Source organism: Aeribacillus sp. FSL K6-2848, assembly GCF_038004325.1.
In the GTDB taxonomy this organism is placed as follows: Bacteria; Bacillota; Bacilli; order Bacillales; family Aeribacillaceae; genus Aeribacillus; species Aeribacillus composti.
On the sequence record NZ_JBBOQQ010000001.1, the window covers coordinates 3,638,014 to 3,753,356 of the forward strand.

Below are 115,343 nucleotides of genomic sequence, written 5' to 3' on the forward strand. Positions count from 1 at the left end.
GGGGAATGAAGATAATTGCTAGTAATAGTCATATCCATTTTCTCCTTTATTTTAATTACTAACTCAACTTTCGCAGATAGAAATTGGCAAATAAGCCTTGATATAACTAGGAAGGCCTGCAATCCATTGCTGTAGTTGACTTTCAATGATTTTTTTGTCATTTTATTTATCTTTTTTAGGGTATCTTGAAGAAGCTCGATCAACTGCTGTAAAGCTACAGCCCAATCCAGTTCATTGATTTCATCGCATAGTTCATAAAAGAGACCGCCAATGGTCCGATCATCCGTGTTACATTGATTTTGCCACGAGAGAACGATGTAACGAGTAAACACAATGTTGGTATGGCTGATAAGCAAGTCGAAAGAACGGCCTTGGAATTCTTCCTGAAGGCGCAACAGTGACTTAGTCGTCTTGAAAAATACTTCGATGTCCCAGCGTATTCCATAGATGCGCACGATTTCTTGTTCTGTCAGGGTACAATCGGTGCTAAGAATGGCCACCCATTCGTTTTTCTTGTTTCGGTTTTGAATGAAGACCACTTTAACTGGTATTCAATTTGCCATCACCGTGTGAATGGAACGAAGGATTCCTTTCTTTCCTTGAACCGGATTAGACAATCGATAGAGTTCTTTTAAAGAGACGGCTCTGCCCCCTACGAGATAGCGTTGATTGGTCGCTTTCACCATGCCGATCACATCAAGTCCCTGTTCCACGATTGCTTGAATGAGAGGTTGTTGAGTAAACCATGTATCCATCAAGACGTAACGGGCTCCAACCCTGCGGTCAAGGCACGCTCAAGCATAGCAGGGATTTGTTCTGGTGCTGTCTGTAATGCCTCAACACAGCATTTATCCCCTGATGTACGCTTATCTATTTTTTCTGAAATCCCATTGATTTGAGCCTTTTTGGAGCTCAATAAAGAAAAGTCAATCGGCATAACGGAGTAGCCGTCAGACCAGCCTAAAGTAAGCATACGAAAGCCTTTATAGAATCGCTTCCGGAGCGACGAGTGATCCATACAACGTGCAAGCAGTTCCACTTTCTTACTGCGATTCCGTTCAAACATCGAATCATCAATAATGAATACTTTTACCCGGTATTTATCTGTTAGGCTACTAACCTTGGCAATGACCGAGGAACTAAAGGAAAGTAGAACGGCGCCATGGTTGAGGAAACGGTAGACCGCATCCTTGACTGGCAGCTGATCCGCTTTTTTAGAGTCCAAAAGCCGGAACCAGTTCTTCTGTTGGAAAATGAGGCAAAACACCAGTTGAAACAAATAAGAACAGGTGAATCAGAGATTTTTTTGGATGGTTTGCCTTTCGAAGATGTTTCAAGATTTCCAATTCGTTGAAAACGGATTTTAGTTTATTTGGTAATTGATTATTTTGTTCCTTCTGCTCTATCATATAGAGGACACAATGTGCAAAATACTCAAATCTAAAAAATACAACAACAAGAAAAAAATGATGTCTGAAGCAGAAGCCTTTTGCCGATTACAGCTTCGGATGATTGACGGTATACTATAATGTGGTGGTTTTTGCAAACATTTCACAACGTTATCGTGCTTGGACCTTCTTCCCTTTTTAAAAATGAGGACAGCCGCATGTGTAAAGCCTGTCGATCATTTTGTAAAAAAACCCCTTTATTTTAATCAGGAAATATAGTATGATAATTTTAACGAAATGACCAAAATGTCCATTTAGTCAATCAAGAGGATGAGGAGCATGGCTATCGATCGAAAACAAAATATTATTGATGCGGCGACAAAATCTTTTTCCTTATTCGGGTATAAGGCAACGACGATAGAACAAGTGGCGAAACTCGCGAATGTAGGCAAAGGAACAATTTATACGTTTTTTAAAAGCAAAGAGGATTTGTTAGACGAAATTATTTCCTCAGTTATTGTAGAAATAAAAGAAACGGCAGAGCATGCAATGGACCCCGATCGTCCATTTCTTGAAAACGCCCATCGCGCTTTATATCGCATTGCAGAGTTTCGAAAGCAACATCCACTAACAATTAAGCTTCTCCAAGAAATTCGGGATATCGGGACTCCGGCCGTTCAAGAAGTGATGAAAAGATTGGATCGGGCGATTATCGCCTTTATCCGCGAAAAAATTGACAACGCCATAAAAAAAGGAGAAATTCGCAACTGTGATTCCGAAATCACCGCCTTTTTAATGTTAAAAATGTATATCGCCCTAAACTTTGATTGGGAAAAGGAACATGAGCCGCTGCCAAAGGAGAAAATCGCAGAATTATTTGAGCAGTATTTTTTAAAAGGATTGTCGAAATAGATAGTCCTTCTTCTTTTATCATAAAATGACTAAATGAGCAAAATGGTCAAAAGTACAAAAAAGGAAGGAGATAACCGTTGCGTGGAATCTCATTATTTTTACATGAGCTAAAAATGATTGTAGCGAATCGGAAAATTTTGATTCCTGTTATCGCTATTTTATTTATTCCCATTATGTATAGCGGAATGTTTATATGGGGATTTGGAGATCCGTATGGCCACTTAGAGAGATTGCCGGTCGCTGTAGTCAATCAAGACAAAGGGGCAACATTGAATGGGGAAAAGTTAAAGATCGGCGACGATCTAGTGGAAAATCTAAAAAAGAAAAAGCAGCTTTCTTGGGAATTTGTTGACGAGAAAGAAGCGGAAAACGGATTAAAAAACCGGAAATATTATCTAGTTATCAAAATTCCAGAAAACTTTTCAAAGCATGCAACTACGATAAAGGACGAACACCCTCAAAAAATGGAGCTCATTTATATGCCGAATGAGAGCATGAACTTTTTCGCAGCACAAATCGGGGATAAAACTATTGAAAAACTGAAAGAAGAAGTTGGTGATACATTAACGGAAACATATGCCGAAACAATGTTCCAAAATATTAAGAAGCTGGCAGAAGGGCTCGAATCGGCAAGCGAAGGAGCAAAGAAACTGCATGACGGCATTGATTCAGCAAAACAAGGAGCAATAAAGCTGAAGGACGGGGTTGATTCGGCCAAAGATGGTTCACAAGAGCTGTACAACGGCGCGCTCTCTGCGGAACAAGGAGTTCAAGAAATATATGGACATTTAAAAACGATGGCTGAAAAATCATTGATATTTAAAAATGGGCTGCAATCCGCTAGTTCCGGAGCCGAGCGTCTGAACAGCGGAATGAACCGTTTTAATTCCGGTCTTGAACAATTGATTGCAGGCCAAGAGAAATTGCTCGATGGTGCAGAAAAGGCAAGAAATGGTTCTCAGCAGCTGGCGGATGGATTAAAGCAATCACTTCATGGAATGAAACAAATAAATGAAAAAGCTCCTCAGCTCGCAAACGGAGCCGAGAAAGTACGAAGCGGAGCCAGCAATCTGTCGTCATCACTCGGACAATGGGCTAAGGGAGCAGAACAAACGAAAACGGGAGCGGTACAGGTGAGTGCCGGACTGGAACAACTGACAGCCCGGCTTGATGCTATGATCGCTCAAACGTCTGATCCGCAGCAAAAAACGGCACTCAAAGAACTGCGTGCAAGTGTAGGGCAGCTGGCGGATGGAAGCAAACAAGTAACAAGCGGTATCAGCCAGCTTTCCGAAAATGCTGCAGCATTGAAAGATGGAGCTGATCAGCTTTCTTCTGGATCAGCGCAATTGCATAGCGGAACAGTCGCTTTAAGCGACGGTCTCAAACGACTAGTAGCAGGGCAGGAGCAGCTCACCGCAGGTGCCGAATCATTAGCTGGCGGACAGAAGGAGCTCTCCCAAGGATTATCGACATTCGGTGAAAAAATGAATGAAGCGAAAAGCGGAATAACCCAGCTGATGGAAGGAAGCGGACAATTATCAGCCGGCTTGCATGATCTCGCTTCCGGTTCTGATCAACTGCAAGATGGCACTAATCAGCTTGCTGCTGGTTCCGGCGAATTAGCAAACGGAATGGAAAAACTCACAAATGGGTTAGGGAACTTTTCACACGGAATCGAGCAGCTCTCTAACGGGTCTGGTCAATTGACGGAAGGAATGACGACGCTGGATAAAGGTTCTAATGAATTGGCAGAAAAATTGCACGATGGAGCCAAAGATGCCAGCAACGTCAAAGCGGACAAAGAAATATACGATATGTTTGCAAAACCTATTAAAATTAAAAACGAAAAATTAAACGAAGTTCCTAACTATGGAACGGGGATTGCTCCGTACTTCTTATCGCTGGGATTGTTTGTCGGCGCCTTGCTCGTAACAATTGTGTACCCTCTTCGTGAACCAGCAACTACACCTAAAACGGGAATGAGTTGGTTTTTTAGCAAGTTTGGTGTTCTCGTTATGATCGGCGTCATGCAATCGTTGATAGCCGATACAATTTTACTAGCAGGAGTAGGCATTGAAGTGCAAAGTATTGCGAGATTTATCGTATTTACGATCATCACAAGCTTAACGTTCATGACGTTAATTCAGCTGCTTGTCACAACGTTAAGTGATCCGGGAAGATTTTTAGCAATCATTATCTTAATCTTACAATTAACTACAAGCGCTGGTACCTTCCCGTTAGAGTTAATCCCAACAGCGTTGCAGCCGCTCCACAACTGGCTGCCAATGACATATTCCGTAGCCGGCTTCCGTTCAGTCATTTCGAGCGGCGATTATGCGTTTATGTGGCAAAATGCGTTTATTTTGCTCACTTTTATGATCGTGTTTGTTCTCGCAACGATCACCTACTTTACAATCCAACATAAACGCCGTTTTAGCGAGGCCGTATAACTTTTTGTTTTTGAATTTGCCGGACAAACTTTTACACCTTCGACTCTAGCGTAATAACTGAAAGGAAATTTTTCAGAACTAAATGTGGTAAATCGGCAATGCCACAATTCCTCTTCATAAAAATGAAATAGAAGCAGATCTCTATCATCTGCTTCTATTTTTTTGTTGAAACTTTTATTCATTCAGCGATTCGCCAAAAAGGCCTTCAAAAATGGATTCTTTTATAGGACGACGAGGGGTTGGTGCCTCTCTTTCCTGCAGGCTTTCCGGCAGAGCTTCTTTTTCCCCTTGATAGCCAATTGCAATGAGCGCATTGATTGCATACTCTTCAGGGATGTTTAAAACTTGACGTGCTTTTTCAAAGTCTATGCCTGTCATCGGATGCGTAATCAAGCCTTTTCTTGTTGCTTCTAATGATAAATAGCCCCAAGCTGCACCTGCATCAAAGGCGTGGGAGCCGATTTCCCCCCGCTCGCTAGTCTTTTTAGAAATAATCAAGGCAAAAACCGGGACGTTTTTGCACCAAATTTGATTAAACTCGCCAATGAATGACATAAATCTTTTGCGGTCTTCCTCTGTGCGAGCGATAATAAAACGCCATGGCTGGAAATTGAAAGCAGAAGGCGCCCAGCGTGCTGCTTCAAAAAGGCTTAGTAACACATCCTCCGGGACCTCTTTAGTTAAAAACGAACGCGGAGACCAGCGTTTTAAATAAATAGAATCAATTTCATATTCGGCCTGGCGGGCAAGCTTCGTTTGTGTCATCACATTACCTCCTAGAAATCAGATCGGAATTATACACATTTATTGTATTACATTTTTTTCTAAAAACAATTTTTTTGCTCAGAAAAGCTTTTATTTTAGTTCAAATGTTTCCGTAACGTTGATGCTGCCTTCTACTGATTGAACCATTGGACAATTTTTGTGCGCCAGCTCCAAGCATTTTTGAATTTGCTCACGGTCCAAATCCTCGCTGGAACTTGAAATGATGAAATGAAGATGAATTTTTTCAATTCTGTTCGCTTTTTCTTCGTTCCGTTCAACTTCAGCTTGAATCGTAATATCGTCATAAACGATTCTTTTTTTATCTAAAATTTTTCTGAAAACACTTCCGCTGCAGCCAGCAATGGCGGAAACCATCAATTGAAATGGACGGAATCCGTATGTAACATCACCTGCCACATGCAGTTCTCCGTATTCAAAAGTTGTTTTATATCCAATTTCCTTCATTTGAAATTCCATGCTGTATCATCTCCTCCATTAATATCTACAATTTTATTGTAATTGATTAATTTTTTTATTTGCAATTAATACAAATTGCGGGAAAAAAATTAAAAAATAAGTTGAACATCTACTCCATCTGTTATATAATAGTTTAAAAATAAAAAAACTGTATCATAACATTATAAAGGAGAGGGAAAAATGATGAAACGGCAGGAAAGAAAAAATATGATTGATTTTATTGAAAAAATAGGAAATATTGATCGGGAAACGCTTATGTACATGACGGATGCGGACATTGAACACATTTATGCTTCTATTTATGATCGATATTTAGAAATGGCTGAGTAGAAAACGCAAAAGAAGCCTTCTGCCGCCGGAGGTCCGATGCGAACATTCCCGCAAAAAAAGAAGCTTAAACGCGCAGACACTCACCTCTTGCCGAACTTTATTTAATATAAAATTAAAGCTCTGAACTCATGGCAAACATAGCTAAATTCTTGCTGAATACAAAAACCCGGGCTGTCGAAAAATTCGACAGCCCGAGGAATGCGCTTGATAATATCTCTTTTAATGGTAGCCGTTTTGGCCGTTCGCACTTCCGCTTGTTTTATGCTTCGGCTTGGATTTTGAGTTTTGCTTGTTGTGTTGACCGCCTTTTTTTGATTGCTTTGCCACTCGTATGTCCTCCTGTTTACGTCAATTTTTTCAGCCTCATTTTTAATATGACCATGTGAAATGAAAAAAAGTCTTCGAAATAAATGGCGGCCTTTATTAATTATTGGAATTTTTTGATAAAATTGCATTGATCTCCCCGCCTAATATAATAATAACCGCGGAAAGATAAAACCAAATTAGAAGAATGATCACCCCGCCGAGGCTTCCATATGTCACGCTGAAATTCCCAAAATTTCCGACATAGTAAGAAAAAAGAAGAGAAACAACAATCCAGCCAACGGTAGCAAATAAAGCGCCTGGATATGCTTCAGAAATTTTCATCCGTTTATTTGGCGCAATAAAATACAGTCCTGTAAAAACGATGCACAAAATAACAGCACTTAATAACCATCTTATCGTATTCCATATCGTTAAAAACACTTCTGTAAATCCGAACGCCCGAAATATAAACAAGCCTATCTCTCTGCCAAACACCGGAAGCAGCAGTGCAACTAAAATGACTAAAATCATGGCAAAAGTCAACAAAATAGACATCAAGCGAGCTACAAGGAAATGACGGTTTTCTTCCACTTGATATGCTTTATTAAAAGCTCTGACAATCGCATTAATCCCATTTGAGGCAGACCAAATTGTTCCAATGACTCCGAACGACAAAAGGGTCACATTTTGAGTTTCAATAATATGCCTCACATTGTTTTCGATCAATTTCATTGTATTTCCCGGTGCATATTGTGCGACAAAATCAAGAACAACATCTGAAGAGAGGGGCAAATATGCAAGGAGATTCATTAAAAAAATAAGGAATGGAAAAAGAGACAAAAGAAAGAAGTAGGCTAACTCCGCAGCTAAACTTGATATTTCATCTTCTTTAAACCGTTTAAAAAGCTCTTTAGCGATTTGAAGAAGGTTGATGTGGTCATCCATCTTGGCACCTCATTTCAAACTAGTTTCTGTCAAAGGCGCTCCTTCCATTTCTCTTTTGCTTCTTTCATTATTTCCATTACTTTCGGTGTCGTTTCTTTTAATTCTTTCACTTTTTCAGAAACAAATTCAATATCTTCGATTGTTTGCTCGATTGTTCTTTTGACAGAGTTCATTTTTTCCTTTGTTTTATCAGCAATCTCCATCGGATTTTCTGCGCACTGCTTGATTTTGCTAAAAGCTGATCTGCTTTTGCTGATTACATCGTCCCTTGTTTTTTTATCCAATAAAGAAAGCGCTGCGCCTGCGATCGCTCCGATGAACAGCCCTTTTAACAATTTATTTTGCGATTTCATTTGACTTTCACCTCTTCTACGAAAGATGGTGTTCTTCTTTGATCTTCTGGAGCAGCCCTTTGCAGCCTTTGACAACCATGTCATAAACCTCTTCAAAGTTCCCAGTATAATACGGATCAGGGACGTCCAAAATATCAGCATCTGGTACGAAATCCATTAAACGACTGATTTCACCCGTATTGTTATATCCTGCCATCCGGCGCAAATTTCCTAAGTTTTCTCCATCCATGGCAATAATATAATCAAAATCTGATAAATCATTCTTATGAATTTGACGTGCTTTTAAACCTTCATAAGAAATTTGGTAACGGTCTAATATTTCTCGAGTCCCTCTATGCGGCGGGCTTCCTACATGCCAGCCTCCCGTTCCCGCTGAATCGACAAAAATTTTATCTTCCAGACCTTCCCGTTTAACTAAATCACGAAAAACCGCCTCAGCCATTGGCGAACGGCATATATTTCCTAAACAAACAAAAAGTACTTTTATCATTGCTGAAACCTCCTGAAACCATTGCTTCAATCGTTTTTTCATAAGCTGCAAAGAATAGTTTGGAAAGATCAATTTTTTTGATCATAATATTCAATCTTTCATAATACATGATACAATGAAACAAATAAAAAAACGAGAGGATGAAATCAATTGAATTTATGTGAAAAATCAGCAGAAAATATGGAATACATGATTAAAAAAATTACAGAAAAATTGAATATGATCAACATCAGTGCAGTTCAACCAACACATTTTAATGTAAATATGTATGAAGACCTAAAAGAAATTTATGACCATGTAATGAAAAAAAATACTTTCAGCCCCAGCGAAATGCAAGCAATTGCAGAGGAATTGGGGAACCTACGAAAGAGCACTCTTTAAGTGAATTGAGCTTTCTGCTGCTCGTTGCGAATGGGCTTGTGCAAATGACGGCAATAAGTGTTTAACTTAGCGATGTTGAAGTGTTGTGAAAACTCGCAGCTGCTGTCCTCATCAGCTTGCTTCAGTTGATTTGTTATATGTGGTTCTATACGCTTCTCAAAACGATGTTCGAGTCACATTAGGAACCGCCCAATCTGCCATCCATCAGAGGTTTAGCTTGGATTCTAAAGCAGGCGAATCGTGTACGCGCTCCATTTTCATCATTCTCTTTTTTCTTTTACAGGAGAAAAATAAAGATAGACCTCCTTGTTGTTTAGATGCCAGATTTCAGAAGAAATCGTTTTTACTTTAAAGCAGCTTTATAAATTCAGTATAAGCTGCTTTTTGTATAATAACTTTTTGTCAAAACGGTGTCTATTTTTTGAACAAAATGTGAATTTTTTGTTTCGTTTTTGTGACAAATGATTTATAATAAAAGAAAACGTTTTCTTTGTTTGGGGGTCAAAAAAATGGTCGTGACACTTATGAAATATTTTTATTTATTCGTTGCTCTCTTCTGTTTATTGTCTGGAATTTTGGTCGGTTTTGCAAAGGAGCTTCCGCTTTCGGTGATAGTCATTTTCTTAGGCTTTTTCAATCTTGCTTTATATTATGTCTTCCATAGAGAAGCCTTGAAAAAACAGCAAATTTAAAAGAATGGCGAAAATAAAGGCACCATTCTTTTTCGAAAACGTCAAATAAGCTTTTTATAAACTTTATCTTTATAAAATTGAGATGCAGATGTGTTGAATATATTCCTTTTCTTCACGATTCGTTCCAATGCTAATTGTTTTTCCGACAGCTTTTGTTGTAATTTTTTCCTTTCTGCTTCATCTTCACAGCATTTTAGTAAATCTTGAATAGTTAATAGTTCCTTTTTCAAGTCATTTTCTTGATCGACCATACCGGCGTTTCTCAAAAGACGATAAGCCATTCGGAGTTCTTCCGGAATATCAGACAAATCGTCATGCGGGAGAGGCTTCCCCATCCCGGGAAGTTCTTTAAACTCTCCCTCTTCATATGCCTTTTTGATCCGATCCTCAGCAATTTGTGCAAATATATCCACGCTTCATCCTCCCTTCGACCGTTATGTTCGTTCTTTTTCTAAACGCTTTACCCGCTTTTTCATCGCTTTTGTTAAATATCCGCCTTTAAAAGAACGAATTTCATATGAGCTTAAAAACGCTTTTGGTTCTATTTCATTGACAAGGTTTAAAAATTCTTCCTCCCGAGACCGTTTGGCAACAACTTCCAAACGATACCTAATCGAATTCATTCCTTCTCCTTGAAAGACCGTAACCCCAAAACCAGCCTCCCTCAATTTTTTTACTAATCCGGAATTTTTATCCATTAAATTCACATTGTATGTTACATATCCAAAAGCCAGCTTTTTCTCCAGTTCACCGCCCAACAACAGCCCTGCACCAAAACCGATAATATATGCACTAATATTGTAAATATTAGATAAATCTTGAAAAACTATTCCTAAAGCGACAATATAAATCGCTGCTTCTAGCAAACCTATACCAGCAGCAGCCTTTGTTTGATTTTTCACTAACAAAATAGTTCGGATCGTCAATACTGGTACATACAATAATTGCAGCAAAAAAATAAAAATTGCTTGTAGAAACATGTTGCCTAGACACTCCTTTGTTCCATCATACTATAAATTATTTTCAAAAAGAAAGAGCTATCATAAACTCAAAATCTGAGATTTGAAACTACATTTTTACAATTCATCTTGATCTGTTATTATGCTTCGAAACTTCCTTTTTCATGCGAATAGGCTGGCGCTTGAAATACATCGCTGTTCTCCATACCCACTCCAACGGCCCTAATTGAAAATATTTAAACCAAATATGGCTGATGATAAGCTGCACGGCAAAAATTGCGAGTGCAAGCCAAAAACCGGCGAAGGGGTATACTTTACCGTACAATCCCAATCCGTAATGATAAAAAAGATATGTACAAATAACAGATTGCATGATGTAATTTGTCAATGACATGCGTCCAACAGGCGCAATCTTCTTAACAATTTGCCGACAGATTGGGTGAAAATATAAAAATATGAGAGAGATCACATAAAACAACATGAGAAATGGTGCACCGAACACCATGTAAAAACTATTTTCAGCGGTGACCGCAAAAATATTTAACGGAAGCCCAATGATAAGCCCGAAAAACCAGATGGCTGTTAATAACCTTCGATGCTTCTCCGGTTCTTGAAAAAGCTTTTGTTTCGCAAATATCATGCCAACTAAAAACATGCTGATATATGGGAGCATGTTTATTATATAGACAAGCGGTTGAAAAGGCCACATGCCAGACATAGACATGTAAAAAAGCCGATCATGAATACGCTGATGGAAAATATCAGTAAAACTTCCGTTTTGATATGAATGGATTGCGTTTCTTGCCTCCTCTTCCAGTAAGGCAGCCTGCTCTCTTTTTTGGACTAAAGCATCCTCACCATTGGATACAGCCGTCATCAAACCAATAAGGAGCAAATATAAACTAAATAAACATACAGTCCATACCAAAAGGGTTTTCCAGGAACACTTCCGGAAAAAAAGGAGAAGAAACCCCAGCACAGCATAATCCATTAAAATGTCTCCATCCCAAATGAAAAATGAATGAATTAGTCCAAATACAAAAAGCACCACCAGTCTGCGTATATATATAGAAACAAAGTTCCTGCCGTTTCCTAAAGCCCGTTCCTCCATGATGATGATTCCAAATCCGAACAATAATGAGAACATTGTAATAAACTTCATTTGTACAAATATTTCCAAAATATTTTTCGTTAGAAAATCCCATGTTCTCCATGTTTCAGTAAAAAAATTTTCGCTGCCTATTTGGTATAAATATACATCTGGATAGCTGAAATGCGCCATATTCACAAGTAAAATGCCAAATATCGCAGCCCCCCGCACCACATCCACTACTTCATAACGCTCACGTTTAAGATTCAAATCAAAACCCCCATTCTGAAAAAAGTTCTTATTGTTAACGCCCTTTTTTCATTACTTTTTGTCCAAAGGCTGCATTTCAGCTTTATCGTGTTTAAATTTATTTGAATATAGCGAAAAAAGAATGACAATTTTCTTATAGTCTATTATGATAGACATAAGATTCGAATATCAACAGATCCACAAGGGGAGCTATATGCTGAGAGTGGACGGATATTTCGTCCAGACCCTTTGAACCTGTTAGTTAATGCTAGCGTAGGGATGTGGAAGTATACTGATCCATGATACAGCCTTTTTCCCCCTTATGGATATTTGTTGATAGCAAATAATATACAGGGGGTTTTATTTTTGGAAAAAAATCGCTTATTACTATTAATAGAAGCAGCAATCTTTGCAGCATTGGCAGTTATACTTGATCTTCTCCCTTCCATTCAATTATCATCAGCCATTTCTATATCCATTGCCATGGTGCCTGTACTCATATTATCGTTTCGATCCGGTGCAAAGATTGGCTTCATTTCCGGCTTTTTATGGGGATTATTGCAAATTGTATTAGGTGATGCATACATCCTGACGCCTGTTCAAGGCTTCATCGACTATTTTCTAGCTTTTTCCTTTATCGGTTTAGCCGGTCTTTTCAGCAAAACTATCCAAAATAAGCTGAAAGATGGAAAGAAAAGCTCTGCTCTTGTTTTCATCATCTTTGGCGTCTTCATCGGAGCTTTTGCACGTTATTTTTGGCATTTTATCAGCGGTGTCTTTTTCTTCGGAGAATATGCACCAGAAGGAATGTCAGCGGTCGTTTATTCTTTGATCGTAAACGGCATTACGATGATAGGAGCGTTTGTATTATGCGCTGTCGTTACTGTTATTCTCATTATGGCGGCGCCAAGATTGGTTGTAAAATAAACAAAATCATCCTCTGCAAAACATGCAGAGGATAATTTTGTTTATAGGGTAAATACTTTCGTTTCAACAGTGTATTTTTTTAATTTTTCACGGCTTACATGAAAACCGATCCCCGGGTTATCAGGCAAGGCAATTTTTCCATTATAAACCGACATTTCCGGTTCAATAATATCTTCTTCCCAATACTTAGATGAACTGGATATATCTCCTGGCAGTGTGAATTGTTCAAGTGTCGCTAAGGATATATTATGGGCCCGTCCAATCCCTGATTCAAGCATCCCTCCGCACCAAACTGGAACATTTTGCTCTTTGCAAAAATCATGGATTTTTTTTGCTTCTGTCAAACCGCCAACACGGCCGATTTTTATATTCATAATTTTGCAGCTTCGAAGTTCAACAGCCTTTCGAGCATCTTCGAAGGAACAAATACTTTCATCTAAACAGATCGGTGTTTCCAATTCTTTTTGAAGTTTGCTATGATCCACAATATCATCGTACGCAAGAGGCTGCTCAATCATCATTAATTGAAACTCATCCAATTGTTTTAGATGATTTATATCTTTTAATGTATAGGCACTGTTCGCATCAGCCATTAAATCCAAGTTCGGAAAATGCTTCCGTATTTCCTTAACTACTTCAATATCCCAACCTGGTTTAATCTTTATTTTTACTCTCTTGTATCCTTCCTCCTGATACTGTTCAATAAGACTGATTAAATCTTTTATTGTTGGCTGAATACCGATGCTCACCCCAGCTTCAACTTCTTTTTTCATTCCCCCGAGAGCTTGTGAAAGAGGTATATTTTGCTGTTTTGCATATAGATCCCACACGGCACCTTCCAAAGCCGCTTTTGCCATATAATTTCTGCGAATAAAACGAAACGATTCAGCCAACTCACGAGGATGATGAAACGACGTCTTTGATAAAATTGGAATGAGGAAATCTTCGATCATGTGCACAGTTGTTTTCACGGTTTCTTCTGTATACCATGGAATGGAAAAAGCAACCCCTTCTCCAAAACCGGCTGCACCATCATCATCCTTTACTTCTACGATCAACAATTCGCGATCGTGAATGTCTCCATAGCTAGTAGAAAATGGGGCTTTCAAACGCATCTGTAATATATGCAAAACAATTTTCTTAATTTTTATCAATTAAGAGCATCTCCTTTTTTAAACAAGCTCTCAGCTAAGTTCGACAAAATCATTCCCATTCGCCAGAGGGCTCGATATTTCCCGGAAAATATTTCTTAAAATAGCGAATCCACTCGAACGTTTGTTTTACACTAATTATAAAATAAACGCTTTCTTAATGTAAAGGAGCAAGGGATTTCTTTATTTCCCTTATTGTTTATTGAACTGCAAAATCTCAAATAAATAATGAGATCATCGTAGAAACGAGTCTCATCATGAGATTAATTTTTCCACTCAATAGTTGTCTTCTTCTCTTTGTTGACTAGCAATTTAAAAACATCAGGTCTTGCATAATGCCCAACAGGATCAAAATCAAACTGGCTATAGGCGATTTGTTTCATATCCAGTTCTGCAATGATGATGTCTTCCTTGCCAAATACGGGCTCTGCCACATATTCGCCCAACGGTCCAACAATCGCGCTACCACCTCTGCTCATTACTTCAGGTGAAGAAGCAAGTTCATCATAACAAGCCAAATCTTTCGGATACATATCTTTTGTCACATATTGATTGGCAGACAAAACAAAGCATCTCCCCTCCAAAGCAATGTGGCGGATTGTTGACTGCCAAGTTTCCCTTGCATCAGCCGTTGGGGCAATATAAATTTGAATTCCTTGTGCGTACATCGCAGCCCTTGCTAACGGCATATAATTTTCCCAGCAGATTAGCGCCCCTATTCTTCCATAAGGGGTGTCAAACACTGGTAATGTGCTTCCATCCCCTTCCCCCCAAACAATCCGTTCTGCTGCAGTCGGTTTTAATTTGCGGTGTTTTCCTAACAACTGTCCGTCAGAATCGAAAAATAAAACAGAACAGTAAAGAGTCCCGCCGCTAAATTCATTATCCCTTTCTGTTACACCTATCACAAGGTAGACACCTGCTTTTCGAGCCGCTTCGCCCAGTTGTTCCGTCGTTTCGTCTGGAACAGCTACAGAATTGCTCCAGTATCTATACCAATCCTTCCTCCCTTCAGCCGAACGGCTCCCAATCGTTGTACCAAAAGATAAGCCTCTAGGATAAGCGGGAATAAAAGCTTCAGGAAATACAACAATCTTTGCTCCTTTTTCAGCAGCTTGATGTATGAGGCTAACCGCCTTTTTTGTCGTGGCGTCCCGGTCCATAATAACAGATGAGGCTTGTATAACAGCAACTTTAACCTTTTGTGCTCTGTTCGACATATTTTTCCCCTCCACCAAATCAAAAAATCTAAAGCAATCTTAAATGCCGAAGCTCATGAACCTTCAAAGTCATAACCTTCGGAAGTTGCACCCTATTCATCTTCCATAAAAAAATCTGCACAGGAAGGAAAACACTTTGAATAATCCTCTTTTTAAGCATAGAAGGGCCGGCCCATGAATTTGAGTTCAAAATAATTGGATTATGTTTTTCCATGAGAGCTTTTCATGTGATATCTCATCTGAAGTAATTTAATGATAATTTCTTAGCATGCTCCTTTGTACAATACAGCTGTGGCTGAGTGTCGAACTAACTATCAACACTTAATTCTATAGAAGCATTAAGCGTAAAATATGAGAAACGGTTTGAATTGGAGTATATTATTCATAATAAAAATGTTCAAAAATTTTTGGACCATCCAATCAAAGACTTTGTCAATCATCCAATTTCAATACTGCAACAGCCATTTATCCAAGACGAACCTTAAAGTGAAATAAATTTGCCGAAAATCGCACATCTATTTTAAGGGTTTTCAACTTCAAGTCAAAGAAAAAATCGGGCAGGACAGCTTTAAACATTGCGTCCATGTTACAAAAGATAATGATTTTTCAGCAGCGTTCAAATCATGTGCTAAAAACTCCAAGTTAAAATAAAAGTGGATGGGTAAAATGTTACTGAATTGGATGGGCATTATTCTTTCATCTAGCGTTATAATTAATGTTTGAACAGGTTCAAATTTTGATGAATATAACAACATTTTCGATTATGTTCAATAGGAACATTCTATAAATAAATAACAAAGAACCTGATTAACTTGCCATATTGCAGGAAGTGCCAAGCAGATCAAAAGGGTGAAGCATATGGACTGGAAACCGGATCGAAATGCAAAAAAGCCTATATATAAACAGCTGGCTGAATATATTGAAAATGGAATTGCGGATGGCACATTTCCCCCTGATAAACCGCTGCCTTCTGAACGGTTTTTGGCCAATAAGCTGCAAATAAACAGAAGCACAGTTGTGGCTGCATATGACGAATTAGAATCAAACGGACTTATCGAGAGAAAGAGAGGAAGCGGAACAACAATCAGCAAAGATATATGGGGCATGACAAAGAAGCGTGTACCAAGCTGGAATCGGTATATTGAGGCAGGATCGTTCTTGCCGAATTTGCCTGTGACCCAGAGAATACGCAAAGAGATGGAAGAGCATAAACTAATCAATTTAGCTAGCGGTGAATTGTCGGAAGATCTTTTTCCAATCGACTCCTTGCGAGAAATCATTTCGACACGGTCATTTATCGGAAGCCTGGGATATGATCATCCTCAAGGGAATGAGATATTAAGAAAAACTATCACAAAGCATGTGAAACAATATCGGAGAATTGAGACAAATCCGTCTTCCATTCTCATCACATCAGGAGCGCAGCAAGCTTTATATTTAATCGTCCAATGCTTATTAAAGCCGGGTGATGCGATAGCATTAGAAGAACCTTCGTATTATTACAGTCTCCCGGTCTTTAAATCAACCGGAATAAGACCTTTCTATTTACCAGTTGACAAAGACGGTATAAACCCGGATGATTTGCTTCAATTGCATAAAAAACATCGAATCAGGATGATCTTTTTAAATCCTGCTTTCCAAAATCCATCAGGTGCTTTCCTTCATAAAAACCGGCGGGAAAAAATATTGGAAATATCGTCTGAGTATGGAATACCGATTGTTGAAGACGATCCTTACAGTTTAACGTCCTTTAATGGGGAAGAGACCTACCCGCTAAAATCAATGGATGAGCATGGAAATGTCTTATATATCAGCTCATTGTCGAAAATTGTTGCTTCTGGTTTGCGAATTGGTTGGATTATTGGACCAAAGCCTGTGATTGAAAGATTGTCTGATGCCAAACAGCAAGTGGATTTCGGTCATGCCAGCTTTACTCAATGGATTGCCAATGATTTTCTGGAATCTGACGACTTCGATGCTCATATCAACTGCTTAGTCAAACGGCTCGAAAACAGAAGGGATCAAATTGTCAAAAGCCTTCGATTCTACTTAAAAGACGATGTTGATTTTTATATCCCGCAAGGAGGCATTCATTTATGGTGCAAAATAAAGAAAGACTTTAATGAGATCCAGCTGCTAGAAGAGTCGATCAAGCGCGGGGTTATTTATGTTCCGGGCTCAACGCTTGGATCAAGTACAAAATATGTCCGTTTTACCTTCGCAAGAGAAAATGAAGAAAATATAAATGAAGGAATAAAAAGATTTGCTGATGCATTTTATAATATTCAGCATAAATAAATTCCTATTTTCAGGTGATTATCAAAATTCTCTACCACAATGTAAAGAGACAGGGAGATGGTTTTATGTATAGTATGTTATTGACCGTAGGCATTATTATTTGTGTACTTGCACTCATTTTAACTGCGTTTATCGGAAAAGAAGTAGGAAAAAAAATAGAAACATATAAAGCGATCGGGAACAGTCCCCATGATGAACTTACAAGGTCAAGGGAATATGAAACAAGCTCCTTTCGCAATGTTCGCTCGTTGACATGGATTTATACCTTATTGTTCATTGTCATCCTCATTGTATGTCTTATTTTTCTGTTTTAATGCTAAAGAAACGAACCTATGCAAACAATAATGAACTAAATATATTTAAACCTAAATCCTCGACTAACCCTTGCTAACGAAATGACGTTTAGCATGGTTGTTAGTTGAGGTTTTTTATTTTGGTTTTCATTGAATTTTCATAGCTCCAAAAACGTTTTTCGCCAAAATTTTTTGACAATATATATTTACATTTATTTCAAAAAGTGATATCATTTTAATATAAAAATAATATGAGAGGGGCAATGAAAGTTGAAAGAAAAAAAGGCATGGTTTATTGACGGGTTTATTGGAATTGTATTAATCGTTGCACTTTTGCTCGGAGCAGCTTTTACATTTATCCAGGAGTTTATTGTTCTTGCAATTGTATTGGTTGTTCTTGCCGTACTGCTTGGAAGCGGTCTTACCATTGTACAGCCGAATCAAGCAAACGTTGTCATTTTCTTCGGACGTTATTTAGGAAGCATTCGGAAAAGTGGCCTTGCCTTAACGGTTCCATTAACTATTAGACAAAAGGTGTCCCTTCGCGTTCGAAATTTTAACAGCAAAAAGCTAAAAGTAAACGATGTGGAAGGGAATCCGATTGAAATTGCTTCGGTCATCGTCTTTAAAGTAATCGATTCCGCAAAAGCAACTTTTGATGTGGATGATTATGAAGAATTCGTGGAAATCCAAAGCGAGGCTGCCATTCGTCATGTAGCAACGAAATATCCTTACGATACGTTTGATGACCACAATATTACATTAAGAGGCAACGCCGATGTTGTTTCAAAAGAGCTGGCAGATGAATTGCAAGAACGGTTGAACGTCGCTGGAGTTGAAGTAATAGAAGCTAGACTGACTCATTTAGCTTACTCGACTGAAATTGCCAGCGCCATGCTTCAGCGCCAGCAGGCAGCCGCCGTTTTATCTGCGAGAAAAAAGATTGTCGAAGGAGCCGTCAGTATGGCCCAAATGGCTGTCGAGCAGCTGGCTAGCGACGGAACGATTGAGCTTGATGAAGAAAGAAAGGTTAACATGGTGAATAATTTAATGGTTGCGATCATCTCCGATCGCGGCACCCAGCCGGTCATAAATACCGGAAGTCTATATTAATGGTTGTGTCGCACCATGGCAAAAAAGAAAAATTTCCCTTTAAGAATCGATCCTGAATTGTATGCCGTTATTGAACGTTGGGCGCAAGAGGAATTCCGCAGCGTCAATTCCCATATTGAATTTTTATTGCGGGACGCTGCTCGACGCGAAGGAAGGTTAAAGAAAAAAAAGGAGAAAGAATAAAACATCGATCATCTTTTCCGCAAGTCGAAAATTGGCTGCTGACTTCCTTCAGATCTTGGCGCCCTAGACACCCTTGTCTTAAACAAAATACTGCTGCTTTAAAGCTTGGCGAATGTACAGATGCCCAGCACATACAAAAAATCCCTTATGGAGAACCATGAGGGATTTTTTATGAGTGAAGAACTTTTTCTAAATGTTTCACTGTTGGTGTTAAATTAGCAAAGAAATACGCTTCGCGGAGTCTGCGGGAAGGTGCACTATGCATGAGATATCCGGCACTTCCGTGATGAAGCATGTTTGCCTGTACAGCTTCAAGGGTTAAATAAGCAGCTTCCAAACGTATCTTTGCAATTTCTTTCCAGTCGAGTCTTTGATCGCTGAACAATGCATGAATGTCATCTTGAATTTTGCGCTCTTGTGTTTTCAATTGACCCGGCTGTATTTTCAAAAAGCTGTTGCAGCCATTTTGTTTATTAATAACCTTTTCAATGGAGGCGATGGAAGATCGTATAACACCTAAACCAAGAGGTATTTGATATAAAATGAAAACCGGGCGGATTTTCTCCACAAAAAGATCCGCATCGTCAGATAAAACCCACTGATTCGGGACAAAAACATCTTGAAAAGTACAAGAATATGTTGCGCTTCCATTTAAACCTAGAAAATCATTTTTTTCCTTTAATATTAATCCTTCTGCATTGCTCGGAATGAAGCACATGATTCGTTTGTGTTCATCCACCTCAGCAATCACACCGAACCAATGATTGTCACCTAGATTGGATACATTCGGCAAAACACCTGAAAGTATATAACCATCTTCTTTAGGTTTTGCCTTTAAGTGCAATTTTTCAAGTCCTGCATAATATTTCATCGGATTCGATAAGCCTGTTGCACCTAAAATTTTTCCACTCTCCAACAAAGGGAGCAATTTATTTTTTAATGAAAGATTATTGGAATTTCGCACATAAGTTAAAGCGGCCAGATGGCACCATAGGCAAAATGCAGTCGTCATACACCATTTTGCTGTTTCTTCTACTACTTTCATTTCTTGTAAAATATATTCCTTTTGCGACTTATGATTCGTAGAGAAAAATCCAGCTTTCCCTAGCTCCCGCAAATATTGCTCCTGATAAAAACCTTCCGCATCAATTTTTTTTACATATGGTTTCAATTCTTTTTCAATTAACTGCTCCAACGTTTCAACTTTTTCGTCCAAACTATTCATTTCAATCATCACCCGCGTTCATAATGTCCGAAATCAGGCATTCCAATTATTATTAAATAAATAATTCCTACGTGTTTAGTCGGTTTAAAGTTATTTTATTATATTAGGTTCAAAAAATCAATCTTTATTTTGCCGCCTCTCCTATTTTTTTGATAAAGATGAACCTGTATATGTATTTCAAAAGAGCTTTGCAAAAAAAAAGACAATAAACCAATGCTTGGTTTATTACAACTTCCTGAAAGTAGCCGGCATCCGCCAGCTACTTTCAGATAAAAATCGAAAAAATATAAAAGCAAGTGGAGAGAAACGCATTGTTTTTCTCCACTTGCTTCATTTTAGGGATTTATCGGACAACCCCGCCTCTTAAAAAAAGGTGATTAAAATTGATTATTTATCTGCCAATATTTCCGTAATGGAGTCAATTGGTGTTTTTACTGCGTTGCGGGCACGCTTAACAGCCTCTTCATCTGGTGCATCGTAGAAGCAAAGGCATTTTGTCATATCTTCACAAACATAAGTTCTCGAAAATGTTACTTCAGGAACTTCTTGATAATGTACAGAGTTTTTCTTCTTTCTCTCCAAATATTGTTCCATTGTCAAATCTTCTGGTAAATTCCATTCAACCAAATAATTGACAACTTCATTATTTTTCTTTACATCTTCGAGTTCTTTTCCAACAAGACGAACTTGTTTTACTAGATGAATAGGTATCTGAATATCTTTTAACGTTTCAGTGGCAGCTTTTTGATTTTCTGCTTCAACAATAAAGAATGCGCGTGAGAAATCCTTTGATACTTGAAGTTCAATTAATGATGCCTGATTTTCGTTTAATTTTCCTTGAAGCTCTGAAACTTTTTGATCTAATTCCTCTTTTGCTGATACAATACCATTTAAGGATGATTCAATTAAGTATAGCGCCATATTTTTATCCCCCACTTTTTTATTATCATAAAGTCATTTTAATATACTTAGTTCAAAAAATCAACTTAATCACTTTTAAATTATTTTATGTTAAAATGGATTGTAACAAATGGAGGAGATTAGTTTATGAAAATAAGATATGATATCCCTTGCAACATCGCGCAATCACTTAATATCATTGGAGATCGTTGGACACTGTTAATTATTCATGAAATTTTAAACGGAAATGCACTTTTTAATGAAATTAAAAAAGCTTTACCGGGAATTTCTTCTAATTTGCTTTCGGAACGTCTCAGATATTTAGAAGAAGAAGGCCTCGTTCAATCAGAGCTTTATTCACAGCATCCACCTCGATACCGCTATGTATTAACACAAAGCGGAAAAGATTTAGAGCATGTTTTCAATGCACTTATTATTTGGGGAAGCAAACATTTAAAAAAATGTTATAAAAAACTGATTGACCCGGCTACAGGTGATGAGGTGGACATTGCCTATTATTCCAAAAAAACAGGCGAACTTGTCCAAAATGTTGAAGTTATTTCTATTGAAAGTGAGCTTCAAAATATTAAATAAAAATGCTGTCAGGTCCTCTAAGACTAGTTTAAGGATAGGCGTGCTGGAAGCTCCGGCAATTGCCTTTCAGGAGGAGTTTTTCCACGCGTCTAGCCTCTTAGATACCAATTTTTACATGAATTCATTTCCCTTTGTCTATAACGAATACGAAATCCATATTATAAATCCCCTATTCCAGGTTATCATCATTCCCTTGTTCTCCTTTTTCAACACCTTCCGTAAAATCCAGTATGCTTGAATCACCTACCTATTCTTAAAGCATCACTTTAAAAATCCCGCTTACAGCTTTAAATGTTTTCCTGCCTCCGGCTTCAAAAATGCCATCCGCAAACGTCCTTCATAATAAAAATCTATAAAAACGCAATAACTAAGCTTATCCTTATTGAACTCCCATCACTTCTTCTACAAAACGTCCAGATACATCGGTGCAAACCGCTCACAATCAAAATAACACGATTCATTCTCAAAAATTAAAATCATTGACACTAAAAAATATTTTCTATATATAGTTGAAAAAACTAACAAAGTATAATAAAATGATCTACAAATATTAAAACTCACTATTCTTATAAGAATTATTTTGTTAATGAATTAACAGAAGATTAATGAAAATCCGACGACTAAGAGGCGGTGTAATGAATGGATTCTCAGCAGTCTACAATTATTAAAGTTGAAAATTTGAGCAAGAGCTACACAAATAAAAATAAAGAAATACACGTTCTAGACAATATTTCACTAGAAATAAAGCAAGGTGAAATCATCTCCATATTAGGAGAAAGCGGCTGCGGGAAAAGCACTTTTTTAAATATTATCGGCGGCTTTGAAAAGGCGGATAGCGGTCAAGTTTTGCTTGATGGGAATGTGGTGAATCAGCCGAATCGCAAATGCATAATGCTGTTTCAAGACTATGGACTGCTCCCATGGCGAACAGTGCTTAAAAATGTAGAATTGGGGCTGGAAGGTCTCAAGCTTCATCCTGCAGAACGAAAGGAAAGAGCGTTACATTACTTGGCATTGGTTGGTCTAAAAGGAAAAGAAGATTTGTTTCCTCATGAACTTTCTGGAGGAATGCAGCAAAGAGCAGGAATTGCCAGAGCACTTGCACTGAAGCCAGAATTAATTTTAATGGATGAACCGTTTGCAGCATTGGACACGTTTAATCGTTATTATTTGCAGGATGAACTGCTTCGCATCCAGCAAAAGGAAAATACAACCATTATTTTAGTTACCCACGATATTGATGAAGCAATCTATTTATCAGACCGGATTCTCATTATGCATCCAAATCCCGGTCATATTCACAGGGAGATCAAGATCGCTCTCTCGAAGCCTCGAGACCGAAGCCATTCTGATTTTCAGTATTATCGAAAAATCATTTTTGAAGAATTCCACTTTAACCATCCTAATGTAACAACGGAGTATTATATCTAATTTTTCAAAGCAAGCTCACATTGTATATAAAAAATAAAAATAGGAAAAGGGGAAATTAGATGAAAAGGATTATTCAATCTGGACTGTTTCTATTAGTTATATCAGTATTGTTATTGACAATGGCTGCTTGTGGAGCAAGCGGAAGCGATAATACTTCCGAAAGTGGCAAAGATGGAAAAAGAACAATCAAGATCGGGTATTTACCGATTACTCATGCAGTACCTCTGTTTATCGAGAAGGAATTAGAAAAATATGAAAAATTCAATCTGGAACTCGTGAAATTCGGTTCGTGGCCTGAGCTTGTAGACGCCTTAAACACAGGCAATATTGACGGAGCTTCCATGCTAGTTACTTTGGCTATGAAGGCAAAAGAGCAAGGCATAGATTTAAAAGCTGTCGCATTAGGACATCGAGATGGAAACGTACTTGTCGTAGCAAATGATATTAATAGTGTTAAAGACTTAAAGGGGAAAAATTTTGCTATTCCACACAAATTCTCCACTCACAATATTTTGCTTTATCAAATGTTAAAACAAAACGGATTAAAGTACGATGATGTAAAGGCTGTCGAGATGCCTCCAGCAGAAATGCCGGCAGCTTTATCTGAGGGCAGAATTGCTGGATATGTCGTTGCAGAACCTTTTGGTGCAGCTTCCGTATCGATCGGAAAGGGCAAGGTACTATTTCAAGATAATGAAATTTGGCAGAATTCCATTGACTGTGCACTAGTACTGCGCGGTGAATTTATCGAAAAGGAAAAAGAGATTGCTCAGGATTTTGTTAATTATTACTTAAAAGCTGGTGAGGTAGCAGAGCACAAGGATGAGCAAACAATTGAAATGTCCTCCAAATATATGAAAGCGGACAAAGAAGTAATGGATTTATCTTTTAAATGGATTGCCTATGACGATTTAATCATTCATGAAAAAGACTATAAAGAATTAACGAAAAACTTGATTGAGATGGGCTTACAAAAAAATCCGCCATCTTATGAAGAATTTGTAGATAATTCGCTAATAGACAATGCAAAGCTTCCATAAGGGGAATTCCTATTTCTCGAGCAAACCGAAAGATGGACGCGAATTTAAAGATGTTCTATGGTTAAGCAGGCACTAGGCATGTTGAACAACAGAAGCCCTAATGATGGAAGTATACTAAAATGACAGTTCCGCATGGTTGATGATGCATAAATTCACCAATTAATTTGAGAAAAAAGAGAAGTGATAGGATGATTAAATATAAGAATTTCATAAATGTCATCATTGGTTTTGCTATCTTGATTACCTTGTGGCAGTTAATTATTTTCATTGGAAAATATGATTCAGCACTTTTCCCTTCACCCATTCAAGTATGGGATGGAATACTTTCGCTTATTAAAGATGGTACACTGTTCGAACATTTTCAAGTGAGTATCATGCGATTTTTGGCTGGATATCTTTCTGCCGTTGTATTAGCGATCATTTTAGGACTTATTTTTGGCAGAATTCCACTATTATGGGGAGTGATTGACCCAATTATCCAAGTATTGCGGCCTGTTTCGCCAATCGCATGGTCGCCGTTTATTGTACTTTGGTTTGGGATTGGCAATATGCCGGCAATCGTAATTATTTTTATTGCTGCCTTCTTTCCTGTTTTGCTATCGACAGTATCTGCTGTAAAGAACGTTGATAAAACTTATTTGAAAGTGGCGCAAAATTTCGAGATTAAAAAATTCGAGCTATTGCGCAAAATCATTTTTCCTGCCACATTCCCTTATATTGCGAACGGGCTTCATATAGCTGTAGGTACAGCTTGGATTTTTCTTGTAGCAGGAGAGATGGTTGGAACGCAGTCAGGACTTGGTTATTTAGTTGTCGACGCCAGAAATTCCATGAGGCTAGATTTAGTCATGGCAGCCATACTATTTATCGGCGTATCCGGGCTGCTTCTCGATAAAGCGGTCGGACTTATTGAAAACTGGATTAATCGTATTTGGGGAAGAGCATAATCGCTGTGCAAGGCAAACTTTCCTGTTTCAAGGGATATCTCAGCCCTACAAGTTGAAAGTGCTTTTCCAACTAATCATCTAATTGCCTATATTAATTTTTCAGAGGATAGTATGTTCATGATAAGAGCATACATCCTCTTTTTTATACACATCTTTCTTATTTGGAACCAGTCTCTCCAGCGACTTTAGAAAACGGCAAAAATAATTCGGCTATTAAAAATAATCTTTCATGCAAAATCATGCTAGATGTAAATCTTTTGTAAAGCAAAATTTACAATGAATTAGCTTGGGCACAATATTTGCTTAATATTTGTTTTTTATATTTCTTTTAAAAGCTTTTGATCCTCTGCCCCCATCCAAAGAGCAAGCATATTCTGCCCAACAAGATGTTTCGCGCAATCCAAAATATAACAAACGTTTGCCAATCGAATTGCTTTTATAACAAAATACTTTGTTAAATCTTGAGAGCAGATTCGGAATTTTAAAAGAAAGGAAATTTAGCTGTGGCAAAAAGCAATGCAGGAACAATTTTGCTGGAAAGATTAAAAAAACATAAAATGGTAGCAGCTATTAAAGAACCGAAATATATTGAGAAAGCGATCAAGAATAAAGAACATTTAAGTGCTGTCTTACTAATGACAGGAACCATTTTAACGGTAAAAAGATATGTTGATTTCATCCAGTCTGAAGGGCTCCCCGTCATATTGCATGTTGAAAAAATAGGCGGTCTGGAAATGGATGGCGATGGAATTGACTTTGTAAAAAAGAATGTCCAGCCAACGGCGATCGTTACAACGAGGAACGGCATAATAAAAAAGGCAAAATCAAGCGGTTTATTTGTTATTCAGCGAATCTTTTTAATTGACACGGAAGTTTATCATAATTTAGTGAAGGATGCGGATCAAATCCGCTCAGATATAATAGAAATTATGCCGTGCCGTGCGCCGGATTTTTTAAAGAAATTCACAAAGGTTTCGCAAGTTCCCGTTATAACAGGAGGGCTGTTGACTTTGCCTGAACATGCGAAGGAAGCGATAAATAATGGCGCACTCGCTGTAACGACGTCCAACTCAAAATTGTGGGAAATGGATATAAATAAATTTTAAAAGAGAATTTACATATGATTTATACTAGATTAACAATTATCATCTATATTAAAAGTAACAAGTGAATAATTACTGGTGCAAATAGAGAGACCTCAAATTTAATGTATATGAAATAGATATATACATTATATTTGGAGTCTCTTTTTTTGTTATGCAAGCAATTGGAGGTGATTCGACATCATTTAATAGATTTGTCAGGTCGGGAGATGAAAAGCATTTACACCAAAATATTAATGGCAAACGATCTGCCAACCTGTCATTGGCATAACGATGAAAAATAGCTTTATCTGTAATTGAAGACAGCTTGTAGAAGCCGCTTGCTCGAACACGGACGGTGATAGCCAGTCAAAGGCAACACGATTTGTTAACTGATTCATGTAAAGAATTTTCTAAATAGGCGAAATGTCACGACAGTTTGAAGATCCCTTTCATTAATTACGCTCAAACAATTTGGTGAGGAGGAATATAATGAAATCATTTGTAAAATTGATTTGCGCATTTACATTAGTATTTATGTTAGCAGCTTGTAACAACACGAGCAAGCAGGCAGCCAATGACTCTCCTTCTAAATCAGAGGACGGCAACAAAAAAACTGTTATCGAATACTGGCACGTAAATGCTGAAACTCAAGGCGGAAAAACAGTAGAAGAGTTAGTGAAGGAATTTAATGCACAAAGTGATACTGTAGAAGTCGTAGCCAAATACAACCCGGACATGTATAAAGGGTTGATGCAAAATTTACAGGCTGAAGTAGCTGCGGGCAATTCACCAGCAGTTGTACAAGTAGGATGGGCATTTTTAGACTACTTCTCAAATAATTTTCATTATGTGCCGCCGCAAGAAATAATAGATAAATATTTTCCAGAAGATAAAACATTTTTAAAAGATCATTTCTTAAAAAATGTTTTGGATTTAGCGAAAAATTCGGATGGTGAACAAGTCGGGATTCCATATTCGTTAAGCAATCCAGTCCTCTATATTAATCGAGACCTTTTACGAAAAGCTGGTTTAGATGAAAATGGGCCAAAAACGTGGGAAGAGGTAAGAGAATTTTCCAAAATAATAAAAGAGAAAACAGGAAAATATGGGTTTTATTTGCAGGAACCGGCAGATAACTGGGCTACACAAGCTTTATTAGAAAGCAACGGAGCCAAAATGATTACGGACGGAAAAGCAACATTTGCTTCAAAAGAAGGAATTGAAGCGTATCAACTATGGGCTGATATGGTGTTAAAAGATAAAACAGCCTTGCATTTGCCTTGGGATCAAGGTGTACAAAGCTTTATCGATGGCAATGTCGCCATGGTCTATACAACGATTGCCCAACGTTCGCATATCCAAGCGAATGCCAAATTTGACGTAGCGGCAATCAAATCGCCAGCATGGGAAGGAAAAGAAGTAAGACTGCCGGCAGGTGGCGCAATGCTGGCTATTACAGCAAAAGATGAAGATCAGCAAAAAGCAGCATGGGAATTCATGAAATTTCTTTATAGCGTTGAATCAATGGCTAAATGGACAGAAGGAACAGGTTATGTGCCTCCACGTAAAGATGTTGCAGAAGCAGAAAATGGACTTAAATCATTTTTAGAAGAAAATGAAATGATGAAGCCTGCCATAGGACAAATGGACAAGATAGTTCCTTGGGCATCATTCCCTGGAGACGCCGGTTTACAGGCAGAGCAATTATTAATAGATGTACGCGACGAAATTCTTACAGGAAAAGTATCAGTAGAAGAAGGTTTAAAATCAACGGAAAAATCCATCAATGAATTGTTAAAGTAAAAGGAAATGTCTACAAAGGGTGACTAACATTTATAACAATTTTTCAAAAAAACTTCCTTTAGTCACCCTCCTTTTAACTTTTATTTTCGGTATCAGTACGGAGGGTAATAAAAATATGAGTGATGGGACGGTTTTAAAAAATAAAGAGAGTTGGAAAGCGTATTGCTTATTGATTCCAACGTTAATTATATTTTCGATATTCATGTTCTGGCCATTTTTATACACAATTTATTTAAGCTTTTTTGACTGGAACATGATTACTCCGACAAAAGAATTTGTAGGATTGAAAAACTACATTGATGTTTTATCTGATCGAAATACATATAAAATATTGGGAAATACATTTATATATATTGCTTTCTTATTAGTTATAAACTGTATCATACCGTATCTTTTTGCTTTCGTTTTAGATTTAATTTTAAAACGATTTAATGGTTTTTATAAAAGCGCCTTGTTTCTGCCGGCATTCATCTCATTGGTCGTCGGTTCGATATTGTTTACGTGGATTTTAAATCCAGTTTCCGGACCTGTTGCCATTATTTTAGGATGGTTCGGCATTGAAATGCCGATTTGGAGTAAATTAGACGGTTGGGTCATATTGGTTTTAAGTTTGATTACATCTTGGAAAGTATTTGGCTATAACTTTATCGTCCTTTATGCTTCTATCAACGGTATTTCACGCGAAATAATAGAAGCAGCCCGTTTGGATAATGTTCCTTTATGGAAAATATTCTTTCATATCGTCTTGCCTATGAGCAGCGCTACTGGCATTTATGTGTTTATTATTACAATCGTCCAAGGACTGCAGTATGTATTCACGCCTATAAAAGTGATAACACAAGGCGGTCCAAATTACGCCAGCTCCAATGCGATCTATCACGCCTATCACGAAGCCTTCGTACTTTACAGAACAGGACATTCTGCAGCTTTATCAATTATGACGATGTTAATCTTTTGCATATTATTAGTTCTTGAATTTAAGTTTGTTGAAAGAGGTATCTATTATGAAAATTAAACGATCTGTTGCGATACCTTGGCACATTATTTTTATCATTACAATCATTATTCTTTTATATCCTATCGTTTTTGCATTAGGTTCATCGTTTAAAACGTTGGAAGATGCCTACAACAATGTTTTGAACATAGTTCCGTTAAATCCGACATTCGAAAACTATATCACATTCTTTAATAGTTTACCTGCTTTCAAAATTACGATGAATACGTTCATTATTGCCTCTGTTGCGACAATTTTCAAACTGATTACATCATTTTTAGCAGCGTATGCTTTCGTATTTTTGCAGTTTAAAGGGAAAAACATTTTATATTTTATGTTAATTAGTACAATTTTTATCCCTTTTACCGTAACAATGATTCCAAACTATTTGATCATATCGGGTATCGGTTTAGTCAACAGCGTTTGGGGTGTTATTTTGCCGCAGCTTGCCAATGCGCTTGGTATCTTTTTAATGAGGCAGTCGATGAAAACAATCCCCATCTCGTTAATTGAAGCAGCCAAATTAGATCATATTGGACACGCCCGGATTATGAAAGATATCGTTCTCCCATTAGTTAGGCCGGCTGTCACATCAACAGGTATCTGGTTTTTCATTACTACCTGGAACGAATACGTATGGCCGGTGCTCATTTTAAAAAGCAAGGAAAATTATACATTGCCTCTTGCTTTACAGATGTACATCAGCTCAGAAGGCGGCACGAATTTTACTGTCGCCATGGCCGTATCAGTCATCACAATGATAATACCTTTAACTTTATATTTAATTTTCCAGAAGTATATTATAGGAACATTTACTTCTTCTGGAATTAAATAACGGAGGATGGCACAATGAAGGAAATAAGATTTGAAAACGTTTGGAAATCCTATGGAAAAACACATGTTGTAAAAGGGCTCAATCTTACCATTCATCCTGGAGAACGTTTAGTTCTTCTAGGTCCGTCCGGATGCGGCAAATCGACAACTTTGCGCATGATTGCCGGCCTAGAAGAAATTACTTCAGGCGACTTATATTTGAATGGCGTAAAGGCGAATGACATTCCAAGCGGAAAAAGAAATGTAGCGATGGTATTTCAAAATTATGCATTATATCCTCATATGAATGTCGCTGAAAATATTACGTACGGTTTAAAAGTTCAGAAGGTTCATAAAGACGAAATTCAAAAAAGATTAAATGCTGTGTTAGAAATGCTCCAGCTGAAAGGATATGAAAACAGATTGCCGAAAGATTTATCCGGCGGGCAAAGGCAGCGTGTCGCTTTAGCAAGAGCCGTTGTAAAAAAATCTGATTTCTTTCTGCTTGATGAACCATTATCAAATTTAGATGCGCAGCTAAGAGTATCTGCGCGCAAGGAACTAGTGAAAATCCATGAAATGTATAAGCAAACAATCGTTTATGTTACACATGATCAAATTGAAGCAATGACTATAGGGGATCGGATTGCGTTAATGAATCAAGGGCAATTGCAAATGGTAGATACGCCGGAAAATGTATATAACCGCCCTGCAAACATCTTTACGGCAAAATTTATCGGCTCGCCTCCAACGAATATTGTCGATATGGATTATTATGATGGCAAAGTTGTGATCGGGAAACAATCATTTTTATTACATCCGATGTGGATCCGAAAAATAAATGAAAGCAATGCTAAAACGTTTGTTTTTGGAATTCGTCCTGAACATCTAGAAATTTATAAAACTCCCCAAGAAAACACATTAAAAGGCACAGTGAAATACGTGGAAAACCAAGGAAGCAGCTACAGTATTTATATAAATTTAGAAGGTCATGAAGTGATTGCGATGAGTGAAAAAAAGAATTGGCATCCGGGGGAAATGGTCTATTTAAAACCAAAAATGGATCGTATTCATATTTTTGATCAAGAATCCACACAATCAATAGGCTATCCGCAAGAGCTGGATCTGAATGAAAGCAGTCCGATGAATCACAAAATCAATGTGGAAACATATCTTTCATGAGGTGGTTGTTTATGAAAAGAAAAATCTGTTATTCTGATTTGCCGCTTGTATCAAAAGATCCTTTAAAAAATGTCCATGACTTAATTGAATATGGAGCTGATAAAGTTGAACTATTAATGGATGGCGAAAAATGGGATGACATGGAAAAATCATTCAAAAAATTGTCTTCCAAACTAAAAGAATTGCCCATCGGCTACACCATTCATCCGCCAGCATGGGATATTAACTTAACAAGTGAAAATAAAGCGATTCGGGAAGCTTCATTTTTTGAATACAAAAAAGCGATTGAATTTGCCGGCATGATTCAGGCTTCGCATGTTGTGATCCATCCTGGGTTCTGTTTTTCTCCGGTTTTTGACAAACGTTTAGCAAAGCAACGAGCTGAAGATTATATCCATCAATTATGTGAATTTGCTAAACCTTTGAACGTCAAACTGGCAATCGAAAACGTCGGATACAACGGCAGTTCGATTTTTACGCAAGATGAGTTTATAAGCTTTTTAGAAAATATTCATGACACGGCAGGATATTTACTTGATATTGGCCACGCAAATTTAAACGGTTGGGATATTCCGCAAATAATGAAGCAGACAAAGGATCGACTGATTGCCCTCCATGTTCATGATAATAACGGAACAGGAGACGATCACTTGCCAATCGGTGAAGGAACTGTCCCATGGCAAGAAATCTTTAAAACGATTCATGAACAATCAATCGATTGTCAGCTCATCCTAGAATATGCCCCCGGAACACCGTTAGAAAAGTTACGCGAAGGCAAAGAAATTCTTCTAAAAGAACTTTCAACAGAATAAAGGTGGAGTATTGTATTGTTACACATTGACGATTTTGATGCATATTGTTTTGATTTAGATGGAACTATTTATCTTGGCGGCAATCTTTTACCCGGTGTAAAAGATACGATCGACCGATTAAGGCGCCATCACAAAAAAATTCTTTTTATCACAAATACATCGACACAAACAAGAGAAGAATGCAGAGAGCGGCTTCATCATTTAGGAATTCAAGCGAAACTGGACGAAATCATGACAGCTTCTTATTTGTCAGCTGTATATTTTTTAGAGAAATCTCCGGACGCTTTAGTCTATATTGTAGGCGAAAAAGCGATTTCGGAAGAATTCCACAAATTTTCACTAAAAATGACCGACAATCCTATGGACGCGACCCACGTACTTGTCGGGCTTGATCGCTGCTTCACTTACGAAAAACTCAATTTGGCAATGAACGCGGTTCGTAATGGAGCCAAATTAATTGCAGCCAATCCGGATTCGCTTTGTCCAGTTCCTGAAGGGTATATTTCAGATACACTGGCAATAGCGAAAGCAATAGAAGCTGCATCAGGACGGCCGATCGATCAGGTGATCGGGAAGCCTTCCTCTTTTTGCGGCAAAAAAATTCTTGAAAAATTAAACATAAACAGCAACAGGTGCTTAATCATTGGCGATCGTTTAGAAACCGATATTTTGCTTGGAAAAACAAATAATTGCCGCACATGCCTTGTATTAACAGGAGCCTCTAGAAAAGAAGATATTGAAAAAAACAAAATTTACCCGAATTATATTGCACAAAATTTACAGTATTTGTTTTTCATGAAATAAATCGATGCTTTCATACATACTGATTTTTAGGTAAAAGGTTCAAACCCAGGTGGACGTGATTCATCCTCAAAGCTGTCACGCTCCACCTGTTTTTTATACACACAATCAGCCATTAAATTTTTTGACAACAACATCATTGAAAATACTCATCCAAAGCGACAATCATCGCCCCCATCCGCTCCAGTTCTGGAGCCACGATGCGCTGCACCCCATATTCCTTCAATTCTCCAGCAGTTACTTTGCCGACGGCTGCTGCCAAAACATTTTGTTGAAATGCCTCTATAAGGTCGGATGTTGCTCCTTTTTTTTCAGCCAATTTAAAAAGCACTCTTACTTGCGGGGCAGCTGTAAACGCAACAGCATTCAGCTTATTCTCGATTATTTCATCCAGCAGCTGCTCAACGGTCTCAGGATTAGGTACAATGGAGCGGTATGGCAAAATTTCATGCAAAATCGCTCCGTGCTTTTCAAACCATTCTGAAAGCTTTGGCACCGGTTCTCCATGCAATTGTAAAAAAACATGCTTGTCTTTAAAAGAAAATCCTTCAATAGCCCGAAGCAGCCCGTCATTCGTTCCGTCATCATCGGCAGCATCCGGCTGAATGCCGATTTGTTTAAGAGCCGCTTTCGTTTTATAGCCGCGGGCAGCTATTTTTGCTTCTTTTAAAACGTTTATAAATGAATCTAAAATGCCGATCTTTTCTGCCGCTTCCAACAGAGCGTTCGTCCCTATTCCTGTCGTAAACACAGCCCAGTCAGTCCCTTTTTCAACAATGCTTCGAAGATCAGCCTCCAATTCCGAAGGAGAGCATTTTATTGTTTCTTGAATGGCTCGAATAACAGGCTCCCCTCCTTTTTTACGAATTAACGTGGAAATTTCCTCGCTCTTTCGAGAGCCTGTGATAGCGATCCGCTTCCCATGTAAATTTCCCATGCCTTTCTTCCCCCTTTTTCTCTATCATACTATAAATACTCCGTTCATCCCTTATTTTCAAATGAAAAAGTTTGAGTCAAGTATTTGTGGGCAACTTTTTTATGGAAGTAGCGTTAGAGCCGTTATGGAATTTCAATGTTTTTGTATGTTAGCGGTAGACGGGATTATAGAAAAAGCACACCTGGCTTTCTGCATTAATAAGTACCGGTGTTGTTTTTGGCTAACTTTATCTGCAAAAAGGATCTCCATTTTCTATGTTCATCTATTATTCTATTTATAAGAAATATTTTACTAATTTACCAAATTTAAGTTGAAAAAAGTTGAGTTTAATATATAATGAAAATGAAAGGGAATTTTTTCCTAATACTTTATTAACAGAGGAGGAGAATTAATTAAAAAGAAAATTGGAAAAGTATTGAGTACAGTCTTGTCTTTATGCATGTTATCGGTAATTTTGCCAGCTGTATCTCATGCAAATTCTACTTCTTCTGAGGACATAGTCCAACAACAGTTAGAAACTTTTGAAAGAGTGGAGAAAGAGATCGAATCTGACCCAGAACTAGTTCAACCTGATAAAAATTCATCATCTTATAATTTTAAAGCTAATAATTTTCAAGCGTTAGCAGCAGCATCATATCCAAAAAGAAAAGGAGTTATATTAGTAACTAAAGATGGAAAATTTGGTTCTCTAGTAGGTCATGCAGGAATCATATACTCAGAAACAAAAACAGTTGAATCTTTCCCAGAAAAAGGAGTAAAAACTTACGATAATGATTGGAATAAAAAATATAAAACTGTTTATGCGGTAACGACAAAGGGAACAACTGTCGCTCAAGATGCAAAAGCTGCAGACAGAGCGTATGCACACAAAGGAAAACCTTATAATTGGGAATTTACGAATATCAACACTACAAAAAAATTTTATTGTTCGCAATTAGTGTATGAAGCATATAAGTATACTACAGGTTTAAACTTAAATCATGGCGGAGGAATCGTATTTCCAATTGATTTAGTTAACTCTTCTCACACGTATATCATTTATATTAAAGGAGTTTAACAAATGAACCTTTTTAAAACGATAACAAACAGATACAAAATGATCTTTATCTGTTTGTTATTCTCCATGATCTTTTTACAAGGATGCTTCTCAACGGAAACAAAAAACATCGAAGATTACAAATATGCAGTGATTTATACAAATATGTTTGAGAAAGCAGTTATACACCTGTACAATGAAAAAGGAAAGTTTCTTTCAAAACATAAAACGAAATACAGAGGAATGCCTCTTGGAGCTTTTATGGAAAGACCTATTCATATGAATAATAAAATATATTACGCTAATCCACAATCTAAATACAACACCAATGAATTTATATTAGAGTTAAATAAAAGTAATTTGCAGATTAAAGAAATTCCTAACGAAGAAAAAATTGCTCCCACAGTTTGGACTGTTGATAAGGAGTTTGCTTACATGTCTGGGGGAGATCTCACTTCCTCTGATCTTGCCAAAACAAATATAGCAACAGGAAAACAGGTCGCATCCACTAAGCTCAAGGGGCAAGCCATTCATATGATTGAACATTCAGACAAATTATATGTATTAACCTTTATACACTCCAATCCAGATGATATTTACGGTATTATCAATGTAATCAATAAAAAAGATTTATCTTTAATTGAAACAATAAAAATAGACGATATGATGTATTCATCAGATATGGAGCTCGTTGACAACGATCTTTTCCTAGTAAAAACATCAGATGGAAAAGACAATCAGTCAAATGAATTAATAAAAATAAACTTGATGAACAAGAAAATTGAAAAGATTACCCTTCCGTTCAAATCCTTGAGTGATATGCATGTACACAAAGATCATATCTTTATCACACAAGGAGATATACAACGAGAACCTACGGAAAAGAAAATTGCGAAACTTCATTTAAATTCTTCTAAAATTGATGTATTTACTACAGAAATTGAAAACTATGTATCATATATTCATGAAGATCAATTTATTACATCAGACGGCACAAAGATACAAATTTATAATCTTGATAACTTCAAAAAAGAAAAAGAATTTAAGTTAAAAGGAGATGAGAGTCTATTCACTTCATTTTTCATCAATGATTAAAAGCCAATACTATGTAGCAAGGTATTGGCTTTTTGTAATGCCTTCTCACGGTGTCTAACTAGCGAGTCTCATAATCAAATGTTGACCTTGTCTATGACTTTCAGCATATGGATGTGTTTCTTGCGTCTGTTTCTTTTATGGAAAAGGTTAAGACGTTCATACTAATCAATTCGACATGTCGGTCATACCTCCCTGGGTAAGGGTGCAGTCTTTCCTTCCACCTGTCTGCTTCATTTACTCTGTACCATCTTCGACAGAAAGGACTTTGTTTCATCCAATGGCAACTAGCCTCATATGAAGTTCGTGTTTCGAGAGACACCCTAAGTTTGCTGCCCGCTTCCTTCAGATTCCACATCACCACGGACACTATTGCGTTAAGCTAACTGCTACTTTTGCCTTCGCAGCTCGAGACTTTCACCCTAGAGATTACACCCATGCCCGGGTGCATATGAAAAAAGAGAGCTGTTTTCAGCTCCCTTTTGAAAAATTATTGGATCGCATTATCCACTTCTTTCACCATTTCAGCAACCGAAATCAATCCGCCGCCGGATAAATACCAGTAGTTAGGATCTAAGTACACAATATTGCCGTTTTTGTAGGCATTTGTCTTTTTCACTAATTCATTTTCTACTGTTTGTTTTGCAGATGATTGGCCGCCTACAACAGCACCGCGGTCTACCACAAATAAGTAATCAGGATTTTTTTCAACAATATATTCAAATGAAATGCTTTGTCCGTGTGTAGAAACCTCAATGTTTTCATCTACAGCTTTAATTCCAAATTCATCATGGATGAGTCCAAATCTAGATTTCGGTCCATATGCGCTGACTTTCCCTTCATTGGCTAAAATAACTAATGCATTTTTTCCAGACGCTTCTGCTTTTTCTTTTAGCTTTTTAATCGATTCATCGATTGCTGCCAGTTCTTTTTCAGCTTCCTCTTCTTTACCGAAAATTTCTCCAAGTGTTTTCACATTTTCATGGAATGACTCTAAATATTTCGTTGTATCAACACCCATAAAGATGGTTGGTGCAATTTTCTCAAACTCTTCATAAACCTCTGATTGTCTTCCGGAAATAATGATCAAATCAGGCTCAATCGAACTGATTTTTTCAAAATCCGGTTCTTTTAAACCGCCGACATTTTCATATTTATCGTCACTGTATTTGTCTTTTAAATAGGATGGAAGGTTATCCTTCGGTACACCTACCACTTCAACGCCAAGCTTATCCAATGTGTCAAGAGCACCAAAATCAAAAACGACGACTTTTTCTGGATTTTTCTTCACTTTTGTTTCGCCAAGCTGATGCTTAATCGTCAGTTCTTCTGACTCCTGTTTCGTGTCATTTTTTTCACCTTCTCCGCTAGTTGCTCCGTTCGAGCCGCAAGCTGCAACAACAAAAACCATCAAAGAAGCAATGAGAAAAACTAAAAACTTTTTCATAAAAATTACCCCCTGTATATTTTTTAAATGATGTCGGCAATTCTTTAAACATCTCGCAATTGAATAAGAAAATCATTATCATTTCGAATTCTTTGTAAGGAAGAGCTGACAGCTCTTCCTTCTGCTGAGATGTTTATCAAAATGCCTCCATCCATACTACCCTTCTTAAGAAAAGTACACACATATTTTGCAATTGTTTATTTGCTGAATGTTTATATCCATATCATATACGTCTTTTAAGACAGAACGATCTATGACTTGATCAGTTGGCCCGACGTGTACGAGCTCTCCATCTTTCATTGCAACTACATAATCGGCATACACCGATGCAAAATTGATATCGTGCAGTACAATGACAATTGTTTTTCCAAGTTCATCGACAAGTTTTCTTAACATTTTCATAATTTGCACAGAGTGCTTCATATCTAAATTGTTCAATGGCTCATCAAGCAAAATATATTCGGTATCCTGCGCGATCACCATAGCGATAAAAGCCCGCTGCTTTTGGCCTCCGCTCAACTGATCAAGAAATTTATGTTCGATCTCTTCAAGCCCCATGTAACGGATCGCTTCATCCACATGCCTTTGATCTTCTTTTGTTAATCTTCCGCTTGAATACGGAAATCTGCCGAAAGAGACAAGTTCCCTGACTGTTAAGCGAAGATTAATGTGGTTTGATTGCTTTAAGATCGAAATTTTTTTCGCCAAATCGTTGCTTTTGCATGCGCCAATTTCTTTTCCGTCAATCAATATTTCTCCTTCATCTTTTTTTATTAATCGGCTGATCATTGATAGCAGTGTGCTTTTTCCAGCTCCGTTTGGGCCGATGAAGGCTGTGATTTTTTGTTTCGGAATTTTCAGCGAGACACCTTTTACTACAAATTTGTTTCCGTACTGTTTTGAAACATTTTTTACTTCTACCATGATCGATTCTCCTTTAATAGAAGATAAATAAAATAAACCCCTCCAACAAAATTAATGACAACACTTAACGTAGTTGAAAATGTAAACACTCTTTCGACCAATAGCTGACCGCCAACCAACGCAATGATGGAAAAAAGAACGGTCCCGATCGTTAAAACACTATGTTTATATGTGTTTAAAAATTCCCTTGCCACGTTAATCACGAGAAGACCCAAAAACGTCATCGGACCGGTTAAAGCTGTCGAAATCGAAACGAAAACAGCCACAATGATCAAAAGCCTTTTAACAACATGATCGTAATCAATGCCGAGATTAATCGCATGCTCCCTTCCAAGTGCCAGCACATCTAAATATTTGGCATATTTCAGTGAATAAAGACCCACCAGCAGCATAACGGCAATCGACAAGTACAGCAAATCCGTATTCACGTTATTGATGCTGGCAAACATTCTGTCCTGTACAATTAGAAATTCGTTAGGATCTATCAGCACTTGCATAAAAGAAGTCAAGCTGTTAAATAATGTTCCGAATATCAGTCCAATTAGAAGAAGAAAATAAATGTCTTGACCCTCGCCTCGAAGAAGGAATTTGTAAAAGATCAGTGCAAACAGCATCATAAAGAACAAGGAAAGCGCAAAGTTAATATTTTTATCGATCATCGCAACATGTGTTGAACCAAATAAAAAGACAAGCATGGTTTGCAAAAGCATATATAAAGAATCTAAACCTAAAATGCTCGGAGTTAAAATTCTGTTGTTTGTAATCGTTTGAAATACTAACGTTGAAAAACCGATTGCTACACTTGTAATAATAACCGCCAGCATCTTCACCGAACGGCGCGGCAATGCATAATCCCAATTTTTGCCGAGGTCGATGAACAAAAAGGTGATAATTAAAAGGACTGCGACCACTAGAAGAGATGTTATTTTCGCTCTATAACCCATATGCTTTTCTCCTCATAAGTAAGTAAACAAAAATGGCACTGCCGATGACACCGACGGTTAAGCTGATCGAGATTTCGTACGGATATATAATGATTCGCCCTAAAATATCGCAAAACATAACGAAAACAGCACCGAGCAAAGCGGTATGAATCAAATTCTTTTTCAAATGGTCTCCATTGTATATGGCGACAATATTCGGAACGACAAGACCTAGAAACGGAATGGTTCCAACCGTCAATACAACAGATGAAGTGATCAAAGCTACGATAACAAGTCCGATATTGACAACTTGTTTATAATTCAAGCCTAAATTTTTCGAAAATTCCTCTCCCATTCCAGCGACAGTGAATTGATTCGCATACAAGTATGCAATTAATACAAAAGGAATGCTGACGTACAATAATTCATATTGACCTTTTAAAATTAACGAAAAATCTCCTTCCAGCCATGAGGAAACATTTTGAATCAAATTATTTTTGTATGCAAAAAAAGTAGTGATAGATCCAATGATATTGCCGAACATCAGCCCGACTAGAGGAACAAAAATAGTATCTTTATATTTAATTTTTTCTAATATTTTCATAAAGATAAATGTTCCTAAAAGTGCAAAAGCAAAAGCGACAATCATTTTTTGAATCGGACTAGCGTCTGCAAAAACCATGATCGCAACTAAAATCCCCAATCTGGCGGAATCCATTGTTCCTGCCGTAGTTGGGGAAACGAACTTGTTTCTGCTCAGCTGCTGCATAATAAGACCGGCAATGCTTATACTCGTTCCTGCAATAATAATGCTAATAACGCGCGGAATTCTGCTGATGATCAAAATTTGTATTTGTTCATCTGTCAAATTGAATATATCAGTTGGTTTAATATCGTTTACTCCGATAAAAATCGATGCAATTGAAAGGATAATGAGAGCAATGATCAAATATCGTTTTTTCATTTTTTAACTCTTTCCGTAATAAATTAATAATGAGATTCGTTATCAATTATAATAAGAATAAGACTCATTTTCAATAAATTAAGAAAAAATGTCTGAATTTGTCCACAATTTGATGGATGAAGAAGATTAAACCTCTCTTGCAAACATCTATTTTTTACCATAAGTTTCATTGAATGCTAGCTTCCATGTAGTAAAATCCTTTTATCAAATATTTTCTCCCTCCAAAATTTTACTTACAGAAAATGTTTAAATATTTGATGAACTTGCATAATTATAAATTGTTTGGTTTTTTATTGACAAAATAATGTTCATACCGATAATATATATGAATAAATATTTTGTTTTACTTATAATTATTCATTCGATTAAATGAGGGAGTATACATGCACATTCGAAGAGCGACTATGAGCGATACAGATGCCATCTATCAATTAATTAAACATTATGCATTGGAAGGAAAGCTGCTCAGCAGAACGTATGCATCTATTTATGAGAATTTACAAAATTTTTATGTTGCAGATGAAGGCGGAGCAGTGGCTGGCGTTGCCAGCTTGCATATTTTAGACAAAGATTTGGCTGAAATCCGCTCGCTGGCCGTTGACCCTGACCATACCGGAAAAGGCATCGGAAAAGAGCTCGTAAAACAAATCATTTATGAAACAAACAGGTTGGAAATTGAAAATTTGATTGCCTTAACGTATCAAATCGAGTTTTTTACCAAATTAGGATTCGATATCGTTGACAAGCAATCTCTCCCGCAAAAAATGTGGAAGGATTGCATCAATTGTCCGAAACTTCCATCGTGTGACGAAACAGCTATGTTAAAAAAAGTATGGCAGAAAGAACTAGCGAAACAATAAAATTAATTCATCACACTTTTTTATTGCCCGCCTCAAAGAAGCCGCACCGTCGCAGTTTTCAATAGTAAATAAAATGAAAGGAGCTATCCAGAAAGTCAAATCCCTATCGAAAACAAAAAATCATAAACGTTGTTTCTAAAACATTAAAGGGGGCGTCAATAAGCCGTAAAAACGACTTATTAGACACCCCTTCGCATCCATAAACCATTTACAGCACAAATTGTCGAATAGCATGGGCGACACCGTGTTCATCGTTTGTCCTCGTCACGATATCGCACATTTCTTTCACCTCAGGCTCGGCATTCCCCATTGCAACGGAAAGCCCTGCAGCTTCCAGCATTGGAACGTCATTGAAATTATCACCAATCGCAATCGTTTGTTCCAATGGGATATTGTAGTGCTTGGCAACAGCTTTTAATCCGTATCCTTTATTTCCCTTTTCATCCATTATTTCAACGTTGTAGTCACCTGATGTCGTAACCGCAATCCCAGCAATATTTTCTAATTGTTCCATAATTTCTTTTCTAGTATGTTGATTAAATTGCAAAATAAAAAACTTTTGGACCGATAAATCACCGCGGTTTATAACATCTTGTATATGACGAAAGTATCGATTATTGTCGGTCCTTTTTGGCTGCTCAATAAACTGTTTGTACTCAGATTCAAGCAAACATTTTGCCAGCTCCGGATTCGACTGCAGAGCAGAGCGAACTTTGGCGCTCCAGTCTTCCGGCATCCAAATACCATCATTTGTATAAAGTTTATACGGCACACCATAACTCTCCAAAATTTCGGCTACTTCCAACATGTTTTGTTTGTTCATTGAAATGTATTTCGGCTTTTCTCCTTCGATTACGACAACTGTTCCATTGCTTGCTGCAAATGGACATGCCAAATCATATTCGTCCAGCAGTTCACGAATACTCTCAGGCGCCCTGCCGGAGCAAATCATGATGATATTTCCCTCATTTTGTGCTTCCCGAATAGCTGTAAGATTTTCTTCTGATATGGATAAATTGGAAGATAGCAATGTCCCGTCTAAATCAATAGCTACTAATTTCATACTGTTTCCCCTTTTAACAAAGTAAAGTGATTATATTCATTATATATGATCCTTTATTTCTGACAACATGTCTTTCGTTTTTAATTGCGGTTTAGCTGGTTTGTGACTAAATCAAAATAAAATCCTTCTTTTTCCAGCAATTCATCATGAGATCCTTTTTCCACAATGCGGCCATCCTGGATAACAAATATTTGATCTGCTTTTTTAATCGTATTCAGCCGATGAGCGATCACAAAGCTTGTTCTCCCCTTCATCAGCCTCTCCAGCGCTTCTTGAATCTTTAATTCTGTTACAGTGTCAATGCTGCTTGTCGCTTCATCCAGCAATAAAATGGACGGATTTTTTAAAATCGCCCTCGCAATTGAAAGAAGTTGTTTTTGACCTTGACTGATGCTCGTTCCACCTTCGTTAATGATTGTATCATATTGATCAGGCAGGTTTTTAATAAATGAATGAGCATTTGCTAGCTTTGCCGCTTCCTCCACTTCCTCATCTGTTGCATCCAATCTTCCGTATCGGATATTTTCACGAATTGTCGTGTGAAACAAAAAAGGATCCTGCAATACAAACCCCATTGCTTGACGAAGTTCACTCCGTCTTAATTTGGAAATATCCTTTCCATCTATCAAAATTCTCCCTTCATTTACTTCATAAAAGCGTGCCAGTAAATTGATGATCGTTGTTTTTCCGGCGCCGGTGGCACCGACAAGGGCAACTGTTTCTCCCGGAGAAACATGAAAGCTAATATTTTTTATCGTTTGTCTCTCTTCCCCGTATGAAAAAGATACTCGATCAAACACAATGTCTCCTTTTATATTTGCGGATTGTACATATTCTCCAAAATCGGCTTCCTCTGCCTGCTCATCGAGCAAATCAAATACCCGCTCTGCACCGGCAACCGCAGATAATAATGTATTAAATTGATTGGCAAGATCATTTAAAGGCCGTGTAAACTGCCTGGCGTACTCCGCAAAAACAACAATCGTTCCGATGGTTATCCACCCTTTTAGAGCAAAGATTCCACCGAACCCTGCAATCAATGTAAAACTTAAATTGTTTAATACGTGCATAAGCTTTGGGATAAAACCGGAAATCGTCTGAGCCCAAAATGAAGATCTCCGCAGCCTTTCATTTTTTTCTAAAAACTCATGCATAACCCGGTTCTCTTGTGAAAAAGTTTTGACAATTCGCTGACCAGTGATGGTTTCTTCAATGTATCCATTCAGTTCTCCTAAACTTCGCTGCTGCTCTTTAAACAATTGTCCAGTCCGCCGGGTAATCCATTTCATACCTACAACCAATAAAGGAACAACTATTAAGGTGATGATTGTTAAAAAAGGGCTCATCCATAACATAACAGAAATAACACCAATTAATGTAAGAACACTGGATGAGATTTGAATCACTGAGCTGTTTAATGTCGAGCTGACGTTTTCAACATCATTGGTCATTCGGCTCATCAGCTCTCCCGTTTTTTTCTGATCAAAAAAAGAAATGGGAAGAAGGTGAAACTGGCGAAATAGATCGGATCTCATTTTATACACAGTATTTTGCGCCACTTTGATCATCCATATGTTTTGCAGCCAAATGGAAAGGGAATGCAATGCATAGATCAAAACAAGAACGACGAAAAAAAAGAAAAAGTGATTTCCGCTTTTTTCTACAATATAAATGTCGATCCCTTTCCCTACTAAAAAAGGCCCAAGGATTGTTAAAGCTGTGCTAATAAAAACCATGAGCAAAACGAAAAAAAACAAAACCTTTTGATCTGACATATATCCCCAAATTCTTTTTAATGTTCCTTTCCAGTCTTTAACTTTTGAAGAGCTTTTCTTCACTTTTGACTCATTTGTCAGCTTTAGTTTTTCATATCGGAAAGGTTCAATAAGACTTTTGAGCATGACGGATGCCATCCTTTCCATATTGTGATTCATAGATTTTTTGGTAAAGTGGAACGCTGCGTATTAATTCATCATGCCTTCCTTTCGCAAGCACCTTTCCGTTTTCTAGTAGCAAAATTTTATCAGCCGCCATCGCTGTTAAAATTTTTTGCGTAATGATCAAGGTCGTACATGGATATTTCATCAATGCTTGAAGCAGTTTTCTTTCCGTCTTTAAGTCTAAAGCACTCGTGCTGTCATCAAGCAGCAATATTTTTGGCTTTCGGACAAGCGCTCTGGCAATCGAAATTCGCTGCTTTTGCCCTCCGGAAAGATTCACGCCTTTTTGGCTGATAAGGGTATCATATCCATGAGGTAGCTTTAAAATCGTATCATGTATTTGGGCATCCTTTGCAGCAGCAATGATTTCTTCCATAGTAGCATCTTCTTTTCCCCATAAAATATTATCTTTTACCGTTCCAGTGAATAACAGCGATTCTTGCGGAACCATCCCAATTGACCTTCTTAAATGCTCAAGCTTGATCGTACGTATATCGAAACCGTCAATATAAACGGCTCCTTTTTCTAAGTCGTATAATCGCGGAATTAAATTGAGAAGAGTCGATTTGCCGGAGCCGGTAGCCCCCATCACCGCCATAGTTTCTCCAGCATTTACCGTAAACGATACATCATCAAGCACCTTAACGGCTGAATCCGGGTATGCAAAGGACACCGATCGAAATTCAATTTTTCCCTCTGTTATTTGATGACTTGATTCGGCAAGCTCATCAGTCAATTTTACTTCTGTTTGAAGCACCTCCGAAATCCTTAAGCTGGAGGCTTTTGCCCTGGAAAAACCAGAGACAATAAAAGACAGCATAGATAAAACAGAAATGATCCTCGTTGAATAATTGACGATCGCAACGACTTCACCTACTTTTACCTCACTTGGTCCAGCATGAGCCGCCCATAAAATAATTAAAATGCTTACATTCATTACAAAAAGCAAGACAGGCTGCATAATTTCCATAAAGCGGAGCACGAAAATTGTTTGGTCTTTTAAATCTTTGTTCGCCTTCTGAAAGCAATTAACTTCATAGTCATTTCGCAAAAAAGCTTTGATTAAGCGCATATTCGTCAAGTTTTCCTGTATGACTTTATTCACCGTATCCAGCTTTTCTTGCACGATTCGAAACATCGATCCTGCTCTTTTCATCACCCATAAAAGAAAAAAGATCAGGCACGGAAGAATGACGATGAGAATGAAGGATAAGGTAAAATTTACTGCTAGAGCCATAACCGCGCCGCCGATCACCAACAATGGAGCACGCAGCATAATCCGAAGTCCCATAAAAATTGTGTTTTGCACTTGGGAGACATCATTTGTCATCCTTGTAATGAAAGATGAATTGGAAAATTGATTATAGTTCGCAAATGAAAAGGATTGAATTTTCCCAAAAAGAACTTTTCTAATATCAAAGCCAAAGCTCTGGCTGACATGCGCCGCAAAAAATGAATTAATGATGCCTGCTGCAAAGGCAAGAGCCGATACACCAACCATCACCAACCCCCAATGGACGACAGCTGATAAATCCCTTTTCAAAATTCCATCATCTACAATTTTTGCCATAAACAAAGGCTGGACAAGCTCCACTGTCAGCTCGGTTAACATGAGAGCAAGAGCAATAACAACCGCCAAGCGGTACGGTTTTAAGAAAGACGCCACTTCTTTCATAAGCATAGCCTCCAAAAAGTATGAACGAAACTATTTATATTTTCCATCATACAACTTTATAAAAAAATTTTTAACTATTTTTACTTTTCCCTATTAAAGAAGGCAATTATATGTTTTTATGGGACGTGTGGTAATTCCAACTATTGTTTGAAAGCTGACGCATTCACAAGCAAGCAGGTTGTAATTCCAAATATTTTTTCGAAAGTGACAAAAATTAAGACGACCCCGAAAAGTTCGTTTGAACCTTCGGAGATCGTCCAGCTATGAAATATTTATTAACCTTTTTTTACTTCTTCTGGCACTTGCAAACCAAGACCTTCTGCAACGCGGGTTCCATATTCAGGATCTGCTTTGTAGAAGTGGCCGATTTGGCGGAGTTTTATTTCTTCCAGCTTAACTGGCTTCATTGAATTTACAATATTTTCAATAAGACGTACTCTTTCATCTTCACTCATGAGACGGTATAAGTCGCCCGCTTGAGTATAATGGTCATCATGGTCATAAGGAACGTTTTCCGCAACACCTGATACTGGGTATGATGCTTGTTTTGCTTCAGGTGTTTCTTTTGGACCGCCGAAGCTGTTTGGTTCATAATATACAGAGCCTCCGCCATTTGAGTCAAAGCGCATAAATCCATCGCGTTGATAGTTGTTCACTTCAACCCGCGGACGGTTGATTGGAAGTGAGTTATAGTTTGCCCCGATGCGGTAGCGATGTGCATCATGATATGCAAAGAGACGACCTTGCAGCATTTTGTCCGGCGATACATCGACTCCTGGAACTAGGTTTCCCGGTGAGAATGCAGCTTGCTCAACTTCTGCAAAATAGTTTTCAGGGTTTTTATTTAATACTAATTTTCCTACTTCAATTAATGGATAATCTTTGTGAGACCATACTTTTGTCACGTCAAATGGATCCCATCTGTATGTGTTGGCATCTTCAAGCGGCATGATTTGCACATAAAGCGTCCAAGAAGGATAGTCTCCGTTTTCAATCGCATTGAATAAATCCTCTGTATGATAATCCGGATTTTCTCCGGCAATTTTTACAGCTGTTTTCGTATCAAGGTTTTTTATACCTTGGTCAGTTTTGAAATGATATTTGATCCAGACGCTTTCCCCGTCTTCGTTTGTCCATTTAAATGTATGGCTTCCATAACCATTCATATGACGGTATGTTGCCGGAATTCCGCGATCTCCCATCAAATAAGTTACTTGGTGCAATGATTCAGGCGATAGAGACCAAAAATCCCATACGGCAGTAGGATTTTTCAAATGTGTTTTTGGATCGCGTTTTTGTGTGTGGATAAAATCAGGGAATTTAATCGCATCGCGAATGAAGAAAATCGGCGTGTTGTTTCCTACGATGTCATAGTTTCCTTCTTCTGTGTAAAACTTAACGGCAAAACCGCGCGGATCGCGGACCGTATCAGCGGAGCCAAGCTCACCTGCAACAGTTGAGAATCTTACAAATACTGGTGTTCGCTTGCCTACTCCGTTGAAGACTTTCGCTTTCGTATATTTTGACATATCATTTGTCACTTCAAAGTATCCGTGAGCACCGGCACCTTTTGCGTGAACAACTCGTTCAGGAACTCTTTCTCTATTAAAATGGGCTAGTTTTTCCAGAAGATGTACGTCTTGAATTAATGTCGGACCTCGATGGCCTGCTGTCATCGAATTTTGATTGTCCCCTACAGGAGCACCCCAGCTCGTCGTAAGCTTTTTATTCTCTCCCATTTACCGATCACCTCATAATTTAAAATAATATTTCTCTAATTATTACAACTATATGATAACATATTTTAATTAAAAATCAATAGTAAATTATAATAATTTTAATAAAAGAGTTTGAAACTGTTGATCTATCAATCAATGAACCTCGTTTATTATCAATTAGCCACTATTTTTTTCATTTTGTTCTGTTTATTTTCTTTGACAAGTTGTTAAAAAAATTGGCAGAAACGGCTGAGCAAATATAGCTCAGCCGCTACAAATTGAGAGGTTCTTATGGAAGCTATCGAATTGAAACTAAAAAACAACATACATAGTTGAAAAAGACCGTTGATCTCTCCGTGCAAAAACAGTCAGCCATTTTCATTTATGGCAAGATGCCATTTCATATTCCCAAGCAATATAGGATTCAACGCTAATATGAAAAAATGTTCGTATTCCACTTTATCTCTTTACGAAGAGATTCGCTCCGCTTTCCTTTCCATGCGGGAGCTTGGAATGAATAAAGACAGAAAAGCAGCTGCAAAGGCAAGCAGGCCTGTTGCAAGAAACACTTCATAAAAACCGATGTGATCTGCAATAAAGCCCGCTAACATCGGACCAGTGAAAATGCCGATTGCATAAAATGATTGATAAAAGCCCATTGCGGTCGTCCGATATGCTTCTTGACAGCTTTGAATAACCATCGCAAGCAGCAGCGGAAAAATAAAACCAAGCCAAAACCCTATGAAAATATGCATGAAGCAAATCCATAGAATCGAATTTGACAACGGCAACAGAAGATGAAATAATCCGCTTAAAATAAATGAAAGCAAAAGCAGTTGTTTTTGCTTTCGAACAGGAAAATAGGCAAGCAGCAATGATGCAGCTGCATGCGGAATAAAAAAGGAAGTGACGACCCAAAAAAACACGGACTCACTAAATCCGATTTTCGAGACATAAACCGGTGTAAATCCAAAAATCGTCATAAACAAAATTCCGTGTCCGGCAAGCGATAAAGCTGAGATGCCCCAAAGCGGCTTGATGCCGAGAACATATTTTAATTGACTCATATATTTGAAATCAATAAGATTCACCTTATCGCCGATTTCTTTAATGCGAAATGAAAGAATAAGACCCATCAAAGCCATGACGGTCCCAATGAGAAACGGCATTTCCCAGCCGAACCACTCTACAATTTTCCCGCTGATCGCCATGCTAATAAATTGGGAAACAACCGTCATAAACTGGAGAATTCCCATCGCTTTGGAAGATTGACTTTCCGTAAAATATTGAGCGTATAATGTAGTAGCCATTACCCACATCGACGCGGTAATTCCTGAAAGAAGTCGTGCAATAAAAATCGGGATAAATGATTGAAAGAAAAGAAACAGGATTCCGCTGGCAAACGCCATAAAAAAACCAGCTATAAGCATTCCTTTTCTCATTTGCCCTAAATAATCTGATAAAACTCCAAGAGGCAAACGAATCAAAATCTGGGTGATGCCGTAACTGCCAAAAATAATGCCAACAAGTGAATAATCAAACTGCAAATGTTCTAAATAAACCCCAAAGATTGGAACATAAATATAAATGGAAAACCAAAAGCAAAAGATAACTGTTAAAAAAATAATATGATCTTTTTTCCCTGCTATATTTATTTTTTGAACGTTCATCGCCAAAACCTTTCTATATAATTAAATAGGAATTTTTTGCTCTTTCCATTTTACGATATTTTTGAAATTATACAATATTCGAGTTTCACGAAAATCGTTTCTATAAATTTCCTATTCCAATAGTATAATTAAGATATATAGTGTTGTGGAGGGATATTATGACTGAGCTTTTAGTAGGATTGATCATTGGTATTTTCATCATGTTCATCGTTGTCAATATCAATAAAACGAAGAAAAAAAGATCATTAAAGCTTGTTCAAGAGGCTGTCCCGGCAGAATTAGCCTGCCGCATTCCAGAAGGGCTGCCAATTATCTCTCGTTTGGAAGACTCTCTAAACTCAGAATATATGGAAAAAGTAAAGAAAAGAGTGTTAGCAAATCATCCTAGTTGGACCGAAACGGACTTTAACTGGCGCCTATTTGAATTAAAAAGATATTTTTTATTGGCAGGAATTTTAAAATCAGTTCCAATGTTCAGCGATGAAGTGGATGAAATATGGCATGAAATGATTATGTTTACGAAAGAATACGAAAATTTTTCAAAAAAATTTTTTGGATCATTTCTGCATCACAGCCCTAATGTGGAACGGACACCGATTCCTCACGAAAGAGCCCTTTTTGATTGGATGTATTTGCACTTATTTGAAATCTATCCAAACAGCACGAAGCTGTGGGGAGGCTTTTTAAAAAATCCGCTAAGCAAAACACTTTTGGAAGAAGTTCGCTCAGCTAGTGACGAAAAACTGTTTGATAAATATTTTCGTTCGTTTGACCCGATCAAGCCATTACAAACAAAGCTGCTTGAACAGCTGAAAAACGATATTGAAAAAGCAGAAGAAATGAAACGACAAAACAAATCGCTCCGCAAGGAAATAAAAACAGACGATACGTACTCGATGCTGCTACCGGCTATGGTATTTTTATCGCTGTACGAGCAGGACAGTTATACAGAAAAAATGTCGCAGCTTTTGAATAAGGATGCAGGGACAAGCGGAGGTTCTGTTTATGCATGCGGGGCTGCACTCAGCGATTCCAATGATCATTCAGGGGGTTCCGGATGCTCTTCTTCAGGATGCTCCAGTTCAAATTGCGGAAGCAGCTGCGGCGGAGGATGCGGCAGCAGCTAAGGAAATGTTCATAACCACACTCTTTTAAAGGTGAGCGCGATGAGCAGAAACCGGCAAAGTGCCGATTCTTGTTTTCGATTTTAAAAGCCCATATGCGCATTTTTTCTATGCTGCAAACAGCTGCCCTTCAAAATACCATTAGATCTACTATGCATCCATTTTTACAGTACATAAGGGTAGCTTATGCCGTATATGTTCCAACAACAGCTCGTTCTTGCTTCAAAGATCAGATTTCGCAAAAATCATTAAAAAACCATCGCCTCCCAAATTGAGGATGGCGATGGTTTCCTTTTATTTCGAGTGCATTTTAAATTCTAAAAATAAATCATTATAATAGGAAAGCATTCGTTTCCCTAGGTTTTCATACACTTCCAATTTATCCGTTAATTCAGGGGACGGGTAAAACCGCTCATCTTCAGAAATCTCTTTCGGCAAGTATTCAAGCGCCTTTTCATTTGGAGTAGAGTAGCCGACATATTCAGCATTTTGCGCAGCCACTTTCGGGTCTAGCATAAAGTTGATAAATTTATGAGCGCCTTCTATGTTTTTGGCCGTTTTCGGAATAACCATATTATCAAACCAAAGATTAGAGCCTTCTTTCGGCACCACGTAATCTAGCTTCTCATTTTCCCACATGATATCTGCAGCATCTCCCGACCAGACGAGAGCGGCACCTGCTTCTTCGTTTGCCATCAGCATTTTGATTTCATCTCCAACGATCGCCTTCACGTTTGGAGTCAGTTTATCCAGTTTCTTTTTCGCTTCTAGCAAATGGTCTTTGTTCGTATCATTCAACGAGTAACCAAGACTGTTCAATCCCATTCCGATTACCTCTCGGGCGCCGTCGACAAGAAGTATTTGATTTTTCATATCTTTATCCCATAAATCATTCCAGCTGTCGATCTTTTTTCCCCCGAGAGCTTCCGGATTATACAAAATGCCGACCGTTCCCCAAAAATATGGAATGGAATATTTATTCCCCGGATCAAACGATAAATTTAGAAAACGGGGGTTGATATATTTTAAATTAGGAATTTTCGAATGATCAATAGGAATAAGAAGACCTTCTTCCTTCATTTTGCTAATGGCATACTCAGAAGGGACGGCAATATCAAATGTTGTTCCTCCTTGGGAAATTTTTGTCATCATCGCTTCATTAGAATCAAATGTTTGGTAAATCACTTTTATACCTGTTTCTTTTTCAAAACGGTCGATCAATTCCGGATCAATATATTCTCCCCAGTTGTAAATCGTAAGGGTATTATCACCGGAGTAGCCTTCAGATGCATTCAGTCTCGCAATAAAAAACAGGATGGCAAACGAAGCGATAAATACTATCGCAAACATCTGCACAATTTTTTTCATTTCCGTCCCCCCAATCTTCCCGGACGATTATAGCGCAGCGTGATGAAATAATAGCCGATCACAAGCAAAATCGTTAAAAGGAAAATGAGTGTTGACAAAGCATTAATGGTAAGGGAAATGCCTTGTCGAGCCATTGAATATATTTCAACAGATAAAGTGGAAAAACCATTTCCAGTAACAAAGAATGTAACGGCGAAATCGTCCAAAGAATAGGTTAAAGCCATAAAAAATCCAGCAAAAATCCCAGGGGTAATATAGGGGATTACTACTTTTGTTATGACATTCCACTGGCTCGCCCCTAAATCTCTTGCCGCATCGATTAATGTCGGGCTCATTTCCTGAAGCTTTGGCAATACCATCAATACGACAATCGGCACACTAAAGGCGATATGAGACAGCAAAACAGAAATAAAACCAAGCTGAATGCCGACAATGGTAAACAAAATTAAAAAGGAAGCTCCGATGATGACATCAGGACTGACTAATAGAACATTATTTAACGAAAGCAATGTATTTTTCACCCGTCTTGTTTTGACGGAGTAAATGGCGAGCGCACCGAAAACGCCGATGATCGTTGAAATCGCCGCAGAAAGCAAAGCAATTACAATCGTATTCAGTACAATAATCAACAGACGCACATCCTGCAGGACTTCTTTATACCAGTCCAACGTAAAATTTTCAAAATGATGCATTTTTCCGCCGCTGTTAAACGAGTAATAAATAAGGTAGAAAATCGGAGCGTATAAGATGAAAAATACGATGATTAAATATATATTTGAAACCTTCCATTTTCTGTTCATTTTTCATCCCTCACTTCCGATTTCCTGTTAAAAACATGATGATCACCATTGCAAGAATTAAAAAGACCGCAATGGTTGCTCCCATTCCCCAGTTTTGAGTAACTAGGAAATGCTGCTCTATTGCTGTGCCAAGCGTAATTACCCGGTTTCCTGCAATCAAGCGGGTAATCATAAATAACGATAATGCAGGAATAAACACTGCTTGGCATCCGGATTTAACACCGTCCAGCGTCAGCGGAAAAATGACCCGGCGGAACGTAATCCAAGGGGATGCTCCGAGATCCTTAGCTGCATCTACAAGCGTTGGATTTAATTTTTCTAAAGCATTAAAAATCGGCAAAATCATAAATGGAACGAAAATATAGACAGAAACAAACACAAAGCTGAAATCTGTAAATAATATTTGTTTAGCACCGACACCAATTAATTCCAAAAAATGATTGGCTATTCCATAGGTTCCAAAAATGCCGAGAAAGGCGTATGCTTTTAACAGCAAATTGATCCACATCGGCAAAATGATTAACAAAAGCCAAAGCTGCTTATGTTTTGTTTTCGTTAATAAAAGAGCTGTCGGATAAGCGATCAATAGCGAAAAGGCTGTAATTAAAAACGCATACCAAAATGAGCTTAACGCCATTTTCAAATAGACCGGCGTGAAAAATTTCTCGTAGTTTTCAAAAGAAAATGTTCCTTCAATGTTAAAAAACGAATAAAAAATGATAAGCAGAATCGGAACGACAACAAATAGTAAGATCCATAACACATATGGTAAGAAGTATAAAGCGCGAATATTACTTTTCATCGGCAACACCAATACGAGAATTTTCTTCTAAACGCATAACGTGTATTGCTTCCGGTTCAAAATAAAGACCAATTTCATCGCCGACTTCTGCCTTTTTTGTAGAATGAACAAGCCACTCGTTGCCATCCTTATCATAACAGCAAATTTCATAATGAACTCCTCTAAACAGCTGGGAATCCACATAAACCTTCAGCTTTCCTTTTTCAGGTGTTGTTATTTCCAAGTCCTCCGGTCGAATTACCACTTCTACGTCCTCGTTCGGAGCAAAGCCTTTATCAACACATTCAAACTGCTTTCCGACAAATTCAACAAGATAATCTTGAATCATTTTTCCTGCGACAATATTCGATTCTCCGATAAAGTCTGCCACAAAGCGGTTAACAGGTTCATCATAAATATCTTTCGGCGTTCCACTTTGCTGAATTTTCCCCTTATTTAAAACAAAGATTTCATCAGACATTGCAAGAGCTTCCTCTTGGTCGTGTGTGACAAAAATAAATGTAATGCCGAGCCGGCGCTGAAGCTCCCGCAGCTCGTACTGCATTTCCGTGCGCAGCTTTAAATCAAGAGCTGACAACGGTTCGTCTAACAGAAGCACTTCCGGTTCATTGACTATCGCTCTCGCAATGGCGACCCGCTGCCGCTGTCCTCCTGACATCTCCTGAATGTTCCGTTGTTCATAGCCAGATAAGTTTACAAAACGAAGGGCATCTTTTACTTTTTGTTCGATGATATCCTTTTTCATTTTTTTAATTCTAAGGCCAAAGGCAACATTTTCAAACACATTCAGATGCGGAAAAAGGGCATAATCTTGAAACACTGTATTGACTTGACGTTTGTTCGGCGTTACATGGTTAATATTTTTTCCGTTAAAATAAATCGTGCCGCTGGTCGGTTCCGTAAATCCCGCAATTAGACGGAGAATGGTTGTTTTTCCGCATCCTGAAGGTCCAAGCAACGTGTAAAATTTTCCGCGTTCGATTTCAAAACTTACATTATCCAATACTGGCAAATCATCATCATATTTTTTTGTCACTTGTTCAAAACGAATAATTGTTTTATTGTTCATTAACGTTTCCTCCAACCGCATCAAGAATTATAAATAAGATTCAGTTGCCACTAAAATTACTTGCGACATGCTTTCTGCCTCATTGACAATTTGATGCTCATCGGATGCATGATAATAAATGGATTCTCCTTCCTTTGCCACATACTTTTTTGTTCCGATCCGAACTTTTATTGTTCCTTTCAGAACATAGGCAAACGTTTCAGATAAGGATGGTTCAAAAACTTTAAACTCTCCTTTTTCAAACAACGTTAAAAGAATCGGCTCCATTTCTTTTTCATTTGATTCAGGAACAATCCATTCAACCTTATATCCTCTCTCTTGGTCAATAAATACTTTTCGTTCTTCTTTGCCGTAAACTACTTTTTGCTCGGCATCCTCATCATCGAAAAAATCTTTTGGATTGCATCCCAGCACATCCAATATATTCAGAAACGTTTCCAATGAGGGAGAGCTTAAATCTCTTTCCAATTGGGAAATGTATCCTTTAGACAAATCGGTTCGTTCGCTTAGCTCTTCTTGCGTCAGACCTTTTTTTATCCGCAAATTTCGAATTTTCCTCCCAATTTTCATCATAACAACCTCATTTGTTTAATACTAGTAAACTTTTTGTTAAAAAAAATTAATATATTTATCGAAAATTGTTTATTTCACGACGATTTATTATACACAATTACACAAAAAACACAATAAAAAATTTTCAAAAAATCGAGTAGGAGGGAGCGATTAACTCCCGTCCTCTCACACCACCGTACGTACGGTTCCGTATACGGCGGTTCAATTAAGATAATTGACGCAAGTCTTTATAACTTCCGTGAATAGCTGTTCTCTTTATGCCAGTGGTCACTCCACCCTCCAAGAGATCTCCCACGGGATTCACCGCTTCCTCCCTCAAGTGAGGTACTACGTTTTCTGTGTTCATCATGACTCACTGAATGCCAAGGGCTATTCTCTCTTAATTGTTCGGTCCTTCTTAGTTGTTCTAGACCAACTAATACTATGACCTCTGCTGACTTCTGACTGTTCAGCTATCTATCACTAGATAGGTTACCAAGGTTACTTGGCGTGCCAGCCAGACCTCCCCGGGTAAGAGTGTAATCTTTCCTTCCATCCATCTGCTTCATTTACTCTGTATCACCTTCGGCAGAAAGGGCTTTGTTTTGTCTTGCAAACTCACCCAGTGATACCTAGCCTCATATGAAGTTCGTGTTCCTCAGACCGGAAGTTTGCCGCTCGCTTCCTTCAGATTCCGCGTCACCACGGACACCCTTGCGTTAAGCTAACTGCTACTTCTGCCTTCGCAGCTCGGGACTTTCACCCTATAGATTACACCCATGCCGGGCGCACAAGAAGGAAATTTTAGTTGATCTTCAACTAAAATTTCCTTCTGTTTAAAAATCCTTAATTGTCAGAAATGAGGCCACTACATCTGGATCAAAATGCGTATTTTGATGCTCCACTAAAAAATTCAACGCTTTTTCAATCGGCCATGCAACTTTATATGGACGGCTGCTCGTTAAAGCCTCAAACACATCGACAACCGCAACAATTCTAGCTTCTAAAGGAATTTCTGCTCCTTTCAAGTTTTTCGGATATCCCGTTCCATTCCATTTTTCATGGTGAAAGAGAATAATATTTTCGGCCACTTTATAGCTTTGCCTTAAAAAGTTATCTTTCAGTTTGCTTGTTATTTTTTTCAAAATGTCAAAGCCTATTAACGGATGCGTCTCCATAATTAAGCGTTCATATTTTGTTAGCGGTCCTGGTTTATATAAAATTCCTTCAGGTATGCCAGCTTTTCCTATATCATGCAAAATGCTGGAATAAGCAACATTTCTCATATATTCTTCTGATAAATTAAGATTATGATAGCTGTTGTGAGCATAAATGAGCTTTTCAGTTAGTTTTCGAACGTTGATCAAATGATCCTCAATGCTTGGATCTTGAATTTCACAAGAAATCGCCAGCACTTCCAATATTGATTTTTTTGTTTCTTCTATTTGCTCCTGCGGAACGTATGCTCCGCTGTCCAGCTGCTCCAATTCCCGAAAAATTCCTACAAAAAACAGTTCATCTTCTATTAGAATAGGAGTTATCGTTATAGATGAGTGCCATAATTCTCCTGATTTCTTACGATTCACAAAAACACCGGACCAAGGCTTTTTTTCCGATAATGCTTTTTTCATCGAAGCATAAGTTTGCTCCGGGGTCAAATGAGATTTAATGACACCTGCTCTTCTGCCGACAATGAAATCCTTTTTATATCCCGTTATTTGTTCATACGCATCGTTAACAGCGACGACAACATGATCTTTATCTGTCACAATGACAGCATCAGCCAGTTGAAGATAAGGAGACAATAAGTTTTCTACATTCATGTTTTTAAATCCCTTTCCCAAATCTCATCTTGCAAACTATTCATTTAAAGGGATAATCTCATATTATTGGTTCGGTTCATAGATGCTCCACGTTAATTTCACCGAATTTACAATTTCATCTGCTACTGTTTCAGGATCAAGATTATTGGTCGATACTTTTGAGTTATGGAGAGAGTATGCATTTTGTCGTTTTATAAACAATTTTTCAATTTCCTCCATTGATTTTTCCTTTAAAAGAGGGCGGTTCTCGACTAAAAGCGGCATTCGATCCTTCCAGCTGTCCCAAGATAAATCCAGCAAAAAGACGATGCAGTTTGATAAACAAGCATTGCGGACCTCTTCTTGTAAATAGGCTCCCCCTCCTAAAGATACAACCTTCAAGCGTGTGTTCGTGCAAATATCAACAATATACTCCTTTTCGATTTTTCGGAAATAATCTTCGCCAAATTTTTGAAATATTAACGAGATGGGCATATTTTGCTTTTTTTCAATCTCCTGATCCACATCAATGAAATCTCGGTACAGCTTTTTCGCGACCAACTGGCCAATAGTCGTTTTGCCGACTCCCATAAATCCAATTAAAACAATATTTTTTTCCCGAAGAGGGATTTCTACATGTTCCTTCATAACGCATCCACTTCCCTAGATTTCTTCATCATGGTGTGTCAGCTTGACTCCCGCACTACAAGCTCAGGCTGTAAAATCAGTTTTTTTGCCTCTTCTTCATCACCTTTCATTCTCCGATGCAAGAGATCAGCAGCTTTTGCACCGAGCCGATCAGGAAAAGCTGCAATGGTTGTTAAAGAAGGGCTGAATACCGCTGACTCCGGAATATTATCAAAACCAACCACAGCCACATCTTTGCCTGGAACAATGCCTTGTTCTTTTAATCCGAGCATAACACCAGATGCAACAACATCATTATAGCAAAAAACCCCGGTTGGAGGCTGAGGATGCTGCATAACTCGCTTAATCGCCTCTATTCCCCCTTGCCTAGTTGCGGGAGATTGGACAAACAGCGATTCATCCATTTCCAGCCCGGCTTGTTCAATCGCTTCACAAAATCCTTTTTTCCGGTCTGTCCATACTGATGAATTAGAAAAACCGCCCAAAAAAGCGATGCGGCGGTGGCCTTGTTCGATTAAATGTTCAGCCGCTATCCGTCCGCCTGCAACATTATCGATTCCGACATAATCAAACGGCTCTTCTGACAGCATTTTTCTCGCTACTAAAATAACAGGAATCCCCCATTGCTTTAACCGTTCTACCATATCTGGTGAACTGCCTGGGACAGGGCTCATAATTACCCCGCCGACACGATATTCAAGCATTGTCGCAAGCAGCGCATCTTGTTTATCAGGGGAATCAAACGTCGTTCCTAATATTACGGTATATCCTTCTTTATCTAAAGCTTCGTGAACGCCCACCAATAATTCCGAGAAAAAGGGGTTGCCGATCTCTGTTATAATCAAACCAACTGTTGAAGATTGGTGGGATCGTAAATTCGCTGCAACACGATCATATATATATCCCAACTCTTTTATCGATTTTAACACTTTTTCTCTTGTTTCTTTTGAAATATTTGGGCTGCCCCGAACAACAAGGGAAGCTGTAGCCCTCGACACACCCGCGTGTTTTGCAACCTCCTGCAGCGTCACGCGGGACTGTTTTTTTCGTCCCATCTGTCTAATCACCTGCTAACGCAATTAATCAACGAATTCAGTTGAGAAAAGTATACCTTTACATTTAAAACGTTGTCAATTTGTTTATTTCCAGGCTTTACGGCTTTGAAAATGTTATATTATCAGCTTTCAAAATAATCACCTCCCCTCTGGCTGCGGGAGCACCACAAATCACCTGAAAAAATAGTCGGTTTATATATAGACAAGATCATAGATCAAATATGTACTTCTGTCGGGAGGAAGCCGCCATATAACCGTTTCATAAATGGCTCCAAGTGATTCACCTTTGCCTGTTATATGGATACCAAATGAAAAAAGCCCCGTTCGAAAAAGAAATCGTGCGATTGGAGGCAGTGGAATATCACCAAGAGAGTGAAGCTCGATGTGCGAAAGACAGCTTTTTTGAATAGGGAAAAATTCATTCAAGTACGAGTATCTGAAGAAAATCGCAAAATAAAAGATTTAATCATAAAAAACTGCACATTATTTCAGAAAAGGAGCCAATCATTTGCTCCATCCTTCCTGAAATAATGTGCAAATTAACAATACCTTCAGTCCAATCAAAGTACCTTTTTAAATCAGATAGTAAACACTTTAAAAATCTACATATCTGTAAACCATTGAAGCGGAACGGTAACAATGGACGGAAACAGAATAAGCAGTAAAAGAACAAGAGTTTCTGCAAGTAAAAAAGGCCATATTCCTTTCATAATGTCCTCCATTCCTATCTTTCCAACCCCACAAGCGACATTTAACACAGTACCAACTGGAGGAGTGAGCAATCCAATGCAGTTGTTCAGTATAAACAGCACCCCGAAGTACACCGGATCGATTCCCGCCTTTTCAATAATAGGCATTAAAACAGGAGTTAAAATCAGAACAGTAGGCGTCAAATCCATTGCCGTACCAACTAAAAGAACTAACGCATTAATTGCTAGCAGAAGCAGCAATTTGTTCTCGATTAACGGTCCAAGCATATCCGCAGCTATTGATGGAATATTGGCTACTGTTATCAACCAAGCTGACAACATTGCTGCTGCTACAAGAAACATTACAACGCTTGTTGTTTTTGCAGCAGCTACTAACACCTTAAACAAATCTTGTATTTTAAGTTCTCGATAAACAAACAACCCGACAAATAACGCATAAAATGCAGCTACAACAGCAGCCTCTGTCGGAGTAAAAATCCCGCCCCGAAGTCCTCCAACGATAATAGCTGGAAGTAAAAGCGCCCAAATAGCCTGACGGGTAGCAGACAATACTTCTTTTGCAGATTTTCGGGGGAAGACTTCTACCTGCTCTTTTCTTACCATTAACCACCAACAGACAACCAAGCATAAACCAATTAGAAGCCCTGGAATGATCCCTCCCATAAATAATTTTGTAATCGACACGCCGCTTGTTACCCCAAAAATAATCATCGGTATGCTCGGAGGGATGATCGGGGCTATAATACCGCCGGCTGCAATGAGGCCAGCAGACCGATTTCGGTCATATCCAGCCTTGACCATCATCGGAATCAGAATAGCGCCAAGAGCCGCCGTATCCGCTACCGCTGAACCGGATAAACCGGCGAAAAGGACGCTTGCCATGATCGCTACATATCCTAATCCTCCACGAATATGACCGACAAGAGACATGGCAAAGTTAATAATTCGATTAGAAATGCCTCCTGCGTTCATCAATTCTCCCGCAAGAATAAAGAAAGGAATAGCCATCATCGGAAAACTGTTCGCCCCATTAATGAGGTTCTGTGCCATAATTTGAGTGTCAAAAATATTCAGAAAAAACATGAGAGCAACACCGCTCACCAAAAGCGCAAACGCAATAGGCATCCCCAACGCCATGACACCAATTAATGAGCTGACAAAAACAACAAAAGCCATCTACCTCTCACCTCCTGCCATCCCTTGTTTTTTCCCATGATGTAATTCCACGATTTCTTCATGAACCGCTTCCATAATTTCATCTTCCGATTCTTTCATTCGGATAAGCTTTTCAAGCGTATTTGGCCGAAAGAGAGCCTGATAAATATTAAATATTACTATTATTCCCATTCCGATACTCACCACAATACCCATTCCATAAACATAAGCGAGTGGCAAATTCGTGGCAGGAGCTCTGCTTTCCAAGCTGCTCATAGTGATCTTCCAGCTTCCATCCAGAAGCAGCCACAGTACATAAAGAACAATCGCATTACTTAAAATAAATACAATTCGCTTTGCCCCAAGCGGCAGCTTTTTTAAGAGTACATCCACCCCTAAATGGTCGTTATCTTTCAAAGCACCGATGGCTCCTAAAAACACCATCCAAACAAATAGATAACGCGACATTTCTTCCGACCATGTAATGCCGGAATGAAAAGCATAACGCAATACGACATTGCCAAAGACGAGAATTGCCATGGATGCTAAACATAACGCCATTAATATCTGCAACAGCTTATCTAGCATAAATGCAACCTTTTTCAACCGTACTTCCTCCCCACTTTCAAATAATTGGAAAATAACTCTTAAGAGTGAGCACACTCCTAAGAGTTAAATAGTGTCATCATTTATTTGCCTGCCTCCAATAATTTAGCAACTAGATCTTCACCAAATTCTTTTCCGTATTTTTTATAAATTGGCTGTACTTTGTCAATAAACGTTTGCTTTTGTTCATCTGTTAACTCTGTAACAACCATCCCCTCTTTTTCAATCTCTTTAAATAATTCTTCATCTTCTTCTGCATTTAACTGACGCTGATATTCTTTCGCTTCTTCAGCTGCTTTTTTTATGATCTCTTGTTCTTCACTGGAAAGTGTTTTCCAAAACTTTTCGCTTATTAAAAACGGGCTTGCATTATACACGTGACCGGTTTTTGTAATGTACTTTTGAACCTCATACATTTTATTAGCTGCAACGTTTCCAACAGGATTCTCCTGTCCATCGACAACCCCTTGTTCAAGTGCAGTAAACAGCTCTGTAAAAGCCATCGGAACAGGATTCGCCCCTAATTCTTTCCACAGATCAATATGAAGCTTGTTTTCAAGCGTACGAATTTTTAATCCTTTAATATCATCGACACTTTTAACCTCTTTGACGTTGTTCGTTAAATGGCGAAACCCGTTTTCCCAGTAGTTTATACCAATAACACCTGTGCCTTCCAGATCTTTCATTAATTCTTGCCCAATTTCGCCATCCAAAACTTTGTAAGCGGTTTCTCTGTCTTTAAATAAAAAAGGTAAGTCCAATACGTTAAATCTTGGAGCGAAAGATGCGATCGGCCCAGTCGACATGGTTGATCCTTGAATAGATCCCATTTTTAATCCTTCAAATACTTCTAAATCCCCTCCGAGCTGTCCGTCGGGATATACTTCAACTTTAATAGATCCATTTGTTTCTTTTTCGACGATTTCACCAAATTTATAAAGTCCTTTTGAGAGAGAGCGTTCTTTTGTAGTCGCCACTGCCAATTTCATAATTTTAGTTTCTGAAGATTTTGAGCCTGATTCATTATTTTCTCCCGAACTCGAACCGCTTGAACATCCGACTAACAGCAACAAACAAGATATTAAGATGAAAGAAATTTTTTTCATTTTTTCACACTCCTATCTTACAATCAATTTGATTTTCGAAAGGTTTATAGTTTTGATTTTATTAATAACTAGGCGTTTGGGGGAGCAGAAAAGGGCTGACATGGCATGGATTATCCTCATTTCTACCCTGTCAATAACCCCTTTCTTAGTCCATCTTTTTGAAAATGATCGTTTTTGTTTTCCTGCAAAAAATTGCTTCTTTAATCTTCTGGCAGGCTTCCTTGCGGGCTATAGCACCATAACAACCAAAGCGGTTCATTTCCTGTATTAACATGCTGGTGATATTCGCCCTCGGGTATGAACATATAGTCTCCTTCTTTAAATGGACGGCGGTTTCCATTTCCATCAACCACTTCTCCTGAACCTTTTATAACTACGTCCATTTCTTCAGATTCTGGATGGTTGTGAAGGGAGCTTGCTTCCCCGGGGGAAAAAATCGTAATTCCAGCCATAATATGTTTAGATCCTACAGTTTGCGGGGTAATCAGCTGGAAAACCTTGCGAATCTGGTTCAACTCCGGCTTATCCAGCCCTAACCATAATGTTTTAGCGTCTTGAAAAGGATCAAGAACTTTAATTTTCATGCCTGCGCTCGTTTTCGGCATAATCAATTCCTCCTTCATAATTTAATTGGAAATGTTTTAATCCACTGAAACATGGTGAACTTTCCTATCCGGGGAATAGATGTCCATAATATTCCAATGTCCTGCTGTCGGCGTTGGTACATTGATCATCTCCACATCAATCACAAACGGTTTATTTGCTTCAATGGCCCGCTGCAATGCTGGCTTGAATTCCTCTGCAGCTTGAACTTTTACACCTTCCACACCGTAAGCCTTCGCAATGGCTGCATAATCAGGTGAATACGGCTTTCCATCTTTTCGAAATACCGTTCCATAGGTTGTGTCGAAGTGGGCTTTTTCCAGTCCGGCTATGGTTCCAAAAGCATGATTGTTCATGATCACCCAGACAACCGGAATATTTTCTTCAACAGCGGTGGCAAGAAGCGCCGGATTTTGTCCGAAGCCTCCATCACCGACTAATGAAACGACCACTTTATCTGGATGCGCTATTTTTACTCCTAATGCTGCGGGCGCACCAAAGCCCATCGTGCAATAGCCCCCAGGCGTGAAAATAGTGCCCGCTTCATATACCGGAAATTGCTGTCCAACCCCATTTTTATTCCAGCCGACATCCGTTGTTATAAAAGCATTTCTTGGCAGCACTTCACGCACTTCTTGTAAAATCCGCTCCGGACGCATCGGATAGCAGTCATTGCAAATATGTTCCTCATTCTGTTTACGAAATTCTTGTTTATATTGAGAAATTTTCTGTTTCAGCTCTTTATTTTCTTTTCCCTTTGGAACGAGCTCTTTCGCCACCCGGTTTATTACGGAAAGCGCTTGTTTTAAATCTGCCACAATTCCGATTTCAGTCGGATAATTTCTTCCAATCTCGTTCGGATCAATATCAATATGAATCAATTTCGTTTTCGGAATGTTAAAGGTGTATTCCGGCTCCCAGGAGCTGCAATCCGCCTCTGAAAATCTTGTGCCGAGTGCTAAAATCAAATCTGCATGCAAACACATATCATTCACAAATTTTGTTCCCCAGAAGCCTGTCATGCCCAAGGCTAATGGATGATCGTCGGCAATGGCTCCCTTGCCCATTAATGTGTAGGCAACAGGAATGTCAAAATGTTCAGCTAATTCCTTCAATTCTTTGGAAGCATCGGCTAGCATAATGCCTCCTCCAGCATAAATCAATGGATTTTCCGCCTTGATTAGTTTTTCGACAATTTCTTTTGCAGTCTCGTTATCGATAGAAGGCTTATGCAACTTTTTCGTATGATGATTCAATTTTTCAAATAAAGCAACATCGACCTCCTTCGAGAAAATATCCATTGGCACAGATACTAAAACAGGTCCTGGTCTTCCGCTTTCAGCTAATTGAAATGCTTTTTCTAAAATTTCCGGAAACAGATCCGGCCGGTCAACCCGCCATGCACGTTTAACAAACGGGCGGTATATTTCGTATTGGGATGCATCTGCATGCAGGTTAATTTCTTGATGTGGGTGCTTTCCATAGAAATGACTCGGTACATCCCCTGCAATGACAACCATCGGAATGGAATCTAAAGCGGCATTTGCAACACCTGTTGCAGCGTTCGTCAATCCTGGTCCAAGATGGCTTAAGACAACTGCCGCTTCTTTTTTTGCCCTCGCATACCCGTCTGCCATATGTGCAGCAATTTGCTCATGCCTTACATTTACAAACTTGATGGAGCTTTTTTCTAAAGCGGCTAAAACAGCAATGTTTGTGTGGCCGCAAAGACCAAAAATATGTTCAACCCCGCGGTTTTCCAAATATTGAACGAGTTGATCGGAAACCAGCTTTTTCATAATTTTTCTGCCTCCTTAAAGCTTAAAATAACTTTTCCAGCATTTCCGGAAGCGGCCGTTTCATAAGCTTCCTTGTAGTCGGTAATGGAAAAAATTTTAGAAACAATTTGTTCGACGGAAAACTCAGGATCCCGTAGATATTCAATCGCTTGCAAATAGTCATCTGGAAATTGATAAATTATTGAACCATATATTGTGATTTCACTGCGCACAATATGGACAATCGGAAAATTCGCCTCCTGCGCCAGCCCAATCAAAACGACAGCTCCTCCTGGCTTCGCCAATTTTACAGCGCTTTCAACTGAAACCTTTGTACCGGCTGCTTCAAATACAACGTCAAACGTTTCAAGCGATTCAATCTCATGCGGCAAGAAAACTGAAATATCACCGATTTCTCTAACTAAATCAAGCTTGTGCTGATTGATGTCAATCGCTGTCACTTTTGCACCTAAATAATGGGCGAGCGCCGCTGCCAGCATTCCTTCATTCCCGCAGCCGACGACAGCTACCTTCATATTTTTTTCCACATTGACCTTTTTAAAGGCATGGACGATAACTGCGAGCGGCTCTACGAGAACTGCTTTTTTATTCGGCAAGTCATCAGGCACTGCTAAAACATATTTGGAAGAAATGTTGAACTCTTGGGCAAACCCTCCATCAATATTTACGCCTAACGATTTCTTGTTTCGGCATATATTTGTCAAACCTTTTTGGCATTGATCGCATACTCCACAAAATGTATTCGGTAAAACAACGCACCTTGTTCCAATTTTAAATGAAGCTTGTTCCCCTTTTTCCACAATCACCCCAACAAGTTCGTGGCCGGCGCGAACGGGATATTTTGCATAAGGGAGCTTTCCTTTATAAACACTTAAATCAGAACCGCAAATCCCTCCATATACTAATTGAATTTTTACCTCATCGCCTTTTGGAGCTGGAACTGAGTTGTTATGCCGCAGCTCTAGTTCGTTCGGTTTTTTTACATATAGCTCAATCAATCTGTACACCACCATGTTTGTTTCATTCAATAAGGATCTTGAAAAACAATCATCTTCATTTCTGTCATTTCCTGAATTGCATAACGCGGCCCCTCCCGGCCAATCCCGCTATTTTTCACACCGCCGTAAGGCCAATGGTCAAGCCGGAAATTTGAAGTGCCGTTGATTACAACGCCTCCTACTTCCAGCTCCTTAGCTGCTTGATAAATGACATCCATGCGGTTTGTAAATAATCCCGCTTGAAGTCCAAAGGACGAATTATTTGTTTCCGCTATTGCCTCTTCAATCGTACAATACGGAATAATGCTGACAATCGGGCCGAACACTTCTTCACATACAACTTTGCTTTGCTTCGGCGGATTCAGAAGAACAGTCGGCTCAACTGTCGCCCCCTGCTGTTTTCCTCCGGTAATCAACTCGGCTCCGGATTGGACTGCTTCCTTGATCCAATTCATAACGCGTTCCGCCGCTCGTTCATCCACCAAACAGCCAATATCTGTATCCGGCGATAATGGATCTCCAACCTTTAATTGCTCCACTTTCTCTTTGAAAAGTTTTGTAAACGGCTCAACGACAGTCTCGTGTACATAAATTCTTTGAACGGAAATGCAGCTTTGACCGGAATTGCTGTAGCCTGTTAAGGCACATAAAGCTGCCGCTCTCTTTAAATCAGCATCTTCGTGTACAATGGTTGCGGCATTTCCTCCTAGCTCTAACAGCACTTTTTTCATTCCAGCCAAGTCACATATATTACGGCTGGCAGCAACTCCACCTGTAAACGAAATGACATTGACCCGGTCATCCTGAACAATTTGCTGACCGACTTCTGCTCCTCCTAGCACCATATTAATACCGTGTTTTGGAAAGCCTGCTTCAAGCAGAAGCTTCAGCAGTTCCGCTGCAATTAAAGGCGTCTGAGGAGCAGGCTTTAACACAACACTGTTTCCGGCTGCAAATGCAGGTCCGATCTTATGACAAATGAGATTTAACGGCGCATTAAATGGGGTGATAGCTGCAACAACCCCAACCGGAACACGAAACGTCATGGCCAATGCTTTCGTTCCGCGCTGCGAAGCGCTTCCCGGTATCGTTTCTCCGATCAGCCGTTTTGCTTCTTCCGCTGATTGTTCCAATGTTTCAACCGAGCGGGATACTTCATCCAATGTGTTTTTCAATGGCTTGCCGAGTTCCTCGGAAATAAATTTTGCGAATGTCTCTTTTCTGCTGTCTAGCAAGGAAGATGCTTTTTTTAAAATATTGGCTCTCTCGTAAACTGGAATTCCTGCAATCTCTTTTTTTGCTTGAAATGCTGAGGATAAAGCATTTTCAACATCTTCCTTTGTTGACAGCAGCTGCTCACCGATTATTTCGCCAGAATAAGGGCTCCGCACCTGTACTACTGGCCGCCCCGAATTGATCCAACATCCGTTAATAAATGGCTGAGCTTTTCTCATCTAATCACCTGCTTATCACATCGATTTGGCTCTGTTTACTCTTCTATTAGATCGATCCAATATCCGAGCTTTTTAGATCGATCTAAAATACTATTAGATCGATCTAAAAAATATTTATTGTTGGGAATTTTGAAAATAATCTCTTTTTAAGAAGATTATAAGTTTTATTGTAAACGGTGTCAATACATAAAAAACATTTCAACTAAACATGCTACCACAATGCCGAACCCAATGTACCCTAATGCAAAAATCATATTCCATGAACCGATCCGATAAGATTGTGCGCTTAATTCATCAGACAAAATTGATACTGATATATTAAAAGGGCTGAACATCACAGTCGACAAGCTGCTGCATATTAACACAATGGATAGCGGAATTGGTGGTATGTCGACTAAAAACGGCTGCAAGAGCTCTGCCAATAAAGCAAAACCTACTAAAGGGTGAAAACCAATTAACGATGTAATGAAAAAATAAAGTCCTATTGTACTATATAAAATCAACGTCTTTTCAGTTCCTAATTCAAAAACAGGTTTTAAAAATGATAGTAATTGCGAGTCTGCCAGCATTTCTACAAATAAACCTGCTCCCAAAAACATGAAAAAGTAATTGGCTAATCCCCTTGTCCGCTCTTTCCAATGCTGGATTGCAACTGTAAAATATCTTTTTCCTTTTTTAATAAACAAAGACCAAATAGCAGAAAATGGGATAATCAATAATACAACAGAAAACAGAAAACCTTTTTGTAAAAAATGTTGAACAGTCGACACCATGAAAATAAACAAAAGCAGCATTCCGATTAATTCAAAAGCTTTTTTATAACCCTTTTTCTTATTAAAAAAATGAGGTGTATGAAAGGCGATTTGGATACCTTTATATTTATACGAAGACATGAGCCAATCAAACCCAAGCATTATGATTGCCATCGAAAGCAAAATTGGAAAAATGATAAAATACTGCACTTTTGTAATGTCTATCGTTGAACTCACCATCACCTCCATCGGGCTCCAAGTAAGACATAAAGCATAGGCGCGCAGCAAGTTTTGCGAATAAAATTTCGTTAGCACTTTTTTGGGCAAATCATGCAGGATAACATTTAATGATTTAATAAGAAGGGGGGCTGTAGCAATATTTAAAAATAGACCGAGTATATGACAAACTCCTGAGCTTCGCCGATATAAATGGTTCAGATCAGCAGCTTGATCCTGAAGTAACAAGCTTAAATGTTTATCATACCTTCCGACACGAATGATGGAATTCATAAATGGCAATACGAAAAACAATGAAAGCAAACCAAGCACTTGCTCAAAATGCAAAATAAACGTATGCCATGGCTGCTTACTTTGAATAAATAAAACAAATCCAATCAATAAAAATATGGCACCTGAAATGAGATATAGTCCTCTGGCATAAACCGCTGAAATTGCGAGTGCTACCAAAGCGACAGCTCCAGTGCTATAGCTTATGACTGGGGCATGAAAAAAACGAGATAAAATATAAATAGCTATCAAAACTGTATACACAAAAATGCGCAAAACCTTTCCCTCATCCTTTCTTTCTCAAAATATACTAATACATAATCTACGGGATCTTCCCTTAACATAACACAGTCTATCAAACACATAAACATTTTTACAAAACAAAAAGACCGGACTCGATATGCCGGCATCTTTTATATGAAAAAACGCACTCTGATAACACGCCGATCCAAAAAAATAAATGCCTCCTCTCTCAAAACGGCTTGAGAAATGGAGGCAGAAGTGAATCATTATTTACATTCTTCTTAAATAATCCCCGGCTTTATCCGCTGGCAAAGGTTTACTGAAATAGTATCCTTGCATAATATGACAGCCCTTCCCTAGCAAATATTTGAGCTGAACATTTGTCTCGACCCCTTCTGCAATGACATCCAAATTTAGAGAATGAGCCATTGCGATGATGGCGTTGACGATTGGATTTTCCTTTTGCCCCTCCCCGATTTGTTGTATAAACGAACGGTCGATCTTAATTGCATTGACAGGAAGTCTATTCAAATAATAAAGAGAGGAAAAACCTTTGCCGAAATCGTCCAGATGAATGTGCACACCTAATGATTGGAGCTTTTGAATAATTTTTACCGCATGTTCAAAATCTTTTATGGCCGTTGTTTCCGTTATTTCGATGACAAGCGAAGAATACGGCAGCTTGTATTTTGAAATCGATTCCTGGACTTGATGAACTAAATCACTATGAAAAAATTTACGTGCCGACATATTGACCGCAATCGTTAATTGTTTATTACTAAATTCCTCCTGCCAGCATTTAAGCTGTTTACACGCTTCATCCAATCCTAAGTTTCCTATCAATTCAATCGTATTATCTTCTTCAGCCAACTCAATAAATTCTGATGGGGAAAGAAACCCTTTCTCCGGGTGATTCCATCGAACTAAAGCCTCAAACCCGATGGTTCTCCTTTGAATTATGTCAACTTTCGGCTGATAATATAAGACAAACTCGTTATTGGCAATACCGCGCCGCAGCTCCTGCTTCAGGAGAAAACGTTCGTAATGATGCTCCATAAAAGATTGATAGAAGCGATATGTGCTTTTCCCATCCTTTTTTGCCTCATACATGGCTAAGTCAGCATGATGGATCAGTGTGTCTGCATTGTGGCCATGCTCAGGAAAAAAAGAAACTCCTATGCTTACTGTGATAAACACAGCATTTTCTCCTAAAATTAGTGGATATTGAAGCTCATTGACAAGGTTTGCAGCTAAATTATAAACTTGATCCTTTTCTACATCTCTCAGCATGATGACAAATTCATCGCCGCTATTGCGGCAAAGAAGCGCGTTTTCGTTTTTCATTATATCTTTTAATCGTTTTGCAAATTTGACTAACAGCTCGTCTCCCTTCTTATGCCCGAAAGAATCATTGATCATTTTAAAATTGTCAATGTCAATAAAGAAAAAGCCTCTTTTTATTTCAGGATGTTTTCCTATTTCTTCATCAACCATTTTTCGAAAAGTAGCCCGTTCTAATAAATTAGTCAACGAATCGTAGTGTGCCAGCTTTAATAATCTTTTTTCCTTTTTATTCCTAGCTATTTCCTTCGCAGTCCGATCCCTAAACAAGCGAAAAATCGTTTCGGCTTTCTCCTTTGTCTCAGTCGTCTCTATGTTTATAATAAAAATGAGCCCAATGATCTCCCCTTTGTAGCTTTTAAGAGGCACTTCCAAATAACCGGCGCCTTCTATATCTCCCTTTAATCTAGAGAATAACTGGTGAATAAATTTTTCGTAAAAGCTCGCTTCCTTTAAAGAACTTTCCAAAGCTAGTATTGGCTGAACATCTCCATCAGACAAATTTCCGTTTCGATACATTGCTAGTACATTTATTTTTGAAGATGTTTCGTCCACTTCTCCGACCAGGACTATTGGCGCATGTAATGTTTCTGCAATATACTTAACAAGGGAGCGAAAGTATTCTTCTCCAACATGAGTCAGCACTTCAACAGCCCGTATACCCAGCACTCTCTCAATCTCTTCCAGAGCTTCGTGTCTTTTCATCCCCACTACGATACCCTCCACATAATACGATTCCATTTTCAAGCACCTTATACAGAAAATAGAAGTTACATTTATAGTAATAAAATACAGGAAATTTGTCATCTGATAGATGCCAAAAAATAGCTAAAAAGAAGGATAAAAAGCATGCGTTTGGTTAAACTTCAAATAAATTTTGTCAGCAGCAAAAGTGACAAACTTGACTTTTCTTTAAATTGAGACTCGCAATGATAACGCTTTAAAATTTAAAATGTAGAAACATTATTCTAAAAAAATAAAAGGGGTGAACACAATGGCAGAATCAAATCTTAAAGTAAAAATACAGAGATTCGGCAGTTACTTAAGCGGAATGATTATGCCAAATATCGGCGCATTTATTGCGTGGGGACTCATCACTGCGTTATTTATACCGACTGGTTGGACACCAAATGAAGCTTTAGCAAAACTAGTGAATCCGATGATACAATATTTGTTGCCGCTTCTAATTGGTTTTACCGGCGGACGCATGGTGTATGATCTGCGCGGAGGAGTTGTGGGTGCAACCGCAACGATGGGAGTAATCGTTGGAGCGGACATTCCAATGTTTTTAGGTGCCATGATAATGGGCCCTCTTGGTGGGTATATTATAAAGCAAGTGGACAGACTGTTCCAAGGAAAAGTTAAATCCGGATTTGAGATGCTTGTCAACAATTTTTCAGCTGGTATTGTCGCTGCTATTTTAACGATTATTGCTTTTTTAGGAATCGGCCCGATTGTCTTAACTTTGAGCGGCATTTTGGCAGGTGGAGTTAAATTCATTGTCGATGCCAACCTGCTTCCGCTCGCAAGTATATTTATCGAACCCGGAAAAGTGCTGTTTTTAAATAATGCGATTAATCATGGAATTTTAAGCCCGCTCGGAATTGAACAAGCAGCAGAAACAGGCAAATCCGTTTTATTTTTGCTTGAAACGAATCCAGGGCCAGGTCTAGGAATTTTGCTTGCCTATATGCTGTTTGGAAAAGGAAATTCTAAACAAACTGCTCCTGGTGCAGCCATTATTCACTTTTTGGGCGGAATTCACGAAATTTACTTCCCTTATATTTTAATGAGACCATTATTAATTTTAGCTGCTATTGCCGGTGGAGCGAGCGGAGTGTTAACATTCTTACTTTTTGATGCCGGACTTGTGGCAGTGCCTTCACCGGGAAGTATTATTGCATTAATGATTATGACTCCAAAAGGACATTATATAAGTGTGTTGGCTGGTGTTATTGTTGCAACTGCTGTTTCATTCCTCATCTCAAGCATCATCTTAAAAGCAGCGAAAGCAGACAGCGAGGAAGACTTATCAGCAGCAGCAGAGAAAATGCAGCAATTAAAAGGTAAAGAAAGCAAAGCAGCAGAAATGCTCACAAATCAAGCGCAAAAAGACAGCGGAGATGCCGAGCTGCAAGAAAATGAATTAGCCAATGTCCAAAAGATTGTTTTTGCTTGTGACGCAGGCATGGGATCCAGTGCAATGGGCGCTTCCATTTTGCGAAACAAAGTCCAAAAAGCTGGGTTAAATATCGAAGTAACAAACACTGCCATCAACAATTTGCCTGATGACGCAGACATTGTATTTACACATAAAGATTTAACAGATAGAGCAAAAGCAAAGCTTCCTAATGCAACACACATTTCTGTTGAGAATTTCTTAAACAGTCCTAAGTACGATGAACTGCTAGAAAAATTAAAAGAACAGTCATAAGCAGATTGCACAGCTGTGCACTTTAAAAGGGGTGAATTCCATGTACTTGCGGGCGAGAGAACGGGAAATCATCGAATTAATGCTGCAGGAGGACCGACACATTTCCACAAAAGAGATCGCTGAACGATTAAACGTCAGCTCAAGAACAGTTCACCGGGAGCTTAAAAATATAAAAAAAGTGATAAAAAAATATGGTCTTTATATTGACAGCCTGCAAGGAAAAGGAATTCGCTTATTCGGTCCATCGCTGCGGAAACAAAATTTATTAAAAGATATCCGATCTGGAGAGCACACAGACTTTAGCCAGGAAGAAAGAAAAGTGCTTATCCTATGTTCACTTTTAGAGGCCAGCGAGCCTCTAAAACTGTTTACACTAGCTGAAAAATTAAACGTCACTTCTGCAACCGTAAGCAATGATTTAGATCAAATCGAAGAATGGATTGCTCAATTTGATTTGAAGCTCATCCGAAAAAGAGGATACGGAATAGAACTCATTGGACCAGAAAATGGAAAGAGGGCTCTCCTTGGAAACATTATAATGGAGAAATTGGATGAAAAAAGTTTTTTGCAAGCAATTGAAAGGCAGATAAAAGAAGAGAAAAATGAAAAAAGGGAAAAAATTTTTGAAATCATTGATGAAGAAAAAATAAAAACGGTTGAAGGAGTACTTGAAAATTTTCGGCAAACCATTTTATTTTCTATTGCGGACAGTGCCTATATTGCTCTTGCAGTCCATTTAATGCTGGCAGCGGAAAGAATCCAAAAAGGCGAAACAATCGATATCGATCCTCAAGTTTTTCAAGAATTGAAAGGCACAAAAGAATTCGAATCCGCCCGCATGATCGTCAAAGAATTGGAAAAAGCCTTTCAGGTCAAGTTTCCTGAAGCGGAAATCGGCTATGTCGCGACTCATTTATTAGGAGCGCGCAGAAAAGAAGATAAAGATTTTTCCTTCTTTGATGTAGATGTAGACATTTCAAGAAAGGTCCATGCGCTCATTGAATTTGTTTCCAACAAAACCGGCTTTCCCTTGACGGAAGATCAATCTTTATATCAAGGGTTGGTAGCCCATTTTGTCCCTGCTATTACACGTTCAAAAGAGAAGATTCATACGCACAATCCTCTGCTGCAACAGATCAAAACAAAATTTTCCGCCCTTTTCGCGTCTGTCGAAGAAGGGGTAAAAAAAATCTTTTATGATCTTCAGTTATCAGAGGATGAAATTGGCTTTCTCGTACTGCATTTTGGCTCCGCTTTAGAATCAAAGATGGAGAATATTTCGCTGCAGGGATTAGTTGTTTGCCCCAGCGGAATCGGTTCTTCCAAAATGCTGGCAACGAGACTTCGCAAGGAGTTTCCTGAAATAGAAAACATTCATATTGCTTCTCTTATTGATTTAAAAAGGCTGGATGTCAGCCAATACGATATTATTATTTCAACTACCGATCTTCCGTATCGTCATGTGCCATATATTACAGTTAACCCGCTGTTAAATGAGCATGATATCGCCAAAATAAAAAGGTACATGAATGAAAAGCTGACAGAATTCAAAAGAAGCGAAAACAATGTTCCGGGCATTCCTTTCCGGAAAAATCCTTCAAACGATATGATTCACATCATCGATCAATTTTTTGAACTGGGCGATATTATCAAAACAGTTTTGCTCCATTTCAATGTGAGCTTGCTTGAAAATACAGGACAGCATAAAAAAAATCTTTTGGAAATCGCCCGCACATTGCATAAAGAAAGATTGATCACAAATGATGAATCCGTTGCGAAGAAGCTTTTGGCGAGAGAACAAAAAGGAGGATTGGGAATTCCCGGGACAAAAATTGCTTTATTTCATTTAAAAGATGAAGAAGTATTGATTCCTTTATTTCGTATTTATGATTTGGACAAAGCGGACAACGTCCTCGGAATGGACGGAAATGCGATGGAAATCAGCCGGATATTGCTGCTTTTAGCTCCTGAACAGCTAACTCAAAATAAGCTGGAAATATTAAGCCAAATCAGTTCAGCTATTATTGAAAGCAAAAGCAGTTTAGCATTATTTGAAAACGGAGATGAAACAGCCGTCTATCATAAACTGAATGTGATTTTCCATCATTATATGAAAGAAAAATTTTTTAATTGGAGTGAGTGAGATGAAGCCAATACTAACAACTGACAACATTGTTTTAAATGCAAAGGTGTCCAATCAGGAGGAAGCTATTAAATTAGCCGGAAAGGTACTTGTTGAAAACGGGTATGTGAATGAACACTATATCACTAAAATGCTTGAAAGAGAGCGAATCACTTCCACATATATGGGGAACCATATAGCTATTCCACACGGAACAGACGAAGGAAAAAAAGACATTTTAACATCAGGTATTTCCATTATTCAAATTCCTGAAGGCGTAGAATATGGAGAAGGCAACATTGCTAAAGTAGTGTTCGGAATTGCCGGAAAAGACAACGAACATTTGGAGCTCTTGTCGAAAATCGCCATCCTTTGCTCAGAGGAAGAAAATGTTGACCGTATAATCAATGCAGCAACCAAAGAAGAATTAATCAATTTATTCAATGAGGTGGAATAAACATGATCGCTTTGCAGTTCGGCGCTGGAAATATAGGAAGAGGATTCATCGGCGCTCTTCTAAATCAAGCTAACTATGAAATATATTTTCTTGACGTGAATGAAAATCTTATCTCTGAGCTAAATAAAAGAGGAAGTTATATCATCGAATTAGCCAGCGAAAAAAAAGAAACAATCACCGTCACAGGTGTAAAAGGAATTAACAGTGCAAAACAAACTGACAAAGTTATCGATCTCATTTGCCAAGCTGACTTAATTACAACGGCTGTCGGTCCAAATATTTTAAAAATCATTGCACCGACAATCGCTTCAGGACTTAAGGAACGATTTAAACAGTCAGTCCAGCCTTTAAACATTATTGCATGTGAAAATATGATCGGCGGCAGCCAATTATTAAAAGAAGAAGTGCGCAAATCGCTTACAGATGAAGAAAAACAAAAATTGGATCAATATGTTGGCTTTCCTAATGCAGCTGTCGACCGCATCGTTCCATTACAAACCCACGAGGACCCTTTAAAAGTTTCTGTTGAACCATTTTTTGAATGGGTCGTGGAAAAAACAGACATAAAAGGAAGCTTGCCAAATATTCAAGGAATCACCTATGTTGACGACTTAAATCCATATATTGAGCGCAAGCTATTTACTGTCAACACTGGACATGCTACTGCAGCTTATTTAGGCTATTTCAAAAATATAGAAACAATCGACAAAGCTGTATTGGACCCGTTTGTCCGCCCAATTTTAGAAGGCGCGCTAGCTGAAACCGGCGACATGCTGGCGAAAACTTATCATTTTGATCGTTCCGAGCATCAAAAATATATCGATAAGATTATCTCTAGATTTGAAAACAAACAAATTTCCGATAATGTCACTAGAGTAGCCAGATCACCTATTCGCAAGCTTGGCGCAAACGACCGATTAATTTTACCAGCAAAAAGATTAATGGAATTCGGTCAAAAACCTGAAAATCTCGCAACAGCCGTAGCAGCTGCGCTATTGTTTGACTATAAAGAAGACCAAGAGGCAGTCGAATTGCAAGAAATCATTAAAACAAAAGGAGCATCTGCAGCTTTGAATCAGTACAGCCAGCTTGACGAAAACGACCCGTTAACAAAACTAATTCTTGAAAAATATGAACAGCTCATCAAATTGAAATAATGTAAGCAGGATGGTTCATTCTGCCTGTTTAAACACGGGGCTGTCTAATAAGTCGTTTTTTGGCTTATTGACGGCTCCCTTTTATGTTTTAGAAATGTTGATATATCGATGTTTATGATTTTTTGTTCTTCAATAGGGATTTGACCTTCTGGACAGCCCCTCAATCGAATGCAATGAACAAGAAAACATATTAATCAAACAACCAATAAGAAGGCTGACTCAACATCGCTGAAAAGCAATGTGTTGAATCAGCCTTTTACTTTTGATTTCTCCGATGCTCTCGCCATGAATTGGAATATATGATAGGAAGATGCTGCGCTTTTTTCAAGGAATATACGTAAACAAAACCTTCTATATTTCGCCTGCTATCCTTGACCCAAACACGCTCATACTCATTATTCGGCCGGCCTTCTATAAAATCCTCCAGCAAATCCATTTGCCTTAATCCTTCTTCTGTTACAATGAGCCATTCACCGGCAACTTCGTCTTCTCCTTCATCAAGAACAAGCGCTGGATAATCTCCTACATCATACAGTCGGCCTTTCACATGCCCCTTTTTGCAAGAGATTAAATAGGGCTCTACAACATGATGATTTGCTTCGCCGACTAACAACGTTCCATACACAAAAACTTGATAAAGCATGGCAGCTCACCTCAAAAAGTTTAATCCGGTCAGTGAACATCGACACGTCAGTTGAAAAGAGCGATTTCCCACCTCAAAAATTCATAGCCGGTCAGCGGGACTATGAAAGCTAGTATGTAAAAAAATTTATTCCTAGGCGGCAAATCAATTGAAAAGAGCTACCGCCCCCACCTTAAAAAACATAACCAGCTAAGCAAGACCATGAAAACTGACATGTATAAAAATTTGTTCCCTAAGCGGCAAATGCACCGATAAACTAATTGAAAAGAGCTACTACCGAATAATTTTCATAATCATCCGATTCAATACTTCGGAAAACACTAGTCCCATGGCGATAGCTCCTGATATGATAAAAGCTTTAGCTGCTAGTTCAATCGCCGTAAAATAGTCTTGCTCGACTACATGGCGCATGGCATCATACGCAATCCCTCCTGGGACAAGCGGAATAATACCTGGAACAGAAAAAATGATGATCGGCGCTTTATACATTTTCGTAAACAAGTGACTAATGAAGGCAACAAGAAGCGCTGAAATAAATGCAGCGATAATTAAATCCATCTTAAAATGAATCAAGAATAAATACGAAAGCCATCCAACTGCTCCCGCAATTCCGCATGCAAATAACGTCTTTTTTGGTACATTAAAAATAATTCCAAATGCAAATGCTGCAATAAAGCTTGCTGCAAGTTGTGACAGCATGACAACAATCCTTTCAATTAATAAATCGATAAAACGATGGCAATTCCTGACCCGATCGCAAAAGCTGTTAAAAACGCTTCAGCTCCCTTTGATAATCCAGCCACTAAATGTCCTGCCATTAAATCGCGGACAGCATTCGTGATATGCAGCCCCGGTACAAGCGGCATGACAGAACCGATAATAATTTTATCTAAATCTGTCCCGATGCCCAGCTTCACCTGCCAAATGGCTGTAAATCCAATGACAAACGATGCTAGGAACTCTGAAAAAAATTTAATTTTAGCAAAACGATGAACATAAACTAAAAATGCAAAACCTAAGCCGCCTGAAATCATGGCAGGAACAAAATCTGCCCACTTTCCTTGAAACATGATTAAAAACCAGCCGCTCAAGATGGAAACGGAGGTCAATTGCAGCCAAACTGGATATTCAGGTTTTGATTCGTCTATTTGCTTCAGTTCCAGCAAAGCTTCATCAACAGATATTTCACCCTGCGCCATCCTTCTAGAAATGTTGTTCACCATCGCAACTTTATTTAAATCTATTGTCCGTTCCAGCACACGTACAAGTTTTGTCTGTTCCATTTCGTCAATGGAAAATATAATTCCAGTGGGCATAGCAAAACAATGAGACTGCTTTACACCAAGCGATGTAGCCATCCTCTGCATCGTATCCTCAACGCGGTACGTTTCCGCTCCATTTTCAAGCATAATTTTACCAGCTAGCAAACAGGCTTCAATAATCTTGTTGGAATTTAATTGCACGCTAATCTCTCCAATAAACTTCATTTCCTATTATTATATCCAAGTCTTTTGGTAAGTGAATGGCAAAACGATTCAGCCTTTTATAGATCTTTAAGTATTAAATCTTAGCACCTCATCGACCAAATGCTCAAGCTTTTTCTTCTGATCAACTTGGGACATCACCGCGTAAATCAGCGCTCGCCGCGGAACAGAAGATTGCAATTCTTCCTTTAGAAAGGATAGCAATTCCTTTTGCTCCTCATCTGCCGATTTTTTTATTTTATCAATTTGATTGAAAAGGGATTCCTTTTTCTTTTTCCGATTCAAAGCCTCTTCCGGCTCCAGCCTTTCTACTATATCCGGATCAAATAGCTGATCCTTCGCTTTCACAACATTTTCCGCTATTTTTTCAATTCTTCTCAACGAATAAGCGATTATGCTGTTAATTTCTATTTCTGCTCCGGCAGTGACAGCGAAATGAATGGCGTTTTGAACCATTCCATACAACAACACGGCCAAATCAACCGAATACGGACGTATTTGTTCCCCGAATACTTCTGCAATCCTCTTCTGTGCCCAGCAAAGTTCATCAAAATGATACTGCTGCACCAATCCTTTAAGCTCTTCATCTTCTGACATCAGCACACCATAAAACAGAGCGAATAGTTTATTTTCTTTACTGATTTCCATCTTGACTTGAATTTGTTCGATAAACGCGTTTTTATCGTTTGCTTGCCTGCCAGCCAACACTTCCATTCTCCGCTGATCTGTTTCCATTTTAATCTTTTCAAAAATACTAATTAAAAGTTCTTTTTTCGATGAGAAATAATTATAAAATGTCCCTTTCGATATCCCGCTTTTATCTAAAATATCTTGAACTGATGTTCTCACAAATCCCTTTTCAACAAAAAGAGTATGCGCCGCTTCCATTACTTGTCTTTTTCGATCGTTCAATTTGACTGCACATCCTTTATGATTGAACTCAAAAATAAAAGTTATTGTTGATTTTTTTATACTATCAGTATATATTATTATTATCTTTTATAACAACAGTATAAAATAATATACTATAAGTACAAGGAGGATTCTCACTTGACTAATCATGAAACATTAAACAAACCGCCTTATGGGATGATTGCCATTTTATTTGTTGGTGCCTTTGTGTCTTTTGTTAACGAAACGTTTCTAAATGTTGCACTTCCATCCATTATGAAGGATTTTGAAATATCTCCTTCATCCGCGCAATGGCTGTCAACAGGCTACATGCTGATTAATGGGATTTTAATTCCTGCCAGCGCATTCTTGTTGCAAAAGTTTACGAATCGCCAACTATATTTAACAGCAATGAGCTTGTTTACAGCCGGTACAGTGCTAGCTTCACTTTCGCCGACATTTGGCGTGTTATTGGTTGCAAGAATGTTTCAAGCGGCCGGTTCAGCGATCATGGCTCCCTTATTAATGAATGTCATGCTTGTCGCTTTTCCTGTTGAACGGCGCGGCACAGCAATGGGATTTTTTGGACTCGTAATGATCACTGCGCCAGCGATAGGGCCAACGCTATCCGGATGGATTGTTGAGCATTATTCATGGCGTACATTGTTTGACATCGTTATTCCGATCGCTGCTCTCACACTCATCCTTGCAATCTTTAAATTAAAAAACATTTTGCCTCAAAAACAAATATCTTTGGATATTTTATCGCTCATCTTATCAAGCATCGGGTTTGGCGGCATTTTATACGGGTTTAGCTCCGCCGGGGAAAAAGGCTGGGATTCCGTTTATGTATATGGAACCATTATTGTCGGAACGATCAGCTTAGTCTTGTTTATTGTGCGGCAATTAAAAATGGAAGAGCCTCTTTTGCAATTTCGAATTTATAAATATCCGATGTTCGCCTTATCATCCGCTATTTCGATCGTACTTTCGATGACGATGTTCTCAGCGATGCTGCTTATGCCAATATATATTCAAACAATTCGCGGCATTTCACCTTTTGATTCCGGACTTTTAATGCTGCCGGGAGCAATCATCATGGGAATTATGTCGCCGATAACAGGAAGGCTTTTTGATAAATTTGGTGCTAGAGCGCTCGCCATTATCGGCTTATCTATTACCATTTTTACAACATATGAATTCAGCCACTTAACAATGGATACATCCTACAGCTTTTTAATGCTTATGTACTCATTAAGAATGTTGGGAATGTCGATGGTGATGATGCCCGTCATGGCAAACGGAATCAATCAGCTGCCGCAAACCATGAACCCGCACGCTACAGCGATGAACAACACGTTGCAGCAAGTTTCAGGAGCTGCTGGTTCAGCGCTGCTGGTCACGCTCATGCAAAACAAAGCAGAGTCGGAAGCGGAGCGATTGGCGCAATCCGCAGCGGGTGATCCAGCAAAAATGGCCGATATCATGAATGAAGCAATGCTAAATGGAATCAACTTTTCTTTCAAAATATCAGTGTTAATTGCACTGATCGCCCTCGTTCTCACTTTCTTTATCAAACGGGCAAAACCAGAAGGAGAAACATTTTTAAAACAATCCGCATCATAAAATAGAAAGCCTCTAGACGAAGTTCATCAGTCTAGAGGCTTTTTCATTCAAAATAGATTTTCCAAGCCGGAATTAAAAGGCAGCTTCAACAGCAGCTGAACATTTCATACCTTTTTATTTATCCTCAACTCTCTTATAATCAAAAAAGTTGCAGAGACTGCTTCAATAATATGTTCTGCATCAGCAGTTGACATTCCGATACAGTTGCCCCATTTTTCTTTTGAAATCCCGTTGCCGAATGGAAACAAATAAGGCTTGATCCGACAATATATTTAACCCGTTATTTTCTCGTGTAGCCGAAGCATTCAATTTTTTCTGCGGATTTACAGCGCTTCCCAAACAGCGGCGATTCCTTGTCCTCCGCCAATACATGCAGATACAGCGCCATATTTTTTGTTTCGCCTTTTTAATTCATAAATAAGAGTTGTCGTGATTCTTGTTCCGCTTGCAGCAAGAGGATGTCCTAGCGCAACGGCTCCCCCATTTACATTTCCGATTTCAAGATCAAAACCTAATTCTTTTTGGCATGCTAAATATTGAGCAGAGAAAGCTTCATTGATTTCAATTAAGTCCAAATCAGAAATCGTTAAATTTGCTTTCTTTAATGCATTTTGAATAGCAGGAACCGGACCGATCCCCATATACTTCGGTTCTACTCCTACAACATCCCAGGAAACAAGGCGGGCAATCGGTTTTAACCCCTTTTCTTCTGCATAATCACTTGATGCAATGACAACAGCTGCTGCTCCATCAACCATACCGCTTGCATTTCCCGGCGTGACAACACCATTTTCAATAAATCTAGGCTTTAATTTACTAAGCTGCTCCATGCTCGTATGGCGGATATGTTCATCTTGATCAATAATGATGTCTCCTTTTTTTCCTTTCACAGTAACCGGTACAATTTCTTCTTTAAAATACCCTTTTTCTCTCGCCGCAATCGCACGCTCATGGCTAGATAAAGCATGACGGTCAATTTCTTCCCTCGTTAAATTATATTTGACAGCTAAATTTTCAGCTGTTTCAGCCATTGTGCAGCCGCCATACGTATCATATAGTCCATCCCATAACCAGTCTTCTACAACAGGCGAACCTAGAGGACTTCCCCATCTCATACCGCGAATGACATGCGGTACTTGACTCATATTTTCCGTGCCGCCAGCCAGCACAACATTTGCTTCTCCCGTTAAAATGTAGCGGGCGCCTGTTAGGATTGCTTCAATCCCCGTCCCGCATAAACGATTAATCGTTACGGCAGGAACTTCAATCGGGGTGCCGGCTTTTAATCCAACATGTCTTGCTAAAATGTGTGCATCTCTGCTTGATTGCTGAACGTTTCCAAACACAACATGATCAATTTCATCAGGCGAAATATTAGATTTTCGAATAGCTTCTGTAGCCGCAAATGCACCTAAATCAGTCGCAGTAGTGTTTCGAAATGATCCAGATATTTCAGCAAATGCCGTTCTTGCTCCTTCCAGCAAAACGATATCTTTCATTTTATTCACTCCTCTAAACATTTAGGTATTTCCAACAGTTCCTTGGCATGTATCAAATATTGATAGGTATATGATGCTTAAGCGAACAAAAAAGCGTTTTCATTTATCAGAATAATGAAAATTATTTACACGCTCATTATAAAATTACGAAAATTAAATAACAATGTTAAAAATACTTAAAAATCAAAGGAGAATTCAGCAAATTTGCGTATAAATGAACAAGCCGTCAGGTAAAGCGGCTTTTCAAAACAACTGCTGGATTGTTAATAAGGTAAAAAATGGAATAATGTCAAAATAAGTTGGGGTGAATATTTTCGATCATTTGATGAAAGTATGATGGTTTAGTATTGGATCTTGAAGAATTAGAGATACATTATATTCTAGAAAAAAAGAATTAATTATTAAACCACTCTGGAATGTACAATTTAAAAATGGTAGAAACCCGGAAAAGAAGATGGCACCTTATCTTATGGTACTAATCCGGACGTGTTGTTTTTAAAAACCAATCATCGAATATTACATTTCTCGCTTTAGGAAAAGGACAGGTCATTTTTATGTTCGAACGTTCTGGTTGTTCGATTATTTTTATGGCGCTTTCTTTATATCCCTTTTCCAGCTTGGTTCTTTCGTTTTGAGCAATAGCGAACTTTTCATTAGTTAACCTCTTTTGTTTCTACTAGAGTTCTATATAGAGGCAGCGAATACATTCTTAAATGGTTCTGTAAAATATAAATAAATGAAAAATTTTACTTGGTGTGACAAAAAAAGGGAGGTAAAATGAATATTAAGTAATTGCAATATATTGTATAGGTTTAATAAAGAATTGGTGATTAAAATATTTAACCATACCTAAAAAAGCAGTTTTCGTACTTCTAAAGAAGCGAAATATTAAAAAATTTAAAGAAAATAATACGTGATGAAGCCTTTTTTGGTTGGATTAGAAGTAAAGACGAGTTTTATCTAACGCTGCTAAAGAGTTACTTTTGATCTTAAAATCTCAGCTTACTTCTCTTCCCAGCTAGACTACTAGATACTTCATATTACTGATGATGATTTAACAGCTTTTAATCGAAAAAAAGGATCATTATTTTTGAAAGAAGGTGCGAAAATGATTAAAGAGCTTCATCGTTCTTTAATGGAACAATTCGAACTATTGGTTTCGTGGAGAAGATATTTGCATCGGCATCCTGAGCTTTCTTTCCAAGAAGAAAATACACCAAAATTTATTGCAGAGAAGCTTTCCTCCTTTGGGATTGAGGTAAAAACCGGTATCGGCGGAAATGGAGTTATCGGAATGATCAAGGGAGGAAAAGAAGGAAAAACCATTGCCTTCCGCGCTGATTTTGATGCGCTTCCGATCCATGAAGAGAACGACTCTCCTTACAGATCGTCCGTAAAAGGAGTTATGCATGCCTGCGGCCACGACGGGCATACAGCAGCTCTCCTCGGGGTTGCAAAAGTATTAAGTGAAATCGATCGCAGCCGTTTAAAAGGCAACATCGTATTCATCTTTCAGCACGCGGAGGAAAAACCGCCCGGCGGCGCCAAGTTTATGATTGAAGATGGATGCCTGGACGATGTTGACCTTGTATTTGGCGCACATGTTTCCACTGATATTCCGTACGGCAAAATAGGCTTACGAGAAGGACCCGTTATGGCTGCTGTCGATGCATTTACGATTCAAATAAAAGGAAAAGGAGGCCATGGGGCCCGTCCGCATGAAACAGTAGATGCTCTTGTCATCGGCAGCCAAATTGTGAACTACTTGCAGCAAATTGTCAGCAGACGCGTGAATCCGATAGATTCAGCAGTTGTGACAGTTGGTGTGTTTCAAGCTGGAACAGCTTTCAATGTCATTGCAGAAAACGCTAGAATAGAAGGGACAGTAAGAACATTTAATCCAAACGTTAGGAAGCAAATTGAGGAGGAAATCAGAGCGATTGTTCAAGGACTATGCCAAGCTTCGCACGCAAGCTACGAAATTGATTATTTAAACGGCTATCCTCCAGTTATCAATCCTAGAAATGAAACCGAACAATTGCGAGCCATTATTAGCGAGACGTATGCATCTGACTGTTTTTATAATTATCAGCCGTCAATGGGAGCAGAAGATTTTGCATACTATTTAAAGCATAAACCAGGTGTTTATTTTCATGTCGGTGCAAGAGGAGACGATCCAAAAACTCATTATCCTCATCACCATCCCCGCTTTGACTTTGACGAGCGTGCGCTTCTCGTCTCAGGGAAAATATTTTTAAGTATTGTCAATCATTATCTTTTACAATAAAAAAATGATGTCAATTAAAAGTGGTGCAACAAATTCGAAATGTACATTGAACCAACAACATGATGATTTTATGTAGCGAAACTGTCAACAAGCAAATACACATTCTGTTCAGCCGCTTCGATCCATACGTTAAAGAAACGCAAACAAAAAATGCGAAATTTTGTACGCAAAGTAATAGTTTACAAGGAAATGCAGGTTTTCTGTTTTAAGGAGAAAACCTGCATTTTCAATAAATTTTTGAAAACAGCTTACGTACATTTTTCGCGTTTTATTTCTATATTTCTTGAGAGCTGTTTTTGGTGTATAATAATGTTCATTGAGCTTAAAATTTCCCATTGGCGAGCTACTCGCCTGGGACTTTTATTTTTTTCTTTTCCGGTGTGTTACTCCATTTGAAAATCTTATTTAAAAACTTGTAAATATTTTTGCTTTCTTTCGCAAGTAGCGGTCCTACGATCGCTAAAATAAGAACATAAAGGGCAGTAAAAGGAGTTAAAATGGGATTTAATCCTGCTGTAATTCCTAAATTTGCAACAATGATCGAAAATTCTCCACGAGCCATAATGGTTAAACCAATATTGGTAGAAGCTTTATGGGATAGCCCCGCTTTCCTCCCCGAAATCATACCAGCTACAAAGTTCCCAGCAATTGTGAGTGCGGCAGCGCCTAAAGCTAACCAGATCGCACCAGCTAATGTTGATGGATCAATACTCAATCCAAAGCTGAAAAAGAAGATTGCGCCAAAGAAATCTCTAAACGGAACTACCATATGTTCAATGCGGTCTCGATAGTCAGTTTCTGAAAAAACTAGACCTAACAGCAATGCGCCAATCGCTTCTGCAACATGAAGGGTTTCTGAAAACCCAGCAACAAAAAACAATGTAGCAAATATAACAATAATGAAAATTTCGTCAGATTTAATATTCAACCATTTATTTAATAAAGGCGAACCTTTTCGTGCAATGAAAAAAAACAGCAGCATATAGCCAACCGAAATAAGAACAGAGGTAATGATACCGAGGACAGAAGTAGAGCCGGCAAGCAAGACACCTGACATTGTGGTTAAAAATAAAGCAAGGAAAATGTCGTCAAATAAGATGATCCCAAGGATTAACTCTGTTTCTGGATTTGCTGTTCTTTTTAAATCAACAAGGACTTTGGCGACGATTGCACTGGAAGACACGCTGACAAGCCCAGCAATAATAAGAGTCTCCATCCATGGCATCCCGACGATAAATCCATATAAAAGGCCTAAAACAAAATTGATTGCTACATAAAGACTCCCGCCTACCACAATATTTCGGCCTGATTTCATCAATTTTCCAACAGAAAATTCCAAACCTAAATAAAAAAGCAAAAACAGAACACCAATGCGTCCTAAAAATTGGATAATTTCTTTACTTTCAATAAAGGTTAAGTCGATAATCCCAATCGTTGGGGCATGCGGACCAACAAGCATACCTAGGACAATCAGGAAAGGGATAATGGAAAATTTAAGCTTATTTGCGATAATAGCTGCAATTGCAACAAGGACAAGTGCTGTACCAACTTCAAAGACTAAATGATCCATCTATAAACCTCACTCCTTTCCTTTGTTCGATAATAAGTTGTTAACTAGTTGTTTTAGTTGGTTTCGTTCTCCTGAAATTACTAATGTATCGCCTGCCTCAATCACCGTATCCGGACCTGGGTTGTGTGTCTTCTTTGTCTTTTTTTTCTTAATAGCAATGACCGTAACTCCATAATTGTTTCTTATATCAATCTCACCGATCGTTTTATTCACAACTGGTGCACCAGGTTCTACTTGATACCATTCAATAATTAAATCATCAAACGCAAAGTCAACGGTTTCTAATGCTTTAGGTTTATATGCCATTCCGCCTAAAATTCCAGCAATTTGTCTTGCTTCTGAGTCATCAAATGTGGCAGTACTTAAAACCTCATCATGATCATCTGAATCAAAATGATAAATTTCTCTCCGTCCATCATCATGGATGACAATAACAAGCTTATCTTGGTTCTTTGTAATAATTTCAAACTTATATCCAATTCCCGGAAGTTCACTTTCTCTAATATTCATGCAAAAATTCCTCCTTATAAATGTTTTAAATGAATGGATTAAGGTTGTTGAATATTAAAGGTTTACATCAATTTCCGTTTTAATTTTTTCATCTTTCGAAATTCCTAGATATTTGAGTGTTTCAGAAGGAGACGAATGGTGAAAATATTTCTGAAGCAAAGAAATGGCGACTCCTCGTTTATAGGCATGAAATCCAAAGGTTTTACGCATAGAGTTCGTTCCAATTTTCCCTTGTATGCCGACCGCTTCTGCGGCACGATGGATAATGCGGTAAGCCTGTTGACGCGTGATGGGCTTTTTCGTTTTCGCGGACTGGAATAAATAATCTTCGCGGTTCAATTGTCTCGATTGGATATAGTGGAGAATCGCCCTTTTTACTTTTTGGTTGAGATACACTTCCTTAGTCGTTTTAGATTCTTTATGTGGAAGCAGATAAAAATCCTTTATGTAGCCGTCATCCCCCAAAACATCTCCTACTTTTATTTCCAATATTTCTGTGATCTTTAAACCGGTATTGATGCCAAACACAAAGAGTACATAATCTCGCTCTGAATGCTTTTTTAAATATCTTTTCATGGCATTGATTTGTTTTATATCTCTTAGAGCTTCAACATATTCCATATAGTTATTCCCCTTAATCCACGTTACTTAACACTATTATATACTATTATTATGTAACATGCAAACAAAGCTTTGTATTTTAAGACGAAAATAAGGGATAAGGTAAACAAACTGTTGTTTTTATGTTTAGCGGTCCTGTTATTCCTAATAAAGAGGAATTTTAATATGTAATCCTGCCCGTTTCAAGCCTTCTTTAAACAATTTTGCATACAGTTTTTTCTTCATTCCATTTCATAGGAAACAATTTAGGTACCTGCTTTAAATCTTGCACTTTTATGAATTTCGCTTGAACCTCATCGCTTCCCAAATTTCGAGTTGCACCTTTGTCCTTTTGCGGCATGCCCTAAGCCCATATTGTGCGCCATTAAAATAATCGTTTTTGCTCAATATCACAAAATCATCAAGAAAAAACTGATCTATTTCTAGAAAATCGGCTTATTGACGCCCCCATTAATGTTTTAGAAACGTTGATATATCGGTGTTTATGATTTTTTGTTTTCAATGGCGATTTGACTTTCTAAGACAGCCCCCAAAGTCATCACAACCAAGCACAATTGAAAGAAACAGTTATGCTATACTTTTATATAAAAAAATAACTATTTTTCGTTCTGTTTGTGGCACATGATAAAGACGTTTTGAACTGGGGTGAAAAGCCAATGCACATAAATGGAATAGAAGTGAAAGGTAAAGTTGTCGACAGACAATCTCGTTGCAAGCATTACCATAAAGATGTGGATATTATTGCAATCAAATTTTATTGCTGCCAGACTTATTATCCATGTCATAAATGCCATGAGGAAGAGGGATGCGGAAATCCACAAGTTTGGCCCAAAGCCTTGTTTGATGAGAAGGCGATTTTATGCGGCCATTGCGGGAAAGAATTGACTATTAATGAGTATTTGCACAGTGCATATCAATGCCCGAACTGCAATGCGCAGTTTAATCCAGGCTGTGGACTTCACCGTCATTATTATTTTGAAACTTAAAAAATTTATTTCAAAACGCATTACAAAAAGCCATTTCAAACTTACATTTATCAAAGTTTGAAATGGCCCTCATTTTTTAAAATAGACGTGTGTTACATACAATCTCAAAAACTAACTAAATTTTAAACTGCTGTATTAATCGATCAAAATCCATTGCTTCTTTATCCAAATGTTTTGCTGAATTTGCTACTTCCTTCATAGAAGAATTAGACTGTTCAGCAGTAGCTGTCACCTCTTCTATTCCAGCTGCAGATTCTTCTGATACAGACGCAATACTTTCAATGGATTCTCCCATTTTTTTCGTATTGTCAAGAACACTGTTAATCGATTCTGACATACCGCGAATTTTATGCGAGACTTTTTTAATGGTCTCTTTTAGTTCATTAAAGATATCACCTGTTTTTGAAATAGTTTCCGTACCTTCTGCTACGTTTCTATAGCCATCCTCCAATGAAATAACAACATTTTTAGATTCAGTTTGAATGCCTTGAATGATAGAAGTAATTTCCGAAACAGAGGAAGCTACCTGTTCTGCAAGCTTGCGCACTTCATCAGCGACAACTGCAAAACCCTTTCCATGTTCTCCTGCCCTTGCAGCCTCAATCGCAGCATTCAACGCTAAAAGGTTGGTTTGATCGGCAATTTCTTGGATGACGTTAATTAATTTGGCAATATCGTTTGTTTTCGTATCTAACCCTTTTACCATTGCGAGTGAACCTTGAATTTTCGCATCAATTGATTCCATTTTTTCGATTGATTTTATCATTGCCTGACTGCCATCCTCCGTCAGAGTAAGCATGGAGTCTGAAAATGTCTGCACTTCTTGTTGATTTTTTAATACATTTGTTACGATCGATTCAAATTCATTCATCTGTTCTAATAGCTCTGATGCAGAGTTCGCTTGTTCTTCAGCACCGCTTGATAATTCCTGCATGGTAGAAGCAATCTGTTGGCTGCCTTGCTGAACCTCTTCGGAATATTGTGACAGCGTTCTGCTTTGTTTGCTTAAATTGCCTGAAACATTTGTCATATGTCCAATAATCTGATGCAAGTTTCCTTTCATTTTATTCATAGCGTTGATTAATTGGCCGATTTCGTCTTTACCGTCATAAATGACTGCATGACCTTGCAGGTTCCCGTCTGCGATTTGATTCGCCATTTTTACTGCTACAAGTAAATTTTTCCTTATCGTCCGTGTAATAAGGAAAACCACTGTTACCCCAAGAGCGATTGATAAAAGGACAGATAAAACCAATATGAGTAGGCTGTGCTGCATAACATTGAATGTTTGATTGACAGCTACAATGCGTTCTTCCTCTACGGCCTTTGTCAATTGATCTAGCTGAGCAACTGTTTCTGTACGCAATTCAGCGATTTGTTCTCTTAACTTGCCGATTTCTTCCTTGTTTCCACCCTTCAAAGCCGGAACTAGCTGGTTTAAAAACAGATCATTAATCATTTCCTTGTTTGTTTCAATCTTTGCTAATAAATCCCGTTGATTTTTAGTCTCCAGTTGAGACTCTATTCCCTTCTTTTTGTCTTCATACTCCTGCATACGATCATTAAACTCTTGCAAGTTTTTTTCATCCATTGTATTTATATAATCGGCCACTCGAATGTCAGCAGCTCTGAAAAGCGAAGCCATTTCTGTTATATGTACAGCCTTTTCTCCTCTACGGTCAATTTGTTCAATGTTGTTTTTTATTTGAAAAAATTGGTTTCCTATAATAATAGACGCTATAATAAATAATCCCACTGTTACGATCAAACCAATTGAATATTTCCAGCCAATATTTAAATTTTTATACATCCGTATCATAATAATCCCCCTCGTACCTTCTTATGTAACTTTTTTTCTTTTTCTAGTTGGAGGTTACACATCGGCAAAGAACGTATGAAATCACTAAAATGAAAGCGGCAAAGCAGGAAGCTATTTGAATATAGCCGTTGCAAAAGAGCCGGAAAATACTAAAAAGAAAACAGGTAAACCAGAAAGCACTTAAGCTGCCGCATAACCAAAAATCTTTCTATTTTTAGCACCGACTAAAATATAAAAACAACCATTTCGGGAAAAATGCAATATAAAATCTTTCCGAATGGCATCACGAATAAGAAGCAAGCCGAATGCTAACCAAATAGATAAAATATTTTACCTTTAGAAGCTTATATTCATTATCGTCTCACCGCTTTTACAAGCCATTGGAAACTCCCCCTAAACCAGCCTCTGATTCATGCAATGCTAATTTCTCTTGCATTATGACAAAAGCACTAGTATATGTTTCATTTTAAACCTTTACAAAAATATTTTCATTAAAAAACTTAAGGATTACAACAAACTTGGGCAATAAGGCACTCAACACAAATTATTGTGAAATTTCAATCTCTTCACATATCTAAAAAGATGTGACAATTCAGACATGTATAAAGCAAAGGGGGATATGGAGTATTTTAACCCACGCATCCGTATTGGATGCGACTCAATGTTTTATCTAAACTAAGTGGGATATAAAGATTTCAATCCACGCATCCATAAAGGATGCGACGCTGTCTCTAATGAAAACTGTTCAAATGTCAACTATTTCAATCCACGCATCCATAAAGGATGCGACTTGCTCCGATCTAATCCTATTGTTTCATCCAACTGATTTCAATCCACGCATCCATAAAGGATGCGACGAAGACATCTTTCTTGACGAAACTGGACGTTTTATTTCAATCCACGCATCCATAAAGGATGCGACATCGGATCAGATCGCCTCCTTTTCTTTTTTGGATATTTCAATCCACGCATCCATAAAGGATGCGACTTGACGGGCTCCGAAAAGCAAATCAAATGGGCAATTTCAATCCACGCATCCATAAAGGATGCGACGATAGTATCAGCAAAAAATGCATAATCATCCTGGATTTCAATCCACGCATCCATAAAGGATGCGACTGATACCGTCAATGTGTTTTGCAAGTTTATTGATATTTCAATCCACGCATCCATAAAGGATGCGACATTTTCTGTTTGGCTGTTATGTGAAAATGTATAAATATTTCAATCCACGCATCCATAAAGGATGCGACGGATCAAAAAGTTTCTTGAAATACAAAGATGTTAATTTCAATCCACGCATCCATAAAGGATGCGACCGGTTTGACGCCTGCTCAGCGTAAGAAAGTAGTATTTCAATCCACGCATCCATAGAGGATGCGACAATATTATTAAAATTTTAAAAAAATAATTAACTTATTTCAATCCACGCATCCATAGAGGATGCGACGGAACGATGAAATATCTTTACACCGACACAAGTATTTCAATCCACGCATCCATAGAGGATGCGACGGCAATGCGCCAACGTCCATGCCTAATTGTGTTTATTTCAATCCACGCATCCATAGAGGATGCGACGTAATAGATTACGTATCAGGATTTTTTGCAGCAGATTTCAATCCACGCATCCATAGAGGATGCGACTGCATTTTGAATAGCGTTAACTCTGATGAACTCCAATTTCAATCCACGCATCCATAGAGGATGCGACGGCGAACGTGGCGAAAAGCTTCTTGAGGACTTGCAATTTCAATCCACGCATCCATAGAGGATGCGACTTTTTTTAAAATTTTAATAATATTTTGAATTTTCAATTTCAATCCACGCATCCATAGAGGATGCGACGGGAACTTCGCGCAAATTGATAATACCAAGCTGCGATTTCAATCCACGCATCCATAGAGGATGCGACTTTATTTCTTATTTTTATATTGTGTAAGTAATCGTATTTCAATCCACGCATCCATAGAGGATGCGACACAAAGTTTGTACCTTTGACCAATTCTTCTACAATTATTTCAATCCACGCATCCATAGAGGATGCGACCAAGATCCACTATGTCGGACGTGTACTCAACAACAATTTCAATCCACGCATCCATAGAGGATGCGACTGTCTCTTGGAATATTTGCATCAAGTACCGTAAAAATTTCAATCCACGCATCCATAGAGGATGCGACGGCTTCTATCAGTATTTAACTTTGTTTCTAGCGGAATTTCAATCCACGCATCCATAGAGGATGCGACCTCAATCGGTATCAACCTCCTTTACTCTAGCATCAATTTCAATCCACGCATCCATAGAGGATGCGACCGCGTTGTCTTCGTCAGGATATTCGAATTCTAACATTTCAATCCACGCATCCATAGAGGATGCGACGCTTTCCTTTGTTGATAAGCTAGCTGTTCAGCTTATTTCAATCCACGCATCCATAGAGGATGCGACGCAGAATTGAGTGTGCAAGCCGATCAGATCGCAACATTTCAATCCACGCATCCATAGAGGATGCGACTGTATGTAGTGAAAGACGGAAAATTGATAGCACATATTTCAATCCACGCATCCATAGAGGATGCGACCTCAAGGCGAATCAAACGACTGTTGATACGTTGGCATTTCAATCCACGCATCCATAGAGGATGCGACGCAGATGAATCACCAATGATTTACCGGATGCAAGGATTTCAATCCACGCATCCATAGAGGATGCGACGATTAGTTGAATCTGTAGATCTTAATGAATTAAGATTTCAATCCACGCATCCATAGAGGATGCGACGGGGGTAAGCATGAAAGATAAATTACTTGTAATTATTTCAATCCACGCATCCATAGAGGATGCGACAATGATTATGGAACAAGAAAATATTCCACTATCATTTCAATCCACGCATCCATAGAGGATGCGACCCCGCGTTGTATGTGTATCCTTCATGAATAACGTATTTCAATCCACGCATCCATAGAGGATGCGACTGTTTTTCAGCTTCGGCTATAATTTCGTTTTTCGATTTCAATCCACGCATCCATAGAGGATGCGACGCTGACACAATTACATATCCCCATCCCTGCCCACATTTCAATCCACGCATCCATAGAGGATGCGACAGCGCGCCCCACCCTAACGTGTAATGGCGAGGGTATTTCAATCCACGCATCCATAGAGGATGCGACCTCGTATTCTTGCCGTGTTGCATACGGCAAATTAATTTCAATCCACGCATCCATAGAGGATGCGACTATTTTATCGGTTGTGCATTGGAGGGAGGCGCATATTTCAATCCACGCATCCATAGAGGATGCGACTACAGCGCCAACAAACCGAGCGAAATCGTTGCAAAAATTTCAATCCACGCATCCATAGAGGATGCGACCATGTGGAAAACGTTGTATTTGCGAATTAAGAAGATTTCAATCCACGCATCCATAGAGGATGCGACGTTCGCGTGGGCAGGCGTCGGCAGCTGACGGGCTATTTCAATCCACGCATCCATAGAGGATGCGACCCATAACCTACGCGAAAAACTCGATTACCTAGTCATTTCAATCCACGCATCCATAGAGGATGCGACGTTGAAGTCGACGAATTGGACGACAGTGAGCGCGGCATTTCAATCCACGCATCCATAGAGGATGCGACTATACGCATCAAACAGTTTTGCTCCTTCCGATTGATTTCAATCCACGCATCCATAGAGGATGCGACGGATGCAAGGGTAGACAAGCCGTTTCTAACTGGGAATTTCAATCCACGCATCCATAGAGGATGCGACGTCCACGATAATGAATTTTCGTAGTTCCTCATCATTTCAATCCACGCATCCATAGAGGATGCGACAAGTGTATGGGGTGTGGCGAGTTGGAATGCTGATATTTCAATCCACGCATCCATAGAGGATGCGACCCAACTAGGAAACAAGTGTTTTGTCTGCTGTTTTATTTCAATCCACGCATCCATAGAGGATGCGACTTTTCGAAGACCCCCGCTTAAACCCGAGAATGGAATTAATTTCAATCCACGCATCCATAGAGGATGCGACGACTATGAAAACAATCTGCCAATCACAAATACTATTTCAATCCACGCATCCATAGAGGATGCGACGTTAATTCTGCAAAAAGTAGTACTAAAAAGACACCATTTCAATCCACGCATCCATAGAGGATGCGACGGTAACCCCAGTCGCCTCTTTCAAATATTGTTCTATTTCAATCCACGCATCCATAGAGGATGCGACACAAATTTTCCTTCATCACTTTCCTGCGGACGTATTTCAATCCACGCATCCATAGAGGATGCGACCACCTTAACCTTCATGTTCTCCCTCCTCCATAAAATTTCAATCCACGCATCCATAGAGGATGCGACATTCACTTTTTGTTCAGCATCCGCAATAGCTGCTTATTTCAATCCACGCATCCATAGAGGATGCGACCTTTTGGAAGTGCGGTCAAAGCTTGTACACCGAATATTTCAATCCACGCATCCATAGAGGATGCGACGGTTGATAGCCTGCTCGTCCAGCCCATCAATGTATTATTTCAATCCACGCATCCATAGAGGATGCGACGGTTCTTGAAAGGTAAACCTCAATTAGTCCCTATTGATTTCAATCCACGCATCCATAGAGGATGCGACTTGTTGCAACTCTTTAAGTTCTATTTTTTTAATAAATTTCAATCCACGCATCCATAGAGGATGCGACGAATTTCTTTTGCCTTCAATTCAGTTGCCATGAATTTCAATCCACGCATCCATAGAGGATGCGACAGGGGTGTTCCCCATGAGTTTTGATGCAACAGCTATTTCAATCCACGCATCCATAGAGGATGCGACATTTTCTTTCTCAAATTCAATGTTTCGCAAAACCGATTTCAATCCACGCATCCATAGAGGATGCGACTATAGCCGTTCTTTTTGATTGATCGTTCTTGTGTATATTTCAATCCACGCATCCATAGAGGATGCGACCGGATTCTTGCTGCAAATAAGCAGTATGATGTAAATTTCAATCCACGCATCCATAGAGGATGCGACTTGTATGTGGACGAAACAGTTAGAAGTCAGCTGATATTTCAATCCACGCATCCATAGAGGATGCGACGGATGGGAAGAGATTGATTGACTATTAAGGAGGATTTCAATCCACGCATCCATAGAGGATGCGACACAAAAACGTAATGTGATGTTGGCCTAAGCGGTTATTTCAATCCACGCATCCATAGAGGATGCGACCGCAAGCGCCGACACAGCTTCCCGTTCTGTTTCGGATTTCAATCCACGCATCCATAGAGGATGCGACTGTCGAAAGCAGCGATATATGATCAGTTAGTATCCATTTCAATCCACGCATCCATAGAGGATGCGACGTCAAAGTCAACGGCAACCGACCAATCGCCAAACAATTTCAATCCACGCATCCATAGAGGATGCGACCCCATCCGTCAACCTCTTCCCCGGCATCTAGAGCAATTTCAATCCACGCATCCATAGAGGATGCGACGGCAAATCAAAATCCAACTCGTGTTGTTACTGGTATTTCAATCCACGCATCCATAGAGGATGCGACATAATCAAAAATTCTTCGCATTCCTTCGCTGGATTTCAATCCACGCATCCATAGAGGATGCGACTGGACAATCTCGAAATGATGACCGCCAAACCTAGTATTTCAATCCACGCATCCATAGAGGATGCGACCGTACGAGTCAAACAGTTTTGCTCCTTCCGATTGATTTCAATCCACGCATCCATAGAGGATGCGACGCTATTTTGTTAAACAAATTTTCAAAAGAAATACATTTCAATCCACGCATCCATAGAGGATGCGACAGCATTAGCAGAATCTCCTTTACAAATTTTAATTATTTCAATCCACGCATCCATAGAGGATGCGACGCAGATTCCAGAAAACAGTGAATCTTTCACTTTTATTTCAATCCACGCATCCATAGAGGATGCGACTGCGGTTACTACACGATACTTACATATCGATAAAATTTCAATCCACGCATCCATAGAGGATGCGACTGCTGTGATAATGTTTTGCTATTTGACAAAAATATTTCAATCCACGCATCCATAGAGGATGCGACAAGCAAGATCCTTCTACAAAAGCAAAGCCTGGGAATTTCAATCCACGCATCCATAGAGGATGCGACGTCATGTGTATTATGATCTTCTAGTTTTAGAAACAATTTCAATCCACGCATCCATAGAGGATGCGACAAAAGGAGGAATAAAAACAATGAATATTACTGTTATTTCAATCCACGCATCCATAGAGGATGCGACGTTTTTTGCCTTTTGCAGTCACATAGTTATTTTTATTTCAATCCACGCATCCATAGAGGATGCGACGTCATTCTGGCAGTCTTTTAATTTTGCGAAAAAGGAATTTCAATCCACGCATCCATAGAGGATGCGACTTCTTACGGCTTGAGACCAGTTGTTTTTTGATTTATTTCAATCCACGCATCCATAGAGGATGCGACTGGTACTGTCTTAGCAAATTTTTTCATACACCGGTTATTTCAATCCACGCATCCATAGAGGATGCGACGCAGTTAATTTCGCTCCTTACAACAGCGCTGGATTTCAATCCACGCATCCATAGAGGATGCGACTAAAACGATAAATCCGTTTTCGTCTACCACTTTATTTCAATCCACGCATCCATAGAGGATGCGACGTAAACGCCAGGTAAAAACTTCTCAATTGCTTGATATTTCAATCCACGCATCCATAGAGGATGCGACGTTAAGCTGTCTGTTACAACACGGTTGCTTTCGATATTTCAATCCACGCATCCATAGAGGATGCGACTTAAGCTGTCTGTTACAACACGGTTGCTTTCGATATTTCAATCCACGCATCCATAGAGGATGCGACTGAAGCTGTTTCAAATAAAAGCTGAATACATCGAAATTTCAATCCACGCATCCATAGAGGATGCGACGACAGTAGATTTATCGATTATATTGTGCCTTACAGTATTTCAATCCACGCATCCATAGAGGATGCGACAAAGCGGTGCTATATTTACGCTGTATAAAGATGGATTTCAATCCACGCATCCATAGAGGATGCGACTTTGATGATTTGATCCTTTTGAGCATTTTGTAACTATTTCAATCCACGCATCCATAGAGGATGCGACAGCGATTTTTTCTCAAAATTACTTAAATTGATGTAATTTTGACAAAAAACCGCCATTTTCTTTATAAAAATAAAGAACTTTTTTCAAAAAAAAAGGTTCATCACCAAAAGATGTACTTGATTTTTACGTTAAAATGTGATAGAGGTCTCTAGACGGACACGCAAAGTAAAACGCTGGATATTTCGATACCCATATCCTCGCCTTTTGATCAATTTTATTTTGTTGTTGATTCCTTCCATTGGACCATTTGAGTAAGAAAAAACGATGCAAGAAAGCACTGCGTCTCTTCGGGTGATGAGTGCCTTGGCAATACTGCGTACGGCGGCACAGTCGCTAAAAAGGTACCGGTCAAACCATTGGGTCAAACGAGTTTCGGCTTGCTTTCTTGTTTGGCTTTTGGATACGTAACGGAAATGTTGAAGTGCTTGATAGACATCACGTAAATAAGCACTTTCTTGGCACCATTGTCGAACTTCCTGTCTCTCTTCTTCTGTTAATTTTTCTGGACGTTGGCTTAACAATCGGCACACGCGGCGAACGCTTCCATGTTTGGTTCCGCCTTTGGCAAGGTATTTGCGACAACGTTCCAGTGCATCGGTGAATAACTGAATCACATGGAAGTGGTCAAGAACATGGATGGCTTTTGGACATACCTTTTCAATGGCTTTTCTCATGGCAGGAGCCAAGTCGCTGACAACATACTTCACTTTGGAGGCGACGGGTTGAAGCGCCTCCACAATGGCTTCTTCATTTTTTCCAGAAGCAATGGAAAGGACATTCCGAGTCTGTGTATCCATCACCGCTACTCCGTAATCATGTCCCTTTCGGAAAGCGAATTCATCCACACATACTACTGTAGGATTCGATGTTGGTAAAAGAGCCGGGGCATATTGATAAAACCAGCGTTCTACTGTCGTATAGGCGAGTTGTAACAAGCGAGCGACTTCTTGAATCGTTTTTCCGATGCATAACTGGGCGACCCAATGTTGAAACGATTCCGTCGCGATACTGTGAGACGGAAGTCCCGGATAAGAAACGGTGAACGTCAGAAAACAGGCTTGGCAACGCCGTCTTTCTATGGGAAGTTCAATCCAAAATAAACCGACCGTATTGGTATAGCCATGAATCCATTGTTTTCGTTTCGATGATATTTTGGTTGTCCGTCCGAAGCAAGTCGGGCAGATCGGACAATGAGGAGGGAGGGAAAGTTCAAAAATCCATCGTTCTCCCTCTTTTCGTTCTCCATGAATAAGAAAGCCTGGTAAAGTGATCAAATCTTTGATAAACTGAGATTGCATGCGAAATTTCCTCCATGGTTGATGGTTTGGTCACCTTTACCATACAGGAAATTTCGCATTTTTTGTACCCTTGATCAGAAAACAACCTGATTGTCAAGTACATTTTGTGGTGAAGAGCCAAAAAAAATAAAATATGGCAATAATTTCAAAAAAATCAGGTGCGAATGCATCAAGAATTTCAAGCTCACTATACATTCGCACTAAAAAATTATAGGATCCTCTAAATCAAGTGATGCTTTCACACCTATATGCTCTACTCTAGACTTATAATTGTTTCCTAGTTGATAGAACCTGAGACTATCTTTATTTTCATCAATAATATTGGTAAGTTCTAATTTTAAAGCTGTAAATTGGGCTGCATCGACGTTACATTCAAAAACTGAATTTTGGACTCGTTGGCCATAATTTTGGCATACTTTTGACACTTTCCTTAATCTTTTTTGTCCTGCACTGCTTACAGTACTAACATCATAAGTTATTAAAACTAACAAAATTTACACCTACTTCCATAAAAATGGTGGATACTCATCCAAATCATCACGTAAATGACGGGCCAATAGTAAAGCTTGTGCATGTGGAACTAATCCCCAAGTTATTTTCTCGCCTAAATATGGATGTGTTATCTTGTCTTGTTTTCTATTTTGCCATGCAGATAAGAATTTCTTTCTAGCTTCATCTGTCATAATTACAGCTCCATTTTCTTTTTTTATAAAATCCTCTTTGTTAACAATTTTTTTATTAATCAATGTTAAGACAAACTTATCTGCGTAAACACCCCGCAATTCTTCCATTACATCTAAAGCTAAAGATGCTCTTCCTGGTCGATCTCGATGCAAAAAACCAACATATGCATCGAGACCAACCCCCTCCAACGCTGATGCCATATCATTTGCCAATAACGTATAAGCAAATGAAAGCATTGCATTCACGTTATCTAATGGCGGTCTTCGTGATCGCGAGTGGAAATAAAAATCCTCTTTTTGCTGTAATATCATCTGATTAAACAGTTTATTGTAACTTATAGCAGCTTGCCCTTCCAAACCTCTTAATCTTTCTAAATCTTCACACTCTCGCACATCATGAATGATAGATGATAAATGTTGAGAGATTTCTTTAAAAAGAGCTACATCCACTCGTAATGGATAATCTCTAGTCATTCTTTCTATTATCCATTTATTGTTATAAATCTTTCCAATAATGAAGTTACGTGCAATTTTTACCGACATAACTTCATCTTCAGACACACGATATTGTTTCTTTCTAAGGATGACGTTACCTTTGCTTTTTCCGATCACTCTTGCCAGAAATCGACCGTTCTTAGTTAAAAAAACTAATGAAATATTTTTTTCTGCACAATATCCCATTAATGCAGGACTTGCACCAGTATAGCCAAAGGATACGATTGATTCTAAATTATGAAGCGGCAATCTACCTATCTTCTCATTCTCTTTTAAAAGGACAATATTATCGCCGTCTAATGATAAATAAACATCTGATTGAGTGATAAATAATGTGTTAAGCAGTTTTTTCATTCTTTTATCTTTCCTTCAATATAACTTTTTACAGTCCGCTTATTCATTAAATTTGGCAAACAAATATTTTGGAGGGAACAGTTTTTGCAAAAAGATCCAGTTTTCACTTTAGGCGTATACTTGCGCTTATAATGATCATGCATTTCTAAGACAATTGACCTTACTTTATTTTTATTTTCTAATGTTATAGGTATTTCTACTCTCCGTTTTATCTCGTTATAAAACATATATCCTATGTTTATTTTGCAAAGTAACATTTCCTCTAAACACATAACTTGTGCTGTTAATTGCAATATATCTGAATCATCTATTTTCGGCTTTCCTCGTTTATATTCTATAGGATAGGCAACATATTTTCCTTCAGCACCCACTATTTCTACACCATTATTATCTTTAACAAATTCAACAACATCACAAACACCGGTAATTTTCAGTTCATTTGACTTTACAGGCATTGCACGAACAATCAGTTTATTGCCACGCTTTTCTCGAATAAATGGCTTGTCAGCTTTTCGGTGAAGATATTGCCCTTCAATCGTTCTTACATTTTCTTCCCATTGCTGTTCAATATGAATGAGAGCCCATTGGCGTCTACAAAATTGAAAATGCTGAATACCGGACAACATTAAATAAATTTCTTCCTCATTATTTACCATCGATGACCACAGCTTTTAAACCATCTAGCTCATTTAAAGTGATCGTATAATCATCAATCGATTTTGGTTCTTCCACATTTTTTTCAATTTTTAATAAACGATGAACTTTAGCGGAAGAATATTGTCCCAGTTTTGAATTGTGCTCCCACCAATAAACTTTGTGCACTTCCATGCTTCCTTCAGGTCTCGCAGCAGATGCGTCATTCTCAAACAATGTAACAAGAGCTTGTTGGATTTTTAGAGCATCTTCATTTGTAAATCCTGTTTTTTCTGCCAATTGCGTATTCATACTGCCGTAAAAAACATACACACCAAAATCAACACGATGCTTCATTCCCATAGTGTCAGAGCTGCGTTTTTCATTTGTTACAGAATTTACACTTTTTGTAATCTGCATGCTGACAATATCAACAGGGTCGACACTTGTTGCCGTATGGATTGAAACAGGACCACGAACACCGACAGATAAATCGGATCCTTTAAAGGCAAAAACTTGACCAAAGGCCCGGACATCTATCCATAACTGGCAAGCTATCTTCGCAAACTCTTCACTTGAGCCGTTTTTAGAACTCATAATTTTCTTTAATTCCGAGTGTGCTTCTGCACGCTCTTTTAAACTTTTAAAATCATCGACTTTTCGATCATTCGATTGAACGAAAATGGACTCTCCCATATCCTGCAGTCGATTTCTGATTTTCCGTTTAATGGCCACATCCGAAATCTCTCCATGTCCGTCATAATTTTGTCTCGGACGGTTTCCATTCAATGGATCTCCATTCGGATTGGCTTTTTTAACCGATAATACAACAGCAAAATCAATTTTATGATCTAAGATTGACATATTACATTCCTCCTACTTCATTAGATGGTTCAGTATTTTTTTCTGATTTTTGATATAATGCATGTCGTTGGCTATAAAAACCTAATAGGTATTTACCAGATAACGGTTTGTTATTAAAATCTTCAAATTTCATTCTAGAAGCCACTTCATCAATTAGTTTGGACAAATATAGCCCTCTTGTCCCGAGCCTCATTTGATAAGGTTGAATACTTTCCTGAATGATCTTCCATGTTCTTGCGGGGTGTTTGGAAAAAGCGTTCATATATCTGATGGCGTTAGTAGCTCGCGTTTCATCAGAATCTAAAGCGCGTCTTTCCAACACATCCGCAATTGCTAATAAACGGCCAAATAAATAATCGCGGTCGTTATTTTCTGTATCTAGCGCCACATTTAATCCCTCCTGTTTATTAATTAAAGCGCAGGCAATACTTAACGTTTTTTCCCATTCCCAGTTTTCCATTGCCACTGGATTTGAAGCGCGATAAAAAGCGCTTCTTATAATGTCCAGAGGAATTTTTTTATCATCGACAATGCAAGGAAAGATGCGCTCCATCAGCCCTTTCACCACTTTATCATTTGCTGTCGGCCCGTAAGCAGCAAACGCGATATCTTTAGTCGCGGGAGCCCCGTAAAATTGAACCGTTTTCTTTTGTTCATCTTTTCGATAACGATGGAGCCACACACAAGTCGAATGCCATTTAATCAGTCTATCCAAATACAGTTTTCTATCCATATTTCGATAATAAAGCACCGCAAGACGCCCCGGGGTAGCAGAATCAAGGATTAAAATATTCACCTCGGACTTTGTTGTCAGATTCGCTTTATACCCCTCCAAAGCTTTGGCTACTTCATTGGCAAATTCCTGATTCGTAAACGATTTTCTTTCTTTTTTTTCTAATGGCATGGGATGGATAGCAAAAGTATCTTCTGTCGGATCTGGAAGATTAATTTCATCATTTCCCCATACAAGAAACACGCGTTGGTCAATGATTTTTCCCTGCCTGTTAATCAGCCATTTCAATGCATTATGCGCCTTCTGGGAAACATCATAACTAATGCTGGCCACTTCATTACTTTCATGGAAACGTCCCCTGAACGTAAAACCACTCGTATCATTGGCAGAAATTAGTTTCGCTTTATCGCCAGCATTTCTAATTTTGTTTGCGTGTTTGTCAGTGCTTGGCAGCCTTTTTCCCGTTACATAACATAGATCCTCATCACTTAACAAATCTTTATAAAATAAAATAAAAGATTCATACATTTCAGGGTCTTCCCAAACCTTTGTTAGTATTTTATTAGGCGAATAAACATTAAATCGAATAAAGGCACTCTCTATACCGCCATTTATTACTGAAAATATGGGTGGTTTACTACCATACAAAGATTCGTATTTTTTATCCCATTTATCTATTAAATAACCCTCAGCATCTAAGTACAAAATTTTTTCATCCACTAAATCTTTAATTAATCGTTTCTTACTTAAATAGCTATAAATACTTTTTAGTTTTTTTGTTGCATAGGGTGATTCTGCCCAATCTTTCAACTGTTGAATATAATAGCTAAAAGGTTCTTCTTTTTTTATTTTTCCACCATATGTAACAAAATCGCCTGCTACATAACTTAATTTATCGTGAAGCGGATAAGGGGCTATTTTCGTACTAGTCCGGTTCGCGGCATCTTCTGTGCAAGGGATGACAGTCACCTCTTTAATGACTGTTGCCGAATGGAATTGCCCGTCTTCTGTGATATTCACTGTAATATGCGCGGTTTGAGTCGTATGAGAAATCGGCAACAAAGTATACTCTTGTTCATTATGCTTTTTTTCCATTACACCTACACGATCTAAATTGGATTCATATGTCTCATATAAATTTAATAACCAGCTCATTTATTCACCTCCCCCTCCTAATTGATTTAACAGTTCATCAGCAGATTCAATATTTGTTTTATCGAAATGCTTCGGATCCATTTTTTTGATTTTTCGAACATGTGTACATTGATCTGGCCTAATAAACTGAATAATGCCATTCTTCATAACTGGATTCCATAGACGTACTTCCATTTCGTTTCTACCGGTTTCATCTGGGTAATTAATCCCATGAACCATGGTACCTAGATGAATATCGCCATAATCGTCATAAAATCCTTCACCTTCACCAAATACACACGGTTCAACATACCCTTGACATTCTCTAGTGCCTAAAAAGATATCTCTTCGTCCTCCAGCTTTCAGTGAACGTTTTAGTATGTTGTGATGCTTATGTTCGTTGCGATCAAAAGCAAGATCAGGACGGTGCGGATTAAAAACAAAATGTGCACGCACTTGATATCTTACGTCTTTTAAATACGTATAATGAGCCAGTGTATTTCCCCCGCCATATTCAATTGGCCGAATGCCTTTGGATTCCATTCGAATCGGATTCATCACTCGAACCTCATCAATGATAAAAAGTATGGTGGGCTTCCAATAAATCGACTCGACAATTCCTTTCAACGCCTGGTAGGTTGGCACTTGATAGGACAGCTTTTCACCTCCCATTTTTGTCAAAGGATCCGTGAATAAGGCGTAATCACCATAAACTTCAAATTCAATAGCGTTTCTCAATACAGACACCTCCTTTTTGAATTTTTTAATAATTTAATAATAATCTTTTTTCAGAAAATATTCAACTTAAATAATATATTATATGAAATATAATATTTGAATCTTGATTATGGTATAATAAATTGTCGCTTTTAAAAGCGTGGATTGAAAAATATATTATATTATTTGAAAGAGGGTGCACCAAAAGTAATTGGCACCCTTTTGATTGTACTTTATTTTATTTAAGACCCCAGACCCCTCTTAAGTAAGCATCTTTTAAAATATACTTACATCCAAATGGCTGTCATTTTCAAGGTTGAGGCCGAATTCCTTATCATATGCTCCCTCTTTTAAGGCTAGGACTTTGCCGTCTAAATAACGCACTAACCCATCATTTTTGATTAATTGTTCGCGTTCATAATCGAAGATGTTGATCGTATATTGCTGAGCCTTTCGCAAAAGCTGGGAAAATTCATAAATGCTTTTATTGCTATTGAATTCAGCGATAATTTCTTTACCATCACCATACGGAACAATTACGGAAGTAGTCATGTCGTCAATCACTCGGAAATGTTCAGCCGCTGTTTTATAGCTATTTACTAAAAATAACGGAGGAAGCGCACCATTTTTTTGAAAATATGCTTGGCTATAGGAGCTTTTTCTTCTATTGGCTATCAATAGCTCTACCATTTCTTTTTTCAATTTCGGTATAAAATAATTCAAACTCTGCTTGAATTCCGTATAATACTCTTTAAAATATCTTTCCATCGCTTGCATAGACAAGATGCTGCCACCATGATTGGCCTGATCGCGGCTTATATCAATCAAAATTCTTTTCGCAACTTCTTTTCCAACAGCTATTTCTTTTAAACGATTTAACTTTTCTTCTTCATGGTCTATAACATAAACATTTTGTATGTCCTTTTCACCGTGCCGATTGCATCTGCCTGCAGCTTGTGCAATGGAATCTAATCCTGCTAATGAGCGAATCACACAATCGAAACTAACATCTACCCCCGCTTCAATCAGTTGGGTGCTTACACAAATTACTTTATTACCCTCTTTCAGATGATCTTTTATTTCACCTAAAATTTTATTACGATGAGCAGCACACATTGATGTACTCAAATGATAAATTGGTAAATTTATCTTCTTCATTTTCAATTGAGTATACAGATCTTTCACAACTGATTTCGTATTTAAAATAACTAACACACTTTGTACTTCTCTTATTTTTGCCTCAATAAAATTGGATAGTTTTTCATTATTAAATGTTTCATTTGTTGCTTTATCAATGATTTCCACCCGTTTAAATGCATTAATTACATAATTTAGGTTTTTGACCATTTCCGCATCCGTATTTATTTCTAATTTATGCTCAACGAAGTCTAATGCTGGTTGAGTTGCAGTGCAAAGCACGATGCTGGAGCAACCATAAGTTTTTAAAAAGTTTAGTGCCTGATTAAATAGAGATACACATGAAATAGGAACTTTTTGCACTTCATCAAAAATAATCACTGAATGACTTAAATTATGTAGCCTCCTAATATTTCTACTCCCATTTGCGTAAAAAACGTTCAAAAATTGTACAATCGTTGTAAAAATAATTGGTGAATCCCAATTATCTTTGGCTAATTTTAATTTTTGTTGCACACTAATCAAGCCATCTTGATTTTCATCATCATCTATATCTTCAATAACGTTTGAATGATGCTCTAATATATTGGCATCATCTTTTAATATTTTTCTAACTTCTTCTGCGTTTTGTTCAATAATAGTTGTATAGGGGACTACAAAAATGATGTGTTTTTTGTTATAAAGTTTCGCGTGTTTAAGAGCATATCTTAAACTTGCTAATGTTTTCCCTCCACCAGTTGGGATAGATAACGTATATATTCCTGATGCTCTCTCAGCAAATTTATCACACTGATCAGACATTTCTTTTCTTAGAAGATTAATAGTTGTACAGGCATCCTTTTGTTTACTATATGAATTGATTTTTCTCATGAGCCTTTCGTAGTATATATCAAATAACTCTTCATGATTGTTTATAGGGTCATTGGTTTTATTTTCTTCAAATAATCTTGTATTCGTTCTATCAGCATCAATTAAAGCACTAAATACAAATTTGGTTAAAAACATTAGTTGCTTTTCATAATTTCCTGATGACTCTTTTGCTAAAAATTGTTTTAACTCTTCAGCTGCTTTGTCAACATAATTATGAAAATCTCTCTCATTCATAACATATTTAAAAAAATATTGCTTTATCCTATCAAATTCAGGCAATTCTTTATCACGGACTCTTTTTAAGTAATTTGATTCTAAATCTGGATTTAAAAAATCTTGAAGATACGAGTGATGAGAAATTATCGCATTTCCCACCACTTCTGCTAAGAGACCTTTATGAGGATCTAACTTCTCGCTTGTATGAAAAATCTCATAGAGAAGTTTCCCACCTGCAGTTGAATGGTCAACACTTCCTCTTCTAGGCGGTGCATCAGGATTATTTACTGCTTCTAATATGTATTCTCTAAATTCATTTGTGCATTTTCCAAGATCATGAAGCACACCCGCAAGACCAGTTAAATGTTTTACACCTAGCTTTTCCCCATAGGATTCAGCTAAATCTCTTACTTCTAACAAATGATCTTTAACAGTTTGTATTTTATTATCACTTTCGCGTATATGGGCAATAAACTTCATTTAATCCCGCTCCCTGCGATATTTTTAAATATTTGCACCTACTCTAGATACACTAAAATTTCATATTAATATTCGATAAGGCAACGGGTAGCCTTTCAACCTCAAATTGGCATCGAAGTCTCATTTCTTTTCCCTCCAAGCTTTTCTATCATCATCCTATCATCTATTCCGGAACTTAATATGTCAGTTTAAAAAATTTTTTGACATTTTTTCTACTTCTTCCTCGACGCTTTGGCGAAGTTCACTAGGACCGAGCACCTGAACTGCAGATCCCATACTTAATACAAAACTAGTTAATTCCGGCAACCCGGACATCGTCGCCCGAAAAATGATGGATCCATCTTGTTGTTGCTCAATTTCTTGATCCTCTGAATAGATCTTTTCACTTAAAATCTTGGAAAATGGTGGTTTTACATGCAATTCAACAAAATAGGTATCAGCATAAATACTCGTTTTACCTATATAGTCTTCGAGCCGAAATGATTCATCACGCTGAAACCTTTCTTCATATATTTGATAATCTTGAATTCTAGTTAATTTAAAATCACGATAATCATTTCTCAGCTCACAATAAGCAATGCAATACCAAAATTTTTTATACGGAATCAGTTTGTAAGGATGAATGATGCGTTCAGTGCGGTCTGAATTTAAAGCCTCATAAACAATCTTCACTTTTCTGCGAGCCGCGATTGCAAAATTTAATTGTTCATACTTATCTTTTTCATGATTCCAATCGACATTTGCTTTTTCCTCTAAAATAATTGGCTGCCATTCAGACGAAGACTGAATCTGCTGTTTGGAAATACTTTGAATCTTCATGACGGCACTTTCAAAATCATCGAATTGCAAAAAGGTAGGATGATTTTTTAAATATTCACTTGCCTTTACTAACGCTTCTAATTCTTTTGGTGAAAGCGACAAGTATTCAAAAATATTGCTTTTCGGCAGAACATAACCTCCATATCTTCCTCTAGCTGTCTGAATATGGAATCCAGCCATTTCTAATTGATCTCGATAAACTCGAATAACCCTTTCACTTAATTCAAGTTCTTCTGCTAATTCTTTAATTTGCATTCGTCCTCGTGATTTCAATAAAAGAAGCATTCGAAAAGCATTGACAATTTTCGACATAATGATACCTCCAAAATACCTAATAACATTTACGTGTAATATTTTACCATAGTAAATTAATCCTATAGATAATCTGTATGGAAAATTTATAAAACTTTTGAAATTAGGTCTATTAGAACAGAGTGTGATCGCTTCAACCACAGAAGATGCTCTTGCCATCGGCTTTTCATAGTAAAGGTATCTTTAGCACACGTTAGGTGAACAAAGGCAAGGACATTTCATAAAAAACCGTCGAGCAGAAATTGAGGAAGATATTTTTGAAGGAAAACTTAAAGAAGATAGGATCATTTTGAAAATATAGGTGAATTGGCTTTATCCACAACTAAATGCAAGACAACTTGATTACGTGTCAAAATTTTATCCTCATTCCTGCTCTTTTTTCTCGCATAAAAGCAAGGCTCTTTGCAGAAGGAGCAGTGCTCGCAAACGGCGTCATTGTTTTTGGCTAATAAAATCCTAAAGGGTCAAAGTCACAATGAATCCATCTTTATCTCCTTTTTCACTGATTTCCTAAGTCAGCTAAATCAATTGCTGGGATATACAGTTGAAAATAATGAAGAAAACGTTGATAGTTGATCTCGTTAACAGCAAAACAGCTGCAGACATCGGCAGATTCATTTTTACCACATGAAAAGCATTGTTTCTTTGATTTCTTCTCTTGCTCTGTTCATGAACGAACACAGAGGACTGTGTGTGAAAGCGGGACGAATAACGTAATGCAGATTTCCATAAAATAACGGTGATTCGCTCTGTTATTCTTTTCAGCCGAACCATTTCTAAATTTGCAGCATGCTTTTTAAAAAAATGAAGCAAAAGTGTTGACTAATTTATAGTAATCTTATAGGATTTAATTGACTAATTAGTCAGTCAGGGGGGGTATAGTGCAGGCAGAAGCTCGAAGACAGGAAAGAAAACAGCAATTATTGCAAATTGCATTAGAATTATTTGCGACAGTTGGCTATGAAAAAACGAAAGTCTCAGATATCGTCGCAAAAGGCAATGTGTCCCAAGGGACATTTTATTGGTATTTTAAAAGCAAAGAAGCGATCGCGCTTGAGATGCTGGAAATAGGTCGTGCCCAACTTTTAGATGCAATCAAACTAGGGTACCGCACAAAAAAAGTGGACTTGCAAGATTCCGTTGCTTCCACGACACAAATGTTTGAACGTATTTTTCATTTCGCTGAAAACAATAAGTATTTCATGAACATATTGCTAAAAGGCATTCATTCTCAGCCAAAGATACAAGAAAAAGTGGAAGAGATTAAAGCAGACATGGAAACAGCTTTTGCGGAAAATATTGCACAGGCCAAAGAACTGAAAATGATCTCGCGTGAAGTAGATCCAAAATTACTGGCAGTATTCATCATGAGCCTCCTGGAAGGAGTTTTAGCCAGATGGCTATTTCAATCGCCATCATCAAAAGATGCATTACAGCAAAAAACACTTCAACAGCTCATTGAAGAAACTGTACACTTTGAATTTTTTGGAATCTTTGGTGTCTAATGAAGGAGGATAAACATGAAAAAAATAAGATGGTTCATTTCACTCATTGCAATAGCAGCTCTAATACTTTCAGCATGCGGCAATAACAATGATCAAAAAGAAAAACAAACTCAAGATCAAGAGAAAAACGCATTACAGGAAATCAAAGATAAAGGCGAAATCACTGTCGGCATTATGGGTACTTATGCACCTTATAATTTTATGAATGAAAACAAAGAATACGACGGCTTTGACGTTGACATTGCGAAAGAATTGGCAAAACGTCTAGGAGTTAAAGCAAATTTTGTTGCACAAGAATTTTCTGGTTTAATTCCTGGGCTTCAAAAAGGTAAATTTGATATTTTAGTAAGCCAAGTGACAATCACAGATGAACGGAAAAAACAAATCGATTTTACAGAACCATATATTACAAATAAAGTCAAAGTGATCGTTCGGGAAGACAATAATGACATCAAATCTGTTAATGATTTTAAAGGAAAAACAATCGGAGTTGGACTTGGTACGAATGATGAAGCATATTTGCGAAATGAATTATTGCCAAAAGTGGGCGATTTTAAAATCAACACATATGATGACGTGATTACAACATTAAAAGACTTGGATGCTGGCAGAATTGATGCAACGATCAACAATGTCTATGCATTAAAACCAGTCATTGAAGAAAACGGCTATAAAATTAAAGCCGTCGGCGATCCAATTAAGGAGGACCAAGCTGGCGTTGCTGTGAAAAAAGGCAATAAAGAATTGGTGGATGCTTTAAATAAAGCATTGAAAGAAATGAAAGAAGACGGAACATATAAAGAAATTTATGTAAAATGGTTTGACGAAGAGCCGACCGAAGAATGATGAAAGTAGGTTGCCAAAATGGACTTAGTCATTGAAAACTTGCCATTTTTGTTAAAAGGGGCATATTATACATTACTCATTACTGTAGTTTCCATGTTCTTCGGTTTAATCATTGGTTTAATCATTGCGATTGCCCGGCTTAAGGGCAATCGCATTCTGCGTGGTATAGCAAGAGCCTATGTGTCCATTATTCGGGGGACACCGGCATTGGTGCAAATCGTCATCGTTTATTATGGCTTAGTTGATTATGGGATTGAATTAGGCCCATTAACTGCTGCGTATATTGCACTAAGTATTAACATCGGCGCTTATGTTTCAGAAGCGTTTCGCGGTGCGATTCAATCCATACCAAAAGGGCAAACAGAAGCAGCGCTCGCAACTGGTATGACGGAACGCCAGGCGATGCGCCGAATTATCATCCCTCAAGCGATTCGCTACGCTATCCCCCCACTTGGCAATACATTTGTCGGAATGTTAAAAGAAACATCGCTCGTATCCGTTATTGCGGTCACAGAATTAATGCGCTCTGCTCAATTATTAGTGGCGCAATATTATGTTTACATGCCGTTTTATGCAGCTATTGCAGCGATGTATTGGATTATGAGTACATTCTTTACATTTTTATTAAATAAAATCGAAAAACGGCTGTCTGTTTATTAAGGTGGTGACAGCATGATAGAGATTAAAAATTTACAGAAAAATTTTGGACAGCATGAAATATTAAAAAATATTTCATTATCCATTCCAGCCCATCAAGTAGTGGCAGTCATTGGTCCAAGCGGTTCAGGAAAAAGTACGTTTTTAAGATGCATCAACGGACTTGAAACAATTACAGGCGGCACCATTACAGTCGACGGTCACGTGATTGATGCAAATGCTTCAAAAAAAGCACAACAAAAAGAAATTTATGCCATTCGTCGAAAAACAGGGATGGTGTTTCAACAATTTAATTTATACCCGCATAAAACGGCCGTCCAAAATGTAATGGAAGCTTTATTAGTAGTGAAAAAAATGCCGAAGGAAAAAGCATACAGCATCGCAGCCAATTTGTTAGAAAAAGTCGGGCTTGCAGCAAAAGAAGATGCTTATCCGTCTCAGCTGTCAGGCGGGCAGCAACAGCGTGTAGCGATCGCAAGAGCTCTTGCGATGGAACCGAAGTTGATGCTATTCGATGAACCGACTTCTGCACTTGATCCGGAGCTTGTAGGAGAAGTATTAAAAGTAATGAAAGAATTAGCAGAAGACGGCATGACGATGATTATTGTAACGCATGAGATGAAATTTGCCCGGAGTGCCGCTGACCGCATTTTATTTATGGCAGACGGCGTTATCGTAGAAGATGCGAAGCCAGCAGCATTTTTTGAACATCCGCAAACAGCGCGGGCACAAAAATTTTTGCAACAAGTTACAGAGTTTTAAAAGAGAGGAATTGAACAATATGCAAATTAAAGCAACATGGCAGGGCGGCCGTGCTTTTGAAGCAGTCGGTCCATCCGGATACAAAATGGCAATGGATGCCATGGAAAACTACGGTGGAGAAGGAAGTGCCGCAACCCCAACAGAAATGCTCCTAGCGGCTCTTGCCGGCTGCATTGGAATTGATGTAACGATGATTTTAAGACATGAATTAGATCATATTGAGGCAATTGATATTACAGTCGACGGCACGCGTCGCGAAGAATTGCCCTCTTCTTTCACCGCTTATACCATCACATTTACAGTAAATGGGGATATAACGCCGAAAAAAGTTTGGCGCGCCATCCAATTAGGCAAACAAAAATATTGTGCGGTTTCCGCATCTTTAAAGGGCGACGTTACGTTCAAACTAATATTGAACGGCAAAGAAATTCCTGCTGAAAAAGAGTGAAAAAACGAAGTAAAGTTTTGATTACAAAGGATATTGAAAAATCTTTTGCAATCATTTTTTATACAAATTTTGTTTTAGCAACTGCCTTTAACTACCTATTTTCTTGTTTCTAACAGCTGTTCCGCTGTCCAAGCCGGAGTGTTTGCGGTTTTAACTAACTATTTTCTTGATTGGGGCTGTCTAATAAGTCGTTTTTTCGGCTTATTGACGGCCCCCCTTTTATGAAATATCGATGTTAATGATTTTTGGTATTTGACTTTCTGGACAGCCCCGTGCCACATTTTTTGTTTTTGCTGAAAAAAATAAACGACCTTTTCCCGCAATTCATTTGGAAAAGGCCGCAATTCGGATATCTATTCTTTTTCCAATCAATTTTTGTAACCTACTTCACAAAAATCGTTCTGCCATTTTTATTTATAAATTTTCGACAGCACGCTCATCTTCTTTTACATAGGAATATGCTAGCTCATGGAAGGACACTTGATTTCCAATAACATAATCATGTTGTTTTCGATTTTCATGCGCTTTTTGGAACACATCGCTGTGGAACCAGCCTTCGAAGCTTTCTTTGTTCTCCCATGTTGTGTATACACGAACTTCGTCATAATCTTTTAATCCGTCCGTTACTAAGAGATCTAAACGAATGAACCCAGGAAATTTCTCAATTCCCTTTCTAATTTTAAAACGCTCCACTAACTTTCCGGAATATCCTTTTTTCACGCGAATGGAATTGGTAACGATGTACATTCTTTTTTCCCCTTTCTTTTGAATCGTTTTGGAATAAACATTGGTTTTCCATCCATATCATGGATGGAGACAGAAATACCAAATACCTCTTCAAACATTTTTTCCGAAAATACTTCCTCTGGACTGCCTTGTTGATAAATCGTCCCGTCTTTCATCACGATTAAGCGGTCACTATACTGTGCGGCTTGATTCAGATCGTGAAGAATCATGATGACCGTCCTGTTATACTGTTGATTGATCGTTTGGACAACCTCCAAAATTTCCAATTGATGTACAATATCTAAAAACGTGGTCGGTTCATCCAATAATAAATATTCAGTACTCTGGGCAAGAACCATCGCAATCCACGCTCTTTGCCTCTCGCCTCCTGATAAGGAAGACAAGTGTTGATGTTCATATTGTTTCACATTGGCAAGATCTAACGCCCAATCAACGATTTCTTTATCTTCATGACTGAATGGGGCAAATTTGCGTTTATAAGGGTTCCTGCCGAACTCTACTAATTCACGTACGGTAAAATCGAGCGTAACATCATGTGTTTGCGGCAGCATAGTTAATTGTTTTGCAATATCTTTTCGATTCGCAGAAACGATATTTTTTCCATTGAGAATGATCTCGCCATTTTGGGGCTGTAATAAGGCAGCGATGAGCCGCAGCAAGGTGGATTTTCCTGATCCATTAGGCCCGATAATACTAATCACTTCACCCTTTGGCAATTCCAGATTCATTTCGTTGATGCCGAATCGTTTGGAATGGTGGTAAGTCAGATCTTTAACGGTGAGCATGCTTCACTCCCCCTTTAAAGACCAAATATAGGAAAAACGGACCACCTAGAAAAGACAGCAGGATCCCTACCGGCAGTTCAATAGGATCAAACCAGCTTCTTGCCGCAGCATCTGCGAACACAACGAGTATGCCGCCGCCTACACAGGATAATGGCAGCAAATAACGATAATCGTTTCCGATGAGCAATCGAATGATATGCGGAACGATAAGACCTACAAATCCTACCAGTCCGGCCACACTGACGGCTATTCCAGCTAAAAGAGCACTGACAAAAATTAAGAAAAATCTGCTTCTTTCCACTTGATGGCCTAATAAAGTGGCTACCTCATCCCCCAGCATCAGCATGCGGATATGTTTGATGGAAAAAAATGCTAATGCCAGTGCAAAAATGGCATAATAAACAATCATCTCTACATGCACCCAGCTTACGCCGCTAATCCCGCCATTTAGCCACGGCAGAACCGCTTGAACTTTGTCGCTATGTAAAATCATAATACATGACATGATCGCACCTAAAAAGGCGTTGATTGAAATCCCGACCAGCATAATTCGAACAATGGAAGTTCCATCTTGCCAAGCTAGCAAATAAATGAGCATTGCCGTAAGAAAAGCGCCAAGAAAGGCTGCTAAAGGCAAAATGTGCAGTTGATCGGGATACAGCACCATGATCACCGTCGCTGCTAGTCCTGCCCCAGACGTCACGCCAATAATACCGGGATCCGCAAGCGGGTTTTTCATTACACCTTGTAAAATCGCACCCGAAACCGCTAAACACATGCCGACAAGCAGCCCAACGAGAATCCTTGGGAGCCGCAAATCCCAAACAACACGGTACACTAACGATTCCTTATCGCCCATATCCGCAAAAAATTCCTTAAATGAAATAGAGATACTGCCTGCTGTCAGGCTATAGAATACGCTTAGAAACAATAAGATGATCAGAATGATGATAAGCCATATTCGTTTCTTTCGATTCATCATGAATCCTTTCCTATATCTTTCAAGCTTTGACGCATATATTCCACTGCTTCTGTGATCTTTGTCCCCGGATTAGTGCCAAACAAATTCGATGGCAACACCACAATGTTTCCTTTTTTTACCGCATCCAAGTTTTTCCAAGCTGCATTTTTTTCCATTTCTTGTTTAAAAGCTTTTTCTACCCCGCTAGGATCACCGTGTGTGATTAAGTAAATGATATCTGGATCAGCTTCCACCACACGTTCTACCGCTAATTGAGCGTATTGCGGATATTCTTTTAACTTTGGAAAGTTCGATGCTACATTGATTCCACCCGATTTTTCTAAAATATCTCCTGCCAATGACGTTGGGAGAGCTGCTAAAAATGATCCAGGTGCTCCATAAACAAGCAATGCTTGAGCTTCGGAAGCTTCCGTTTGCTTCTCAACGACTTGCTCGATTTGTTTAATCAACTCTTGAGCTTTCGATTCTTTACCGAGAAGAGTTCCATATGTTTCGATGTTTTTCTTTATATCTTCAATGGAATTCGCTTCCGTCATGATAGTTTGTATTCCTTGATTCTCCAATGCGGGGATGTTTTTATCAAAACCAACATTGGCAATTAACACATCTGGCTTCAAACTTACGATCTTCTCTATATTCGGCTGGTGTGTATTTCCGATTTCTTCTACTTTTACTAATTCTTCCGGTATCTCTACCTTCGTACTAGGCCTGCCGACAATTTCCCCTCCTAATTGATGAATGATATCCATATCACCGATCGTTAATGAAGCAAATTTTTTCGGATGAGTGTCAAAAGCAACTTCACGACCTGATGCATCGGTCACTTTCACTTTGCTTTCTGTTACTTTTGTCCCTCCTGTTGATTCAGTTCCTTTTACCCCGCATCCGGTAAATAAGAGCAATAAGAAAAACGTGAGGGTGAATTGGAAAAGTTTTGTTTTCAAAAGTATCCCTCCTTTATCATTTTAATTAAAAATGATTATCATTGTCAATTGTTATTTTCAAAATTTTCAACCATTTACTTGTTCTTCTTTAATTTTGCATGTATGACAAGTCTCCCTTCTCCTCCAGGAAACGTGTAATCACAAGTAGATAAAGTTAAAATTTGATCATTCGGTTCGATATCAATATCGGTCTTATAAATGGAACGATTTTTTAACTGATTGACAAATGATAAAAATTCGTCATCAGAGGAAAATTCAGTATCGATATAATAAAAATCTGTAGTCGTTTTATATACTGAAAAGATT

Annotated in this window: 99 protein-coding genes, 1 pseudogene, 1 CRISPR repeat array and 1 riboswitch (1 of these 102 running past the window's edge); of the genes and pseudogenes, 37 read left to right on the forward strand and 63 right to left on the reverse strand. The window is 38.4% G+C overall.

Annotation, left to right across the window (positions count from 1 at the left end):
• Positions 1 to 63 precede the first annotated feature (63 nt).
• Positions 64 to 1,409: pseudogene (locus NSS70_RS17610) on the reverse strand (IS4 family transposase).
• 318 nt (positions 1,410 to 1,727) lie between these two features.
• Here NSS70_RS17610 and NSS70_RS17615 point away from each other — a divergent pair.
• Both NSS70_RS17615 and NSS70_RS17620 read left to right on the forward strand, forming a co-directional pair.
• Positions 1,728 to 2,300 (forward strand): TetR/AcrR family transcriptional regulator, encoded by a 573-nt coding sequence (locus NSS70_RS17615; RefSeq protein ID WP_339210390.1) that lies wholly within the window; start codon positions 1,728 to 1,730, stop codon positions 2,298 to 2,300.
• 77 nt (positions 2,301 to 2,377) lie between these two features.
• Positions 2,378 to 4,753, forward strand: coding sequence for a YhgE/Pip domain-containing protein (locus NSS70_RS17620; RefSeq protein ID WP_340882081.1), 2,376 nt, complete (start codon positions 2,378 to 2,380; stop codon positions 4,751 to 4,753).
• A 174-nt stretch (positions 4,754 to 4,927) separates the two neighbouring features.
• Here NSS70_RS17620 and NSS70_RS17625 read toward each other — a convergent pair whose 3' ends face one another.
• Positions 4,928 to 5,518 (reverse strand): nitroreductase family protein, encoded by a 591-nt coding sequence (locus NSS70_RS17625; RefSeq protein WP_063386768.1) that lies wholly within the window; start codon positions 5,516 to 5,518, stop codon positions 4,928 to 4,930.
• 90 nt (positions 5,519 to 5,608) lie between these two features.
• Positions 5,609 to 5,995 (reverse strand): OsmC family protein, encoded by a 387-nt coding sequence (locus tag NSS70_RS17630; protein WP_130156867.1) that lies wholly within the window; start codon positions 5,993 to 5,995, stop codon positions 5,609 to 5,611.
• A 180-nt stretch (positions 5,996 to 6,175) separates the two neighbouring features.
• Between NSS70_RS17630 and NSS70_RS17635 the strand changes: the two genes are divergently transcribed.
• Positions 6,176 to 6,325 (forward strand): BH0509 family protein, encoded by a 150-nt coding sequence (locus NSS70_RS17635; RefSeq protein ID WP_375338764.1) that lies wholly within the window; start codon positions 6,176 to 6,178, stop codon positions 6,323 to 6,325.
• Positions 6,326 to 6,748: 423 nt separating this feature from the next.
• Here the strand turns inward: NSS70_RS17635 and NSS70_RS17640 are convergent, their stop codons facing one another.
• Genes NSS70_RS17640 through NSS70_RS17650 form a run of 3 tightly spaced genes read right to left on the reverse strand, consistent with a single transcriptional unit; the run spans position 6,749 to position 8,419 of the window.
• Entirely contained in the window at positions 6,749 to 7,576 is an 828-nt protein-coding gene (locus NSS70_RS17640; protein WP_063386771.1) for a YihY/virulence factor BrkB family protein, read from the reverse strand.
• 29 nt (positions 7,577 to 7,605) lie between these two features.
• Complete coding sequence (locus tag NSS70_RS17645; protein ID WP_063386772.1) at positions 7,606 to 7,929, reverse strand: YtxH domain-containing protein; 324 nt, start codon at positions 7,927 to 7,929, stop codon at positions 7,606 to 7,608.
• Between the two features lie 16 nt (positions 7,930 to 7,945).
• On the reverse strand, positions 7,946 to 8,419 hold the full coding sequence (locus NSS70_RS17650) for a low molecular weight protein-tyrosine-phosphatase (protein WP_130156865.1): 474 nt from the start codon (positions 8,417 to 8,419) through the stop codon (positions 7,946 to 7,948).
• Between the two features lie 150 nt (positions 8,420 to 8,569).
• On the opposite strand from NSS70_RS17650, the gene NSS70_RS17655 reads away from it, so the two are divergent.
• Together NSS70_RS17655 and NSS70_RS17660 are read left to right on the forward strand one after the other, a co-directional pair.
• Entirely contained in the window at positions 8,570 to 8,800 is a 231-nt protein-coding gene (locus NSS70_RS17655) for a DUF1128 domain-containing protein (protein ID WP_063386774.1), read from the forward strand.
• A gap of 509 nt (positions 8,801 to 9,309) precedes the next feature.
• Complete coding sequence (locus NSS70_RS17660) at positions 9,310 to 9,492, forward strand: hypothetical protein (protein WP_063386775.1); 183 nt, start codon at positions 9,310 to 9,312, stop codon at positions 9,490 to 9,492.
• Between the two features lie 41 nt (positions 9,493 to 9,533).
• On the opposite strand, the gene NSS70_RS17665 is transcribed toward NSS70_RS17660, so the two are convergent.
• From NSS70_RS17665 to NSS70_RS17675, 3 genes are all read right to left on the reverse strand, one after another.
• Positions 9,534 to 9,905 (reverse strand): DnaJ family domain-containing protein, encoded by a 372-nt coding sequence (locus NSS70_RS17665; protein WP_063386776.1) that lies wholly within the window; start codon positions 9,903 to 9,905, stop codon positions 9,534 to 9,536.
• A gap of 21 nt (positions 9,906 to 9,926) precedes the next feature.
• Entirely contained in the window at positions 9,927 to 10,472 is a 546-nt protein-coding gene (locus NSS70_RS17670) for a DUF2179 domain-containing protein (protein ID WP_339193365.1), read from the reverse strand.
• A gap of 103 nt (positions 10,473 to 10,575) precedes the next feature.
• A complete protein-coding gene (locus NSS70_RS17675) occupies positions 10,576 to 11,811 on the reverse strand; it encodes a DUF418 domain-containing protein (RefSeq protein ID WP_340807858.1) in 1,236 nt (411 codons plus the stop codon).
• Between the two features lie 172 nt (positions 11,812 to 11,983).
• Positions 11,984 to 12,087: riboswitch (TPP riboswitch) on the forward strand.
• 69 nt (positions 12,088 to 12,156) lie between these two features.
• On the opposite strand from NSS70_RS17675, the gene thiT reads away from it, so the two are divergent.
• A complete protein-coding gene (gene thiT, locus NSS70_RS17680; protein WP_066247732.1) occupies positions 12,157 to 12,717 on the forward strand; it encodes an energy-coupled thiamine transporter ThiT in 561 nt (186 codons plus the stop codon).
• Between the two features lie 41 nt (positions 12,718 to 12,758).
• Here thiT and menC read toward each other — a convergent pair whose 3' ends face one another.
• Together menC and NSS70_RS17690 are read right to left on the reverse strand one after the other, a co-directional pair.
• Positions 12,759 to 13,868: an o-succinylbenzoate synthase gene (gene menC / locus NSS70_RS17685; protein ID WP_340882567.1), complete on the reverse strand. Its 1,110-nt coding sequence runs from the start codon at positions 13,866 to 13,868 to the stop codon at positions 12,759 to 12,761.
• 263 nt (positions 13,869 to 14,131) lie between these two features.
• The gene (locus NSS70_RS17690) at positions 14,132 to 15,088 is read right to left on the reverse strand and encodes a carbon-nitrogen hydrolase family protein (protein ID WP_063386780.1); all 957 of its coding nucleotides are present in this window, start codon (positions 15,086 to 15,088) and stop codon (positions 14,132 to 14,134) included.
• An 858-nt stretch (positions 15,089 to 15,946) separates the two neighbouring features.
• On the opposite strand from NSS70_RS17690, the gene pdxR reads away from it, so the two are divergent.
• The 4 genes from pdxR to NSS70_RS17710 all read left to right on the forward strand — a co-directional run bounded on the left by pdxR (position 15,947) and on the right by NSS70_RS17710 (position 18,975).
• Complete coding sequence (pdxR, locus tag NSS70_RS17695) at positions 15,947 to 17,386, forward strand: MocR-like pyridoxine biosynthesis transcription factor PdxR (RefSeq protein WP_340882085.1); 1,440 nt, start codon at positions 15,947 to 15,949, stop codon at positions 17,384 to 17,386.
• Between the two features lie 65 nt (positions 17,387 to 17,451).
• Positions 17,452 to 17,700, forward strand: coding sequence for a hypothetical protein (locus NSS70_RS17700; RefSeq protein ID WP_339197505.1), 249 nt, complete (start codon positions 17,452 to 17,454; stop codon positions 17,698 to 17,700).
• 249 nt (positions 17,701 to 17,949) lie between these two features.
• Complete coding sequence (locus NSS70_RS17705; protein ID WP_339197507.1) at positions 17,950 to 18,792, forward strand: SPFH domain-containing protein; 843 nt, start codon at positions 17,950 to 17,952, stop codon at positions 18,790 to 18,792.
• Between the two features lie 15 nt (positions 18,793 to 18,807).
• The gene (locus NSS70_RS17710; RefSeq protein WP_065095528.1) at positions 18,808 to 18,975 is read left to right on the forward strand and encodes an Arc family DNA-binding protein; all 168 of its coding nucleotides are present in this window, start codon (positions 18,808 to 18,810) and stop codon (positions 18,973 to 18,975) included.
• Positions 18,976 to 19,144: 169 nt separating this feature from the next.
• On the opposite strand, the gene NSS70_RS17715 is transcribed toward NSS70_RS17710, so the two are convergent.
• Both NSS70_RS17715 and NSS70_RS17720 read right to left on the reverse strand, forming a co-directional pair.
• On the reverse strand, positions 19,145 to 20,200 hold the full coding sequence (locus NSS70_RS17715; protein WP_311066519.1) for an acyl-CoA dehydrogenase family protein: 1,056 nt from the start codon (positions 20,198 to 20,200) through the stop codon (positions 19,145 to 19,147).
• Positions 20,201 to 20,587: 387 nt separating this feature from the next.
• Positions 20,588 to 21,121, reverse strand: a complete 534-nt coding sequence (locus NSS70_RS17720) for a DUF4242 domain-containing protein (RefSeq protein WP_063386785.1) — start codon at positions 21,119 to 21,121, stop codon at positions 20,588 to 20,590.
• A 126-nt stretch (positions 21,122 to 21,247) separates the two neighbouring features.
• Here NSS70_RS17720 and NSS70_RS17725 point away from each other — a divergent pair, with 126 nt between their 5' ends.
• From NSS70_RS17725 to NSS70_RS17775, 11 genes are all read left to right on the forward strand, one after another.
• Positions 21,248 to 21,694, forward strand: coding sequence for a winged helix-turn-helix transcriptional regulator (locus tag NSS70_RS17725; protein ID WP_066247718.1), 447 nt, complete (start codon positions 21,248 to 21,250; stop codon positions 21,692 to 21,694).
• A 639-nt stretch (positions 21,695 to 22,333) separates the two neighbouring features.
• Positions 22,334 to 23,125, forward strand: a complete 792-nt coding sequence (locus NSS70_RS17730; RefSeq protein ID WP_327863659.1) for an ABC transporter ATP-binding protein — start codon at positions 22,334 to 22,336, stop codon at positions 23,123 to 23,125.
• Between the two features lie 59 nt (positions 23,126 to 23,184).
• Positions 23,185 to 24,165 (forward strand): ABC transporter substrate-binding protein, encoded by a 981-nt coding sequence (locus NSS70_RS17735; RefSeq protein WP_340788567.1) that lies wholly within the window; start codon positions 23,185 to 23,187, stop codon positions 24,163 to 24,165.
• Positions 24,166 to 24,353: 188 nt separating this feature from the next.
• A complete protein-coding gene (locus NSS70_RS17740) occupies positions 24,354 to 25,112 on the forward strand; it encodes an ABC transporter permease (protein WP_063386789.1) in 759 nt (252 codons plus the stop codon).
• A gap of 503 nt (positions 25,113 to 25,615) precedes the next feature.
• A complete protein-coding gene (locus NSS70_RS17745; RefSeq protein ID WP_242009352.1) occupies positions 25,616 to 26,218 on the forward strand; it encodes a glycerol-3-phosphate responsive antiterminator in 603 nt (200 codons plus the stop codon).
• Positions 26,219 to 26,686: 468 nt separating this feature from the next.
• Entirely contained in the window at positions 26,687 to 28,000 is a 1,314-nt protein-coding gene (locus NSS70_RS17750) for an ABC transporter substrate-binding protein (protein ID WP_340882090.1), read from the forward strand.
• Positions 28,001 to 28,115: 115 nt separating this feature from the next.
• The gene (locus NSS70_RS17755; RefSeq protein WP_340882092.1) at positions 28,116 to 29,015 is read left to right on the forward strand and encodes a carbohydrate ABC transporter permease; all 900 of its coding nucleotides are present in this window, start codon (positions 28,116 to 28,118) and stop codon (positions 29,013 to 29,015) included.
• On the forward strand, positions 29,005 to 29,829 hold the full coding sequence (locus NSS70_RS17760; protein ID WP_003252244.1) for a carbohydrate ABC transporter permease: 825 nt from the start codon (positions 29,005 to 29,007) through the stop codon (positions 29,827 to 29,829). Before NSS70_RS17755 ends, NSS70_RS17760 begins: the two co-directional genes overlap by 11 nt.
• Before the next feature lie 14 nt (positions 29,830 to 29,843).
• Positions 29,844 to 30,989, forward strand: a complete 1,146-nt coding sequence (locus tag NSS70_RS17765) for an ABC transporter ATP-binding protein (protein WP_340882095.1) — start codon at positions 29,844 to 29,846, stop codon at positions 30,987 to 30,989.
• An 11-nt stretch (positions 30,990 to 31,000) separates the two neighbouring features.
• The gene (locus NSS70_RS17770; protein ID WP_063386793.1) at positions 31,001 to 31,801 is read left to right on the forward strand and encodes a sugar phosphate isomerase/epimerase family protein; all 801 of its coding nucleotides are present in this window, start codon (positions 31,001 to 31,003) and stop codon (positions 31,799 to 31,801) included.
• 15 nt (positions 31,802 to 31,816) lie between these two features.
• A complete protein-coding gene (locus NSS70_RS17775; RefSeq protein WP_340882097.1) occupies positions 31,817 to 32,605 on the forward strand; it encodes an HAD-IIA family hydrolase in 789 nt (262 codons plus the stop codon).
• 133 nt (positions 32,606 to 32,738) lie between these two features.
• On the opposite strand, the gene NSS70_RS17780 is transcribed toward NSS70_RS17775, so the two are convergent.
• Positions 32,739 to 33,539, reverse strand: a complete 801-nt coding sequence (locus tag NSS70_RS17780) for a uroporphyrinogen-III synthase (RefSeq protein WP_340882100.1) — start codon at positions 33,537 to 33,539, stop codon at positions 32,739 to 32,741.
• Between the two features lie 415 nt (positions 33,540 to 33,954).
• Between NSS70_RS17780 and NSS70_RS17785 the strand changes: the two genes are divergently transcribed.
• Together NSS70_RS17785 and NSS70_RS17790 are read left to right on the forward strand one after the other, a co-directional pair.
• On the forward strand, positions 33,955 to 34,596 hold the full coding sequence (locus NSS70_RS17785; protein WP_340882102.1) for a YiiX/YebB-like N1pC/P60 family cysteine hydrolase: 642 nt from the start codon (positions 33,955 to 33,957) through the stop codon (positions 34,594 to 34,596).
• 3 nt (positions 34,597 to 34,599) lie between these two features.
• Positions 34,600 to 35,670, forward strand: a complete 1,071-nt coding sequence (locus tag NSS70_RS17790) for a hypothetical protein (RefSeq protein ID WP_340882106.1) — start codon at positions 34,600 to 34,602, stop codon at positions 35,668 to 35,670.
• A 487-nt stretch (positions 35,671 to 36,157) separates the two neighbouring features.
• Here the strand turns inward: NSS70_RS17790 and NSS70_RS17795 are convergent, their stop codons facing one another.
• The 4 genes from NSS70_RS17795 to NSS70_RS17810 all read right to left on the reverse strand — a co-directional run bounded on the left by NSS70_RS17795 (position 36,158) and on the right by NSS70_RS17810 (position 39,925).
• Complete coding sequence (locus NSS70_RS17795; protein ID WP_094244446.1) at positions 36,158 to 37,114, reverse strand: siderophore ABC transporter substrate-binding protein; 957 nt, start codon at positions 37,112 to 37,114, stop codon at positions 36,158 to 36,160.
• Between the two features lie 165 nt (positions 37,115 to 37,279).
• The gene (locus NSS70_RS17800) at positions 37,280 to 38,038 is read right to left on the reverse strand and encodes an iron ABC transporter ATP-binding protein (RefSeq protein ID WP_063386798.1); all 759 of its coding nucleotides are present in this window, start codon (positions 38,036 to 38,038) and stop codon (positions 37,280 to 37,282) included.
• Positions 38,032 to 38,982, reverse strand: a complete 951-nt coding sequence (locus tag NSS70_RS17805; protein ID WP_130156847.1) for an iron chelate uptake ABC transporter family permease subunit — start codon at positions 38,980 to 38,982, stop codon at positions 38,032 to 38,034. Before NSS70_RS17805 ends, NSS70_RS17800 begins: the two co-directional genes overlap by 7 nt.
• Positions 38,972 to 39,925 (reverse strand): ABC transporter permease, encoded by a 954-nt coding sequence (locus tag NSS70_RS17810; RefSeq protein WP_063386800.1) that lies wholly within the window; start codon positions 39,923 to 39,925, stop codon positions 38,972 to 38,974. Before NSS70_RS17810 ends, NSS70_RS17805 begins: the two co-directional genes overlap by 11 nt.
• Before the next feature lie 383 nt (positions 39,926 to 40,308).
• On the opposite strand from NSS70_RS17810, the gene NSS70_RS17815 reads away from it, so the two are divergent.
• Positions 40,309 to 40,785 carry an N-acetyltransferase gene (locus NSS70_RS17815; protein ID WP_340788609.1) on the forward strand — a complete coding sequence of 159 codons (477 nt, stop codon included), beginning with the start codon at positions 40,309 to 40,311 and terminating at the stop codon, positions 40,783 to 40,785.
• 208 nt (positions 40,786 to 40,993) lie between these two features.
• On the opposite strand, the gene NSS70_RS17820 is transcribed toward NSS70_RS17815, so the two are convergent.
• The 5 genes from NSS70_RS17820 to NSS70_RS17840 form a co-directional block, all read right to left on the reverse strand.
• Positions 40,994 to 41,848 (reverse strand): Cof-type HAD-IIB family hydrolase, encoded by an 855-nt coding sequence (locus NSS70_RS17820; protein WP_340882108.1) that lies wholly within the window; start codon positions 41,846 to 41,848, stop codon positions 40,994 to 40,996.
• 80 nt (positions 41,849 to 41,928) lie between these two features.
• Positions 41,929 to 43,749: an ABC transporter ATP-binding protein gene (locus tag NSS70_RS17825; protein ID WP_340882109.1), complete on the reverse strand. Its 1,821-nt coding sequence runs from the start codon at positions 43,747 to 43,749 to the stop codon at positions 41,929 to 41,931.
• Positions 43,730 to 45,463 (reverse strand): ABC transporter ATP-binding protein, encoded by a 1,734-nt coding sequence (locus tag NSS70_RS17830; protein ID WP_340882110.1) that lies wholly within the window; start codon positions 45,461 to 45,463, stop codon positions 43,730 to 43,732. Before NSS70_RS17830 ends, NSS70_RS17825 begins: the two co-directional genes overlap by 20 nt.
• Positions 45,464 to 45,738: 275 nt before the next feature.
• Positions 45,739 to 47,202: a catalase KatA gene (gene katA / locus NSS70_RS17835; RefSeq protein ID WP_066250008.1), complete on the reverse strand. Its 1,464-nt coding sequence runs from the start codon at positions 47,200 to 47,202 to the stop codon at positions 45,739 to 45,741.
• Between the two features lie 446 nt (positions 47,203 to 47,648).
• Entirely contained in the window at positions 47,649 to 48,851 is a 1,203-nt protein-coding gene (locus tag NSS70_RS17840; RefSeq protein WP_340882115.1) for an MFS transporter, read from the reverse strand.
• A 158-nt stretch (positions 48,852 to 49,009) separates the two neighbouring features.
• Here NSS70_RS17840 and NSS70_RS17845 point away from each other — a divergent pair, with 158 nt between their 5' ends.
• Positions 49,010 to 49,978, forward strand: coding sequence for a hypothetical protein (locus NSS70_RS17845; RefSeq protein ID WP_094244440.1), 969 nt, complete (start codon positions 49,010 to 49,012; stop codon positions 49,976 to 49,978).
• Positions 49,979 to 50,269: 291 nt separating this feature from the next.
• Here the strand turns inward: NSS70_RS17845 and NSS70_RS17850 are convergent, their stop codons facing one another.
• The 17 genes from NSS70_RS17850 to NSS70_RS17930 form a co-directional block, all read right to left on the reverse strand.
• Positions 50,270 to 51,325 (reverse strand): ABC transporter substrate-binding protein, encoded by a 1,056-nt coding sequence (locus NSS70_RS17850; RefSeq protein WP_395994391.1) that lies wholly within the window; start codon positions 51,323 to 51,325, stop codon positions 50,270 to 50,272.
• A gap of 14 nt (positions 51,326 to 51,339) precedes the next feature.
• Positions 51,340 to 52,143 carry an ABC transporter permease gene (locus tag NSS70_RS17855; protein ID WP_130157449.1) on the reverse strand — a complete coding sequence of 268 codons (804 nt, stop codon included), beginning with the start codon at positions 52,141 to 52,143 and terminating at the stop codon, positions 51,340 to 51,342.
• Between the two features lie 10 nt (positions 52,144 to 52,153).
• Entirely contained in the window at positions 52,154 to 52,945 is a 792-nt protein-coding gene (locus NSS70_RS17860) for an ABC transporter permease (protein ID WP_339210414.1), read from the reverse strand.
• Positions 52,935 to 54,014, reverse strand: a complete 1,080-nt coding sequence (locus NSS70_RS17865; protein WP_063386811.1) for an ABC transporter ATP-binding protein — start codon at positions 54,012 to 54,014, stop codon at positions 52,935 to 52,937. The genes NSS70_RS17860 and NSS70_RS17865 overlap by 11 nt, the downstream gene beginning before the upstream one ends.
• Before the next feature lie 27 nt (positions 54,015 to 54,041).
• Positions 54,042 to 54,584, reverse strand: coding sequence for a helix-turn-helix domain-containing protein (locus NSS70_RS17870; protein ID WP_066250024.1), 543 nt, complete (start codon positions 54,582 to 54,584; stop codon positions 54,042 to 54,044).
• A gap of 818 nt (positions 54,585 to 55,402) precedes the next feature.
• A complete protein-coding gene (locus NSS70_RS17875; protein WP_063386813.1) occupies positions 55,403 to 56,389 on the reverse strand; it encodes an HD domain-containing phosphohydrolase in 987 nt (328 codons plus the stop codon).
• Between the two features lie 63 nt (positions 56,390 to 56,452).
• The gene (locus NSS70_RS17880; RefSeq protein ID WP_063386814.1) at positions 56,453 to 57,016 is read right to left on the reverse strand and encodes a shikimate kinase; all 564 of its coding nucleotides are present in this window, start codon (positions 57,014 to 57,016) and stop codon (positions 56,453 to 56,455) included.
• A 38-nt stretch (positions 57,017 to 57,054) separates the two neighbouring features.
• Complete coding sequence (locus NSS70_RS17885; protein WP_066250028.1) at positions 57,055 to 58,071, reverse strand: LacI family DNA-binding transcriptional regulator; 1,017 nt, start codon at positions 58,069 to 58,071, stop codon at positions 57,055 to 57,057.
• Between the two features lie 602 nt (positions 58,072 to 58,673).
• The gene (locus NSS70_RS17890; RefSeq protein ID WP_063386816.1) at positions 58,674 to 59,957 is read right to left on the reverse strand and encodes a TRAP transporter large permease subunit; all 1,284 of its coding nucleotides are present in this window, start codon (positions 59,955 to 59,957) and stop codon (positions 58,674 to 58,676) included.
• Positions 59,958 to 60,524: a TRAP transporter small permease gene (locus tag NSS70_RS17895; RefSeq protein ID WP_375338819.1), complete on the reverse strand. Its 567-nt coding sequence runs from the start codon at positions 60,522 to 60,524 to the stop codon at positions 59,958 to 59,960.
• Between the two features lie 101 nt (positions 60,525 to 60,625).
• Positions 60,626 to 61,648: a TRAP transporter substrate-binding protein gene (locus tag NSS70_RS17900; RefSeq protein WP_339210415.1), complete on the reverse strand. Its 1,023-nt coding sequence runs from the start codon at positions 61,646 to 61,648 to the stop codon at positions 60,626 to 60,628.
• A gap of 200 nt (positions 61,649 to 61,848) precedes the next feature.
• Positions 61,849 to 62,253 (reverse strand): cupin domain-containing protein, encoded by a 405-nt coding sequence (locus NSS70_RS17905; RefSeq protein WP_242009354.1) that lies wholly within the window; start codon positions 62,251 to 62,253, stop codon positions 61,849 to 61,851.
• A gap of 36 nt (positions 62,254 to 62,289) precedes the next feature.
• Positions 62,290 to 64,050, reverse strand: coding sequence for a thiamine pyrophosphate-binding protein (locus tag NSS70_RS17910; protein WP_340882119.1), 1,761 nt, complete (start codon positions 64,048 to 64,050; stop codon positions 62,290 to 62,292).
• Positions 64,047 to 65,048 (reverse strand): zinc-dependent alcohol dehydrogenase, encoded by a 1,002-nt coding sequence (locus NSS70_RS17915; protein ID WP_066250038.1) that lies wholly within the window; start codon positions 65,046 to 65,048, stop codon positions 64,047 to 64,049. Before NSS70_RS17915 ends, NSS70_RS17910 begins: the two co-directional genes overlap by 4 nt.
• 26 nt (positions 65,049 to 65,074) lie before the next feature.
• Positions 65,075 to 66,502 (reverse strand): aldehyde dehydrogenase family protein, encoded by a 1,428-nt coding sequence (locus tag NSS70_RS17920; RefSeq protein ID WP_063386821.1) that lies wholly within the window; start codon positions 66,500 to 66,502, stop codon positions 65,075 to 65,077.
• 179 nt (positions 66,503 to 66,681) lie between these two features.
• Positions 66,682 to 68,037 carry a hypothetical protein gene (locus NSS70_RS17925; RefSeq protein ID WP_340882124.1) on the reverse strand — a complete coding sequence of 452 codons (1,356 nt, stop codon included), beginning with the start codon at positions 68,035 to 68,037 and terminating at the stop codon, positions 66,682 to 66,684.
• A gap of 237 nt (positions 68,038 to 68,274) precedes the next feature.
• Complete coding sequence (locus tag NSS70_RS17930) at positions 68,275 to 70,050, reverse strand: putative bifunctional diguanylate cyclase/phosphodiesterase (RefSeq protein ID WP_340882569.1); 1,776 nt, start codon at positions 70,048 to 70,050, stop codon at positions 68,275 to 68,277.
• 289 nt (positions 70,051 to 70,339) lie between these two features.
• On the opposite strand from NSS70_RS17930, the gene NSS70_RS17935 reads away from it, so the two are divergent.
• Genes NSS70_RS17935 through NSS70_RS17950 form a run of 4 tightly spaced genes read left to right on the forward strand, consistent with a single transcriptional unit; the run spans position 70,340 to position 75,515 of the window.
• Positions 70,340 to 71,779 carry a PTS mannitol transporter subunit IICB gene (locus NSS70_RS17935; protein WP_340882127.1) on the forward strand — a complete coding sequence of 480 codons (1,440 nt, stop codon included), beginning with the start codon at positions 70,340 to 70,342 and terminating at the stop codon, positions 71,777 to 71,779.
• Between the two features lie 40 nt (positions 71,780 to 71,819).
• Positions 71,820 to 73,922, forward strand: a complete 2,103-nt coding sequence (locus NSS70_RS17940; protein WP_340882129.1) for a BglG family transcription antiterminator — start codon at positions 71,820 to 71,822, stop codon at positions 73,920 to 73,922.
• Between the two features lies 1 nt (position 73,923).
• The gene (locus NSS70_RS17945) at positions 73,924 to 74,358 is read left to right on the forward strand and encodes a PTS sugar transporter subunit IIA (protein ID WP_144598413.1); all 435 of its coding nucleotides are present in this window, start codon (positions 73,924 to 73,926) and stop codon (positions 74,356 to 74,358) included.
• A 2-nt stretch (positions 74,359 to 74,360) separates the two neighbouring features.
• Positions 74,361 to 75,515: a mannitol-1-phosphate 5-dehydrogenase gene (locus NSS70_RS17950; protein WP_340882131.1), complete on the forward strand. Its 1,155-nt coding sequence runs from the start codon at positions 74,361 to 74,363 to the stop codon at positions 75,513 to 75,515.
• 256 nt (positions 75,516 to 75,771) lie between these two features.
• On the opposite strand, the gene NSS70_RS17955 is transcribed toward NSS70_RS17950, so the two are convergent.
• The 4 genes from NSS70_RS17955 to NSS70_RS17970 all read right to left on the reverse strand — a co-directional run bounded on the left by NSS70_RS17955 (position 75,772) and on the right by NSS70_RS17970 (position 78,554).
• Entirely contained in the window at positions 75,772 to 76,158 is a 387-nt protein-coding gene (locus NSS70_RS17955; protein WP_340882133.1) for a gamma-glutamylcyclotransferase family protein, read from the reverse strand.
• A gap of 273 nt (positions 76,159 to 76,431) precedes the next feature.
• Entirely contained in the window at positions 76,432 to 76,857 is a 426-nt protein-coding gene (locus NSS70_RS17960; RefSeq protein ID WP_063386829.1) for a threonine/serine exporter family protein, read from the reverse strand.
• Between the two features lie 17 nt (positions 76,858 to 76,874).
• Entirely contained in the window at positions 76,875 to 77,645 is a 771-nt protein-coding gene (locus NSS70_RS17965) for a threonine/serine exporter family protein (protein WP_063386830.1), read from the reverse strand.
• A 66-nt stretch (positions 77,646 to 77,711) separates the two neighbouring features.
• A complete protein-coding gene (locus NSS70_RS17970; protein WP_340882136.1) occupies positions 77,712 to 78,554 on the reverse strand; it encodes a TetR/AcrR family transcriptional regulator in 843 nt (280 codons plus the stop codon).
• 177 nt (positions 78,555 to 78,731) lie between these two features.
• Between NSS70_RS17970 and NSS70_RS17975 the strand changes: the two genes are divergently transcribed.
• Positions 78,732 to 80,159 (forward strand): DHA2 family efflux MFS transporter permease subunit, encoded by a 1,428-nt coding sequence (locus tag NSS70_RS17975; protein WP_144598421.1) that lies wholly within the window; start codon positions 78,732 to 78,734, stop codon positions 80,157 to 80,159.
• 323 nt (positions 80,160 to 80,482) lie between these two features.
• Here NSS70_RS17975 and NSS70_RS17980 read toward each other — a convergent pair whose 3' ends face one another.
• Positions 80,483 to 81,658 carry an acetyl-CoA C-acetyltransferase gene (locus NSS70_RS17980; protein ID WP_327873288.1) on the reverse strand — a complete coding sequence of 392 codons (1,176 nt, stop codon included), beginning with the start codon at positions 81,656 to 81,658 and terminating at the stop codon, positions 80,483 to 80,485.
• Positions 81,659 to 82,766: 1,108 nt separating this feature from the next.
• Here NSS70_RS17980 and NSS70_RS17985 point away from each other — a divergent pair.
• Positions 82,767 to 83,945 carry a M20 metallopeptidase family protein gene (locus tag NSS70_RS17985; RefSeq protein WP_339197602.1) on the forward strand — a complete coding sequence of 393 codons (1,179 nt, stop codon included), beginning with the start codon at positions 82,767 to 82,769 and terminating at the stop codon, positions 83,943 to 83,945.
• Positions 83,946 to 84,288: 343 nt separating this feature from the next.
• Here the strand turns inward: NSS70_RS17985 and NSS70_RS17990 are convergent, their stop codons facing one another.
• Genes NSS70_RS17990 through NSS70_RS18000 form a run of 3 tightly spaced genes read right to left on the reverse strand, consistent with a single transcriptional unit; the run spans position 84,289 to position 86,646 of the window.
• A complete protein-coding gene (locus NSS70_RS17990) occupies positions 84,289 to 85,515 on the reverse strand; it encodes a cation:proton antiporter (RefSeq protein ID WP_144598418.1) in 1,227 nt (408 codons plus the stop codon).
• Between the two features lie 9 nt (positions 85,516 to 85,524).
• Positions 85,525 to 86,025 carry a cation:proton antiporter regulatory subunit gene (locus NSS70_RS17995; RefSeq protein ID WP_066250077.1) on the reverse strand — a complete coding sequence of 167 codons (501 nt, stop codon included), beginning with the start codon at positions 86,023 to 86,025 and terminating at the stop codon, positions 85,525 to 85,527.
• A 54-nt stretch (positions 86,026 to 86,079) separates the two neighbouring features.
• The gene (locus tag NSS70_RS18000) at positions 86,080 to 86,646 is read right to left on the reverse strand and encodes a tyrosine-type recombinase/integrase (RefSeq protein ID WP_094244430.1); all 567 of its coding nucleotides are present in this window, start codon (positions 86,644 to 86,646) and stop codon (positions 86,080 to 86,082) included.
• 656 nt (positions 86,647 to 87,302) lie between these two features.
• Between NSS70_RS18000 and NSS70_RS18005 the strand changes: the two genes are divergently transcribed.
• Positions 87,303 to 87,632, forward strand: coding sequence for a CHY zinc finger protein (locus NSS70_RS18005; RefSeq protein ID WP_066250083.1), 330 nt, complete (start codon positions 87,303 to 87,305; stop codon positions 87,630 to 87,632).
• Positions 87,633 to 87,747: 115 nt separating this feature from the next.
• Here the strand turns inward: NSS70_RS18005 and NSS70_RS18010 are convergent, their stop codons facing one another.
• The 10 genes from NSS70_RS18010 to NSS70_RS18055 all read right to left on the reverse strand — a co-directional run bounded on the left by NSS70_RS18010 (position 87,748) and on the right by NSS70_RS18055 (position 107,361).
• Positions 87,748 to 89,451, reverse strand: a complete 1,704-nt coding sequence (locus NSS70_RS18010) for a methyl-accepting chemotaxis protein (protein WP_340882139.1) — start codon at positions 89,449 to 89,451, stop codon at positions 87,748 to 87,750.
• A gap of 626 nt (positions 89,452 to 90,077) precedes the next feature.
• A CRISPR array of direct repeats spans positions 90,078 to 96,616; the repeat unit is 32 nt; unit sequence ATTTCAATCCACGCATCCATAGAGGATGCGAC.
• A 128-nt stretch (positions 96,617 to 96,744) separates the two neighbouring features.
• Positions 96,745 to 97,914, reverse strand: coding sequence for an ISL3 family transposase (locus NSS70_RS18015; protein ID WP_021292746.1), 1,170 nt, complete (start codon positions 97,912 to 97,914; stop codon positions 96,745 to 96,747).
• 200 nt (positions 97,915 to 98,114) lie between these two features.
• Complete coding sequence (gene cas2, locus NSS70_RS18020) at positions 98,115 to 98,405, reverse strand: CRISPR-associated endonuclease Cas2 (RefSeq protein WP_094244427.1); 291 nt, start codon at positions 98,403 to 98,405, stop codon at positions 98,115 to 98,117.
• A 9-nt stretch (positions 98,406 to 98,414) separates the two neighbouring features.
• Positions 98,415 to 99,446, reverse strand: coding sequence for a type I-C CRISPR-associated endonuclease Cas1c (gene cas1c / locus NSS70_RS18025; protein ID WP_094244426.1), 1,032 nt, complete (start codon positions 99,444 to 99,446; stop codon positions 98,415 to 98,417).
• Positions 99,443 to 100,102 carry a CRISPR-associated protein Cas4 gene (gene cas4 / locus NSS70_RS18030; RefSeq protein WP_340882142.1) on the reverse strand — a complete coding sequence of 220 codons (660 nt, stop codon included), beginning with the start codon at positions 100,100 to 100,102 and terminating at the stop codon, positions 99,443 to 99,445. The genes cas1c and cas4 overlap by 4 nt, the downstream gene beginning before the upstream one ends.
• Positions 100,092 to 100,943, reverse strand: coding sequence for a type I-C CRISPR-associated protein Cas7/Csd2 (gene cas7c, locus NSS70_RS18035; protein ID WP_340882146.1), 852 nt, complete (start codon positions 100,941 to 100,943; stop codon positions 100,092 to 100,094). Before cas7c ends, cas4 begins: the two co-directional genes overlap by 11 nt.
• Before the next feature lies 1 nt (position 100,944).
• Entirely contained in the window at positions 100,945 to 102,831 is a 1,887-nt protein-coding gene (gene cas8c, locus NSS70_RS18040) for a type I-C CRISPR-associated protein Cas8c/Csd1 (RefSeq protein WP_340882148.1), read from the reverse strand.
• On the reverse strand, positions 102,832 to 103,548 hold the full coding sequence (cas5c, locus tag NSS70_RS18045) for a type I-C CRISPR-associated protein Cas5c (protein ID WP_130158748.1): 717 nt from the start codon (positions 103,546 to 103,548) through the stop codon (positions 102,832 to 102,834).
• Positions 103,549 to 103,803: 255 nt separating this feature from the next.
• Entirely contained in the window at positions 103,804 to 106,230 is a 2,427-nt protein-coding gene (cas3, locus tag NSS70_RS18050) for a CRISPR-associated helicase Cas3' (RefSeq protein ID WP_340882150.1), read from the reverse strand.
• Between the two features lie 183 nt (positions 106,231 to 106,413).
• On the reverse strand, positions 106,414 to 107,361 hold the full coding sequence (locus NSS70_RS18055) for a helix-turn-helix transcriptional regulator (protein ID WP_340882152.1): 948 nt from the start codon (positions 107,359 to 107,361) through the stop codon (positions 106,414 to 106,416).
• 881 nt (positions 107,362 to 108,242) lie between these two features.
• Here NSS70_RS18055 and NSS70_RS18060 point away from each other — a divergent pair.
• From NSS70_RS18060 to NSS70_RS18080, 5 genes are read left to right on the forward strand one after another with little or no spacing between them, the layout of a single operon-like run.
• Positions 108,243 to 108,866 (forward strand): TetR/AcrR family transcriptional regulator, encoded by a 624-nt coding sequence (locus tag NSS70_RS18060; protein WP_232515597.1) that lies wholly within the window; start codon positions 108,243 to 108,245, stop codon positions 108,864 to 108,866.
• A gap of 15 nt (positions 108,867 to 108,881) precedes the next feature.
• Entirely contained in the window at positions 108,882 to 109,712 is an 831-nt protein-coding gene (locus NSS70_RS18065; protein ID WP_063387722.1) for a substrate-binding periplasmic protein, read from the forward strand.
• 18 nt (positions 109,713 to 109,730) lie between these two features.
• On the forward strand, positions 109,731 to 110,372 hold the full coding sequence (locus tag NSS70_RS18070; protein WP_130157528.1) for an amino acid ABC transporter permease: 642 nt from the start codon (positions 109,731 to 109,733) through the stop codon (positions 110,370 to 110,372).
• Positions 110,373 to 110,384: 12 nt separating this feature from the next.
• Positions 110,385 to 111,131 (forward strand): amino acid ABC transporter ATP-binding protein, encoded by a 747-nt coding sequence (locus tag NSS70_RS18075; protein WP_066250100.1) that lies wholly within the window; start codon positions 110,385 to 110,387, stop codon positions 111,129 to 111,131.
• A gap of 19 nt (positions 111,132 to 111,150) precedes the next feature.
• Entirely contained in the window at positions 111,151 to 111,579 is a 429-nt protein-coding gene (locus NSS70_RS18080) for an OsmC family protein (RefSeq protein ID WP_340882154.1), read from the forward strand.
• Between the two features lie 414 nt (positions 111,580 to 111,993).
• Here NSS70_RS18080 and NSS70_RS18085 read toward each other — a convergent pair whose 3' ends face one another.
• The 5 genes from NSS70_RS18085 to srtB form a co-directional block, all read right to left on the reverse strand.
• On the reverse strand, positions 111,994 to 112,326 hold the full coding sequence (locus tag NSS70_RS18085; protein ID WP_063387718.1) for an antibiotic biosynthesis monooxygenase: 333 nt from the start codon (positions 112,324 to 112,326) through the stop codon (positions 111,994 to 111,996).
• A complete protein-coding gene (locus tag NSS70_RS18090; protein ID WP_063387717.1) occupies positions 112,296 to 113,111 on the reverse strand; it encodes an ABC transporter ATP-binding protein in 816 nt (271 codons plus the stop codon). The genes NSS70_RS18085 and NSS70_RS18090 overlap by 31 nt, the downstream gene beginning before the upstream one ends.
• On the reverse strand, positions 113,098 to 114,093 hold the full coding sequence (locus NSS70_RS18095; RefSeq protein ID WP_063387716.1) for a FecCD family ABC transporter permease: 996 nt from the start codon (positions 114,091 to 114,093) through the stop codon (positions 113,098 to 113,100). Before NSS70_RS18095 ends, NSS70_RS18090 begins: the two co-directional genes overlap by 14 nt.
• Positions 114,090 to 115,037, reverse strand: coding sequence for an ABC transporter substrate-binding protein (locus tag NSS70_RS18100; protein WP_340882157.1), 948 nt, complete (start codon positions 115,035 to 115,037; stop codon positions 114,090 to 114,092). Before NSS70_RS18100 ends, NSS70_RS18095 begins: the two co-directional genes overlap by 4 nt.
• 74 nt (positions 115,038 to 115,111) lie before the next feature.
• Positions 115,112 to 115,343, reverse strand: the final stretch of a protein-coding gene (gene srtB, locus NSS70_RS18105) for a class B sortase (RefSeq protein WP_144598284.1). It continues 536 nt past the right edge of the window; 232 of the gene's 768 nt are visible here — the last part of the coding sequence; the start codon falls outside the window, past its right edge — the gene reads right to left on this strand; it ends in the stop codon at positions 115,112 to 115,114.

Excerpts from the sequence above, each read along its gene's own strand:
- NSS70_RS17990 (WP_144598418.1), bottom strand. The coding sequence starts at position 85,515 with ATGGATCATTTAGTCTTTGAAGTTGGTACAGCACTTGTCCTTGTTGCA.
- NSS70_RS18000 (WP_094244430.1), bottom strand. The coding sequence starts at position 86,646 with ATGGAATATGTTGAAGCTCTAAGAGATATAAAACAAATCAATGCCATG.
- NSS70_RS17630 (WP_130156867.1), bottom strand. The coding sequence starts at position 5,995 with ATGGAATTTCAAATGAAGGAAATTGGATATAAAACAACTTTTGAATAC.
- NSS70_RS17730 (WP_327863659.1), top strand. The coding sequence starts at position 22,334 with ATGGATTCTCAGCAGTCTACAATTATTAAAGTTGAAAATTTGAGCAAG.
- NSS70_RS17845 (WP_094244440.1), top strand. The coding sequence starts at position 49,010 with ATGACTGAGCTTTTAGTAGGATTGATCATTGGTATTTTCATCATGTTC.
- NSS70_RS17825 (WP_340882109.1), bottom strand. The coding sequence starts at position 43,749 with ATGCTCAAAAGTCTTATTGAACCTTTCCGATATGAAAAACTAAAGCTG.
- NSS70_RS17920 (WP_063386821.1), bottom strand. The coding sequence starts at position 66,502 with ATGAGAAAAGCTCAGCCATTTATTAACGGATGTTGGATCAATTCGGGG.
- NSS70_RS17805 (WP_130156847.1), bottom strand. The coding sequence starts at position 38,982 with ATGGGTTATAGAGCGAAAATAACATCTCTTCTAGTGGTCGCAGTCCTT.
- NSS70_RS18075 (WP_066250100.1), top strand. The coding sequence starts at position 110,385 with ATGATAGAGATTAAAAATTTACAGAAAAATTTTGGACAGCATGAAATA.
- NSS70_RS17945 (WP_144598413.1), top strand. The coding sequence starts at position 73,924 with ATGAAGCCAATACTAACAACTGACAACATTGTTTTAAATGCAAAGGTG.
- cas8c (WP_340882148.1), bottom strand. The coding sequence starts at position 102,831 with ATGAGCTGGTTATTAAATTTATATGAGACATATGAATCCAATTTAGAT.
- NSS70_RS17905 (WP_242009354.1), bottom strand. The coding sequence starts at position 62,253 with ATGCCGAAAACGAGCGCAGGCATGAAAATTAAAGTTCTTGATCCTTTT.
- NSS70_RS17660 (WP_063386775.1), top strand. The coding sequence starts at position 9,310 with ATGGTCGTGACACTTATGAAATATTTTTATTTATTCGTTGCTCTCTTC.
- NSS70_RS17820 (WP_340882108.1), bottom strand. The coding sequence starts at position 41,848 with ATGAAATTAGTAGCTATTGATTTAGACGGGACATTGCTATCTTCCAAT.
- NSS70_RS17995 (WP_066250077.1), bottom strand. The coding sequence starts at position 86,025 with ATGAATATTAGAGAAAGTGAACTTCCGGGAATTGGATATAAGTTTGAA.
- NSS70_RS18065 (WP_063387722.1), top strand. The coding sequence starts at position 108,882 with ATGAAAAAAATAAGATGGTTCATTTCACTCATTGCAATAGCAGCTCTA.
- NSS70_RS17750 (WP_340882090.1), top strand. The coding sequence starts at position 26,687 with ATGAAATCATTTGTAAAATTGATTTGCGCATTTACATTAGTATTTATG.
- NSS70_RS17850 (WP_395994391.1), bottom strand. The coding sequence starts at position 51,325 with ATGTTTGCGATAGTATTTATCGCTTCGTTTGCCATCCTGTTTTTTATT.
- NSS70_RS17710 (WP_065095528.1), top strand. The coding sequence starts at position 18,808 with ATGGCAAAAAAGAAAAATTTCCCTTTAAGAATCGATCCTGAATTGTAT.
- NSS70_RS17735 (WP_340788567.1), top strand. The coding sequence starts at position 23,185 with ATGAAAAGGATTATTCAATCTGGACTGTTTCTATTAGTTATATCAGTA.
- NSS70_RS17725 (WP_066247718.1), top strand. The coding sequence starts at position 21,248 with ATGAAAATAAGATATGATATCCCTTGCAACATCGCGCAATCACTTAAT.
- NSS70_RS17790 (WP_340882106.1), top strand. The coding sequence starts at position 34,600 with ATGAACCTTTTTAAAACGATAACAAACAGATACAAAATGATCTTTATC.
- NSS70_RS18005 (WP_066250083.1), top strand. The coding sequence starts at position 87,303 with ATGCACATAAATGGAATAGAAGTGAAAGGTAAAGTTGTCGACAGACAA.
- NSS70_RS17635 (WP_375338764.1), top strand. The coding sequence starts at position 6,176 with ATGATGAAACGGCAGGAAAGAAAAAATATGATTGATTTTATTGAAAAA.
- NSS70_RS18095 (WP_063387716.1), bottom strand. The coding sequence starts at position 114,093 with ATGATGAATCGAAAGAAACGAATATGGCTTATCATCATTCTGATCATC.
- NSS70_RS17950 (WP_340882131.1), top strand. The coding sequence starts at position 74,361 with ATGATCGCTTTGCAGTTCGGCGCTGGAAATATAGGAAGAGGATTCATC.
- NSS70_RS17690 (WP_063386780.1), bottom strand. The coding sequence starts at position 15,088 with ATGTCGAACAGAGCACAAAAGGTTAAAGTTGCTGTTATACAAGCCTCA.
- NSS70_RS17880 (WP_063386814.1), bottom strand. The coding sequence starts at position 57,016 with ATGAAGGAACATGTAGAAATCCCTCTTCGGGAAAAAAATATTGTTTTA.
- NSS70_RS18070 (WP_130157528.1), top strand. The coding sequence starts at position 109,731 with ATGGACTTAGTCATTGAAAACTTGCCATTTTTGTTAAAAGGGGCATAT.
- NSS70_RS17965 (WP_063386830.1), bottom strand. The coding sequence starts at position 77,645 with ATGAAGTTTATTGGAGAGATTAGCGTGCAATTAAATTCCAACAAGATT.
- NSS70_RS17870 (WP_066250024.1), bottom strand. The coding sequence starts at position 54,584 with ATGAAAATTGGGAGGAAAATTCGAAATTTGCGGATAAAAAAAGGTCTG.
- NSS70_RS17720 (WP_063386785.1), bottom strand. The coding sequence starts at position 21,121 with ATGGCGCTATACTTAATTGAATCATCCTTAAATGGTATTGTATCAGCA.
- NSS70_RS17895 (WP_375338819.1), bottom strand. The coding sequence starts at position 60,524 with ATGCTAGATAAGCTGTTGCAGATATTAATGGCGTTATGTTTAGCATCC.
- NSS70_RS17875 (WP_063386813.1), bottom strand. The coding sequence starts at position 56,389 with ATGAATGTAGAAAACTTATTGTCTCCTTATCTTCAACTGGCTGATGCT.
- NSS70_RS18080 (WP_340882154.1), top strand. The coding sequence starts at position 111,151 with ATGCAAATTAAAGCAACATGGCAGGGCGGCCGTGCTTTTGAAGCAGTC.
- katA (WP_066250008.1), bottom strand. The coding sequence starts at position 47,202 with ATGGGAGAGAATAAAAAGCTTACGACGAGCTGGGGTGCTCCTGTAGGG.
- NSS70_RS17715 (WP_311066519.1), bottom strand. The coding sequence starts at position 20,200 with ATGAATAGTTTGGACGAAAAAGTTGAAACGTTGGAGCAGTTAATTGAA.
- NSS70_RS17740 (WP_063386789.1), top strand. The coding sequence starts at position 24,354 with ATGATTAAATATAAGAATTTCATAAATGTCATCATTGGTTTTGCTATC.
- NSS70_RS17985 (WP_339197602.1), top strand. The coding sequence starts at position 82,767 with ATGATTAAAGAGCTTCATCGTTCTTTAATGGAACAATTCGAACTATTG.
- NSS70_RS17810 (WP_063386800.1), bottom strand. The coding sequence starts at position 39,925 with ATGAAAAAACGATATTTGATCATTGCTCTCATTATCCTTTCAATTGCA.
- NSS70_RS17815 (WP_340788609.1), top strand. The coding sequence starts at position 40,309 with ATGCACATTCGAAGAGCGACTATGAGCGATACAGATGCCATCTATCAA.
- NSS70_RS17900 (WP_339210415.1), bottom strand. The coding sequence starts at position 61,648 with ATGAAAAAAATTTCTTTCATCTTAATATCTTGTTTGTTGCTGTTAGTC.
- NSS70_RS17755 (WP_340882092.1), top strand. The coding sequence starts at position 28,116 with ATGAGTGATGGGACGGTTTTAAAAAATAAAGAGAGTTGGAAAGCGTAT.
- NSS70_RS18015 (WP_021292746.1), bottom strand. The coding sequence starts at position 97,914 with ATGCAATCTCAGTTTATCAAAGATTTGATCACTTTACCAGGCTTTCTT.
- pdxR (WP_340882085.1), top strand. The coding sequence starts at position 15,947 with ATGGACTGGAAACCGGATCGAAATGCAAAAAAGCCTATATATAAACAG.
- NSS70_RS17930 (WP_340882569.1), bottom strand. The coding sequence starts at position 70,050 with ATGAAAAGACACGAAGCTCTGGAAGAGATTGAGAGAGTGCTGGGTATA.
- cas4 (WP_340882142.1), bottom strand. The coding sequence starts at position 100,102 with ATGGTAAATAATGAGGAAGAAATTTATTTAATGTTGTCCGGTATTCAG.
- NSS70_RS17625 (WP_063386768.1), bottom strand. The coding sequence starts at position 5,518 with ATGACACAAACGAAGCTTGCCCGCCAGGCCGAATATGAAATTGATTCT.
- NSS70_RS17800 (WP_063386798.1), bottom strand. The coding sequence starts at position 38,038 with ATGGTAGAAGTAAAAAATGTTTCAAAACAGTACGGAAACAAATTTGTA.
- NSS70_RS18090 (WP_063387717.1), bottom strand. The coding sequence starts at position 113,111 with ATGCTCACCGTTAAAGATCTGACTTACCACCATTCCAAACGATTCGGC.
- NSS70_RS17615 (WP_339210390.1), top strand. The coding sequence starts at position 1,728 with ATGGCTATCGATCGAAAACAAAATATTATTGATGCGGCGACAAAATCT.
- NSS70_RS17770 (WP_063386793.1), top strand. The coding sequence starts at position 31,001 with ATGAAAAGAAAAATCTGTTATTCTGATTTGCCGCTTGTATCAAAAGAT.
- NSS70_RS17940 (WP_340882129.1), top strand. The coding sequence starts at position 71,820 with ATGTACTTGCGGGCGAGAGAACGGGAAATCATCGAATTAATGCTGCAG.
- NSS70_RS17855 (WP_130157449.1), bottom strand. The coding sequence starts at position 52,143 with ATGAACAGAAAATGGAAGGTTTCAAATATATATTTAATCATCGTATTT.
- NSS70_RS17700 (WP_339197505.1), top strand. The coding sequence starts at position 17,452 with ATGTATAGTATGTTATTGACCGTAGGCATTATTATTTGTGTACTTGCA.
- NSS70_RS17910 (WP_340882119.1), bottom strand. The coding sequence starts at position 64,050 with ATGAAAAAGCTGGTTTCCGATCAACTCGTTCAATATTTGGAAAACCGC.
- NSS70_RS17975 (WP_144598421.1), top strand. The coding sequence starts at position 78,732 with ATGATTGCCATTTTATTTGTTGGTGCCTTTGTGTCTTTTGTTAACGAA.
- NSS70_RS17865 (WP_063386811.1), bottom strand. The coding sequence starts at position 54,014 with ATGAACAATAAAACAATTATTCGTTTTGAACAAGTGACAAAAAAATAT.
- NSS70_RS17960 (WP_063386829.1), bottom strand. The coding sequence starts at position 76,857 with ATGCTGTCACAACTTGCAGCAAGCTTTATTGCAGCATTTGCATTTGGA.
- NSS70_RS17650 (WP_130156865.1), bottom strand. The coding sequence starts at position 8,419 with ATGATAAAAGTACTTTTTGTTTGTTTAGGAAATATATGCCGTTCGCCA.
- NSS70_RS17640 (WP_063386771.1), bottom strand. The coding sequence starts at position 7,576 with ATGGATGACCACATCAACCTTCTTCAAATCGCTAAAGAGCTTTTTAAA.
- NSS70_RS17795 (WP_094244446.1), bottom strand. The coding sequence starts at position 37,114 with ATGAAAAAGTTTTTAGTTTTTCTCATTGCTTCTTTGATGGTTTTTGTT.
- NSS70_RS17885 (WP_066250028.1), bottom strand. The coding sequence starts at position 58,071 with ATGGGACGAAAAAAACAGTCCCGCGTGACGCTGCAGGAGGTTGCAAAA.
- NSS70_RS17765 (WP_340882095.1), top strand. The coding sequence starts at position 29,844 with ATGAAGGAAATAAGATTTGAAAACGTTTGGAAATCCTATGGAAAAACA.
- NSS70_RS17840 (WP_340882115.1), bottom strand. The coding sequence starts at position 48,851 with ATGAACGTTCAAAAAATAAATATAGCAGGGAAAAAAGATCATATTATT.
- NSS70_RS18085 (WP_063387718.1), bottom strand. The coding sequence starts at position 112,326 with ATGTACATCGTTACCAATTCCATTCGCGTGAAAAAAGGATATTCCGGA.
- NSS70_RS18010 (WP_340882139.1), bottom strand. The coding sequence starts at position 89,451 with ATGATACGGATGTATAAAAATTTAAATATTGGCTGGAAATATTCAATT.
- NSS70_RS17645 (WP_063386772.1), bottom strand. The coding sequence starts at position 7,929 with ATGAAATCGCAAAATAAATTGTTAAAAGGGCTGTTCATCGGAGCGATC.
- cas3 (WP_340882150.1), bottom strand. The coding sequence starts at position 106,230 with ATGAAGTTTATTGCCCATATACGCGAAAGTGATAATAAAATACAAACT.
- NSS70_RS17935 (WP_340882127.1), top strand. The coding sequence starts at position 70,340 with ATGGCAGAATCAAATCTTAAAGTAAAAATACAGAGATTCGGCAGTTAC.
- NSS70_RS17670 (WP_339193365.1), bottom strand. The coding sequence starts at position 10,472 with ATGTTTCTACAAGCAATTTTTATTTTTTTGCTGCAATTATTGTATGTA.
- NSS70_RS18055 (WP_340882152.1), bottom strand. The coding sequence starts at position 107,361 with ATGTCGAAAATTGTCAATGCTTTTCGAATGCTTCTTTTATTGAAATCA.
- NSS70_RS17830 (WP_340882110.1), bottom strand. The coding sequence starts at position 45,463 with ATGAAAGAAGTGGCGTCTTTCTTAAAACCGTACCGCTTGGCGGTTGTT.
- NSS70_RS17860 (WP_339210414.1), bottom strand. The coding sequence starts at position 52,945 with ATGAAAAGTAATATTCGCGCTTTATACTTCTTACCATATGTGTTATGG.
- cas7c (WP_340882146.1), bottom strand. The coding sequence starts at position 100,943 with ATGTCAATCTTAGATCATAAAATTGATTTTGCTGTTGTATTATCGGTT.
- NSS70_RS17955 (WP_340882133.1), bottom strand. The coding sequence starts at position 76,158 with ATGCTTTATCAAGTTTTTGTGTATGGAACGTTGTTAGTCGGCGAAGCA.
- NSS70_RS17890 (WP_063386816.1), bottom strand. The coding sequence starts at position 59,957 with ATGGCTTTTGTTGTTTTTGTCAGCTCATTAATTGGTGTCATGGCGTTG.
- cas1c (WP_094244426.1), bottom strand. The coding sequence starts at position 99,446 with ATGAAAAAACTGCTTAACACATTATTTATCACTCAATCAGATGTTTAT.
- NSS70_RS17780 (WP_340882100.1), bottom strand. The coding sequence starts at position 33,539 with ATGGGAAATTTACATGGGAAGCGGATCGCTATCACAGGCTCTCGAAAG.
- NSS70_RS17760 (WP_003252244.1), top strand. The coding sequence starts at position 29,005 with ATGAAAATTAAACGATCTGTTGCGATACCTTGGCACATTATTTTTATC.
- NSS70_RS17980 (WP_327873288.1), bottom strand. The coding sequence starts at position 81,658 with ATGAAAGATATCGTTTTGCTGGAAGGAGCAAGAACGGCATTTGCTGAA.